This is a genomic window from Amycolatopsis oliviviridis (assembly GCF_014654365.1).
Lineage (GTDB): Bacteria > Actinomycetota > Actinomycetes > Mycobacteriales > Pseudonocardiaceae > Amycolatopsis > Amycolatopsis oliviviridis.
Genome location: NZ_BNAY01000002.1, coordinates 742,589 through 854,918, shown reverse-complemented (window position 1 = coordinate 854,918; position 112,330 = coordinate 742,589). Strand labels below are relative to the sequence as shown.

Genomic DNA, 112,330 nt, shown 5'->3' with positions numbered 1-112,330 from the left:
GGTGGAACCCGGCCGTCGAGGACCAGGCCACCGACCGCGCGTACCGGATCGGGCAGGACAGGCCGGTCCAGGTGCACCGGCTGATCGCCGAGGGCACCCTGGAAGAGCGCATCGCCACGATGCTGGAGACCAAACGCGGGCTGGCCGACGCGGTCATCGGTGCGGGCGAGAACTGGATCACCGAACTGTCCGACGACGAACTCGCCGACCTCGTCCGGCTCGGGGAGACCTGATGCCCGGCGTGACCGGCCGGAAACGGCGCACCTTCGGCAACACGTGGTGGGGCGCGGCGTGGGTCGAGGCGCTGGAGGAGCGAGCCAAGCTCGACCCGAACCGGTTGCCGCGAGGCCGGACGTACGCGCGCAAAGGCACGGTCAGCAAGCTCGCGGTCGGCGCGGGCGAGGTGACGGCCTGGGTGCAGGGCAGCCGCGCGGTGCCGTACCGGGTGACCATCCACATGAAGGCGTTCACCGACGAGCAATGGGAGAGCCTGCTCGGCATGGCCGGTACCCGGCTCGGGCACGTCGCCGCCCTGCTCGACGGCGAACTGCCCGGCGAGCTGGCCGAGGACGCGCGGGCCGCCGGCGCGGACCTGCTTCCCGGCCCCGGCGATCTCCGGCCGAAGTGTTCCTGTCCCGACAGCGCGAATCCGTGCAAGCACGTCGCCGCGGTGTACTACCTGGTCGCGGACGAGGTCGACGCCGATCCGTTCGTGCTGTTCCTGCTGCGCGGCAGGCCGAGGGAGGCCGTGCTCGCGGAACTGCGGGCCCGCCGGGCTCCCGCGAGCCGGCCGGGCAAGCGGGTGCGCGCCCCCGCGGCGCCCGGTGTGGACCCGAAACGCGCCTACACCCGGCGGATCGCCGCGTTGCCGCCGCGGCTGGCCGTCCCGGGCACGGTCGGACCACCGGCGGTCCTCGACATCGACCCGCCGCACCGCACCGGCTGGAGCAGCGACACGTTCGCGGAACTGGCTGCCGACGCCGCCGCGAGGGCCTGGGAGCTGCTGGTCATGGGGCCCGAGCGCGAGACGGACCTGTCGTTCGAGGAAGACCTCGCGCGCCGGGCGGCGGCGGGCGATCCCGGCGAGGTCGCCGGACTCGCCGAGGCGGCCGGGGTCGCGGCGCGGGAGCTCGCCGTCTGGGCACAGGCCTGGCGTGAGGCGGGCCGGGGCGGGATGGCGGCCGTCCGGGAGGTCTGGCGGCCGGCGCAGGCGCCGCTCGCACAGGCCAAGGCGGACTTCGCCGAGTCGGGGCTGCCGGGAACGCCGAAGACCTGGCGGAACCGGATCACCCAGGGCGACCTGCAACTGCGCTACGGCCGTGACGAACGCTGGTACCGCTTCGTGCGCGAGGGCGAGGGCTGGCGGGTCGACGGCCCGGCGTCCGCGCGGCCGACAGACGTGCTCTACCCACCCTGACACCGGCGGCTCGGCCGAGGTGAAGGCGTGACTCGCGTGCTTGAAGGCGTGACTCGCGTGATCAGAGCCGTAACTCGGGTGTGCGGCCTCCGATCACGTGAGTCCCGGCTTCAAGCACGTGAGTTCCGGGTCTGATCACGTGAGTGCGGTGCCTCCCCGGACCGCCAGGTGCGGTGGCTCCACTCCAGGAACCGCTCCACCCCGCGGACCACGTGCGCGCTGCGGATCGAGGGGAAGACGTCGAAGGCGTGCTGAGCGCCGGAGATCTCCGCGTACGCGACCTCACGCTGGGACTTCTCCCGCAGGCGCCGCACGAATTCGCGGGCCTCGCCCACCGGCACCAGCGAGTCGTGGACGCCGTGGATGACGAAGAACGGCGGCGCGTCCTCGGTGATCCGGTCCAGCGGTGACGCCGCGATGTAGTCGTCGAGGAAGTTCACCGGATCGCGGTCCGCCTCGAAGACGTGCCGGGCGATCAGTGTCTTCAGCCGGGTCTGGCTGGAGCGCCGCCCGCTGGTCGCGGCGAAGTCGTACACGCCGTAGTGCGGGGCGCAGGCCTGGATGCTCGTGTCCGCCTCGGTGAAACCGGGCTGCAGCGCCGGGTCGTTCGCGGTCAGTGCCAGCAGCGCCGCGAGATGCCCGCCCGCCGAACCCCCGGTGACGGCGACGAACGACGGGTCGCCGCCGTAGGACTCGGCGTTGTCCCGGATCCAGGCCAGCGCGCGTTTCGCCGCGACGATATGCGCCGGCCAGCGGGCGGCGGGGGAGAGCGGGTAGTTGATCGCGATGCAGATCCAGCCGCGTTTGGCCATGTGCAGCATCAGCGGCAGGCCCTGTTGGTCCTTGTTGCCGATCACCCACGCGCCGCCGTGCACCTGCAGCAGGATCGGCGCGCCGGTGACCGGTTCGCGCGGGGCGTAGACGTCGAGCAGGAACCGCTTCCCGCCGGGTGCGTAGGCGATGTCGCGGGTCCGCCGGACCTGCGGGTCGCGCATGCGGAACGGCATGGCCAGCTGGCCCCACGGGGTCGCGAGGTCGGTCGGGCTCGGCGGGTGCTCGAGCTCGTCGGCGTAGGCCTTGCCGATGCCTTCGGTCAGTGCGGTCTCGATCTCGCCCCTGGCTCGCTGGGACTGCGCGATCAGCGCGCCGAGCCCGGCCGCCGACGCCGTCGCGAGCGCGAGACCGGCCTTGCTCGACCCGCCCCGGTGCCGCGCGACATGCGCCGCCGTGTCGGCCGCGGTGAGGGCGAGCAGATGGGGGGCGAGTTCCCCGGTGAGCCAGCCCGCGAAGAACGCCGGTACCGCTGTCCGGGCACCTCTCGGCGGCTTCAGCGCGTTCGCGGTGAGCGCGAGCTGGAGTGCCTGGCGGACGACGAAACTCGGCTGCATGGGCACCGATCCTACCGCCGGGTGACCGCCTAGAACCGGTTGCAAAGTTCACTTAAGGTGATTCTTATGCAGCGACTGAGTGGTCTGGACGCGAGTTTCCTCTACCTGGAGACACCGACCCAGGTCCTGCATGTGTGCGGGCTGCTCACCCTGGACGGCGCGACCATGCCCGGCGGCTACGACTTCGAGCGCTTCAAGGAGAAACTGGCCGAACGGGTCCAGCTGATCCCGGCATTCCGGCGCAAGCTGCACAATCCACTCTGGAATCTCACGCATCCGGTGTGGGTCGAGGACGAGGACTTCGATCTGGAAGCCCACGTTCACCGGATCGGCGTACCCGCACCCGGCGACCGGCGGGAACTGGCCGAACTCTGCGCCCACATCGCGGGACAACGCCTGGACCGCGCACAACCACTGTGGCAGCTCTACGTCATCGAAGGCCTGGCCGACGGCGGGATCGCGGTCCTGCTGAAGATGCACCACGCCAGCGTCGACGGCGTCAGCGGCGCCAGCCTGATCACCTATCTCGCCGGTCTCGAACCGGACGCGGCCCCGCCGGAGATCGCGCGTGACGAACGGCACAACGGAGGCGTCCCCGGCAGGCGCGCGCTGCTCGGCGAGGGACTGACGTCGTTCGCGAAACGTCCGGTCGAGGTGGCGAAACTGCTCCCGGACCTGCTCGGGCTCGTCCCGAAATGGCTCGGTAAGGCGTTGCAGGGCAAGGGGATGCCGGTCCCGTTCACCGCGCCGCGCACGTCGTTCAACGGGACGATCACGGCACACCGCAGCGTCGCCTACACCTCGCTCGACCTCGACGAGGTCAAACGGATCAAGAACGCCTTCGGGGTGACGGTCAACGACGTCGTCCTCGCCGTCGTTTCCGGTGCGCTGCGCCGGTTCCTGCGCGATCGCGGCGAACTGCCGGAAGACCCGCTGGTGGCGACCGTGCCGGTGTCGGTGCACGAACGCACCGAACGCGACCACGGCAGCAACAAGGTCTCGGCGTTCTTCGCCTCGTTGCCCACGCATCTGGAGGATCCCGCTGCGCGGGTGTTCATGCTCGCGGAGTCGAACCGGCGTTCCAAGGACCACCATCACGACATCGACGCCGACATGCTCCAGGATTGGGCCCAGTTCTCGGCCGCGACCATGTTCGGCCTCGCCGTGCGCGCGTATTCCGCGCTGCGCCTGGCCGAACGGCATCCGGTGGTGCACAACCTGGTGGTGTCCAATGTGCCCGGTCCGCAGATGCCGTTGTACCTGCTGGGCTGCCGGATCACCGGGCTCTATCCGCTCGGTCCGGTGTTCCACGGCGCCGGGCTCAACGTCACCGTGCTGTCCAACGCGGGCCGGGTCGACGTCGGCCTGCTCGGCGCGCGCGAATTGACCGGGGAGCTGTGGCCGCTCGCGGACCACTTCCCGGACGCTCTCGGCGAACTTCTCAAAGCCACGCCGTAGATCCCTCTTCCCGCACCCCCCGTTTCCCGAGGGGGTTGCCGTCACGCCTCCTTCCGGATAAGACTAGAACAGGTTTCAATATTGTGCCCGTTCGCCCCGGTGAGGAGCCAGTGTGGACTTCCAGTTCGACGAGACGCAGACCGAGGTCACCGCGCTGACCGCGCGCGTACTCGGCAAGGAGCGTGAGCCCGGCGGCACGTGGCGCGCGCTCGCCGACGCCGGTCTGCTCGCCCTGGCGCTGCCCGCCGAACTCGGCGGTGACGGCCTCGGTGTCGCCGAAGTCGCCTTGGTGCTGACCGAACTCGGCCGCGTCGCCTCGCCGACGCCCGCGCTGGCGTCGCTGGCCTTCGGGGTCCTGCCGGTCACGGCGCTCGGCGGCCCGGACCAGCGCGCGGCGTTGCTCCCGCCGGTCGCCGCGGGCGACTCGGTGCTCACGGCCGCGCTGCACGAGCCTTCCGCGCCGTTCACCACCCGGCCCGCGACCGTCGCGGAATCGGCCGGGGACTGGCGGCTGAGCGGGGTGAAGGTCGGCGTGCCGTTCGCGGCGGAGGCCACCCGGATCCTGACGCCCGCCTCGCTGCCCGGCGGCACCGGCGTCTTCCTCGTCGATCCCCGGGCCGATGGCGTGACGCTGACCCCGACCACAACGTCGTCCGGTACGCCGGACCACACGATGACGCTGGACTCCGTGACCGTCACCGACGCCGATCTCCTGAACGGGCACGGCCCCGGCGAGTCGATCGCGACGCTGCACCGGTTCGCGCTCGCGGGCACCGTGGCGTTCGGCGACGGGTTGCTGGCCGGCGCGCTCGCGCTGACCACCGAGCACGTCGGCGAACGGGAGCAGTTCGGGCGCCCGCTGGCGGCGTTCCAGGCGGTGGCGCAACAGATCGCGGACGTCTATGTCGCGTCGAGGACGGTCCAGCTGGCCGCGCGGTCGGCGGTCTGGCGGCTCGCGGCGGGGCTCGACGCCGACGCGGAACTCGACATCGCGGCGTACTGGCTGGCGGAGGAGGCGCCCGAGGCGCTGGCCGTCTGCCATCACCTGCACGGCGGGATCGGCGTGGACGAAACGTATCCACTGCACCGGTTCTCGTCGGCGGTCAAGGATCTGGGACGAACGCTCGGCGGCGCCTCGCATCGGCTGGCCGCGCTGGGCGAACTGGTGGCGGGGTGAACATGCTGATCGAACTGACCGCGGCGCAACAGCAGCTGCGCACCGAACTGCGAAAGTACTTCGCCTGCCTGGTGAGCGCCGACGAGCGGCGCGCGATGCTGCGCGAGCGGCACGGGCCGGTGTACCGCGAGATCGTCCGGCGGATGGGCCGTGACGGCTGGCTCGGCGTCGGCTGGCCCGAACAGTACGGCGGCCGGGGTTTCGGCGAGATCGAGCAGCACCTCTTCGTCGACGAGGCCGCCCGGGCCGACGTCCAGCTGCCGTCGGTGACCCTGCAGACCGTCGGGCCGACGCTGCAGGCTTTCGGCACCGAGGAACAGAAGTCCTTGTTCCTGCCCAAGATCCTCGCGGGCGAGGTGCATTTCGCCATCGGCTACACCGAACCCGAAGCGGGCACGGACTTAGCGTCACTGCGCATGACCGCGGTGCGTGAAGGAGACGAGTACGTCGTCAACGGCCAGAAGATCTTCACCACCGGCGGGCACGACGCCGACTACATCTGGCTGGCCGTGCGGACCGCGCCGGACGCGCCGAAGCACAAGGGGATCTCGATCCTCATCATGGACACCCGCGATCCGGGCTACTCCTGGACGCCGATCATCACCTGCGACGGCGCGCACCATGTGAACGCCACCTACTACTCGGACGTCCGGGTGCCCGCGAACATGCTGGTGGGCAAGGAGAACGAGGGCTGGCGGCTGATCACCACCCAGCTGAACCACGAACGCGTCATGCTCGGCCCCGCCGGTCGGATCGGTGGTCTCCACGACCGCGTCCGCGACTGGGCGGCGTCCCGGAAGACCCCGGACGGCACGCCGTTGCTCCAGTTGCCCGACGTCCGCGGCGTGCTCGCGGAAACCCTGGCGGCCGCCAGGATCAACGAACTGCTGAACTGGCAGGTCGCGGCGTCGTCGGCGACCGGGCCGGTGGCGGTGGCCGACGCGTCGGCCACCAAGATCTTCGGTTCCGAACGGATCCAGCGGCTGGCCAGGAGACTGGAGGAGATCGTGGCACGACACGGCGATCAGGCCGACACCGAGACCGCGGATCTGGCGCGGTGGCTGGACGTGGTGGCCAAACGCAATCTGGTGCTGACCTTCGGCGGCGGCGTCAACGAGATCCAGCGAGAGCTGATCGCCACCGCCGGGCTCGGCCTGCCGAGGGTGCCGCGATGAGCATCCAGGAAGCCGCCGAACGCATCGCCGCGCGCGGGGAATCCGCGCCGAGGGCCGCCCGCGACACGGTCAACCAGGCGATGGTGAACAACTGGGTCGAAGCCATCGGTGACCGCAATCCGGTCTACGTCGACGAAGAGTTCGCCGCCAAGAGCGTCCACAAGGGACTCGTCGCGCCGCCCGCGATGGCGCAGGTGTGGACCATGGGCGGGCTGCACTGGACGAGGGCGTCGGACGATCCGCTCGGCGCGATGATGGAGGTGCTCGACGAGGCCGGGTTCACCTCGGTCGTCGCGACCAACTCCGAGCAGAACTACTTCCGCTACCTGCGGCACGGTGAACGGGTCGAGGCGACCGCGAAACTCGAAAGCGTCGTCGGGCCGAAACGCACCGCGCTGGGCGAAGGCTGGTTCGTGACCACGAAGACCACCTGGTACGTCGGCGACGAGGCCGTCGCGGACATGGTGTTCCGGGTGCTGAAGTTCCGCCCGCCGGGCGCCGAGCCCGTGAAGCAGGCGGCGCCGGTCCTGCGGCCGGTGATCAGCAAGGACACCGAGTTCTTCTGGGCCGGGCTGCGGGACGGGGAACTGCGGATCCAGCGCTGGGGCGAGACCCTGCGGCATCCGCCCGGCCCGATGCCGCCCGACGGCGACCTCGACGCGAAGCCGGACTACGTCGTCGCGTGCGGCCGCGGGACGGTCTACAGCTATGTCGTGCACCACCATCCGAAGGTCCCCGGCAAGGATCTGCCGTTCGTGGTCGCGCTCGTCGAACTGGAGGAGGGCGTCCGGGTGATGGGCGAACTGCTCGACGCCGACCCCGACTCCGTCCACATCGGACTCTCGGTGGAAGCCGCGTTCATGAAGATCGACGACGAACTGACGTTGCCCGCTTGGAGGGTCGCGCGATGAAGGACTGTTCGGTCGGCACCGAGCTGCCGCCGCTGACGATCGAGGCCACCCCGACCTTCGTGGTGAGCACCGCGGTGGCGACCCGGGATTTCCAGGACGTCCACCACGACCGTGACGCCGCCGTGCGGCGCGGGTCGAAGGACATCTTCCTCAACATCCTCACCGACACCGGCCTGGTGCAACGCTTCGTCACCGACTGGGCGGGACCGGAGGCGTTCGTGCGGTCGATCAAGATCCGGCTCGGCGTGCCCTGCTACGCCTACGACACCCTGACCTTCACCGGCCGGGTCACGGAACGCGACGGTGACGACGTGGTGATCTCGGTGTCCGGAGTGGACAGTCTCGGTGAGCACGTGATGGGCACCGTGGCGATCACGCTGGGAGGCGAGTGATGACCCTGTCCGGACGGGCGGCGATCGCCGGAATCGGCGCGACGGAGTTCTCCAAGGATTCCGGGCGCAGCGAGCTTCGTCTAGCGGCGGAGGCCGTTTCGGGTGCGCTGAAGGACGCCGGTCTCTCGCCGTCCGATGTGGACGGTCTGGTGTCGTTCACCATGGACGGCAACAGCGAGATCGCCGTGGCGCGGGAACTGGGCATCCCCGAACTCAAGTTCTTCAGCCGGATCCACTACGGCGGTGGTGCGGCGGCGGCGACCGTGCAACAGGCCGCGATGGCCGTCGCGACCGGCGTCGCGGACGTCGTCGTCGCGTACCGGGCGTTCAACGAGCGGTCCGGGATGCGGTTCGGGCAGGTGTCCTCGGCCGCGGCGGGGCAGGTGAACTCCTCGGGCGTCGACAACGCGTTCCACTACCCGATGGGGATCGCGACGCCCGCCGCGACCGTCGCCATGCTCGCCCGGCGCTACATGCACGAGTACGGCGCGACCAGTGCAGACTTCGGCCGGGTGGCCGTCATCGACCGTGCCCGCGCGGCGACGAACCCGAAGGCCTGGTTCCACGGCAAGCCGATCACGCTCGAAGACCATCAGGCTTCCCGCTGGGTCGCCGAACCGTTGCACCTGCTGGACTGCTGCCAGGAGAGCGACGGCGGCGTCGCGCTGGTGATCACCAGTGTCGAGCGGGCGCGCGACCTGCCGCACCGGCCGGCCGTGATCGCGGCGGCCGCGCAGGGGAGTGGTCCGGATCAATACGTGATGACCAGCTACTACCGCGACGACCTCCCGGCACTGCCCGAGATGGGGCTCGTGGGACGGCAGCTGTGGGCGCAGTCCGGGCTGGGGCCCGGCGACATGGACCTCGCCGTGCTGTACGACCACTTCACCCCTTATGTCCTGATGCAGCTGGAAGAACTCGGCTTCTGCGGGAAGGGCGAGGCCAAGGACTTCATCGCCGGCGGCGCACTGGAGCTCGACGGGAAACTCCCGCTCAACCCGCACGGCGGGCAACTGGGGGAGGCCTACATCCACGGGATGAACGGGATCGCCGAGGGGGTCCGGCAGGTACGGGGCGACGCCGTCAACCAGGTCGACGGGGCCTCCCGGGTGCTCGTGACCGCCGGTACCGGCGTACCTACGAGCGGACTGGTCCTGACCGCGAGGTGAGATCACCCCGATGCCCGATGGTGTACTAGTGCGCCACCTGCGACGGTGAGAGGCATACCGGCCAGGAGGTGACATGTCTGGACCACTCATCGTCGCGTGGACCTTGACCGCGGTGTTCGCCGCGCTGGTCCTGCCGTGCGTGCTGAGACTCGTCCGGCTGGACTACGGGCGCCAGGGCGCGGCGGTCCGCAATGGTGACCTGGCCGAACTGCTGCTCGTCGTCGCCATGGTCGCGATGCTGTCCCCGGTGGGCGGCCCGATCCCCGCGGCGGGCTGGCAGGCGGTGCTGGCGCTGACCGCGGGCTGGTTCGCCGTCTCGTGGTGGAAGGGAAGGCGGTCCGGGCACGCCGCCTGCGGGCACCACGCGGTCTCCGCCGTCGCGATGCTGTTCATGGTGACGTTCATGCCACACAGCGAGGTTTCTCACGGTCCGTGGCTGGTGATGTCCGGCCCCGGCGGCGGCTCGGCGCTGTGGCTTTCGCTGCTCTTCGGTGCCGTGGCCGGGTATTTCGCGGTGGACGCGGTACGCGCCGGTGTCCTCGCGGCGAGGGGCACCAGGGACCCGGGTACCCGCGGCGAATCCGGTCAGGTGTCGCGGCGGGTGTGCCGGGTCATCATGGGCGCGGGGATGGGCTACATGCTGGTGGGCGCGGCCCTCTAGCGGCCGAGCGCGTTCAGCGGACTAAACGCGGACGTGACGGACGACCCCGTTCTCGGCGTCTCCCACGTCCGGCAGGCCTTCGGCCGGGTTGTCCGCGGCCCACTTGCCCGCGTCCGCGATGTCCTTGTCGAGCGCGGCGATCAGCGCCTCCGACGACGGGTACGCCTTCTGCTCCCGCAGGTGGTGCCCCAGCCACACGGTCAGCACCTCGCCGTACAGATCGCCGCTGAACTCCAGCAGATGCGCCTCGACGAGCCGGTAGCCGTCCGCGCCGTAGTACGTCGGACGCCTGCCGACGGAGACCGCGGCCGCGATCCGCGTGCCGTCCGCGCGCTCGGCCCAGCCCGCCCACACTCCGTCGCCGACCTGGCCGTCCTGGTCGCGCAGCGCGATGTTGGCGGTCGGGAAGCCCAGTTCCCGGCCCCGCTGATCGCCCTGCTCCACCTGGCCACGGACCACGAAGTACTCCGCCGTCATGCCGCCCCCGTCCTCGCTGTCACGAAAGCCATGAATACCACGCCTCGCATCGGCGGTCGACCGCCGTCCAAGCCACGGGAGATGTCCACTGTGTACTGAATCACGTTGTGACGACGCGATATCCCAGGTCGAGTTCCGTCCGCCCCAGCAGGCCGACGTGATGCCGGTGCCAGTGCCCGTCGGCGAGGTCGGCGCGCAACCGGCCGACGGCGTCGGCGACGACGTTCTGGTCCAGCAGCGCGACTCCGGACATCCCCGCGCGCACCCGCTCGGACAGGTAAGCCTCCGGCCTGCGCCAATACGCGCCGAGGAACCCGTCGACGCAATCCGAGGGCACCGGCAGCGGAGCGACCGCAGGTGTCCCGCCCGCCGCGCTCAGCTCCTCGACGATCCTGTCGAGGCAGGCCAGCCTGCTCTCGTGCTCGGCGATCTCCGGCAGGTAGTCCCGCACCAGCCAGAACCGCGCGAACACCGCCTGGTCCCAGGTCACGATCACCTGGCGACGGGACACGCGCCGCAACTCGGCCAGCCCGGCGGTCACGTCCGTCCAGTGGTGCACGGTGAGCACGGCCAGCCCGACGTCGAAGGCGCCGTCGGGGAAGGGCAGTCCTTCCGCGCACGCCTGGACGGCGGGGGCCGCGGTGGCCGGACGCTGCGCGATCATCCGCGAAGACGGCTCGACGGCGACCACGTCGCGGTCTCCCGGTTCGTAGGAACCGGCGCCGGCGCCGACGTTGACCACCGAGCGCGCGTCGCCGAGAGCGGCGGTCACGATGGCCGCGATCCGGGGGTCCGGACGTCTTGATCGTGCGTAGTCCCGGCCGAGTTCGGCATAAGGGTCGGAGATCAAGGGGCGCACCCGGCCGAGTGTAGCCAGACCCGCTACCAGCGGGAACGATGATTCAGTCTGTCGTGGTCAAGAAAGTGTCGGAAAGAACGGCCGCGTCGTCCCGATCCGGTGCCGACGTCGTGATCAGCAGCCCGGCGGGCTCCCGCCAGACGCGGGTCCGCAGCGGTTCACCGGGGAAGACGACGCCGGCGAACTTGGCCGAGAACGAGGCGACGCGGGCGGTGTCGCCGTCGAGGAACTCGTCGGTGACGGCCTTCGCGACGACGCCGTAGGTGCACAGGCCGTGCAGGATCGGCTTGTCGAACCCGGACGCCGCGGCGAACCCGGGATCGGCGTGCAGGGGGTTGCGGTCCCCGCAGAGCCGGTAGAGCAGCGCCTGCTGCGGCAACGTCGGGGTGTCGATGACCGCGTCCGGCTCCCGTGCCGGGAGCTCGACGCGGTCGGACGGGCCGCGTTCGCCGCCGAAACCCCCTTCGCCACGGGCGAAGATGCTCGACCGCAGCGTCCACAGTGGAGTTCCGCCGGAGTCGGTGGCGACCGTCTCGTTCACGATCACGGCCGCCTTGCCCTTGTCGAACACGTCGACGATCCGCGTCCGCGCCACGGCCTTGCCCGACGTCGGGATCGGCCGGTGCGCGATCACCTCCTGCTTGCCGTGCAACACCTTCCCGAGGTCCACCTCGACACCGGGGAAGGAGACCGCGGGCGGTTCGAACACGCGCAGGTTCGCCGCCACGGTGGCGAACGTCGGCAGCACCTGGAGGCCGTCCTCGTAGGTGTAGCGCAGCTCCCGCGGGCTCATCGGATCCGCTCCGGCGCCCAGCGCCAGGTGGTAGAGCTGCACGTCCGACGCGGTCCAGGCGAAGCTCACCTCGCCGAGGTCGGCGCCGATCGCGACCGAAGGATCGATGGGCACGGGGGAACTCCTACTCGTAGGTGACGGTGACGTCGTCGGTCAGCGGCAGGCACTGGCACGCCAGCACGATGCCTTCGGCGATGTCGTCGCCGTCGAGGACCTCGTTGTTCAGCATCTTGACCTCGCCGGCGGTGACCCGGCAGGCGCACGCGCTGCACTGGCCCTCGCGGCAGGAGTACGGCGCGTCGAAGCCCTTCTCCAGCAACAGGTCCAGCAGTTTCGTGCGGCGCGGCCAGTCGAGCTTCCTGGTCTCGCCGTCGAGGGTGACTTCGACCGACGCCGGGGCCTCGGCCTCTTCGACGGCGACGGGCTCGGCCACTTCGAACGGATTCCCGCCGAGGGAGAGGAAGCGCTCCAGATGGATCCTCTTGCGCGGCAATCCGAGATCCTTGAGCACCGTGCGCGCGGCGTCCATGAACGGGCCGGGACCGCAGATGAACGCCTCGTGCGCGGTGTACGGCCTCACCAGCGCGCGCAGGTGCGCCTCGGCCGGCAGGCCCTGCAGGCTTTCCAGCCAGTGCACCACGACCAGCCGGTCCTGATGCTTCACCGCGAGGTCCGCGAGTTCCTTCGCGAAGATCACGGACCGCTCGTCGCGATTGGCGTAGAGCAGCACCACCTTGCCGGTTCCGTGCTCCAGCGCGGACTTCAGGATCGACATCACCGGCGTGATGCCACTGCCGCCCGCGAGCAGCAGGAAGTCCTCGTCGAGCGACGCCGGGCTGAACACCCCGGTCGGCGGCAGGACCTGGACCTCTTGGCCCGCCCGGAGGTTGTCGCACAGCCAGTTCGAGCCGTAGCCGTCGGCGGTGCGTTTGACGGTGACCTGGACCCGGTTCTCGTGCGGCGCGCTGGAGAGCGAATAGCAGCGGGCCACCGAACCGGTCCGCTCGCTCGGCACCCGGACGGTGAGGAACTGCCCTGGCGTGTAGGCGAAAACGGAGACGTGCTCGGCCGGGATCTCGAACACGATCGACCGCGCGTCGGCCGTCTCGGTGATCACCTCGGCCACGGTCACGGTGACGGGACCGCTCATTCGGGTACCTCCAGCAAGCCGTCCTTCAAAGCGACCTCGATGCTCTCGCTGAGATTGCCGCAGGTGTCGAGCAACGCCGTCTGCGCCCCGGAGGCCTTCTGCTCCGCGAACACCGGGCAACTGCGGGACGCGTCACTCGTCCACTGGATGCTGGTGTGCTGCATGCTGTTCTTCTTGACCAGCACGCAGGTCCCGCACGCGCGGCAGTTCAGCGGCCGCAGCCCGGCGGTGAGGAATTCGACGGTCTCGGGCTTCACACCCCGGCCTCTTCCGCCTGCTGCCTCGCCAGGTTGTCGGCCACCTCCGCCGCCCAGACCTCGTTGGCACGGCTGGTGTCCACTTCGAACTCGAAGCGCTGAGTCATGTCCTCGGTGACGTCGGCGGCGTCCACATAGAACTGGTCGTACCAGCGGCGCAGCTGGTAGACCGGCCCGTCCTCCTCGCACAGCAACGGGTTGTCGATCCGCGTCTTGTTGCGCCAGATCTCAACGTCCTGCAGGAACCCGACGCCGATGCCCTTGGCGAACTTGCCGGCGATCTTGTCCGCGTGCTCGTCCGAGACGCCCTCGAACTTCTTCACGCTCACGCCCCACTGCAGCACGAACGAGTTCTCCGTGACCGGGTAGTGGCAGTTGATCAGCACGTTCTCGATCTCGAAACCCTGGTACGTGTTGAGCAGCTTGTTGATCATGTACGAGGGCCCGAAGTACGACGCCTCCGACCGCAGCAGGTTCTCCTCGCCGCCGTAGTTGGACGCCATCCCCTTGTCCGGACGGCCCTTCGTGTTCAGGTACTGGGTGGCGATATGCCCCTCGAACACGTTCTTGAAGTAGGTCGGGAAGGCGTAGTGGATGTAGAAGAAGTGCGCCATGTCGACCATGTTGTCGATGATCTCGCGGCAGTTGGAGCCCTCGATCAGCACCGAGTCCCAGGTCCAGTTGCTCCACTCGCCGGTGAACACGCCCTCGATCCGCGGGATGACGACGTCCTCGGGCGGCGGGTTGCCTTCCGGGTCGTGCCAGACGAACAGCTGCTTGTTCTCCTCCAGCACCTGCCACGTCTTCGTCCGCGCGCGCAGCGGAACCCGTTTGGCGTAGGGGATCGAGACGCATTTGCCGTTGCCGTTCCAGCGCCAGTCGTGGAACGGGCAGGCGATCTCGTCGCCCTTGACCTCGCCCTGGGTGAGGTCACCGCCCATGTGGCGGCAGTAGCCGTCGAGCACGTTCAGCTTGCCGGACGAATCGGCGAAGACCACCAGTTTCGTCCCGAACGCCGTGATGGCGTGCGGCTTCCCGTCGCGGAACTGCTCGGCGAGGCCGAGACAGTGCCAGCCGCGCGCGAACCGCGAAGGGAGCGCGCCCGCGTCGATCTGCCTTACGGATTCCGTCGTCATCGGCTGCCTCCCGGTTGACCGTGATCTTGCTTCGCGAGATGCTCGGCCGCAAGGTAGCCGAACACCATCGCTGGGCCGATCGTCGCGCCGGGACCGGCGTAGGTGCGGCCCATCACCGCCGCGCTCGTGTTGCCCGCCGCGTAAAGCCCGTCGATCACCGAACCGTCTTCGCGCAGGACACGCGCGTGCGGATCGGTCCTCAAGCCGCCCTTGGTGCCCAGGTCGCCGGGCACGATCTTCACCGCGTAGTACGGCGCGACGTCCAGCGGGCCCAGGCTCGGGTTGGGCTTGTTCCGCGGGTCGCCGTAGTAGTGGTCGTACGCGCTGCGCCCGCGGTGGAAGTCCTCGTCGACGCCGCTCTTCGCGAAGCCGTTGAACCGGCGCACGGTGTTCTCCAGCGCGTCGGCCGGGACGTCGATCCGCTCGGCGAGCTTCGCGATCGTGCTCGCTTTGACCGCGATGCCCGCTTTGAACCAGCGGCCGGGCAGCGGCTGACGCGGGCCGAGGCCGGTGAACATGTACCGGTTGCGGTTGCGCTGGTCGAACACCAGCCAGGTCGGGATGTTCCGGCCTGGCCCGTCTCCTTCGCCGTACATCGCGTGCACGGCCTCGACGTAGGGCGCCGACTCGTTGACGAAGCGCTCGCCCCGCGTGTTGACCATCAGGCAGCCTGGGCGCGACCGCTCGGCGAGCGCGAACCACGGGCCGCCGGTCAGCGGGATCGACGGACCCCACCAGGCGTCGTCCATCAGGTCGACGGCCGCGCCCAGTTTGAGCCCGGCGTCGATGGCGTCGCCGGTGTTGGCTTCGGCGCCGACGGTCCACTCCGTGCCGATGGGCGCCCGCTGGTACTTGACCCGCATCTCTTCGTTGCGTTCGAACCCGCCGGCGCCGAGGACGACGCCGAGCCGCGCGCGGATCAGCTTCTCCTCGCCTTCGTGGCGGACGACGACGCCGACCACGCGATCGCCCTCGACCTTCAGGTCCACGAGCGGCGTGTTCAGCCAGACCGGGACGTCCGCGCGGCGCAGGCCCTCACGCAGCCCGGCCGCAAGCGCTTGCCCCATGGAAAGGAGCCGCTGACGGCGGATCCGGCCGACCAGCCAGCGCCCGCCGAGGCCGAGGACGCGGAGGATCCCGCGCGGATGCCGGGCGAGCAGGCTCAGCCACCGGTAGTCCGCCTGGGTGATCGGGACGCCCAGCGGGGGAGCGCTGTAGGGCGGCTCCAGATTCGCCAGCTCCGGCCCGAGCAGGTTGCCGTCGAACGCGGCCGGTTCGACCGATCGTCCGCCGGGACGCCCGCCGGGGGCCTCCGGGTGGTAGTCCGAGTAACCGCGGACCCAGCGGAAGCGCAGCGGCGTCTTGTCGCAGACGAAGGACAAGACCTCGGGACCGCGGTCGAGGAAGGCCGACCGGAGTTCCGCCGGGACGGCGTCACCGACGATCGACTCGAGGTATTCGTGCGCCCGCTCCGGGGGTTCGGAGATCCCGGCCGCACGCAGCGCGTGGTTGCCCGGGATCCAGACGCCGCCGCCGGATCGCGCGGTCGAGCCGCCGAAGTGGGCGGCCTTCTCCACGACCAGGACGTCGAGTCCCCGATGGGCTGCGGACAGTGCGGCGGTCATCCCGGCGGCACCACTGCCCGCCACGATCACGTCGTAGTCCATACGCCCCTCACCTGAAACACGTTGTAGGAAGCATGTAGCAGCATTCGTGCTGCTCCAGTCACCATAGACGAGAACGTGTTCTAGTTCTAGGGTGGGGTCATGGACTCCCTCGTCGCGGATGTGGTGATCGTGGGCTTCGGGGCGGCCGGCGCCTGTGCGGCGATCGAAGCCGCCGACGCCGGAGCCAAGGTGCTCGTCCTGGACCGGTTCTCCGGTGGTGGCGCGAGCGCCGTCAGCGGAGGTGTCGTCTACGCCGGTGGCGGGACTGCGCATCAGCGGGACGCGGGCGTCGACGACAGCGTCGACGCGATGTACGGCTACCTGCGGATGGAGGTCGGCGACGTCGTCTCCGAGGAGACCCTGCGGCGGTTCTGCGCGGGGAGTACGGAGATGATCTCCTGGCTGGAAGGCAACGGCGTGCCCTTCGAGGGCAGTCTCTGTCCCTATAAGACGTCGTATCCGAGCGACAAGCACTATCTGTACTACTCGGGCAGCGAGGCGGCGGGCGGCTTCCGCGACGCGGCCAAGCCGGCGCCGCGCGGGCATCGGGTCAAGGGCCCGGGGACCTCCGGGAAGCTGCTGATGAAACGCCTCATGGAGGCCGTTCGCAGCCGGGGTGTCCAGGTGCTGCCGCAGACCGCGGCGAAGAACCTGATCGTGGACGCCGACGGGACCGTGACCGGTGTCGTCGTGTCCACTCTGCGGGACGCACCCGCGCGCGTGCGGGCGACGCATCGGAAGCTGGCCGCGTACGCCGCGAAGCCGGGGATCTACGTGCCGTCGCTGCGGAAGTCGCTGCATCGGCGGGTGGAGCGGATCGAACGCCGCTATGGCCGTGAGCTGCGGATATCCGCCTCGCGTGGGGTCGTCCTCGCGGCGGGCGGGTTCATCGCCAACCGCGAGATGGTGCGCGAACACGCACCCGCGTATCGCGGTGGCCTGGCGCTCGGGACCTCCGCCGACGACGGATCCGGGATCCGGATGGGGGTCGAAGCGGGCGGGGCCACCGCGGAACTCGGGCGGATCTCGGCCTGGCGGTTCATCACCCCGCCGTCGGCGTTCCTCGGCGGCCTGCTCGTGAGCGGGACAGGCGGCCGGATCATCGACGAATCCCGGTACGGCGCGGCCGTCGGCGAACGCATGATCGCCGACCATGAGGGGCGTGGCTGGCTGCTGGTCGACGACGCCATCGTCCGGGAGGTCAAACGGGACGCGCGGGGGCAAAGCCAGTGGTTCCAAGGGCTTCAGGTGCGCTATCTGCTGCGGCAGCGCGTCGTCGCGGGCTCGCTCGAAGACGTCGCACGCAAGGCCGGGGTGGACCCGGCAGGGCTGGTCGCCAGTGTCGAGGCGTCGCGTTCCGGCGCGGATCCGACCGGCAAACCCGCGGAGTTCGCTCGCCCGCTGGACCGGGCGCCGTACTCGTTGATCGACGTCTCGATCAAGCCGAACCTCGGCTATCCGTGCCCGATGCTGACCCTCGGCGGTCTCGTCGTGGACGAGGAAACCGGCGCCGTGCGGTCGTCCTCCGGTGTCCCGATCCGCGGTCTGTACGCGGCGGGCCGGACCGCGGTGGGAATCTGTTCTAGGTCCTATGTGAGCGGTCTGTCGCTGGCGGACTGCGTGTTTTCCGGGCGTCGTGCTGGAGCGCACAGTGCCCTCGACCGGGGATCGGTCGACAAAAACGAGAACGTGTTCTAGTCTTGAATCCGGTTCACGGAGTATGTCGAGAGAGGGAACGCATATGAGCGAGCACGCCGCGCAGGACGTGATCGCGGGGATCCGGGAGCTGCTGCCGGTCCTGCGGGAACGGGCGCAGGAGGCGGAGGACGCCAGGCGCGTTCCCGAGGAATCCGTCAAATCCCTGCAGGAGACCGGTTTCTTCAAGCTCTTGCAGCCGAAGACCTTCGGCGGGCTCGAAGCGGACCCGGTCAGCTTCTACACCGCGGTCAAACTCGTCGCGAGCGCGTGCGGGTCCACGGGCTGGGTCGCCTCCATCCTCGGCGTCCACCCGTGGCACCTCGGCCTGTTCGAGGCGCAGGCGCAGCAGGACGTCTGGGGCGACGACGCCGATGTCCGGATCTCCTCGTCGTACGCGCCGATGGGCAAGGCGGACGTCGTCGAGGGCGGCTACCGGCTCAGCGGGCGCTGGAGTTTCTCCTCGGGCTGCGACCATGCGACCTGGGTGCTGTTGGGCGGGCCGACGTTCAAGGACGGCAAACCCGTCGACTTCTGCACCTACCTGGTGCCGATCTCCGACTACACGATCGAAGACGTCTGGGACACCGTGGGCCTGCGCGGCACCGGGTCCAACGACATCATCGTGAACGACGTGTTCGTCCCGAAACACCGCGCGCTGAGCTTCATCGCGACGTCGAAGTGCAAGACGCCCGGCCAGGAGATCAACCCCGGGCCGCTGTACAAACTGCCGTACGGTTCGGTGCATCCGAGCACCATCACCGCGCCGATCATCGGCATGGCCCAGGGTGCCTACGACGCGCACGTCGAGTATCAGGGCAAGCGGGTCCGTGCGGCGTATGCGGGCGAACAGTCCAAAGAGGACCCGTTCGCCAAGGTGCGGATCGCCGAAGCGGCGAGCGAGATCGACGCGGCCTGGCTCCAGCTGACGCACAACATCGACGAGCTGTACCAGCTGGCGTGCAAGGGGGAGAAGCTGCCGTTCCCCACGCGGCTGCGGGTCCGCCGCGACCAGGTCCGCGGCACGGAGCGCGCGATCTTCGCGATCGACAGGCTCTTCGAGAACTCCGGCGGCCGGGCGTTGAAGGCCGGAACGCCGATCCAGCGGTTCTGGCGCGACGCCCACGCCGGCCGGGTGCACGCGGCGAACGACGCCGAGCGCGCCTACGTCATGTTCGGAACCGGCGCCTTCGGGCTGCCCGTCGAGAATGCGATGGTCTGATGACCGAGGGCAAGTACGCCACCGTCCAAGGTGGATTGAAGCTGCACTACCACGAAGCGGGCACGGAGCATCCGGAGACGGTGATCCTCCTGCACGGTGGCGGTCCCGGCGCGTCGGCGTGGAGCAACTTCGGCCGCAACCTGCCGGTGTTCGGCAAGAACTACCGGACGCTGGCCATCGACCAGCCCGGATTCGGGAGGTCTGACAAGCCGACCGAGCATCCGCAGTACTTCCGGCACAGCGCCGACGCCGTCGTCGGGCTGATGGACGAACTCGGCATCGAGCGGGCGCATTTCGTCGGCAACTCGCTCGGCGGCGGGACTTCCGTGCGGCTCGCGCTCAACCATCCGAAACGCGCCGGACGGCTGGTGCTGATGGGGCCGGGCGGGCTGAGCGTCAACCTGTTCGCGCCCGATCCGACCGAGGGCATCAAGAACCTGGGCCGGTTCAGTGCCCCGCCGGGGCCGAGCCGGGAGAAGCTCGAAGCCTTCCTGCGGGTCATGGTGCACGACCAGTCCTTGATCACCGACGAGCTGATCGACGAGCGGTTCGCCGTCGCGAGCGCGCCCGAGTCGCTCGCCGCGATGAAGGCGATGGGCAAGTCGTTCGCCCAGCCCGAAACCTACGAAGAGGGCATGCTCTGGCGCGAGGCGCATCGCCTGCGGCAGCGGGTGCTGCTCATCTGGGGCCGGGAGGACCGGGTCAACCCGCTCGACGGTGCGCTGCTCGCGCTCAAGACGATCCCGCGTGCCCAGCTGCACGTCTTCGGCGGCTGCGGCCATTGGGCGCAGCTGGAGAAGTTCGACGAGTTCAACCGGCTGGCACTCGACTTCCTGGGAGCCTCCTGATGGGTATCCGTTCGCTCGCCTACCTCCGCATCGAAGCCACCGACATGGCCGCGTGGCGCGAATACGGGCTGAAGGTCCTCGGCATGGTCGAGGGCTCCGGCACGAATCCCGAAGCGCTCTACCTGCGCATGGACGACTTCCCGGCGCGGCTGGTGGTCTTCCCCGGTGAAAAGGACCGGCTCGCGGTGGCGGGCTGGGAGGTCGCCCACGCCGGCGAACTCGACGAGATCCGCGCCTCACTCGACGCGCACTCTGTGCCGTACAAGGAAGGCACCCCGGATCAGCTGGCCGATCGGCGGGTCGACGGTCTGGTGTCCTTCGAGGACCCTTCCGGCAACACACTCGAAGTCTTCCACGGCGTCGCGCTGCAACATCGGCGCGTGGTGAGCCCGTACGGCCACAAGTTCGTGACCGGGGAGCAAGGACTCGGGCACGTCGTACTGTCCACCCACGACGATGACGCGTCCCTGCGGTTCTACCGTGACGTACTCGGGTTCCGGCTGCGGGACTCGATGAAACTGCCGCCGCAGATGGTCGGCAGGCCCGCCGACGGCGCGCCGGCGTGGCTGCGGTTCTTCGGCTGCAACCCGCGTCACCACAGTCTCGCGTTCCTCCCGATGCCGACGCCGAGCGGCATCGTGCATCTCATGGTCGAAGTGGAGAACACCGACGACGTCGGCCTCTGCCTCGACCGGGCCATCCGCCGGAAGGTGCCGATGTCGGCCACTCTCGGGCGGCACGTCAACGATCTGATGCTCTCGTTCTACATGAAGACTCCCGGCGGCTTCGACGTCGAATACGGCTGCGAGGGTCGGCAAGTGGACGACGAGAGCTGGATCGCCCGAGAGAGTACGGCGGTTTCGTTGTGGGGACACGACTTTTCAGTCGGCGCCCGTCCGCCGGGGCAGTCGTGACCCCGGTGACGGAAGTCAGCCCGGACAGCGCTGCGGAGATCGACGCCGCGCGGTTCCGCACGGTGCTCGGGCATTTCTGCACCGGTGTCGCCGTGGTGACCGGGCACGACGGCGAGGCGCCGGTGGGCTTCGCGTGCCAGTCGTTCGCCGCGCTCTCACTGGATCCGCCACTGGTGCTTTTCTGTCCTGCCAAGACTTCCCGGACGTGGGCGGTGCTCGCCGAGTCCGGCCGGTTCGCCGTCAACGTGCTCTCCGAGGACCAGCAGGAGGTCAGCGCGGTGTTCGGTGCCCGGGGCGCGGACAAGTTCGCGTCGATCGACTGGACGCCCGCGCCGTCCGGATCCCCTTTGCTGGCAGGGGCTTTGACGTGGATCGACTGCACGCTCGAAGCCGTGCACGAAGCAGGTGACCACTACGTCGTCGTCGGCAGGGTGACCGCGCTCGGGGAACCGTCCGACGATCGGCCGCTGTTGTTCCATCGCGGGCGGTACACGGTGACGGAACCGGTGACGGACGCGCTCGCCGCGCTGATGCCGTGGCCGCGCCCGGATGATTGGCTTTGACCGTATAACTGGATAATCGTATAACTGAAAAAATGTAAAGCTGTCCTTTCTTGGTGCTTCCGCTTAGCGTTTTCGGCGGAAGCTCACCAAGGAATGGGGACAGCAACGTGAATTCTCGCAGACTGGCCGGAATCGGGTTGGCCGCCGCCGTCGTCACGGTCTTGGCAGGCGTGACGCCGGCGCAGGCCGCCGAGGGCGCGATCGTCGGCGCCGGAGCGGAAGGCGTCATCGCCGACAGCTACATCGTCGTGCTCAAGGACGGCTCCACCGCCGACAAGCCTTCGCTGGCAGGGAAGTTCGGCGGCACCATCGGACGGCAGTACACGCAGGGCCTCAGCGGTTTCTCCGTGGCGCTGAAGGAGCGGCAGGCCAAGCGTCTCGCGGCCGACCCGGCGGTCGCCTTCGTGGAGCAGAACAAGGTGCTGCACGCCGAAGCGACGCAGACGAATCCGCCGTCGTGGGGGCTCGACCGGATCGATCAGCGTAAACTTCCGCTGGACAACAAGTACACTTACTCGACCACCGCGTCGAATGTGAACGTGTACGTTCTCGACACCGGAATCCGTGCCACGCACACCGATTTCGGTGGCCGGGTGAAGCAGGGCTACGACTTCATCGACAACGACACGAACGCGGACGACGGTTACGGCCACGGCACGCATGTCGCGGCCACGATCGCCGGCACGAAGTACGGTGTCGCCAAGGGTGCTTCGCTGTACCCGGTGCGGGTCCTCGGTTCCGACGGCAGCGGCACGACCGCGGGCGTGATCTCCGGCGTCAACTGGATCACCCAGAACGCCAAGAAGCCCGCCGTGGCCAACGCGAGTCTCGGTGGCGGCGCGTCCTCGGCGCTGGACACCGCGGTGCGGAACTCCATCAAGGCGGGGATCACCTGGACGGTCGCCGCTGGTAATTCGAACGTGAACGCCGCCAACACTTCGCCCGCCCGGGTCACCGAAGCGCTGACGGTCGCCGCGGCGGACCGCACCGACCGCCGCGCTTCCTTCTCCAACTACGGTTCCGTGATCGACCTGTTCGCGCCGGGTGTCTCGATCACCTCGGCCTGGAAGGACAACGACACCGCGACCTACACCGGCGACGGCACCTCGTTCGCCGCTCCGCACGTGGCCGGTGCCGCCGCGCTGTACCTGTCGTCGAACACCGGCGCCACCGCGGCGCAGGTGGCCCAGGCGCTGATCAGCGCCTCGACTCCGGGGCTGGTCACCAACCCCGGTAGCGGTAGCCCGAACCGCACGCTCTACGTCGGGTAGGTTCCCTCGGTGGTGGCTCGGTCCCGGCGTTGCGCCGGGACCGAGCTTTTCCGTCCGCGTGGCCGAGGCGGGCCGAGAAGCGAGCGCAAGGCCAAGGGCGGCAACGACAACAGCTGTTCGAGCTCGGCCAGTGCCCGGAGGGATTCCGGACGTTCCGGTCTCCGTCTGCCGGACTGCCAATGGCTCAGCGTGGGCACGCTGATGGAGACGCCGCGCAGTTCGAGGCGATGGCGGATCCGGTCCAGCGGCAGCCCGCTGGCCGTGATCGCCGCGCGCAGGGCTTGCGGGAACGGATCTGGACGCAGGGTGGCGCCGGGGAAGATCTTCGAGGGCGTCATGCACTGAAAGTAAGAAGCCGTATCTGGAGTGTCAACGACGTCCGGCGGTCGTCTCAGCCGGTGAACCCTCCGAAAGTCGGATCGGCTCACCCGCTTCGTGCAGACTGCGCAACGCGAGCCGGTACGACTCGACGAGCCCCGTCTCGTGATACGGGACGCCGATTTCCTCGCAGTATCCTTGGACGATGGGCCGGGCGCGGCGAAGATGCGGCGACGGCATGCTCGGGAACAGATGGTGCTCGATCTGGTAGTTGAGCCCGCCGAGCGCGACATCGACGACCCTGCCGCCGCGGACGTTGCGGGACGTGAGCACCTGCTTGCGAAGGAAGTCGAGTTCGGTGTCGCCCGACAGGATCGGCATGCCCTTGTGGTTGGGCGCGAAGATCGATCCCATGTAGACGCCCCACAGTGCTTTGTGGACGATGAAGAACACGAGTGCCTTGCCGGGTGAGAGGACGACGAGCAGCGCGCTGAAGTAGAGCGCGAAATGCGTCAGCAGCAAGGCCGCTTCGAGCCCACGCCGCCGGATGCCCGGCTTCGAGACCGCGCGGATGCCGGAGAAGTGCAGGTTCAGGCCTTCGAGGGTGAGCAACGGGAAGAACAGGAACGCCTGATAGCGGCCGATGAACCGGGGGAGCCCCTTACTGGCCCTCGCTTGGTCCTTCGACCACACAAGGATGTCCGGATCGACGTCGGGGTCGAGGTCCTCGTGGTTCGGGTTCGCGTGATGGCGGGTGTGCTTGTCCATCCACCAGCCGTAACTCATGCCGACCCCGAGATTCCCCGCGATCCGGCCGGCGATCTCGCTCGGACGGCGGGTCCGGAACACCTGACGGTGCGCGAGATCGTGCGACAGCAGGGCGATCTGGCCGAACATCACCGCCTGGAAGACGGCGATGCCCAGCTGCCACCAGGAGTCCCCGATCGCGAAGAAGGCGATCCAGCCGGCGACGAAGAGGGTGGCGACCAGGCCGATGCGGAAGACGTAGTAGCCGGGACGGCGGTCGAGGAGGCCCGCTTCGCTGACGCGGCGGGACAGGCGGGCGAAATCGCTGCCTGTGCGGAGGTTTGCGGTCACCGGTGTGAGTCTGGTTTCCGGGGAGGGCGGGGTGAATGCGGTGCGCCGGTGGGTTGGTGCGGGGGTTGGCCCTACCTCGTCGGCGATGGAACGGCTTCCCTTGCCCTCGACCGCACTTGAGGTTCTACCGTCTCGGTATGAGAAGTACCCAGGGGAGGAATGACATGACGATTCGGCCGATGTCCGACGCCGAACTGCGAGAGGCGATGGTCTCCTATATCCGTCCCGAGGACGATCTGGCAGCGGAGGCCGATGTGCTCCTAGAACGTGGCTGGCTGACTCGGGACGCCGAGAACCGGCTGTGGCTCACCGAAGAGGGAGAACAGGCCCGCGTCGACCTCGCGCGCAACGCTCCCGCCATCCGTGCCGTCCTCCATGAGGGTATCGACGACGCGGACTACGTCACCACGGTGAAGGTGCTGCAACGGCTGATCCGCAATGCGGGAGGGACGGTCGTGTAGAAGATTGAGGCATGGGCAAGGTGACCGAGTCTCGGTGAGATTAGTGGCACTCGAACGCATGTTCGAGTATGATCTTGGTCATGACCACAACTCTTGCTTTCAATCCGAAAGCCGCTCGTATTCTCGATGCCGCCTACGACGAAGAAGTCTCGCTTCGGCAGGCGCAGAGTCGTCAGGTGCGGTTCATAGCCGAGTTCGCCGCCGTGGGTGGCTCGCGAAGATCGGTGACCGAGGAGGTCGCCTTGTGCTTCTCGGTCTCTCGCAATCAGGCCTTCCTGCTGGTCGAAACGTCCTGCGCTCTCGTGGCGCGCTTGCCGAACACGTTGGCGGCACTGGAGAAAGGCGACATCGACCTGTACAAGGCATCGAAGGTCAGCCAGCTGACCCGCGAGGTTTCGGACGAAGTCGCCGCGCAGGTGGACGCGTTCATGGTCAAACGACTCGCCGGCCGTGATCCCACCGCGATCGGCAAATCAGTGAACGGTGCGGTGCAGAAGTTCGACCGGGCGGGCTATAAAGAACGGTCGGAAAAGAAACGGGCGCGACGGCATATCTCGCTGGAACACGAAGACGAGACGATGTCCACCCTCTCCGGTTTTCTGCCGTCCGAGGTGGCCGGCTCGATTTACGCGTCGATGAGCCGCGCCGCTCAAGCACGCCGGGCGAAGGACAAGTCCCGGACCCTGGATCAGCACCGCGCCGACATTTTCGCCGAACGGCTGCTGGCCGAGGACGGTCACGGTAAGCCTCGCGCGCACATCCACGTCTACGTCGACTTCCTGACCTTGGCCGGCGCTCGCGACGATCCCGCGACCCTGGCCGGGTACGGGCCCATCCCGGACTGGCTCGTGCGAGAGATCGCCTCCGATCCCGGCTCGACCTGGTCGCGGTTGATCACCGACCCCGCCACCGGGCAACTTCTGGAGGCCGGTGCCGACAAGTACCGGTCCCCGGCCTCGCTGGCGCGATTGATCAGGGCGCGGGATCGCGAATGCACTCATCCCGGCTGCCACCGACCGGCCGAGTTCTCCGAAATCGACCACATCATCACCTGGGCTCGCCACGGCCGGACCGATCATCACAACTGCCACGCCGCCTGCAAGATCCACAATCTGCTCAAGGAAGAACCCGGCTGGTCCGCTGCGCCGACCGGCAACGGCGGCATGACCATCACCACCCCGTCCGGACGTACCTACGACGCGTCACCGGAACCACTCCACGACCCGCGGCCCGAGCCGGAGGACGACACCCCGCCCTTCTGACCGGCACGAACGTCCTTACAGCCGCCAGGATGCGCGACACCGGGTGGCTTCAACCCCGCGCGCCGGCGCGGTCGTGGGTGGGTGTCGTGTTCTGCCGATGCCATGTTTCAGGACATCGTGAACAGGACACCGATCTTCGGGAAGCCTGTGGCGAAGGCACAGGCGGGATCCGCTTGCCGAGCCACCCGCCTCTCGCCACCACCGTTCACTTCGGGTGCGGTGATGGCGGAGGCGGTGGTGGCCTGACGCGAACGGTGATCTGCCGGATTCTGCGTGATCATGGACAGACCCCGCGAGAACAGGTCCCGCCGCCGATTCGAGTACGCAGACTCTTCGGCCTATGCCCAGGGGCGCGCCCGGCCCGCGACCCCGCGCGCCCCGCTAAGACCCCGCAGCCGCCTCCCGCGCCGCATCGAAAGGAGCCCGGTCGAACACGATCCGCAACTCCACGATCTTCCCCTCCCGCACGGTCAGCAGCTCAGCCCCGGGCGCGCTCGCCACGGGTAGCGTCGCCGTGTCGTACATCAGCAGCGCCGTCGTCTCGTCCCCGAAGGCCGAAAGCAGGGTCGACCCGGTCAGGATCTCGGTGAACGGGCCCATGAACCCGCGGAACGCCTCCGCGCCGGAAAGCGGCCCGCCGGGCGTGTGGCAGACGATGTCGTCGGCGACGTAGGTCATCGCCTTCTCGAAGTCCTTGCCGGTCCACGCGCGGTGGTAGGAGAGCGCGATGTCCAAGGCGGGACTGGTCATGATGGTTCCTTTCGTCGATCTTCACCCCGTCAGACACCGGCCCCGCCCCGAACGGAACGGTGCGCCGCGAAAGTGACACGATCGGCCCATGAGCACGAGGAGCACGGACGAGCGGGACTTCCGGGAGCTCACCGACACCTACCGGCACGAGCTGCACCTGCACTGTTACCGCATTCTGGGCTCCCTCATCGACGCCGAGGACGCCGTCCAGGAGACGCTCCTGGCCGCGTGGCGAGGCCTCGACGGTTTCGAGGGCCGCTCGTCGCTTCGCACCTGGCTGTACCGCATCGCCACCAACCGCTGCCTCAACGCCCTGCGGGACGCGGGCCGCCGCCGTCCACCCGAGCCGGTGCCGCCGTTCGACCCGCCGGTGCCCAGCCGACGCGGCGAGATGACCTGGTTGCAGCCGTACCCGGACGAGCTCCTCGAGCGCGTCGCCGACAGCGAACCCGGCCCCGAAGCGCGCTACACCGCCAGGGAGGCGATCGAACTCGCCTTCGTCACCGGGCTCCAGCTCCTCCCACCGAGACAGGCCGCCGCGCTCGTCCTGCGGGACGTCCTCTGCTTCCCCGCCGGTGAGGTCGCGAGCATGCTCGGCACCACCGAGACGGCGGTCAAAGGCATCCTCCAACGTGCCCGCGCCTCGCTCGACAAGCATCGCGGCGACACCGGGCACCGGCCCTCACCGCGGGAACGCGAGCTGACCAAGCGGTTCGCCGACGCTTTCACCGCGGGCGACCTGGACGGCGTCCTCGCCCTGCTCACCGACGACGCGTGGCTCGCCATGCCGCCGGCGCCGCACGAGTACCACGGCCTCGAAGCGATCGCGGGCTTCCTCCGCGTGTCCATGGCCGTTCCGGCCCCCGAGGGCTTCACCATGACGCCGACGCGGGCGAACAACCAGCCCGCGTTCCAGTGCCGCCACGGCGGGACACCGGCCGGGCTGATGGTTCTCACCCTCGACAGGGACCGGGTCCGGGCCGTCACCCGGTTTCTGGAGTGAGCCGCGGTCGCACCCGCCTCAGGTGCTCGCCGGGCGCCCCGAACAACTGCGCCGCCCCGTGCGCCCGCTTGAAATAGCGGTGCGCCGGATGTTCCCAGGTGATCGCGATCCCGCCGTGCAGCTGGATCATCTCGCCCGCCACCGTCGCCAGCGCCTCCGAACAGTGCACCTTCGCCACCGCCGCCAGCCTGCTCGACTCCGGAGCCGCGTAGGCCGCCGATCGCGCCGTTTCCACCAGGACGTGGAGATCCGCCATCCGATGCTTCAGCGCCTGGAACCCGCCGATCGGCCTGCCGAACTGGTGGCGCTGCTTGCTGTACTCCACCGTCAGTTCGAAAGCACGGGCCGCGGCCCCGGCCTGTTCGGCGGCCAGGACGGCGAACGCGACGTCCCGCAGCGCGCCGAGGTCGACCGGGCCGAGCAGCCGGGCCGAGGCACTGTCGAAGGTCACGCGGGCCAGCCGCCGCGTTTCGTCCATCGCCGGAGTGCGCACTCCCACCGCGTCGGTGACCTCGTACAGCGAGCCGTCCGCCACGACCAGGAGGATTTCGGCCTCGTCACCGTGGAGGACATAGTGCGCCTCGCCCGTCACGACGGAGTCGACGACACGGCAGGCAGGCGCGTCCCACCGGCCGTCGGCGTCGGTCCAGGCCACCGCGCCGACGACACCCTCGGCGAGGCGGGGAAGCAGCCGCTCACAGGCTTCGTCGTCGCCGGTGGCCAGGATCGCGTGCACGGCGAGCACGGCCGAACCGAGGAACGGGACATCGGCGAGAACCCGGCCCAGCTCCTCCGCGACGACCTGCAGTTCCGCGGTCCCGGCGCCGAGCCCGCCGAACCGCTCGGGAACGGCCAGCGCCGCCACACCGATCTGTTCGCACAGCTCAGGCCAGGGAACCGCCTCCCGGTCCAGCAGCTTCCGGACGCTGTCCCGCAGCGCGTCCTGTTCGGCGGTGAACGTCACGACAGCACCCGCTCCCGATGGAACCGCGGCGTGCCCCAGGCGCCGACCAGCGCGCGGACCCTGGTCAGCCGCAGGCCGAGCGCGTGTTCCGCGGTGTAACCGATCGCCCCGTGCACCTGCAGCCCGGTCCGGGCGGCGAGATGCGCGGCGTCGCCGCACGCCACCTTGGCCGCCGAGACGTCGCGCGGATCCATGGTGACGGCCGCGCCGAACAGCAGTGGCTCGGCCAGCGCGAGCCTGGTCGCGACGTCGGCGAGCAGATGCTTGACCGCCTGGTACCCGCCGATCTCCCGCCCGTACTGCTTGCGTTGCGCGGCGTACGCGACGGCCGTGTCGAGCAGCCACCGTCCCGCGCCGAGGAGATGCGCGGCGGTGGCCAGGCAGCCCAGCTCGAACGCGCGGTCCGCGTCGAGCGCCACACCGAGATCGTCTCCCGCCACCGGGGGGAACAGCCGTCGCGAACCGTCCACAGAGGACAACAGTGTGCCTGGCGCGAACGCGCGCAACCTGCCGTTCTCGACGGTGAGACGCGCATCGGCGACGTCGGAATCCAAGGCGTACGGCACATGCGGTGCGAACGCGACCGACGCGAGCGTCTCACCGGACGCGACCGAGATCAGCAGCTCGTCGTCCAGCAGCGACGGCAGGACGGCCACCGTGTCGGTCCACGGGCCGGGCACACAGTGGTAGCCGAGCCGTTCGAAGCCGACGGCCAGATCGACCGGTGTCGCGCCGAGCCCGTCGTACTTCTCGGGGACGGCCAGCGCGGTCACCCCGAGTTCCGCCAGCCGTCGCCAGATCTTGAGACCGGGGCCGTGATCGCCCGTCGCCCAGGACCGGTTGGCCGAATCGGTGTCCATATCGGACAGCAGATCGTGCAGGCTGCGAGAGAACTGCTCCTGCTCACCGGAAAGCGCGAACCTCATCGTGCCCCCTTCGGCAGGCCGAGTAGTCGTTCGGCGACGATGGACCGCTGGATCTGGTCGGTCCCGCCGTAGATCGGGCCCGCCAGGGAGAACAGCCAGCCGTCGCTCCAGCGGCCCCGCAGTTCGGCGTCCGGGCCGAGGACGTCGAGCGCGGTTTCGTGCAGCTCGACGTCGAGGTGGGACCAGAAAAGCTTGTTGACACTCGATTCCGGGCCGAGCTCGGCGCCGTCCGAGAGCCGCGTGACCGTGCCGAGGGTGTACAGCTGGTAGGCCCGCGCGCCGATCCACGCGTCGGCGACCCTGTCGGCGGTGTGCGCGGGACGGCCGGCGTCGTTCCAGAGCGAGACCAGCCTGTCCGCCGCGGCGAGGAACCGGCCGGGACTGCGCAAGGACAGGCCGCGTTCGTTGTTCGCCGTCGTCATCGCGACCCGCCAACCCTCGCCGGGCGCGCCGATCACGTCCTCGTCGGGGACGAAGACGTCGTCGAAGAAGATCTCCGCGAACCCCGGTTCGCCGTCCAGCTGGGGGATCGGCCGGACGATGACCCCCTCGGACCGCAGATCCACCATCAGATAGGTGAGTCCCTTGTGCCGCACCGACTCCGGGTCGCTGCGGAACAGGCCGAACGCCCGGTCGGCGAACGTCGCCCGTGAACTCCAGGTCTTCTGCCCGCTGACCCGCCAGCCGCCGTCGCAGCGGGTCGCGGTGCTCCGGAGCGCGGCGATGTCGCTGCCCGCCTCGGGTTCCGACCAGGCCTGCGCCCAGACCTCCGCCGAGCGCGCCATCTTCGGCAGGATCCGGCGCTGCTGTTCTTCCGTGCCGTGGGAGAACAGCGTCGGGGCGAGCATGAAGATGCCGTTCTGGTTGACCCGCAGCGGTGCTCCCGCCGCGTAGTACTCCTCCTCGAACAGCACCCATTCCAGGAGGCTCGCGTCCCGGCCGCCGAACTCGCGCGGCCACGAGACGACCGACCAGCGCGCTTCGGCCAACCGGGTTTCCCACTCGCGGTGCTGCGCGAATCCTTCGGCGGTGTCGAACGACTTCAAGGGCTCGGCCGGAACGTTCGCGGCGAGCCAAGACCGTGCTTCGTCACGGAAGGCGAGCGTGCGCTCGTCGAGATCGAGATCCATCACGAGGTCCTGTTCGCGTCGCGCATCGAGCGCGCGTCCTGCCCGCCCAGCGAGTCACCACCGGACATCTCGGCGTTGTGCGCGTGCGCGAAGTGATGCAGCCCGAACACGGAGTCCATTCCGGACCGCAGGCCCATCAGATCTTCGGCCTGGTTGACGGCCTTCTTGGCGAGCGCGAGCCCCATCCGCGGCATCACCGCGATCTTCTCCGCCAGCGCCATGGTCTCGGTTTCGAGGTCGGCGCGGGGGACCACGCGGTTCAGCATGCCCCATTCCTTGGCCTGCTGTGCCGTGAAGCGCTCACCGGTGAACAGCACCTCCTTGGCCGCGCGCGGACCCAGCACCCAGGGATGCGCGAAGTACTCGACACCGGGAATCCCCATGCGCACCACAGGATCGGCGAAGAACGCGTCGTCGGAGGCGACGATCATGTCGCACACCCACGCCAGCATCAGCGCGCCCGCGATGCACGCGCCCTGCACACTCGCGATGGTCGGTTTCGGGATCTCGCGCCACCGGCGGCACATCCCGAGGTAGACCTCCGACTCGCGCGCGAACCGCTGGTCGCCGCCCTCGGCGCCGACGTGATCCCACCACAGGACCGCCTTGCGCTCGAACGAGACGTCGACGTCGCGTTCCGGCGTCCCGATGTCGTGCCCGGCGGAGAAATGCTTACCCGCCCCGGCCAGCACGATCACCTTGACCTCGGGATCGTCGACCGCGCGGCTGAACGCGGCGTCGAGCGCGTAGGTCATCGCCGAGTTCTGCGCGTTCCGGTACTCCGGCCGGTTCATCGTGACGACGGCCACCGGCCCGCGTCGCTCGTACTCGACGGTCATCCGTTCTCCTCCCGCAACACGCGTTTCAGCACCTTCCCCGACAGGTTTCGCGGAAGTTCCGCCACGAAGTCGACAAATCGAGGAATCTTGTAGTTGGCCAATTCGGCCTTGCACCACGCCAGTACGTCCTCTGTGGACAGTTCGGCTCCGGGGCGCAACCGGACGAAGGCCTTGCCGACCTCGCCGAGCCGGTGGTCCGGCACGCCGACGACGGCGGATTCCGCGACACCGTCCAGTCTGCTCAGCGCCTGCTCGATCTCGGCGGGGTAGACGTTGAACCCGCCGCTGACGTACATGTCCTTGATCCGGTCGACGATCTTCAGATAGCCGCGTTCGTTCAGCACGCCGACATCGCCGGTGTGCAACCATCCGTCGGCGTCGACGGCTTTCGCGGTGGCCTCCGGATCGTCGAGATAGCCGAGCATCACGTTCGGACCGCGCAGCAGGACCTCGTCGTGCTCGCCGAGCTGCACCTCGAAGCCCGCCGTCGCGCGGCCGGAGTAGTTCGCCACCAGCTCGGCGTCGTCCTCGGGGCGGGACATCGTGGCCACCACGGCTTCGGTGAGGCCGTACGCGGTGAGCACGGTGTCGAGATTCAGTTCCTCGCGCATCCGCTCCACGAGCGTGACCGGCACGGTGGCGGCCCCGGTGACGGCGAGCCGGAGGCTGGACAGGTCATGGTCCGCGCGTTCGGGCGCGTCCAGCAGTACCTGGTAGATCGTCGGTGCGCCGGGAAGCACCGTGACCCGCTCGGATTCGATGAGCCGCAGGGTTTCCCGGACGTCGAAGGTGCGCTGGGGCAGCAAGGTCGCGCCACGCAGCACCGCGGCGAGAATGCCCGCCTTGTAGCCGAAACTGTGGAAGAACGGATTGACCACCAGGTAGCGGTCGTTCTCGGTCAGGCCGCCGCAGTCCGCCCAGGCCTCGGCGACGCTCAGCGCCTGCCGGTGGCTGCTCATCGCGCCCTTGCTGCGGCCCGTGGTCCCGGAGGTGAACAGGATGTCGCTGACGTCGCCGGGTTCCACGTGGCTGACGAAATCGCTGTCGAGACCGGCGAGCGAGTCCCATTCCGTGACGCCGTCCACCGGTTCTTCCGTGCCTTCCACGGGGATCCGCAGCACCGTGCGGGGCCGGGAGGAACCGAGCTCCGCCAGCCGGTCCGTGCCGAGAAACGTGCCGGTGATCGCCAGCGCGGAGACCTCCGCGCGTTCGAGGACGTCGATGGTCTCGCGGGCGGTGAACCGGGTGTTGACCGGGATCAGCGTCGCGCCGGCGTACAGCGCGCCGAGCCCGGCGACCACCCAATGCCAGGTGTTGGGGGAGCAGATCGCGACCCGTTCGTGGCCTTCGAAGAACCGTGCCGCCTGCCGCACCCGCCGGGCGAGTTCGGCATAGGTGAACCGGACTTCGCCGTCGACGAGTGCTTCCCGTCCGGCGAAGCGTTCCGCGGCCTGGTCGAGCGCCGCTGGAATGGTTCCTTCTGTCATCGAAGTCTCCCTAGCAAGTGCTTGGTAGGGTAGCCTACGCAGCAGGCTCTGGTTTGGCTAGAGGAGGCACGTGTGGCTCAGGACGGTTTCCGCGACCGTGTGCGCACCTGGCTGGCGGACAACCTGCCGCCGGAACTGCGGGGGTTGGGCGGTCCCGGGCGGGAGCACGAGGCCTTCGACGAACGGGTGGAGTGGGAACGACGGCTCGCCGCGGCGGGCTGGACCTGCGTCGGCTGGCCGGTCGAGCACGGCGGGCAGGGCGCGACGCTGGAACAGCAGGTCGTCTTCCACGAGGAATACGCGCGAGCGGGAGCGCCGGCGCGGGTGAGTCACCTGGCTCAGGAACTCCTGGGCCCGACCCTGATCGCTTTCGGCACGCCGGAACAGCGGAAGCGGTTCCTGCCGCCCATCGTGGCCGTCGAGGAACTGTGGTGCCAGGGCTATTCCGAACCCGGTGCCGGCTCCGATCTCGCCGCGGTGTCGACGACCGCGACCCTCGAAGGCGACGAATGGGTGCTGAACGGCCAGAAGGTGTGGACGTCGCTCGCGCACGTGGCCGACTGGTGTTTCGTCCTCGCCAGGACCGAGCCCGGCTCGAAGCGCCACAAAGGACTGTCCTATCTGCTCGTTCCGATGCGACAACCCGGGGTCGAGGTCCGCCCGATCCAGCAGCTCACCGGGACGTCGGAGTTCAACGAAGTCTTCTTCGACGGTGCCCGCACGGCGAAGGACATGGTCGTCGGCGAACCCGGCGACGGCTGGCGAGTGGCGATGGGCACGCTCGCCTTCGAGCGCGGCGTCGCGACGCTCGGGCAGCAGGTCGGCTTCCGCCGGGAACTCGAAGAACTCACCAGGATCGCGCCGGACGACCCGGTGATCGCCGAGCGGATCGACCGCGCCTGGGTCGGCCTGGAGGTCATGCGGGCACAAGCGATCCGCACCCTGGGCGACTCTTCGCCGGGCGTCGCCGAAGTGTCCAAACTGGTCTGGGCGAACTGGCACCGCGACCTGGGGGAGCTGGCGATGCTCGTCCGCGGCGCGCGGGGCATGCTCGCGGAAGACGGGCTCGACGCCTGGCAACGGCTTTTCCTCTTCACCCGGGCCGACACGATCTACGGCGGCTCCAACGAGATCCAGCGCAACGTCATCGCCGAGCGGGTGCTCGGCCTTCCCCGAGAGGTGCGACCGTGATTCCGGTGCCGAAATACCCCGAGGGGGCGAATCTCCTGCGGGACAAGGTGGTCGTGGTGACGGCGGCGGCCGGCACCGGGATCGGTTCCGCGGTGGCGAAACGCGCGCTGGAGGAAGGCGCCCGGGTCGTGATCAGCGACTGGCACGAGCGTCGCCTGGGAGAGAAGGCCGCCGAACTCGGCGACGTCCACGCGATTCCCTGTGACGTCACGCGAGAAGACCAGGTCCAGGCGCTCATCGACGGAGCCGCCGCGCACTACGGCCGGATCGACGTGCTCGTCAACAACGCCGGGCTCGGCGGCACCAAGTCCATTGTGGACATGACCGACGAGGAGTGGTCACGGGTCATCGACGTGACCCTCAACGGCACGTTCCGTGCGACGCGGGCCGCGGTGAACCGGTTCATCGCACAGGGCGACGGCGGGGTGATCGTCAACAACGCGTCCGTGATCGGCTGGCGCGCGCAGGCCGGGCAGGCGCACTACGCGGCCGCGAAGGCCGGTGTCATGGCGCTCACCCGTTGCACCGCCGTCGACGTCGCCGAACACGGCATCCGGGTCAACGCCGTCGCGCCGAGCCTGGCGATGCATCCGTTCCTGGCCAAGGTGACCAGCGACGAACTGCTCACCGAACTCACCGCCCGCGAGGTCTCGGGGAGGGCGGCGGAACCCTGGGAAGTGGCGAATGTGATGGTGTTCCTCGCCAGTGAGTACTCGTCGTACCTCACCGGCGAGGTCTTGTCCGTGAGTTCCCAGCATGCGTGAGGTTCCGATGAAAGCCAGCCCAGGGTCCCGCCGCGCCGAACTGCTCGCCCTCGCGGCGAAGCTGTTCGCCGAGCGCGGCTACGTCTCCACCACCGTGCGGGACATCGCGGACGCGGCGGGAATCCTTTCGGGCAGCCTCTACCACCATTTCGACTCGAAGGAGTCGATGGCCGACGAGATCCTCACCGTGTTCCTCGACGAACTCTTCGGCGCCTACGCCGAGATCGTCGCGGAAGGCAGAGGACCGCGGGAAACGCTCGAAGCCGTCGTCGTGGCGTCGTTCGAATCCATTCACCGGCGGCCCGCCGAGGTGGCGATCTACCAGTCCGAAGCGAAGCATCTGATGCAGCTGCCGCGTTTCGACTACCTCAACGACCGCAACACCGAATTCCGCAAACTGTGGAACGGGATCCTCACCGACGGCATCGCGGCCGGCGTGTTCCGCGAGGACCTCGACGTCGAACTCACCTACCGGTTCATCCGCGACACCGTCTGGGTGGCAGTGCGCTGGTACAACCCCGACGGATCGCTGAGCGCGGACGACGTCGCGCAGCAATACCTCGGGATCCTGCTGGACGGCATCGCGACGAAGACAAGGAAACGCCGTGGCTGAAGCTTACGTACTGGACGCGGTCCGGACCCCGGTCGGCAAACGCGGGGGAGCGCTCAGCGGCGTCCACTCCGCCGACCTCGGCGCCCACGTCATCCAGGCCGTCGTCGAACGGTCGGGGGTCGAGGCCGACCTGGTCGACGACGTCATCCTGGGCTGCTGCGACACACTCGGACCGCAGTCCGGGAACATCGCGCGGACGGCGTGGCTCGCGGCCGGATTCGGGCACCACGTCCCGGGCGTGACGATCGACCGGCAGTGCGGTTCGAGCCAGCAGGCCGTGCACTTCGCCGCGCAGGCGGTGCTGTCCGGGACGATGGACCTCGTCCTCGCCGGCGGCGTGCAGAACATGAGCGCGATCCCGATCAGCGCGGCGATGCTGGCCGGGCGGGAGTACGGCTTCGAAGACCCGTTCTCCGGCTCGAAGGGCTGGCAGGAGCGGTACGGCAGCGTCGAGGTCTCGCAGTTCCGCAGTGCCGACATGATCGCCGAGCACTGGGACCTGACCCGGGAGGCGATGGAGGAATTCGCCTACCGCAGCCATCAGCGCGCGATCGCGGCCATCGACGAAGGCCGGTTCGCCGCCGAGATCGCGCCGTTCGCCGGTGTCGGCCTGGACGAGGGGCCCAGGCGCGACACCACGCTGGAACGGATGGCCGGGCTGAAGCCGCTGAGCGAGGGTTCGCGCATCACCGCGGCCGTGGCCAGCCAGATCTCGGACGGTGCCAGCGCGACACTCATCGCGTCGGAGAAGTTCGTCGAGGACCACGGCCTCACCCCGCGTGCCAGGATCCACCACCTTTCGGTCCGGGCGGCCGATCCGGTGTGGATGCTCACCGGGCCGATCCCGGCGACCGCGCACGCGCTGCGCAAGACCGGCTTGAGCATCGAGGACATCGACCTGTTCGAGGTCAACGAGGCGTTCGCGAGCGTCGTCCTGGCGTGGATCGAGGAGACCGGCGCCGATCCGGACCGCGTCAACGTCAACGGCGGCGGGATCGCGCTCGGTCACCCCATCGGGGCGACCGGGACGAAACTGTTCGCGACCCTGCTGCACGAACTCGAACGCCGCGGCGGCCGCTACGGGCTGCAGACCATGTGCGAAGGCGGCGGGACGGCGAACGTCACGATCATCGAGCGGCTTTGACGCCCCACACGGCCAACGCGAGAGCGCTGAAAGCCGCGCCGAGCAGGCAGACCCCGGTCCAGCCCGCGACGGCGTAAACGGCTGTCGAGCCGATGGCTCCCGCACCGCTGCCGACGGAGTAGAAGATCATGTACCCGCCGATCAGCCTGCTGCCGGCGTCCGGCCGCAGCGGATAGATCAGTGTCTGGCTCGTGACGTGCACGGCCTGGACGGCCAGGTCGAGCAGGATCGCGCCCGCCGCCAAGGCCCACAGTGACGTGCGCGTGAACCCCAGCGGCAGCCACGACACCAGGAGCAGTCCGAGCGCGAGCCCGGTCGTCCACTGTGCCCGGCCGCGGTCCGCGAGCCGTCCGGCGGGTGCCGCCGCCAGCGCGCCCGCCGCCCCGGCCAGCCCGAACGCGCCGATGGCGGTGTGCGACAGGCCGTCCTCGCTGAGCGGCAGGGCGACGGAACTCCACAGGGTGCCGAACGCGGCGAAGATCAGCAGCGCGAGTGTCCCGCTCGTCCGGAAGACCGGTTCTTCGACGAAAAGGGACAACGTGGAACGCAGCAGCCGCCGGTAGCTCATGTCGTTCCCGGCGGGTGCCGAAGCAGGCAGCACGCGGTACAGCACGATCGCGATCAGCACGGTCACGCCGGCGGACACGACGTACACCGCGCGCCAGCCGGCGAGGTCGGCCAGCGTTCCGGAAACCGTGCGCGCCAGCAGGATCCCGAGGACGACGCCGGTGGTCACGAGGCCGACCACCCGGCCGCGTCCGGCCGGGTCCGCGAGCGAGGCCGCGAACGCGACCAGGAGCTGCGTGACCACCGCGAGCACACCGATCGACGCCATCCCGGCGAGCAGCACCAGGCCGTTCGCGGCGGTGGCGGCGACCAGTTCGGCGATCGCGAGCAGCATCAGCAGCCCTACGACGAGCCGCCGTCGTTCGAGCAGGTCACCGAGCGGGACCAGGAGGAACAGGCCCAGGCCGTAGCCGAGCTGCGTGAGCGTGACGATGCCGCCGACGGTCGATGCGGCGATCCTGAGATCGGCACCCATGGTGACGAGCAACGGCTGGGCGAAGTAGATCGTGGCGACGGCCGTCCCGGCGGCCACGGCGAACAACAGGACGACTCCGAGACGCACTACCCCTCCAGATGGTTTCAACTTGCTACCACTGGCGACGGTAGGGCAATCCGGTAGTAAGATGCAACCATGGTGAAGCGGACGACGTTCGACGAAGCCCCGTGCCCGGTGGCGCGCTCGCTCGACACGATCGGCGACTGGTGGTCGCTCCTGATCGTGCGAGACGCGTTCGACGGCGTCCGCCGCTTCGGTGAGTTCCAGCGCGGCCTGGGCGTCGCGAAGAACATCCTGTCCGCCCGGCTGCGGGCGCTCGTCGGACACGGGGTGCTCGACGTGGTCCCGGCTTCGGACGGGAGCACCTACAGCGAGTACGTCCTGACGGCGAAGGGGCGCGACCTTTTCCCGGTGATCGTCGCGCTGCGGCAATGGGGCGAGGCGCACTTCTTCGCCGAGGGGGAACCGCGGTCCGAATTGGTGGATCGTGACGGCGGGCTTCCGTTGCGGGCGCTGGAAGTCCACGCCTCGGACGGACGCCCGGTCGGTCCGGACGACACGGTGGTGGTGAAGGCGCCGGTTTCGTAGGTCGCGAGCGTGCGGCGATCCCGCACTCACGTGATTGGAGACGGAACTCGCGTGTTGAAGGCGGAACTCGCGTGATCAGACTCCGCACACGCGAGTTCCGCGCCCAAGCACGCGAGTTCCGTCTCCAATCACGCGAATCACGTCTCTGATCACGAGGCGCACGGATCGGGGCCCTCCCAGGTGAGTCAAGCCTGGAAGGGCCCCGACCGGATGCGGGAAGCCTGAAGGGCGGTATCCGACGGAGCCCGAATCACCGTCGGTCCCGGGATCCTCCCGGCATCCCCAAGGGGGTGGCGGTGGGCGCGGAGGCCCAGCTACCCACCGCCACCTGAGGGGACCGCGGCCGCCGCGCGCGGCCCCGGTCCGGTCGCGATCCCGGGTCACCCGGCGGGAACGCGAGCCCAGGGCATCTCCTCCTGTGCGGGTACGGCCGCGGTCGGGGTGTCGGACAGGAAGTCCCGCTCGAACGGGGCGAGGACGTCCTCCCCGATCGGCGTCGATTCCCCGAGAGCGGCGGCGAACGAGGGCTCCGCGACAGCGGGAGCGGGAGCCGGGGCCGGGAAGACCGGCTCGGGGACCGGCAGCCGCCGGTCGAGTTCGGCCGTCCAGTGGATCATCGCCTTCGGCCGGTCCCAGCCCGCGGCGCCGATGAGCCTGCCGTCGCGGACGAAACCGGTGACCCCGTCGGACAGTTCGATCGTGTCCTTGCCCAGTGACGGCATTCCGACGGTCTGCAGGCGCGCGTCGTACAGGGACGACCAGGCACGGGGGAGCGGCGTGTACGGCCGTGCGTTGCCGCGGCCCAGCATCAGGCTTTCCGCCGCCGCGCGCCCGGATTCGACGCCGTTCATCCAGTGCTCGACCCGGCGAGGGGTCTCGTCGATCCGCAGGTTCGGCCATTTCGCGACGTCACCGGCGACGACGACGTCCTCCGCCCCGACGGCGAACAGCGTCGCCTCGCACAGGACGCCGTCCTCGATGGTCAGTTCCGAGCCGCGCAGCCAGTCCACGGCGGGCACACTGCCGATCGAGAGCACCACGCAACTGGCCACCAGGAACTGGTTGTTGGTCAGATGCAGCCCGACCGTCTCCTTGGTGCTGATCCAGTTCCGCACCTCGGTGTTCATCGCCAGCTTGGCGCGATGGTGCTGGTGTTCCTTGGTGAGCGCCGACGAGATCCGCTCCCCGAAGCGGTGCAAAGGCGCCTTCGCGTGGCCGATGAGCGTGACGTCGCGGCCCATGTACCGCATCGACGCGGCGAACTCGTTCCCGATCAGGCCGCTGCCGATCACCACGACGGATTTGTTGCTGTTCCCCAGCGCCCGCCGGACGGCCAGTGAATCCTCCACGGTGCGCAGCACGCGGACCCGGGGGTCGTGGCGCGGCGAGCCGGGGAGATGCCGTGGATGGACGCCGGTCGCGATGATCAAACCGTCGTACCACAGGGATTCCCCACCGGGCAGGTGCACGGTGCGCTCCTTGCTGTCGAGCCAGGTCGCGCGGGTGCCGAGCCGCCAGTGGACGTCCAGGTCGAGATACGGCTCCAGGCTCGCGGCCACCGGTTTCACCCCGCCGGTGATGAGCTCTTTGGACACCATCGGCCGGTGGTACGGCTTCCGCGGCTCGTCGCCGACCAGCACGATCTCGCCGTCGAAACCGAGTTCCCGCAGGCGTTCCGCGGAACGGAGCCCGGCGACGCCCGCACCGACGATGACGATCCGATCTCCGTCACTCATCGTCGTACGCTCCTTCTCCCTTGACTCTGATGGCCTGTTTCGGGCAGAGCCTCGCCGCCGAAATGGCCTGGTCCAGGCCGTCCCGGTCGACCATCCGGCGGATGCGGAGCTTCCCGTCCGGACCGATCTTGAACGTGGCGGGCGCCTCCATTTCGCAGAAGCCGAAGATCTCGCACCGTTCGTTGTCGACGCTGATCCGAGTGCCGCGCCGTACGCTTCCGAAGATCATCTTTCTTCTCTCCCAGTCGTTTCGTGCGGCTGTCAGACCAGTTCTTCGACGAGGCCCAGCCGCTCCAGGTACCGGGTGGGCGTGAACCGCAGCGCGCTCAGCAGCAGCGCGGGGACCAGCAGCGTGATCCCGCCGAACCACAGGAGACCGAGGTGCCCGTTGGCCATGGCGCCGAAGAACGAATGCAGTGCCGTGATCGCGACCGCCGGATAGGCGAGCCGGTGGATCCACAGAAAACGCCGGTAGGAGCTGAACCGGCTGATCCCGCCGGTCAGCGCGACGGCGATCATGACCTCGAGCCCGACGACGCCGAGTTCGTGCCGCGCGAGCGTGCCCGGCAGGAGCGGGATCGAGATCTGCGCCAAGGTGAACCCGTCGGGCAGGAACACGAACGACATCGCGTGCACGACACCGAACGACAGCGTCAGGATGCCGAGCACCATATGCGAGTTGCGCAGGGCCTTCCGCCCGGTCAGCGACTTGATCCAGCCGGTCGCGGTGAGCACGCCCCAGCACAGGGTCAGGCACATGAAGCCGTACGCGATCCGGGCGGAGGTCTGCGCCATGCCTTTGATGCCGGGGTCCGTGTTCGTCTTCTGGGTCAGGACGATCACCACCTCGGACCACTGGTCATACATTGATCTCTCCTGGGGCACTGGGAACCAGGTCTGGTTCGGCGGCGGCCGCGCGTTTGCGGGTCCGGGTGTTCTTGGCGCGCAGGGTCCGGACGGCGAAGAACAGGCCGCCGCCGAGCGCGACCGCGAGCAGCAGGCCGAGGGCGAGGTCGCCGAAGCCGACGTCCATCGCGGCGTTGGCCGTGTTCGACTGCGGTGCCGGGGCTTCCGGCATCAGCGACTGGTCGACGACGCCGGTGCTCTCCAGCAGGGTCATGTGCCGCAGCACCGCCTGGTTGGCCGTGGTGGCGTAGTCCCGCACGACGTCGTTGCGGGTACCGGCCCTGACCTGCGCGATGATGGGGAACAGCACGCCGTGCGCGTACCGGAGCCGGTTGGCGAAGATCCGGTCGAACTCGGTGTCGTCGCGGGCGGCCTTCATCTCGCCGAGCCACGCGGACTGCTGGTCCGACGGCTCGGCCGGCAGGGTGATGCCGAACCGGTCGGCGATGCCGTGCGTCGCGGTGTCGAGCCTGCCGTGGTCGATCATCAGCGTCCGGCCCACTTCGCGAACCCGCTTGCTCTTGCCGCGTTCCTGCGCCCACATGCCGGCGGGCATTTCCCACAACCCGGCCAGTTTGACGTTGACGATGAGGTTCTTGTCCGCCGCGGACAGTTCCTGGGCGTGCGCGTCGCCGACGGGGCCGAACAGGGTCACCGCGGCCGTGATCAGCAGGACCAGCAGCGGGCGGGAGAATCGGGGGTGGTCAGATGCCGAGGTCATCGGCCTGCCAGGTGTCCGCGGTGAGCAGCACTTTCGTACCGTCCGGTTTGGCCGGGAACCACGCGTCGTCGACGCCCTGCCCGCCGGTGTTGCCGGGCATCGCGTCCTTGGCGTTGCGGTAGAGCGGCCAGCCCGCGAGCGTGAGCTGCTCGGTGCCGTCGTCCCTGGTCACGGTGCCGACCAGGGCGCGATCGATCCCGGTCACCACGAGGTCGCCGCCCGCCTTGGCGGGAATCCAGGCGCGCGAACAGGTTTCGGCGCAGTTCGACTTGGGCGGATCGATCGTGTCCTTGTCGTAGCGGTAAAGCGTGAAGCCATTGGTGTCGGTGACGATCGGTCCGAGGTCGAACAGGATCGCCGCCGTGACACCGGGGGCCGGTTCGGCCGCCGGGTCGGGCATGCCCGGTATCTGGGCGGCTCCGGCGGCGGGGGCCGCACCCGGAGAGCCGTTCGGTCCCGCGGTACCGGTGGTGCAGGCCGAGGTCAGCGCGATCGCGGACAGGGTCAGGGTCAGAGGTATGACCGAGCGTGACACGGGGTTCACAGATATCCTCCTGTCGGGGCCAGAGGAGAACGCCATCCCCGCGGGGAGATGGTGTGCAGGCAGGTTCAAGTCCACTGTGGACAGTCATGCCGGACGCTCATGATCCACAGTGGATTCGGCGGCGCGGGGGACACCGCCGGGTCGGGGTCTTCGGTAGGGGATACGGTCACGAGTCGGGAACGGTTCAAAAAACTTTCACCGTGCGGAGAAACCGGTACCGAACGGTTTTGGTACTGGACTTATCGCCCCTGGGCACACAAAGATGTGCCGCGTGGGACGCCACTCTCGGATACTGCAGCCAATTGTCGATCATGAACCCGCGTCGAACGGGCATGACGACCTCATCAGGGCGTTGTACCAGGAGTTCGGGTCGAGCCTGATGGCGTTCGTGCTGAAGCTGACCGGCCACGATCGTCAGTGGGCCGAGGACGTGGTCCAGGAGACGCTCATCAAGGCGTGGCGCAACGCCGGCAAGCTCGACCGGCAGCCGGAGATGCTGCGCGCCTGGCTGTTCACCGTGGCCAGGCGCATCGTCATCGACGGCTGGCGGAGCCGGAGCGCCCGCCCTCAAGAGGTGGAGGAACTGGAGTCGGATTCGATCGGAGTGCCGGACGAATCGGAGAAGACGCTGGCGGCCATGATCGTTTACGAGGCCCTGCGCAATCTTTCCCCGGAACAACGTGAGGCCGTCCAGCAGACCTACCTGCGTGACCGGACCGTGAACGAGGTCGCGGCGACGCTCGGGGTCCCGCCGGGTACGGTGAAATCGCGGATCCACCACGCTGTGCGCGCGCTGCGCAGGGCGCTGCAGGAGCGGGGGTGAGCGAGGTGTCCGGAGCTCCGCACACGGATATCGCCGCCTACGTGCTCGGCGTCCTCGGCGAGGAGGATCACGCCAGGTTCGAGGCGCATCTGCTGGAGTGTCCCGAGTGTCAGGTCGAGCTGGTGGAGATGTACCACCTGCCGGACATTCTGGACATGGTCAAGAAGAGCTGGCCGGATCCGCCCGTGAAGGGGCCGGGGCCGCGCGTGCTGCGGATGCTGCTCGCGGACGCCGCCAAGGCGAACCGCCGCCGGAAGGTCGTCCGGCTCGCGACGGCCGCCGCCGTCCTCGTGCTCGTCGTCGGCGGGCCGCTCGTCGTCCTTTCGCTCACGAACCGTGAACCCGTCATCACGCAGGCCGCTCCCACGGTCGTCACGTCGGTGGTGCGGCCTCCGCCGTCGTCCAGGGAAGCGGGACCGGACGGCGGCGCCGCCCCGTTCGGCTGGTCCGAGGCGGGCAACGCGGTCGCCGCCGAGGTCACGGTCCAGGAGAAGGAATGGGGCAGCGCCGTCGAGCTCGAAATGCGCGGCCTCATCGGGCCGATGACCTGTCAGCTCTTCGCCTACTCCCACGGTGGAGAGGCCTACGTCGTCAACAACTGGAGCGTTCCGGCCAAGGGGTACGGAGTCCCCGGCTCCCCGGATCCGCTCGTCATCACCGGTTCGACGGCTTTGCGGAAAGCCGACATCGAACGTTTCGAGGTGCACAAGCAGGACGGCACCGTGCTGGCCGTCGTGCGCCGGTAGCTTTTTTCGATCTTTTTTTGAACCGGTTTCCGGCGGGAACCGTATTCACCAGTAACCGGATCGAAATCCGGTGAATGGGTAACTCATCCCCGGGCCTGCGTTTCGACGCGTCCGGAAAGGAATGAGGTGAGCAGCCAATGGCACGAAATCAAGGGCGCCACCGGATCGCCCGGAGGACCAAGATCGCGACCGCGTTGCTGGGTCTGTCGATCGCGGTCGGCGGACTGGTGGTGGCCACCACGACCGGCGACCCGGACCGTGCCTCCGCGGACGAGGTGGACAAGTCGCAGTTCGTGGACATCACGAAGGTCCGGCCGAACGTCGACGAACCGCGGCAGGGCCGGAACGCTTCCACGGGTTCGTTCACCGTCGACTGTGGACGGAACGAGAACGGGCATTTCAATCCCGACAACTTCATCGCGCAGCCGGGTATCCGCAACGGCGCCCAGCATCTGCACGACTACGTCGGGAACCTTTCCACGAACGCGGACTCGGACAACGACAGCCTGCTGGGCGCCGGGACCACCTGTGCGAACGGCGACGAATCGGCGTACTTCTGGCCGGTGGTCCGGATCGACACCGAACAGGAGCAGGACCAGGGCCGGGATCAGGACCAGAACCGCGACGGCGACCGGAACGACGCCGACCAGGATCAGGCTCAGGCTCGATTGGACGAACCGAACGCGGACAACGAACTCGCGGGCAACGACGGTGAGATCCAGCGCCCCGCGGTCGTCGACATCACCTTCAAGGGCAACGCCCAGGAGAAGGTGAAGGAGATGCCGAAGTTCCTCCGGATCCTCTACGGGGACGCGAAAGTCACCACCAACGGGCCCGCGAACGCGCGGGAGAGCTGGACCTGCACCGGCTTCGAGAACCGGGTCATCAAGCAGTACCCGATCTGTCCCGAGGGCAGTGACGTCAAGCGGGTGCACACGTTCCCGAGCTGTCTTGACGGGAACAACATCGACAGCGAGAACCACCGGGACCACATCAAGTATCCCGAGGAGAACGGCGAGTGCGCGAACGGCCTGACCGCCGTCCCGGAGCTCACCATCTCGCTGACCTACGAGATCCCGCGGCAGATCCAGGTCAACGGACAGTACAAAGTGGACTCTTTCCCCGAAGAGGAGCACAACCCCTTCTCCGACCACGACGATTTCGCGAACGTGATGCCGGACCGGATCATGGACCGGCTCGTCGACTGCGTCAACGAAGGTCGCGAGTGCCGCGAATGAGGCGCTGAGCGACCACCTCGAGCGTCCTCGGCTCACTCCGACGGCCGAGGCGGTTCAACGCCAACTGTGCACCGGCGAACAGAAAGGAAGATACTCCGGCTCGGCGGGTCCCCCCTACACCTCACCCACCCGCCGGGCCGGCCCTACCTGAAACCGATCGACACAACTGAAGAACGCTCCGCAAGCGTTTACCCGCTCTGCCGGCGGGCTTCCCCAGGGAGGCCCACCGGCAGGGTCCTTTTCGGTAGGTTGGCGGCATGGGTGAGCACAAGGACCGCATGCTGCGCGGCGAGCTGTACCGGGACAACGACCCCGAACTGGTCGCGGACCGCAGGCGCGCACAGGCCCTGGTGGACAAGTTCAACGGCACGGGCGCCGAGGAGACCGGTGAGCGGGACACGATTCTGCGCGAGCTGCTGGGAAAACTCGGTGAGGGTTCCTGGATCATGCCGCGGTTCCAGTGCGACTACGGCTATCTGATCGAGATCGGCGCCAACAGTTTCCTCAACTACGACGCGATCCTCCTCGACTGCGCCCCGATCAAGATCGGCTCGGACTGCTCGATCGGCCCGCGCTGTCAGCTGCTGACCGCGCTGCATCCCATGGAGGACCACGAACTGCGGCGGCAGCGCTGGGAGTCGGCGGCGCCGATCACCATCGGGAACAACGTGTGGTTCGGCGGCGGCGTCATCGTCTGCGCCGGGGTGACCGTCGGGGACGACACGGTGGTGGGCGCGGGCAGCGTCGTCACGCGAGACCTGCCGTCGAAGGTGTTCGCCGCCGGCAACCCGGCCCGCGTCATCCGGGAGCTGTAGACGCTCAGCGGTCCACCGGCGTGATCCGGGTGCGCCTGCTGTGCTCGAAGACCATGGAGGTCCGCACGTCGGCCACCTCCGCGCGCTCGGTCAGCTTGTCGATCACGAAGGTCGGGCAGCGCGTTGACCCAGTTCCGGCAGCATCACGCCGCGTTCCCGCAGGCCACCATCGGGAAGCTGCCCCTGATGGCGTGACGCTCAGCCGTCGAGCAGATCCCGCAGCGCTTCGGTGAACTGGGCCGGGTTCCGCTGCGGCGCCAGATGCGCCCCGGGCACCTCGGTGAACGGCAGGCCCAGTTCCAGCGCGAGGACCTTCGCGGGCTGGTAGTGGTAATGCCCGCGGCTGCCGACACCCGCGACGGGGAAGATCTCGGTCCTGGCCCTCCGCAGCGCCCGCAGATCGGGCAGGTAGTCGAGGATCTCGGCCAGTTCGCGGCCGAACAGCCGCTTCCAGTCCTCCTCGTTCGGCAGCCGGATCGCGCGCAGCTCGGGCAGCGCGGCACCGGCGATGCCGTCGGTGAACCGCTTGAACGCGCCCATCAGGTCACCCGCCTGCGCGAGCCGCACCTGCGCGTTGGCCTCGTCGAGCCAGCCCAGCGCGTCCGGGAGCAGCTGGACGGCGGGCGGTTCGTGCGCGACCAGGACGCTCGCCGCGTCCGGGTACCGGGCGACGAGGTCGAGGCCGATCAAGGCGCCCGCGCTGGTCCCGAACACGCTCGCCGGCCCGCCGCCGACGTGCTGGAGGACGGCGTGGGCGTCCTCGGCCTGCTTCGGCACGCTGACCGGGCCGGTGCTGGTGTCGGTGCTGCGGAAGTGACCGCGCCGGTCATAGGTGACGACCGTGTAGTCGTCGGCGAGCAGCTTCGTCATCGCCCGGAACGTGTCCGCCGAGCCCAGCCCACCGGCGATCAGGAGCAGAAGCGGCCCTTCGCCGGTACTGCGGACGTACAGCTCACCGTCCTCGACCGGACAACGACTCTCCGAGATCATGGCCGAAGTCAAGCACAGCGTGCCCGGTCCTTCACTCGGAGCCCAGTCGCCGCAGGGCGTCGGCGGCGTCGGCCACGATCTTCTCGATCAGCTCGCCGACCGCGGGCAGGTCGTCGAGCAGGCCGACGACCTGCCCTGACGCCAGCACGCCGGCGCTCCGATCGCCCTCGACGAGCCCGGCGCGCAGCAACATCGGCGTGTTGGCGGCCATCAGCACCTGCGACCACGTCCGGTCGCCGCCGCGTTTCATCCGCAGCCCTTCGGCGGCCAGCGAACGCCACGAGAGACCGCTGAGCTTCCGGAACTTCGCGGCGTTGCGGGCCGCCCTGGCGAGCCCGCTCACCGGACCGGCGGACTCGAGCGCGTCGACCAGCTCCGTCCGCAGGACGCGATGCGGCATCCCGTCCACCTTGCGGGTGACGACGGTGCCGTTGAGGTCACGGGCGAGGTAGGCCTGCTTGATCTCGTCGGGGACGGTGCTTTCCTTCGTCAGGAGGAACCGGGTGCCCATGGCGACCCCGGCCGCCCCGTAGGCCAGTGCGGCGGCCAGCCCGCGGCCGTCGAAGAAGCCGCCCGCCGCGACCACCGGGATGTCGACGGCGTCCAGCACCGACGGCAGCAGCAGCGTCGTCGCGACCCCGCCGGTGTGCCCGCCGCCCTCGCCGCCCTGCACGATGACGGCGTCGGCACCCCAGCCCGCGACCTTCTCCGCGTGTCTGGCCGCGCCGACCGAGGGCACGACGAGGACGCCGTTGTCCTTCAGCCGCGCGATCATGTCCTTCTTCGGCGCGAGCGCGAAGGAAGCGACCTTGACCTCCTCGGTGACGAGCAGTTCGACCCGGCGCCCGGCGTCTTCGGCGTCCGCGCGGAGGTTGACCCCGAACGGTCGCGACGTGCGGCTCTTGACCTCCTTGATCGCCGCCGCCAGCTCGTCGTAGGTCATCGTCGCGGAGGCGAGGATGCCGAGGCCGCCCGCTTCCGCCGTCGCGGACACCAGCCGCGGCCCGGCGACCCAGCCCATCCCGGTCTGCACGACCGGATGCCGGATGCCCGCCAGTTCGGTCAGCGCGGTCTTCACGACGGGACTTCCTTGTCCCGCGCGGACTTCGGATCGAGACTGGTCCGGATCAGGAGCAGTTCGGACTCGGTCGGCAGCCGGGTCTCCGTGACGCCGTCGGTGATCAGCGGGAACGACGTCGCCTCGACGACCTCGTCCACGGAAACCCCCGGATGCACGGAAAGCAGCCTCGGCGCGTGGTCTTCGCCGCCGAAGTCCAGGACGCCGAGGTTGGTGACGACGCGGTGGACGTCGTGATGCCGCAGACCCGCCTCGCGAGCCCTGGCGTAGCCGACGCCGGACACGATGTCGACCTGGTCGACGAAGACCCGCTTGCCGTGCCGGGGAACCCAGTAGCTCGTGCGGTGGTTGGCCGTGTTGCCCGGACCGCCGCGCACCCCGAGAAGTTGTTTCTTGGGCCGGGAATGCTCGCCGATCGCCGAGATGTTCTGGTTTCCCTCGCCGTCGATCTGATTGGCGCCCATCACCACATGGCGTTTTCCGCGCGGTACCACGGTGTCGAGGACCTTGCGGAACGGCTGCCAGCCTTCGACGACGGCGTCCGGCGTCATCAGGTACGCCTCGCCGTCGGACAGCAGGATGTCCGGTTCGAACGTCAGCCTGGCGAGCCGGGCGCCCAGCGACGGGATGAAACCCATGGGGCTCACCACGATCTCGCCGTCGCCGCGGAACAACTCGGCGCAGGCGACGACCGCCACTTCGGCACGACTGATGTCACTCATGCGGACTCCCCGAATTCGGCGACGGCCTTCTGGTACTGCGCTTCGTCCCCGGACAGGAACCGGTCGACGAAGTCCGGCCACGCTTCGAGATCCTTGGCGGCTTGGGCGTAGTGACGCTGGAAGCGTTCGTCGCGTCCGTAATCCGGGGCGGCGGTGGTGAAATGCGCGCCGTTCGGGGTTTCGGCGACCCCGGTGACGAGCATCCGGCTCAGCAGCAGGCTCTGCACTGGTCCCGCCTCGGCGAGTTCGGCCGTCTCCACGATCTTTTCCGTGGACACGTAACACTTTTCGGCGGCGAGCGCGAACAGTTCGTCGAAGTACGGATCCGGGCCGAGGTACTGCGCGTTGCCCCGGGCGTCGGCGCGGTTGAGGTGGACGAAGGCCGCGTCGAGCTTGAGCGCGGGTACGGCCAGGAGCTCCTCCGCGTCTTCATACGGCGAGCGGACGACGCGCAGCGACGGGTTCAGGTCCATCACGCCCGAGCCGAGTCCCGCGCGCGTCGGAAGGAACGGAAGTCGTTGCGCGGCGGCGGAAAGGCCGGTCCCGAAAACGCCTTCGTCGTACTCGGTGACGGTGATCGCCCCGGTTTCCCGCGCCCGGGAGAACCACGGGTCGTAGGGGATCGTGTCCAGGGTGACGAAGCCGAAGACGAGGTGCTTGATCTTGCCCGCCGACGCCATCAGCCCGACGTCCGGACCGCCGTAGGAGACCACGGTGAGGTCCTTGACCGGCGAGCGCAGGATCGCGCGCACCAGCGCCATGGGCTTGCGCCGGGAACCCCAGCCGCCGATCCCGATCGTCATGCCGTCCTCGAGTTCGGCGACGATCTCGTCCGGCGTCATCCGCTTGTCGGCCATCACTTCCCCTTACCGTCCAAGAACTCCTGGCGCGCCCCGTCGGAGACGCCCGCCAGGTTGAGTTCGAAGGTGAATCCCTGCTCGAAGCGGTAGCTGCGGTGCACGGGCTGGACGTCGATGCCGTTGATGGCCTGTTTCGCGGCGCGGATCACGCGGGTGTCCTTCGCCGCGATCTGCCGGGCCACGCCGAGCGCGGTCTCGTCGAGTTCGTCCCGCGAGACCACGGCGTAGACCGAACCGTGGTGGTGCAGCTGAGCCGCGGTGATCGTCGAAGCCGTGTAGTACAAGGCCCGCATCAGATGCTGGGGGACCAGCCGCGCGAGATGCGTCGCCGCGCCCAGCGCGCCGCGATCGACCTCGGGAAGCCCGAAGGTCGCGTCCTCGCTGGCGACCACCACGTCCGCGTTGCCGACGAGGCCGACCCCGCCGCCGAGGCAGAAGCCCTGCACCGCGGCGATCACCGGGACCGCGCAGTCGTACACGGCGGAGAACGCCGCCGCGCAGCCCTCGTTCGCGCCGATCAGCGCGCCGTACCCGGGATCGCGCTGGATCTCCTTGATGTCGACCCCGGCGTTGAACCCGCGGCCCTCGGCGCGCAGCACCACGACATGCGTCGCGGGATCGCGTCCGGCGTCGGTGACAGCGGAGGCGAGGGCGAACCATCCCTTCACGCTGAGCGCGTTCACCGGGGGCGCGTCGACCGTGACCACGGCGATGCCGGGCTCCGGTGAGTGGGTGGAAACGGTCATCTTGCACCCTTCTCCGCTACCAAACCTAGCACTTGCTTGGTACGTTAGCAGGACGTCCGGCCCGGGTACAGCGACCGTGAAGGAGGACCGGCATGGCACTCGAACTCCGGCTCGACGGCGCCGTGGTGCTGGTGACCGGCGGGGTACGCGGCGTCGGCGCCGGTGTCACCAGGACTTTCCTGCGCGCCGGCGCCGAAGTCGTCACCTGCGCCCGCACCGAACCCGAGCGGCCGGTGTGCGCCGGTGACCGGGCGTCGACGTTCATCTCCTGCGACGTCCGCGACCCGAAAGAGGTCGACGCGCTCTTCGAGGAGATCGTCCGGCGGCACGGCAGGCTCGACGTCGTGGTCAACAACGCGGGCGGCGCGCCGTACGCCAAGGCGTCGGACGCGTCACCACGGTTCCACGAAAAGATCGTCGCGCTGAACCTGCTGGCGCCGCTGACCGTCGCCCGCGCGGCGAACGCGCTCATGCAGCGTCAGGACGGCGGTGGCGTCATCGTGAACATCAGCAGTGTCAGCGCGACGAGACCGTCGCCGGGCACCGCGTCCTACGGCGCGGCGAAAGCGGGCCTGGACAACCTGACCGCGACGCTCGCCGTCGAGTGGGCACCGAAGGTGCGGGTCAACGCGCTCGACGTCGGCATGGTGCGGACCGAACACTCGCATCTGCACTACGGCGACGAGGCGGGGATCGCGGCCGTGGGCGCGACAGTCCCGTTAGGACGGTTGGCCGACCCTGACGAGATCGGTTCTTGCGCGGTGTTCCTGGCGTCTCCGCTGGCCTCCTATGTCAGCGGTGCCTGCCTGACCGTGCACGGCGGGGGAGAGCTGCCCGCTTTCCTCGCCGCATCCAATTCCCAGGCAACAGAACGAAAGGAGCCGGTGTGAGCGGGATCGCCGACGGCCGGATCGTGGTGGTGACCGGTGCCGGTCGAGGCATCGGACGGGCGCACGCGCTCGCGTTCGCCGCCGAGGGCGCGCGGGTGGTGGTGAACGACCTCGGCGCCGGCATCGACGGCAGCGGCGGGTCGGCGGGCCCGGCGCAGGACGTCGTCGACGAGATCGAGGCGCTCGGCGGCAAGGCGGTGGCGAACACCGACGACATCGCGTCCTGGGACGGCGCCGCGGCGCTGGTGCGGACCGCCGTCGAGACCTTCGGCGGGCTCGACGTCCTGGTCAACAACGCCGGGTTCCTGCGCGACCGGATGCTGGTCAACCTCGGCGAGGACGAATGGGACGCCGTCATCCGCGTTCACCTGAAGGGTCATTTCGCGCCGACGCGGCACGCCGCCGAGTACTGGCGGGCCGAGTCGAAGGCGGGCCGGACGCGGGCCGCGCGGGTGATCAACACCAGCTCTGGCGCGGGGCTGCTCGGCAGCGTCGGGCAAGGGAACTACGCGGCCGCGAAGTCCGGCATCCTGGGGCTCACGCTGGTCGCCGCGACCGAATTCGCGCGCTACGGCGTCACCGTGAACGCCATCGCCCCGGCCGCCCGCACCCGGATGACGGAAGAGGCGTTCGCCGCCGACATGGCCGCGCCGGAGGCCGGTTTCGACGCCATGGCACCGGAAAACGTGTCGCCGCTGGTGGTGTGGCTCGGCAGCGAAGAGTCTTCCGAGGTGACCGGCCGGGTGTTCGAGGTCGACGGCGGACGCGTCTCGATCGCGCAGGGTTGGCGGCACGGAACGGTGCGGGACAAGGGATCGCGGTGGTCGCCCGCCGAACTCGGGCCGGTGGTGGCGGAGCTGCTGGCGGAGGCTCCGGTCCCTGAAGCCGTCTACGGGGCTTGAGTTTCGGGGCCCGCGCTCAGGCGTCCCTCGTCAGGTCCCGGGTCTCGGGCCACGGCCGGAACCCGCCGGACTTGTAGGTCGTCACGGCGGCGACGTTGGAACTGGGCGTGTTCACGGTCGCGCTCGACGAGCCGAGCTCCTGGAGCGCGGCCGCCGCGGCGACGGTGATCGCCCGGCCGTACCCGTGGCCGCGCTGGTCCCGGTGCACGCCCATCGGTTCGAGCAACCCGGGCTTGCCGGGACCCGCCGACCACACGGCCACGGCCGCGACGGCGGCGCCTTGGCCGTCATAGCCGAGCAGGCACCGGGCATCGGCGTACGGCGCCCCGGCCGCCATCGTCCGCCACTTCTCCGCGGTGAACGTCGAGCGGGTGAACGACGCCCCGATCACTTCGGCCCACTCGGCCGCCAGGTCTGCTCCGACCGTCTCGATCCGCAGGTCCGGGGCCTTCACCGGCTCAGTGAGGTCGAGGCTCAGCGGCGTCCACGGCTCCTCCTCGTCGACGTGCCAGCCGTGCCCGGGCAGCACGTCCTGGAGCAGCGCGTCCATCGGCGCCTCGACGGACACCTGCCCCTCGGGCAGGACACCGCGCTCCGGCGCGGCCACGTCTTCGGCCAGCTGTCGCGCCAGTTCCTCGTCCCGGCGGAGGTCCGGCGCGGTCGTGAGCCGCAGGAGGTCGGCTCCGTCCAGGAACCCGACGGCGAGGATCCGGCCGTCCCGGCGCCAGAGCCGGACCGCCGCGGCCGTCGCGTCCGCCCCGTTACGCCAGAACCAGCCGAGGTCACCGGGATGCAGCTGCCACGCCACCCCTTCGGACTGCCACTCCCGCAACGCGGCCACGGCCTCGTTCAGGCCGTCGATGCCCGGCTTCTCCACGGTGATCGCCATGCCCGTGATCACACACCACCCCGCGAGGAGTCGCATCCGGTTTTCGGCGGGGCCAAGATGGGGGACGTGACGTCACTTCAGCGCCGTCTTTGGGAAGCGGTCGAGCCGCTGCACGCCGTCGTCTACTTCGCGCCGGAAACCGCGGCCGCGGCCAAGGCGGCAGGCCTGCCGAGCTGGTGGATGGGCTACTTCGCCGGACGCGTCGCGCCGCTCGGGCCGCTGCCGGAACCACCCGTGACCGCCATGCTGTTCGGGTTCGCCCCGCGCATGGTCGCGCGATCCCTGCCCGACGCGTGGAAATACGCCGAGCCCGCCGTCGTGCTCCAGAGCCGGATGGACGCCGTCGAGACGGCCCTGAAGCGGATCTTGCCCGAGGACGCGCCTTTCGAGGAACTCGCCGACCTACTCGACCAAGCCGTCACCGGCTGCGATTACCCGGCCAGGCCGCTGGCCGCCGCCTGGTCTTCGGTCGCCAGGCCCGCCACGCCGATCGGGAGGATCTGGCTCGCCGCGACGGTGCTGCGCGAGCATCGCGGGGACGGTCACGTGCTCTCCGCCGTCGCCGCCGGGTTGCGCGGGCTCGACACGACGCTGACCCACATCGGCAGCGGGGCGGTGACTCGCGAGGTCATCCAGATCAACCGCGGCTGGTCCGACGAAGACTGGGACGAGAGCGTCGGGCGGTTGACCGGACGAGGCATCCTCGACGGCGACCTGAAGCTCACTGAATCAGGAATCGTTCTGCGCCAACGGATCGAGGACGACACCGACCGCCTCGCCGCCGGCCCTCTCGACGCGCTCGGCGAGGACGGCGCCGCCGAGGTCGTGCGGATCGCCGTCCCGCTGAGCCGCCGGATCTTCGACGCCGGGGCGATCCCGCTGCCGAACCCGATGGGTGCACCTCGTCCCTGAGAGCCGCGACCGCTCAAAACTGTCGGACCCCGGTGGGACGCTGTTCCGCATGGCGACGTGGCAGCAGTTCAGTGAAGAGGCACCCGCACTGGCGGAGAAGATCAAGGAGCGGTTCACCGCGACGAAGTCGCACGTGCTGGCGACGGTCCGGCGGGACGGCTCACCCCGGGTCAGTGGCAGTGAGGTCGATTTCCGTGAACAGGACTTGCTGATCGGTTCGATGATCGGCGCGATGAAGGCGAAAGACCTGCAGCGTGACGGCAGGTTTGCGATCCACGCCGCCTCGGCGATCGACGAGGGCGGCGCGGACGCGAAGGTGTCGGGAAAGGCCGTCGAGATCACGGATCCGGCGGAGGTCGCCCGCCTGCAGGGCGACGACGGAGAAGCCCACGTGTTCCGCCTCGACCTCACCGAGGCGGTGCTGACCTGGGTCGAGGGCAACACCATCTATTTCGACTTCTGGAAGGAGGGTCAGGGGAGCAAACGCCTCGCGAGGCCGGACAACGGTCCGGTGGTCGAGGTCGCCTCGGACTAGGCTAGATCCGTTCGATGATGGTGCCGGTGGACAGCGCGCCGCCGGCGCACATCGTCACCAGCGCGGTGCTCGCGTCGCGGCGTTCCAGTTCGTGCAACGCCGTGGTCAGCAGGCGGGCGCCGGTGCTGCCGACGGGATGCCCGAGCGCGATCGCGCCACCGTTCACGTTGACCTTGTCCTCGTCGGGCTGGTGCACCCGCTGCCACGACAACACGACCGAAGCGAACGCCTCGTTGACTTCGAAGAGGTCGAGGTCGCCGATCGTCATCCCCGCCTTGGCCAGGACACGTTCGGTCGCCTGGACGGGACCGTCGAGGTGGTAGTACGGCTCCGCGCCGACCAAGGCCTGCGAGACGATCCGCGCCCGCGGCTTGAGGCCCAGTGCCTTGGCCCGGTCCGAGTCCATCAGGAGGAGCGCGGCGGCGCCGTCGGAGATCTGCGAGGACGTCCCGGCCGTGTGCACGCCGCCTTCGAGGACGGGCTTGAGCTTGGCGAGCCCTTCGACGGTCGTCTCGCGGAGTCCCTGGTCGCGGGTCACCAGCCGCGTCTCGCCCGTCGGGGTGCCGTCCTCGCCGAGCACGGGTGCCTTCACCGCGACGACCTCGCGGTCGAAGTGTCCCGCCGCCCACGCGGCGGCGGCCTTGGCCTGCGACGCCGTCCCGAACCGGTCGACGTCCTGCCGGGTGATCCCGCGGCGTTCCGCGATCCGCTCGGCCGCGCCGTACTGGTTCGGCATGTCGATCGACCACGACTCCGGTCGTGGCGTGCCGATGCCTTCGCCGCGGTTCGCGCCCAGCGGTACCCGGCTCATCGCCTCGACGCCGCAGGAGATCCCCGCGTCGATCGCGCCGGCCGCGATGAGCCCGGCGATCAGATGGGTCGCCTGCTGCGCGGAGCCGCATTGGGCGTCGATGGTGGTCGCGCCCGTGGTCTCGGGGAGCCCGGCGTGCAGCCACGCCGTCCGCGTGACGTTGCCCGCCTGCTCGCCTGCCTGGGTCACGGCACCGCCGATCGCCTGTTCGACCAGCTCGGGAGCCAGTCCCGCGCGTTCGAGCAGGGCGCGCTGCGCCGCGCCGAGGATCTCGGCGGCGTGCAGGCCCGCCAAGTGGCCCCTGCGCTTGCCGACAGGGGTGCGGACCGCCTCGACGATCACCGGACTACCCACGTTCGCCTCCTGGGAAACACCGTTCACTGACCTGAAAAGTAGAACACGTTCTTGATCTGGGCAAGTCGCCCCAGGAAAGGCTCGATTTTGATCACTGGTCGCGGTTTCCGCTTCTTGCTGGGAATCCATGATCGGACGCGGTTGAGTTAACAGGTTTCACTAAAACCCTTCACGTGACGGACACCATATGCTTCAATCGGGCCTAGAACGTGTTTCATTGGCGAACCGCGTAGGAGGTAGCCCGTGGCCGCTCCCCTGATCCCCGCCGGTTTCGATTTCACCGATCCGGACCTTTACGCCACCAGACTGCCTCTGGAGGAGTTCGCCGAACTCCGCCGCACGGCACCGGTCTGGTGGAACCCGCAGCCGCACAACACCGCGGGCTTCCGCGATGACGGCTACTGGGTGGTCAGCCGGCTCGAGGACGTCAAGGCGGTGTCGAGGGACAGCGAGCTGTTCTCCTCCCGGGAGAAGACCGCGATCATCCGCTTCGACGAGCACATGACCGACGACAGCCTCGAAGCGAACCGGCTGGTCCTGCTCAACATGGACGCCCCGCAGCACACGAAGCTGCGGCGGATCGTGTCGAAGGGCTTCACGCCGAGGTCGATCGCGAAGCTCGAAGACACCCTGCGCGACCGCGCGGAGCGGATCGTCAGCGAGGCCAAGAAGAAGGGCTCCGGCGATTTCGTCGTCGACGTCGCGTGCGAGCTTCCCTTGCAGGCCATCGCCGAACTGATCGGCATCCCGCAGGAAGACCGGCTGAAGATCTTCGACTGGTCCAACCAGATGGTCTCCTACGACGACCCCGAGTACGAGGTCGAACCGCTCGCCGCGTCGGCGGAGATCGTCGGCTACGCCTGGAACATGGCCGAAGAACGGCGCAAGTGCCCGATGGACGACATTGTCACGAAGCTGGTGCAGGCCGACGTCGACGGCGAATCGCTGGCCTCCGACGAATTCGGCTTCTTCGTCATCCTGCTCGCCGTCGCGGGCAACGAGACGACGCGCAACGCGATCACCCACGGCATGAAGGCGTTCCTCGATCACCCCGATCAGTGGGAGCTGTACAAGAAGGAACGCCCGAAGACCGCGCCGGACGAGATCGTCCGCTGGGCCACCCCGGTGGTCGCCTTCCAGCGCACCGCGACCCGGGACACCGAACTCGGCGGGCAGCGGATCCGCAAGGGCGACCGGGTCGGGATGTTCTACAGCTCCGCGAACTTCGACCCGGATCACTTCGACGAGCCGGAGAAGTTCGACATCCTCCGCGAGGACAACCCGCACGTCGGCTTCGGCGGCACGGGTTCGCACTACTGCATCGGCGCCAACCTCGCGCGGCTGGAGATCGACCTGATCTTCAACGCCATCGCCGACGTCATGCCGGACATCAGCGAGGTCTCGGCACCTGACCGGCTCCGGTCGAGCTGGCTCAACGGGATCAAGCACTACCAGGTCCGTTACGCCTGATCAGCCCGAAACGAGGCCGTGGGGCACCATAGGGCCATGGGTCCCCACGTACAGGTCGACGTCGAAATGTCCTTCCGGGTCACGAAACCCGGCCCCGCCGCGTTCGTGGTCGCGTTCGCGGGCGGGGCCGACCAGGAGGAGTTCACCTACCCCGCACCGCCGCGCCAGGTGGCGTTCGAACACGGCACCCGGGCCCAGGTACTCGATCTCCTGGCGGGCGAGCACGTCGTGCGATACCGGGCCCAACGCACGCTCGGCCCGGTCGAAGCCGGGCGTGTCAGCCTTGAAGACCTCATCCGCTACACCAGGCCCAGCCGGTACTGTCCCTCGGACCGGATGGGCGGGCTCGCGCTGTCCCGCTTCGGCGGCCTGCCCGACGCGCGCACCCAGGTCGAGGCGATCGTCCGGCACGTGGGCGAGCACCTGTCCTATGTGGTCGGTTCCGGTTCCCCGACCGACGACGCCGTGGACACCTACCTGGCCGGGGAAGGGGTTTGCCGCGACTTCGCGCACGTCTGCATCTCGCTGTGCCGCGTGATCGACATCCCCGCCCGGTTCGCCGCGGTCTACGCGCCCGGACTGTCCCCAATGGACTTCCACGCCGTGTTCGAAGCCGCGATCGACGGCCGCTGGTACGTGTTCGACGCGACCGGTCTCGCGCCGAGGCAGAGTCTGAGCCGGATCGCGACCGGACGGGACGCGGCCGACACCGCTTTCCTCTCCACGCTCGGCTGTGAACTGGACTTTCTCGGCAACACCGTGCTGGCGACGGCCGGCCCGTCGCTGCCGGAGGACGACGGCTCGGAGCTGATCGCGCTCGCCTGATCGCGTGTTGCCCACGAGCCGTGACCTGCCTGAGGTAGACATTGGCGTGTGAGGGAGAAGCAAGCACCGACGAAATGGAAGCGGCTGCGCGCCCGCTACCGCTGGCTGGACCACGTGGCGCGGGCGGTGAACCGCTACATCGAGTACGGCGGGTACCACTACGTCGCGTCGATCACCTATTTCAGCCTGTTCTCGCTGGTGCCCATCCTCATGGTCGCGGTGTCGGTGGCCGGCTTCGTGCTGGCGAGCCAGCCGCAGCTGATCGAGTCGATGCTGAACGCGATCACCGGCACGCTGCCCGGCGGCCTCGGCGACAAGGCGGGGGAACTGCTCACCGGATTCGTGGAGCAGCGCACCAGCGTCGGGCTCATCGGTCTGATCATCGGGTTGTACTCCGGCTGGAACTGGATGAACTCGCTGCGGGACGCGCTCACCGCGCTGTGGGGCCAGAACCGGTCGGACCTGCCGCTGCTGCGCACGATCGGCGCGGACCTGCTCGCGCTGCTCGGCCTCGCGAGCGCGCTGCTGGTCTCCTTCGCCATCACCATTTCCGGGTCCGCGCTCGGCCGGTACCTGCTGGGCCTGGCGGGGGTGGACGACACCGCCTGGGGGCACAACGTGCTCTCGGCGATCTCGATCCCGCTGGCGCTGCTGGCCAACTGGCTCGTGTTCCTCTGGGTGCTCACCCGGCTGCCGCGGAAACCGGTCGGGGTCCGCAGCGCGATGCGCGGCGCGGTCGCGCTGGCCGTGGGCTTCGAACTGCTCAAGCAGGCCGGTGGGATCTACCTGCGCCTGATCGGGAACTCGCCGACCGGGGTCGCGTTCGGCTCCATCATCGGCCTGATCTTCTTCATCTCGCTGGTGGCGCGGATGCTGGTGTTCGTCACGGCCTGGACGGCGACGGCGCGCGACGCCCCGCCGGACCCGGTCAAGCCGCCGCCTCCCGTGGTGGTCCGGCCGGTGGTGGAACAGCCCGACCGGCACGGCCTCAAGCCCGCACTGGTCGGGGCGGTGACCGGAGTGGTCGCGACCTTGGCCGCGCAACGCCTCCGGCCCCGCCGCCGTCCTTAGCTCGGTTTCGCCGAGCCCACCACCCACATCGAGAAGAACTGCGAACCGCCACCGTAGGCGTGCCCGAGCGCGATCCGGGCGCCGTCGACCTGGTAGTCCCCGGCCCGGCCCATCACCTGTTTGGCGGCCTCGGAGAACCGGAGCATGCCGGACGCGCCGATCGGGTTCGACGACAGCACGCCACCCGACGGGTTGACCGGCAGCCGTCCGCCGAGCGCGGTCTCACCCGCCTCGGTGAGCTTCCAGCCCTGACCCTCGTCGGTGAATCCCAGGTTCTCCAGCCACATCGGCTCGAACCACGAGAACGGCACGTAGATCTCGGCGGCGTCCACTTCGGACAGTGGGTCGGTGATGCCCGCGTCACGCCACAACGCGGCGGCCGCGTCGCGCCCCGCCTGCGGGTTGACCTGGTCGCGTCCGGCGAAGGTCGTCGGTTCGGTGCGCATCGCGGTCGCGTGGATCCACGCCGCGCCACCGTCGACGGCGTCGCCCGCCGCCTCGTTCCCGATCACCATCGCGCACGCGCCGTCCGAGGACGGGCACGTCTCGTCGTAGCGGATCGGGTCCCACAGCATCTGTGACGCCTGCACCGATTCCACCGTGATGTCGGACTGCCGCAGATGCGCGTACGGATTCAGGGCGCCGTTGCGCCGGTCCTTGGCGGCGACGATCGCGCCGACGTGGTCGGGCGCGCCGGACCGCCGGATGTAGGACCGCACGTGCGGCGCGAAGTAGCCGCCCGCGCCGGCGCCCACCGGCATCTGGAACGGCGGCAGGATCGAAAGGCCCCACATCGCGTTCGACTCGGACTGCTTCTCGAAGGCGACCGTCAGGACCCGCTTGTGCACACCGGCTTGCACCAGCGACGCCGCCACGAGCGCGGTCGACCCGCCGACCGAGCCCGCGGTGTGCACGCGCAGCAACGGTTTCCCGTTCGCGCCGAGCGAGTCGGCGAGGAACAGTTCGGGCATCATGACGCCCTCGAACAGGTCCGGTGCCTTGCCGAGCACGACGGCGTCGATGTCGTCCCAGCCGGTCTGCGCGTCGAGCATCGCCCGGTCGATGGCCTCCCGGAGCAGGCCGGGCATGGACACGTCGGTGCGCTTGGCCTTGTGGTGGGTCTGGCCCGTTCCCAGTACGGCCGCGAGGTGCTTCACGAGAGGACCTCCAAGGTCGCGACCAGGTTCTGCTGGAGGACGGGGCCGCTGGTCGCGTGGGCGAGGGTCTTGCGCGCGCTGCCGTCGAGGATGCGGTTCGCCGCTTCGCCGATCCGCGCCAGCCCCGCCGAGAACATCGGGTTGCCGGTCAGGACACCGCCCGAGGGGTTGATGCGCACCTGTTCCCCGAGGCCCAGCGCGTCGCGCAGGATCAGTTCCTGGTGGGTGAACGGCGCGTGCAGTTCGGCGACCTCGACGCCGTCGAGGTCCAGTGCCCGCCCGGCGGCCACTGTGGACGGTGAGACGGTGAGATCCCGTACGCCGAGCGCGGGGGAGTCGACCCGGTGCTCGATGCCGGTGATCACGGCGGGGCTGTCGACCAGGTCCGCCGCCCGCTCGGCCGAAGCGAGCACGAGGACGGCGGCGCCGTCGGTCACCGGGGCGATGTCGTGGGCCCGCAAGGGATCCGCGAAGTACGGGGCGTCGAGGAGGTCGGCGACCTCGACCGTTCCGGAGACCTGGGCGGCGGGATTCCCGGCGGCGTCGGCGCGGCTGCGCGCGGCGACCTCGGCGAGATCCTTCTCCGACCACAGTCCCGCTTCGAGCCCCAGCCGCGCCTGGATCCCGGCGACGCTCACCGAATCCGGCCACAGCGGCGCGACGACGTAGGGGTCCATCTGCAGGGCCAGCACCCGCCGCAACTGCCCGGCGGAGGACTTGCCGAAACCGTAGACGAGCGCGGTGTCGACCTCGCCCATCCTGATCTTGAGCCACGCCTCGTAGAGCGCCCAGGCGGCGTCCATCTCGACGTGCGACTCGTGGATCGGCGGGAAGGCGCCGATGGCGTCGACCGCGGCGATGAACGAGAACGCGCGGCCGGCGAGGTAGTCCGAGGAACCCGAGCACCAGAACCCGATGTCCTCTTTGGACAGTCCGGTTCGCTCGAAGACCTCGGCGAAGATCGGCACCAGCATTTCCACGCCGTTGGTGGTGCCCGGGGTGCTGCGGACGTTGGGGGCCTGCGCGAAGCCCACGACTGCTACATCTGGCACGGTGTCCTCACAGATGGTGGGCGAAGGATTCGTACGGCGCGTCGGGCTCGCCGGTCGGTTCGAAATGGCCGATGTTCTCCAGCGACGTCCACCATTCGTCCCGCGGTTTCCAGGCGGCCCGGACGCGCATGCCCATCCGGACGTCGGCGGCGTCGCAGCCGAGGACGAGGTGCAGGAACGCGATGTCCGCGCCGTCGAGCAGGATGTACGCGGCCACGTACGGCGGTTTGATCTTCTGGCCGAGGAACGGCACGTTCACGATGCAGAACGTGGTGACGATGCCGGTGTCGGGCAGCTCGACCTCGTCGGTGGTCGGCACGCCGTCGGTGGGGCAGGCGCCGCGCGGCGGGATGTAGACCTTCTCGCACGACGGGCAGCGCTGGCCGATCAGCTTCCCTTCGGCGAGCCCGCGCAGGTACCGGCTTTCCTCCGGTGACGCGGAATGCTGATAGCGCAGGTGGATCGGCGTGATCACCACGCTGACCGGCGCGTCGTCCTCGCGTTTCGCGACCGGGGGAGGTTCCTCGGTGGGGGTGGTGTCGGGGCCGTCGGCGGGGACGAAGTAGGAGATGTCCCGGATGTGGCCGACGGTCTCCTCCGCCCAGCGGATCCGTACGCGTTGCCCGGTGTGGATCTTCGAAGGGTCGCCGGCGTCGACGGCGTGCAGGATCGAGGTGTCGGCGCCGTCGAGTTTGACCAGCGCCCACGCGAACGGCCGCGACAACGGCTGGCCGTCGACCGGTTCGGCGATCCAGGACCAGGAGACGATCTCGCCTTCGGAGGCCACCGGGACGAACTCGGACAGCGCCTCGGCGGTCACGGGATCGTATTCCAGCGGTGGCACATGGACGCGGCCGTCGCTGCCCCGGACGCCTTCGACGCGGCGCTCGCGCAGGGCGTTGACGAACCGGCCGAGTACCGGGCCGACCGAACGCGTGTAGTCGAAGCCCACGTTGAGCGGGGCCGACAGCGGGAGTTCAGGTGCGCTCACGATCTGAGTGAAACACGTTCTCGATTTCTCGGCAAGATCGGCCATCTCGGCCTTGCTGGCGGTTGCCCTTGAGTGGAACGCGTTCTAGATTCGCGGGTATGTCGACTGCCACCGGGACCCTTGGGGTCTGGAATATCGCCGCGCAGGAACCGGAACGGGTCGCGCTCGTCGATCCGGACGGCCGCTCGATCGGCTACGGGGACCTCGCCGCGAAAGCGAACGCGTACGCCCGGGGCCTGCGGGCCCTCGGGCTGGAGGCCGGGGACGTGGTCGTCGTCCTGCAGCCCAACGGCGACGAACTCGTGGCGGCCTACTTCGCCGCCATCCAGTCCGGTCTGTACATCGTCGTGGTCAACTGGCATCTGGTCGGGCCGGAGGTCGCGTACATCCTTTCCGACAGTGGTGCCAAGGCCTTCCTCGCGCACGAACGGTTCGCCGACGTCGCGATCGCCGCCGCCGACGAGGCCGGGATCCCCGAACGCGGGCGGTTCGCCGTCGGCGACGTCGAGGGCTTCCGCCGGATCGAGGAACTCGGGTCCGGTGAGGGCGACGGCCGTCCGGAGGGGCGCACGGCGGGCTCGCCGATGCTCTACACGTCGGGGACCACGGGACGGCCCAAGGGCGTTCGCCGTCCGCTGACCGGCGCCGACCCGGACTCCGTTCCCGCCGCGTCGACGTGGTTCTTCGGCATCTTCGGGCTGGCGCCGCACGACGATCACGTGCACCTGTGCGGCTCGCCGCTCTATCACACGGCGGTGCTCAACTTCGTCGCCATCTCGTTGCAGCTGGGCCATACCGCGGTGCTGATGGACCGCTGGGACGCCGAGGACATGCTGCGGCTGATCGACCGGCACCGCGTCACGCACAGCCATATGGTCCCGACGCAGTTCCGCCGCCTGCTCGGGCTGCCGGACGACGTCCGCGCCGCCTACGACATGAGTTCACTGCGCGTGATGATCCACGGCGCCGCGCCGTGCCCGCTGGAGGTCAAACGCCGGATGCTCGACTGGTGGGGCCCGGTCGTCACCGAGTACTACGCGGCCACCGAAGGCGGCGGGACGGCGATCTCGGGGGAGGACTGGCTGAAGAAGCCGGGTTCGGTGGGGCTTCCGTGGCCGGGTTCGACGATCAAGATCCTCGACGACGAGGGCACGGAGCTGCCCGCCGGCGAGACCGGCACGGTGTACATGAAGATGGGCGACTCGAAGTTCGAGTACCACAAGGACCGGGCCAAGACGGACAAAGCGCGCGTCGGGGACCTGTTCACCCTCGGCGACGTCGGGCATCTCGACGAGGACGGCTACCTCTTCCTGCACGACCGCAAGGCGGATCTGATCATCTCGGGCGGGGTCAACATCTACCCGGCGGAGATCGAGGGCGAGCTGGTGATGCACCCGAAGATCGCCGACGTCGCGGTGTTCGGCGTCCCGCACGAGGACTGGGGCGAGGCGATCAAGGCCGTCGTCCAGCCCGCGGACGGTGTCGAGCCCTCCGACGAGCTGACCGCGGAAATCCTCGAGTACGCCGCGTCGAGGCTGGCGAAGTTCAAGCTCCCGCGTTCCGTCGACTACTTGCCCGAGCTCCCGCGTGACCCGAACGGGAAGCTCTACAAGCGCAAGCTCCGCGACCCGTACTGGGAAGGCCACCGCGTCCCCTGACGCATTTCGGACCCCCGCATTTCGTCCTCTGAATGCGGTAGTTCACCGGCGAACTACCGCATTCAGAGGACGAAATGCGGGGGTCAGCGGCCCCGGAAGACGGGCTTGCGCTTCTCGGCGAAGGCGCGCGGGCCCTCCTTCGCGTCTTCGCTCGCGAAGACCTCGATGCCGTACTGGGCGTCGAGCTTGAAGGCCTCTTCCTCGTGCATGCCCTCGGTGTCGCGCATCGTCTTGAGGATCGCGCGGACGGCAAGCGGCCCGTTCGCGGCGATCTTGCCCGCCAGTTCCAGCGCCTTGTCCAGCGCAGCGCCGTCCGGGACGACGTGCCCGATCAGGCCGATCTCCAATGCCTCGGCCGCGGTGATGTGCCGTCCGGTCAGCAGCAGGTCGGCGGCGACGGTGTACGGGATCTGGCGGGGGAGCCGCACGGCCGAACCGCCCATCGGGAACAGGCTCCACCGCGCCTCGGACACCCCGAACTTCGCGCTCTCGCCCGCGACGCGGAGGTCCGTGCCCTGCAGGATCTCCGTCCCGCCCGCGATCGCCGGCCCTTCGACGGCCGCGATCAACGGCTTCGTCAGCCGTCGCCCCTTCAGCAGGCCCTCGATCCTGCTCGGGTCGAACGTGCCCTTCTCGAACGAGTCGGACGGCGAGTTCTTCGACATCGACTTCAGGTCCGCGCCCGCGCAGAACGCGCCGCCCGCGCCGGTGAGCACGCAGCAGCGTACGTCGTCGTCCTCGTCGACCCGGTTCCACGCTTCGACCATGATCCCGAGCATCTCGCCGCTGAGCGCGTTGCGGGCCTCGGGCCGGTTCATCGTGACCACGAGGGTGTGGTCGATTTTTTCCACCAGCGCGTGCGGTTCGCCCACCACGTTTTTCAAAGTCTCAGCCTCCGTCAAAAGAGCGGCCATTGCCCAGAACGATAACATGTTCTACTTTGGGGAAGTGGCACTCAACATCGCGGATCTACTCGAGCACGCCGTCGACGCCGTGCCGGAGCGCATCGCGGTCGTCTGCGGCGATCGGCGGGTCACCTTCGCCGAACTGGAAGAGCGCGCCAACCGGCTGGCGCACCACCTCGCCGCACACGGCGTGGGACCCGGATCCCACATCGGTGTCTATTCCCGGAACTCGATCGAGGCCCTGGAATCGATGATCGCCGCGTACAAGCTGCGCGCGATCGCGGTCAACGTCAACTACCGGTACGTCCACGGGGAACTGCGGTACCTGTTCGACAACGCCGACCTCGTGGCGCTGGTCCACGAACGCGCGTATTCGGACAAGGTGGCCGCGGTCCTCCCGGAAGCGCCGAAACTGAAACACGTTGTCGTTGTCGACGACGGAAGCGACGGCGACTACTCGTCCTACGACGGCGTGGATTACGAAGCCGCGCTCGCCGAAGGCTCACCCGAGCGCGACTTCGCCGAGCGCAGCGCCGACGACATCTACATCCTCTACACCGGCGGGACCACCGGCTATCCCAAGGGCGTCCTGTGGCGTCACGAGGACATCTGGCGCGCGCTCGGCGGCGGCATCAACTTCGTCACCGGCGAGTATGTCCCGGACGAATGGACGCTCGCCGAACAGGGCAAGTCGGGCAGCCTGGTCCGGCTCCCGGCTGCGCCGCTGATCCACGGCGCCGCGCAGTGGGCCGCGTTCGGCGCGCTGTTCACCGGCAGCCCGGTCGTGTTCGTCCCGCGGTTCGACGCGCACGACGTCTGGAAAGCCGTGCAGGACAACAAGGTCCAGGTGCTCACCATCGTCGGGGACGCGATGGCGCGGCCATTGATCGACGCCTATCGCGAGGGCGACTACGACGCGTCGTCGATCGTCGCCGTGTCGAGTCACGCAGCCCTGTTCTCCCAGTCGGTGAAGCAGGAATTCCTGGCGTTGCTGCCGCACGTGGTGATCACCGACGCGATCGGCTCGTCCGAAAGCGGGTTCACCGGGATCGGCATGGTCAGCAAGGACAGCGATCATTCGGCCGGGCCGCGGGTCAACTTCGGCAAGGACGCGATCCTGGTGGACGACGACGGCGCGCTCGTCGAACCGAAACCGGGGGCGATCGGGCTGATCGCGCGACGCGGGCACGTCCCGCTCGGGTACTACAAGGACCCCGCGAAGACCGAGAAGATCTTCGTCGAGATCGACGGCAAGCGGTACGTCGTCCCCGGCGATTACGCGCGCTACGAAGAAGACCTCACGGTGACGCTGCTCGGCCGCGGATCGCAGTGCGTGAACACCGGCGGCGAGAAGGTGTACCCGGAAGAGGTCGAAGGTGCGCTGAAGTCGCATCCCGACGTCTTCGACGCGCTCGTCATCGGCATCCCCGACGACCGGCTCGGCCAGCGCGTGGCCGCGGTCATCCAGCCGAGGGTGGGCAAGGAAGTGGACCTCGCCTCGCTCGAAGCGCATGTGCGGACCGAGATCGCCGGGTACAAGGTGCCGCGCAGCCTCTGGCTCGCCGAGGAGATCGGCCGGTCGCCCAGCGGGAAACCGGACTATCCCTGGGCGCAGCGCTACGCCTCCGAGCACGAGCCCGTCACCATCCAACCGGCGTAAAGGAGTTTCATGCGGACGTCGCGGATTTGGACACCACTGTGCGACCGGCTCGGGATCGACCTGCCGATCGTCGGGTTCACCCCGTCCGAACACGTCGCCGCGGCGATCAGCCGGGCGGGTGGCCTGGGCGTGCTCGGCTGCGTGCGGTTCAACGACGCCGCCGAACTCGACTCCGTCCTGTCCTGGATGGATGAGAACACCGGCGGCAAACCGTACGGCGTCGACATCGTGATGCCCGCGAAGATCCCGGCCGAAGGGACGTCGATCGATCTCGCGAAGCACATCCCGCAGGGGCATCGCGACTTCGTCGAGCGGACGCTGCGTGACCTCGCGGTGCCGCCGCTGCCGGACGACACCGACGAACGCGCGGGAGTGCTGGGCTGGCTGCATTCGGTCGCCAGGGCGCATGTCGAGGTCGCGCTGAAACACCCCATCCGGTTGATCGCCAACGCCCTGGGGTCACCGCCGGTGGACGTCATCGAGCAGTGTCACGCGAAGGGTGTGCCGGTCGCCGCGCTCGCGGGCAAGGCCGAGCACGCCGTCCGGCATGTCGAGAACGGCGTCGACATCGTTGTGGCACAAGGGTACGAAGCGGGCGGGCACACCGGCGAGATCGCGTCGATGGTCTTGCTGCCCGAGGTGGCCGACGCCGTCGGCGACCGTGTCCCGGTGCTCGCCGCCGGCGGGATCGGCTCGGGCAGGCAGGTCGCGGCGGCGCTCGCGCTGGGCGCGTCCGGGGTGTGGATGGGCTCCTTCTGGCTCGCCACCGAGGAATACCTCCAGACCATGGGGGATTCCGAGGCGATGCAGCGCGCACTGGTCGCGGCGGGGTCGTCCGACACCGTCCGGACACGGATCTACACCGGCAAACCGGCGCGGCTGCTCAAGACGCGGTGGACCGAGGCGTGGGCCGCGCCCGACGCGCCCGAACCGCTGCCGATGCCGTTGCAGAACCTGCTGGTCTCCCACGCGCACAACCGGATCCACCACGCGGCGGACCCGAGTGTCGTCTCGATGCCGGTGGGACAGATCGTCGGGCGGATGGACCGGGTGCGCCCGGTGACCGAGGTGATCGCGGAGCTCGTCTCTGGCTACGAAGAGGCACTGTCGCGTTTGGACAAGACCCGCTGACACCCGCGGCAAGAAGAAGGTCCCCTCCACCACGTCGTTGTGGTGAAGGGGACCTTCAGCGCATGCCGTGCGACGGACCTACAACCCGGCGGCCGCGTTCTTGATCGCGGTCGCGAAGGTGCTCACCTCGGCGTAGACGCCGGGAGCGTGCGCCCGAGCGCAGCCTTCGCCCCAGCTGACGATGCCGACCTGGATCCAGGCGTTGGCGGAGTCGCGACGGAACATCGGGCCGCCCGAGTCACCCTGGCAGGTGTCGACGCCACCGGAGTTGACGTTGCCCGCGCAGATCTCGGCGCTGTCGATCAGGTCGGCGTAGCTGCCGCCCTGCGCCTTGCAGGTCGCGTCGGAGACGAACGGGACGTTGGCCTTGAGCAGGTAACGCTGCTGCGCGCCGCCCTCGGACGCGGCGCCCCAGCCCGCGACGGTGAACGTGCCGCTGTTGTAGGCCGTCGTGGTGGCGATCGGCAGCGTCGGGATCCCGGTGACCGGGCTCGCGAGCTTGATCAGGGCCCAGTCACCGCCGGTGGAGGTGGGGTAGGTCGGCGACCGGTGCACGTAGGTCGACTTGACCTTCTTGGCCGAGGTGCTCTGCAGGTCCACGACGCCGAGGGTGGCCGTGATGCTGGTGTTGGCCCCGGTGCGCGACACGCAGTGCGCGGCCGTCAGCACGATCTGCGGGGTGTAGAGCGCACCACCGCAGCCCATGGAAAGCCTGACCATCCAAGGGAATTCGCCCTGAGCGGCCCGGGTTCCGCCGACCACGTCCGTGGACGGCGGCTGAGCGGCCGCGGCCGGGGGAGCCGTGGCGAGACCCGCCAGGGTTCCGGCCGCCGCGACGGCGATCAGGGTCTTTTTGAGCAGGCTGAACCGACGCTTGATGTCCAAGGGTTCATTCCTTCCGGCTGTCCACAGTGGAGGCAGGGAGACTGACTGCGGCTAACTGACTACAGCAGGTGGGGATGTGCCCGGACAACCAACTTTCTTCGGATCTTTCGGCCGATGGTGGTGATTAACGGACGTTCGAAGCGAATTGCCGACGAATGGCGTAGCCCAGAGCGCCCAATGCCGGTACTCCGCGACCGGTGGGCACCGGAACCGCCGGAAGGCTGAAAGCGGGTACGGCGCGACCGGCGGACCGAGGGCGGGGATCACCGGATGTTCGGGCGACAGTGAGCCCGGCGGGCAGCCGCGCCCCGGCGGCGCCGGCGGCCGGCGCGAGCCCGATGAAGACCGCGTCGCGGGTGCCGATCCGCCGAATGAGTGTGCCCTTTTCGTCCACGAGTGTGAGCGTGGCATGAACACTTCGTTCGGGTCAGTACAGGCACGGGGGAATCGCTCTAGGATCTGGATCGTGAAAGCGCGTTCGCCCAGAGTTCATCCGCCCGCCGAGGGCCCCGTCCGGGACGGAATTCCCGAGCACGGCCGCATTCCCCGCTATTACGCGGTCAAAGTCGATCTGCTCGACGTGATCTCCGAATTAGGTCAGGGAGCGGTACTTCCCACAGAAAGGGAACTGTCCGAACGATTCGAGGTTTCCCGCGCGACGGTACGCCAGGCCGTCGGCGAACTCGTGCTCGAAGGCCGTCTCAGCAGGCGGCAGGGGAGCGGTACCTACGTCGCGGGCCCCAAGCTCGTCCAGCCGCTCGCTTTGGTGAGTTACACGGAAGGACTCAGGAGGCAGGGCATTGAGCCCGGCCGGAATTTGATCTCACTGGAACGCCGGGAGGCGGGTCCGTCGCTGGGTTCGGAACTGGAAATCGATCCCGACGACGAGGTCATCCACATCGAGCGGGTGCTGCTCGCCGACGACGAGCGGGTCGGGCTGGAATCGACCTATCTCACCGCCGCGCGATTCCCGACGTTGATGGATGTGTTCGATCCCACACAATCGCTCTACGCCTGTTTGCGGGAAAAGCTCGGCGTGGTCTTCGACGGCGCCGAGGAGCGGGTCGAGACCGTGCTCGCCACCCCGCGGGAGGCGCTGCTGATCGGGACGAACCCGGCGCTGCCGATGCTGCTGATGCACCGGACCTCCTGGGGCGCCGACGGCGTCCCGTTCGAGCGCGTCCGGTCGCTGTTCCGGGGCGACCGGCTTTCCTTCGAGACCCGCCTGGGCCGCGTGGAGTGACCTCCTCGCGCATTTAGTCCTCTGAACGCGGTACTTGCACATTCAACGACCGCATCCAGAGGACGAAACGCGGGGGTAATATAACGCGAAGATAACAGGTCTGGTCCACATTTCGGAGGTACTTCACCTGGAGTTAGAACCGGGGTCACGGAGCGTTGGTGCGCGCAGGCGAACGTCTGCGGTGTGCGAATCCTCATCATCGGCGGCGGAGTGCTCGGCACTCAGCACGCCTGGCAGGCCGTCGAACGCGGCCACGACGTCGTCCAGATCGAACGTGAACCCGAGGCCCGGGGCGCGTCCGTGCGCAACTTCGGGCTGGTCTGGGTCGGTGGCCGCGCCAGTGGCCCCGAACTGGAGACGGCCGCGCGGGCGCGGGTGCTGTGGGAGCGCATCGGGGAACGCGTCGCCGGGATCGGCTTCCGGCCGAACGGCTCACTCACCGTCGTCCGCACGGAGGCCGAACTCGCCGTCGCCGCGGCCGCGGCCGCGAGCCAGGAGGACCGCGGCTTCAAGCTGCTGGACGCCGCCGAGACCCGCGAGCTGAACCCGGCCCTGCGCGGCGACTTCCTCGGCGCGCTCTGGTGCGATCGCGACGCCGCCGTCGAACCGCGTGTCGCCCAGCCCGCGCTGCGCGCCGAACTCGCGAAATCCGGCCGCTACACCTGGGTGCCCGGCCGCGAGATCCGCGACCTGACCGATCGCGGCGTCGTCGACGACACCGGCGAGACCCACGAAGGCGACGTCGTCGTGCTGTGCACCGGCGCCTGGACTGGTGGCCTGGTCAAGGAACTCGCCGGGCAGGCGCCGGTCCGCCGGGTGCGGCTGCAGATGGCCCAGACCGAGCCGCTCGGGGAAACCCTCACCACCACGGTCGCCGACGCGGACAGCTTCCGCTACTACCCGGCGTACCGCGGCGAGGCGCTCGACGGCCTCAACGCGGGCCAGCCGCAGGGCGAGATCGCCGCGGTCAACAAGATGCAGCTGCTCATGGTCCAGCGCCTCGACGGCTCGTTGACCATCGGCGACACCCACGAATACGACGAGCCGTTCTCCTTCGACACCACCGAAGACCCGTACGACCACCTCGCCGAGGTCGCCGGCGCGCTGCTCGGACGGCCGCTCCCGCGGATCGCCCGCCGCTGGGCCGGGGTCTACGCCCAGACCACCGACACCTCCCTGATCGTCCACCGCGCCCGCGTCGCGGACAACGCCTGGCTCGTCACCGGGCCGGGCGGCCGGGGCATGACCTGTTCCCCCGCCATCGCCGAAGACACCGCAGAGGAGCTTTCATGGTGAACACCGAACTCGTCGTCCTGGACATGGCCGGGACCACCGTCGCCGACGACGGCCTGGTGATCCGCGCCTTCACCGAGGCGATCGCCGCCGCCGGGGTGTCCGAAGAGGACAGCCGGTTCCCCGGGATGCTCGACTACGTCGTCGAAACCATGGGCCAGTCGAAGATCGTCGTCTTCCGCGCCCTGCTGGACGGGGACGAAAAGCTGGCGCAGCACGCGAATTCCACCTTTCAGGACGCCTACGGCAAACTCGTCGCCGACGGCCACTGCGAGCCGATCCCCGGCGCCGAGGACACGATCCAGGAGCTGCGCGCGCAAGGGGTGAAGGTCGCGCTCACCACCGGTTTCGCCGCCACCACCCAGAACGCGATCCTGGACGCGCTGGGTTGGCACGGCTTCGCCGACACGGTCCTCGCGCCGGGCGAGGGTGTCCGTGGACGCCCGTTCCCCGACCTCGTTCTCGCCGCCGCGCTGCGGCTCGAAATCACCGACGTCCGCCGGATCGCCGTCGCCGGTGACACCCCGGCCGACGTCCAGACCGGGCTCTCCGCCGGCGCGTCGATCGTCGCCGGAGTGCTCACCGGCTCGGCGAAGAAGCCGGAACTCGACGCCGCCGGCGCCACCCACGTCCTCGAATCCGTCCGCGATCTCCCCACCCTGCTGTCCTAAAAGGAGCTTTGACGACATGAAGAAACTCGCGGCCGCCGCCCTCACCGGGCTGCTCACGATCACCCTGGCCGCCTGTGGTGGCACCGCCGGCGGCGCGTCCGGCGACCAGACCGTCACGATGTACACGGTGGACGGTCTCGAAGACTGGTACGCCCAGCGCGTCGAGGAGTTCAAGGCCAAGACCGGCATCACCGTGCAGGCGGTGACCGCCGGATCCGGCGAGGTCGCCTCGCGGGTGGAGAAGGAGAAGGCCAACACCCAGGCCGACATCCTCGTCACGCTCCCGCCGTTCATCCAGCGCGCCGCGTCGCAGGGCCTGCTCGCCGCTACGGCACCGGCCGGGATCGACCAGGTCCCCGCCGGGCAGAAGGACGCCCAGGGCCGCTACTTCGCCGTCATGAACAACTACCTCACCTTCATCCGCAACCCGCAGGCCTCGCCCAGGACCTGGGACGACCTCCTGGCCCCCGCGCTCAAGGGCAAGCTCCAGTACTCCACGCCCGGCGAGGCGGGCGACGGCACCGCGGTCCTGCTGCAGCTCCAGCACGTCCTCGGCGACCAGGGCGCGCTCGACTACCTCGCGAAGCTCGAAGCCAACAACGTCGGCCCGTCGTCGTCCACCGGCAAGCTCCAGCCGAAGGTGGCCAAGGCCGAGATCCTGGTGGCCAACGGCGACGTCCAGATGAACCTCGCCGAGATCGAGAAGAGCGGCGGTTTCGAGGTCTTCTTCCCGGCCGACGCACAGGGCAAGCGGTCCACGTTCGCGCTCCCGTACTACGCCGGTCTCGTGAACAACGCGCCGCACGCCGAGAACGCCAAGAAGTTCCTCGACTTCCTGCTCTCACCCGAGGTCCAGGGCAAGGCCGTCGACGCCTTCGGTGCCCCGTCGCGGACCGACGTCACGCCGTCCGGGCCGCGGGCGGACAAGGTCAAGGCCGCCCTCGACGGTGTCGAGATCTGGCAGCCGGACTGGGACGCCGTCCTCGCGAAGCTCGACGCCGACCTCGCCGCGTACAAGAAGGCCGTGGGCCGATGACCCCGGCGGTCGAGTTCCGCGGGGTGTCCGTCCGCTTCGGACAGACGACCGCCCTCTCGCCACTGGACCTCACCGTGGCGAGAGGGGAGACCCTTGCCATGCTCGGACCGTCCGGCTCTGGCAAGTCGACGGCCCTGAAGGCACTCGCGGGCTTCGTCGTGCCGAGCACCGGCAGGGTCCTGCTCGACGGCGAGGACGTCACCGGGCTGCCGCCGCACCGGCGCGGCCTCGGCGTGGTCGTCCAGAGCTACGCGCTGTTCCCACACATGCGGGTCGAGGCCAACGTCGCCTTCGGTCTCAAGGCGAGGAAAACGCCGCGTGCCGAGACGGCGAGCCGGGTCACCGAGGCGCTGGAACTGGTCGGGATGGGCGAGTACGCCCGGCGCTACCCGCGTGAGCTCTCGGGCGGGCAGCAGCAGCGGGTCGCGCTCGCCCGGGCGCTGGCGATCCGGCCGCGGGTGCTGCTGCTGGACGAACCACTGTCCGCTTTGGACGCCGCCCTGCGCGAGGACATGGTCGCGGAACTGCTGCGGCTGCGGGCGGAACTGCCCGACACCACGCTGATCTACGTCACCCACGACCAGGGCGAGGCGCTGGCGTTGGCCGACCGGATCGCCGTCATGCGCGACTCGAAGCTGGTCGAAATCGGGCCCAGCCGTGAGCTCTACCAACGGCCCTCGACGGAGTTCACCGCGAGCTTCCTCGGCGCGTCCAACCTCATCCCGGTGGAGCTGATCCAGGCCGACGGCACCCGGGTCCGGCTCGGCGACCGCGAACTCGCGGCCGACCCGTCCGGGACGTTCCGGGCCGGGCAGTCCGTCGCGCTCGGCGTCCGGCCGCACCGGGTCGGGATCACCGCGGTGGACGCCCCGGGCGCGCTGCCCGCCGTGCTGCGTGGCGTCCAGTGGCGCGGCACGGGTTTCCGGCTCGACCTCGAACTCGCGCACGACGGGAACGAGGTCCGGGCCGAGGTGCCCGACGTCGAAGGGTTGCCCGGCGTGGGGGAGCGGGTCGGAGTGTCCATTCCGGACGGTTGCCCGCTGGTGGGCGTCGGATGACCGGCCTCGCGCTCGCCACCACGGCGGCACCGGCGCGGCGGCGGGAGAAACAGCCCGGCCGCGGCTGGCTCCTGCTGCCGCCGGTGCTCGTCCTGCTCGGCTTCTTCGGCTATCCGCTGGTGCTGGTCGTCCTCCAGTCCCTGGAATCGAAGACCGGCGAATTCGGGCTTTCGGTGTGGCTCGACGTCGTGGGCTCGGCGGAATTCCGGGACGCCGCCTGGAAGACCGTCGCGCTCGCGCTCGGCGCCACCGCGGGCTGTGTGGTGCTCGGGACGTTCCTCGCGCTGGTGATCGCTTTCGTGCCGTTCCCCGGCGCGCGGACGCTTTCGCGGCTGGTGGACACCGTGCTCGCGTTCCCGTCGTTCCTCATCGCGCTCGCGTTCACCTTCATCTACGGCAGCGCGGGCATCCTGGGCGCGGGCGGTTTCCTGTACTCGCCGTTCGGGATCCTGCTGGCGGAGATCACCTTCTACACGCCGTTCGTGATGCGGCCGGCGCTCGCCGCGTTCGGCCAGGTGTCCTCGGCGCAGATGGAGGTCGCGGCCAGTCTCGGCGCGAAACCCGGCCACGTGCTGCGCCAGGTGATCCTGCCGGAGGCGTTGCCGTCACTGGCTTCCGGTGCCTGCCTGACCATGCTGCTGGCGATGAACGAGTTCGGCATCGTGCTGTTCCTCGGCGCCAAGGACGTCACGACGTTGCCGATGCTGGTCTACGGCAAGGGAATCGTCACCTTCGACTTCCCGCAGGCGTGTGTCATCGCGGTGGTCAACGTCCTGTTCTCCCTGGCCCTGTACGGAACCTACCGGCGACTGACGAAGGGAGGCCGTCGTGCTGCTGTGGACCAGGCGTAGCCGTTTCCTGCTGTGGGCGGTGTTCGCGGTGCTGTTCACCGCGATCGTGCTGGCGCCGCTGCTGATGATCGTGCTGGCGTCGGTCGCCGGGAACTGGACGGGCCTGCTGCCGGGCGCGATCACCGGCTCGCATTTCGCGCAGGCGTTCTCCGGGGAGACGTTCGCGAGTCTCTCGGTGAGCATCCAGACCGGTGTCATCGCGTCGGTGGTCTCGGTACTGCTGGGGACCTGGGCCGCGCTCGCGTCGCCGTCCGCGCCGTCCAAACTGCGGAAGGCCGTCGACACCCTGTTCCATCTGCCGATCGCGGTGCCGTCGGTGGTGCTGGGACTGGCGCTGCTGGTCGCGTTCAGCCGTCCGCCGCTGGCCTTCAACGGCACGCGCTGGATCGTGCTGCTCGGGCACGTGATGATCCTGCTGCCGTTCTCCTACAGCACCGTCTCCGCCGCGATCGCGCGGATGGACCCGTTGCTGGCGCAGGCCGCGGCGAGCCTCGGCGCGGGGCCGGTCCGCGTGCTGCTGCGAGTGCGGCTGCCGGTGCTGCTGCCGTCGATCTCGGCGTCGGCGAGCCTCGCGCTGGCGATGTCGATGGGCGAACTGGGCGCGACGATGATGCTGTACCCGCCGGATTGGCGCACGCTGCCCGCGAGCATCTTCGCGCTCACGGACCGGGGACAGGTGTTCCTGGCCTCGGCGAGCACGGTGCTGCTGCTGGCCGTCACCCTCGCCGGGGTGGTGATCCTCGGACTGGCCCGCGGGCGGGCCGCCCAGCGTTGAACGACACGGCGTTGATGCAACCGTTCGCGGGGTTCACGCCGTCTTGCCGCCATGAAGAACGCAGCGAAGACGCTGGGCGTGGGGCTCGTGCTCGCCGCGACGGCCGCCTGCGGCGCGGGCGGCCCCGGAGCACCGGCGAACACGAGCACCCCACCGGTCGTCACCACACCCTCGGATCTGCCCACCTCGCTCCCGGCGAGCCCGCCGGTCGCGAAACCACCGATGTCGCGGCCGACCGTCGGCCCGCCGCCGATGGACAAGATGCTGCCGCCGTCCCAGGTCGACGCCAAGGTGCCCGCGCAGGTCAGCGCGGAGAACGGCGGCATCAACGTGCACCTCGAACTGAGCGGCTGCGACGAGGCGACGGCGAACCTCGCCGACCAGAACGCGCAGCGGGTCGTGGTCAAGGTGAAGATCGACCACGGCAAGCCGGGCCAGATGTGCCCACAGGTCATCCGCTACGCCGTCCTGCCGGTGAAACTCGCCGAGCCGCTCGGCTCGCGGACCGTCGTCCTGGAAGCGGGTTGAGATCATGTGCAACCCCACGGCGGCCCCGTTCCGTCCTAGCCACATGAGGTACTTAACGAATGTCATCGGCCTTGGCCTGATCGTCGTTGCGGTATCCGCCTGCGGGGCGCAGAACCAGGCGGCGGAACCCGCGGCCGGACCCGGGAGCGGCACCCTGAGTACCGTGCCGCCGTCGCCGTCCGTGCCGCCGTCCTCCTCGGCGCCGTCCGTGCCGGGCGGCCTGCCCGGGCAGCCGGGCCAGCCCGGTCAGCCGGGCGCGCCGCGGCAGGAGGTCCCGGAAGGCAGCACGAAGCTGCCGGACAAGCAGCTCGACGCGTCGGCGCTGCCCGCGGACTACCCGCGTGAGGTGTACACCAGCAACGGCGGGACGATCCTGAACGTCCGCGGCCAGGAAGGCGGCTGCGGGCACGCGACGGCGGAGGCCACGCAGCAGGACGGGAACAGGGTCACCGTCAACCTGACCGAACTGAAGGGCCAGACGGGCCAGATGTGCACCATGGACATCCGGCATCCGGTGATCTCGGTGGCGCTGGCGGCGCCGCTGGGGGAGCGGACCGTCGTCCTGAAGCAGATGCGGTAACGCGCCGGGGAACCTCTCCGCCGTGCAATGAAGGGGCCTTTCATCGCAAATTTTGCGATGAAAGGCCCCTTCATTGCGAGTCTCAGCGGAAGCTGATCTGCAGCACCGGTTCCGAGGTCGCCTCGAAGAAGTCGTTGCCCTTGTCGTCGATGACGATGAACGCGGGGAAGTCCTCGACCTCGATCTTCCAGACCGCCTCCATCCCCAGCTCGGCGTACTCGAGGACGTCGACCTTCTTGATGCAGTCCTGCGCGAGCCGCGCGGCCGGGCCGCCGATCGAGCCGAGGTAGAACCCGCCGTGCTCGTTGCACGCGGCGGTCACCTTCTTGGACCGGTTGCCCTTCGCCAGCATCACCAGCGAGCCGCCCGCGGCCTGGAACTGCTCGACGTAGGAGTCCATCCGGCCCGCGGTGGTCGGCCCGAAGGAACCCGACGCGTAGCCCTCGGGCGTCTTCGCCGGGCCCGCGTAGTACACGGGGTGGTCCCGGAGGTACTGCGGCATTTCTTCACCCGTGTCGAGCCGCTCGGCGATCTTCGCGTGCGCGATGTCGCGGGCGACGACGAGCGGGCCGGTCAGCGACAGGCGCGTCTTCACCGGCAGCTGCGAGAGCTGCGCGCGGATCTCGGCCATCGGGCGGTTCAGGTCGACGGTCACCACCTCGTCGGACAGGTCGTCCTCGGAGACGTCCGGCAGGAACTGCGCCGGGTCGCGCTCCAGCTGCTCCAGGAACACGCCGTCGGCGGTGATCTTCGCCTTGGCCTGGCGGTCGGCCGAGCACGAGACGGCGACGCCGACCGGGCAGGACGCGCCGTGGCGCGGCAGGCGGATCACGCGGACGTCGTGACAGAAGTACTTGCCGCCGAACTGCGCGCCGATGCCGAACTGGCGCGTCATCTCCAGCACCTGCTGTTCGAGGTCGACGTCACGGAAACCGTGGCCCAGCTCGGAACCCTCGGTGGGGAGGTCGTCGAGGTAGCGGGCCGAGGCCAGCTTCGCGACCTTCAGGTTGAACTCCGCCGACGTGCCGCCCACGACGATCGCGAGGTGGTACGGCGGGCAGGCCGCGGTGCCGAGGCTGCGCAGTTTCTCGTCGAGGAACTTCGCGAGCCGCTTCGGATTCAGGACCGCTTTCGTTTCCTGATAGAGGAATGTCTTGTTCGCGCTGCCGCCGCCCTTGGCCATGAACAGGAATTCGTAGCTGGGGTCGCCCTGACCGTCTTTGTGATAAAGCTCGATCTGCGCGGGGAGGTTGGTGCCGGTATTTCGCTCATCCCAGAAATTCACCGGCGCCATCTGCGAATAGCGCAGATTCAACTCCTGATAGGCGTCGAAAATGCCCCGCGACAGCGCGCGCTCGTCGTCGGCGCCGGTGAGGACGCCTTCGCCGCGCTTGCCGATCACGATCGCGGTGCCGGTGTCCTGGCACATCGGGAGGACGCCGCCGGCGGAGATCGCCGCGTTGCGCAGCAGGTCCATCGCGACGAACCGGTCGTTGCCGCTGGCCTCGGGATCGTCGACGATCGCGCGCAGCTGCGCCAGATGTGACGAGCGCAACAGGTGCTGGATGTCGGTGATCGCGGTCTTGGCGAGTCTGGTCAGCGCCTCGGGCTCGACCTTGAGGAACTTCCGGCCCGCGGCCTCGACGACCTCGACACCTTCGGTGCCGAGAAGCCGGTATTCGGTACGGGTGTCCTTGGCGAGCGGAAGGACTTCGGTGTGCTGGAACGTGGTGGGCGCCACTGCGCGGGCTCCTTTGCCGGCATCGGGAACCCGCCCACGGTACCCAAGCCCGGGCCAGGCGCCCGAGAGGCCATGGCCGACGTAACCGGGGCCACTGCCGGTGGGTGCCCGCGCGAGCGGGTCGTGAGTGGTAAGTGACGTTCTAACGTCACTTACCACTCACGACCACCTGGACCGACTGCAATTCCCGCAGTGCACTTTGTCGCCGGGGGTTGTCTTGTCGCCGGGGTATTTTGTCGCCGATCCCCACAAATTAGTTCGGGAGGCCGGGCCCACCCCGACGGACCCGACCTCCCGGGGAAAGCGATCCGGGCGCGAACACCCGACCGCGAAGACTGATTGACCTGCTCGACGGTCTCGTGACGCAGGTCATAAGTCAACGCTGCCGAACGGGTGTTGCTTTTTCCTCGCCGAAAGGCTCAGTCAAAGATTACGAAGCGTAGGCACGCAGGCGGTCCGCCCGCTCACCCTGACGAAGCTTCGACATGACCTCTCGCTCGATCTGCCGAACGCGCTCACGCGACAGCCCGAAGTGCTTGCCGATCTGGTCGAGCGTGCGCGGCTGACCGTCGTCGAGGCCGTAGCGCAGGCGGATCACCTGGGACTCGCGGTCGTCCAGCGTCGCGAGCACGCGGCGCAGGTCGTCCTGGAGCAGCCCGGAGATCACGGCGCTCTCGGCGTCGGTCGCCTCGGAGTCCTCGATGAAGTCACCGAGCGGGGCGTCCTCCTCGGTGCCGACCGGCATGTCGAGGCTCACCGGGTCACGCGAGTGGTCGAGCAGGTCGGAGATCTTGTGCGCCGGGATGCCCGATTCGGCGGCCAGTTCCTCGTGGGTCGCGTCACGCCCGAGCTGCTGGTGCAGGTCGCGCTTGATGCGGGCCAGCTTGTTCACCTGTTCCACCAGGTGGACCGGCAGCCGGATGGTGCGTCCCTGGTCGGCCATCCCCCTGGTGATGGCCTGGCGGATCCACCAGGTGGCGTAGGTCGAGAACTTGAACCCCTTGGAGTAGTCGAACTTCTCCACCGCGCGGATCAGACCCAGGTTCCCCTCCTGGATCAGGTCGAGCAGCGGCATCCCCCGGCCGGTGTAGCGCTTCGCGAGCGAGACCACGAGGCGGAGGTTGGCCTCCAGCAGGTGGTTCTTCGCGACGTGGCCGTCACGCACGAGCGCGGACATCTCCGAACGCCGCTTGGGCGTGAGACCTTCGGCCGTGTCGAGCATGTGCTGGGCGAACACACCGGCTTCGATGCGCTTGGCCAGCTCGACCTCGTCGGCGGCGGACAGCAGCGCCGTCTTGCCGATTCCGTTGAGGTACACGCGAACGAGGTCCGCGGCCGGGCTCTGGGCGTCGAGGTCGGCGTCGGTGAGCGCCCCCGCGCTCACCGGCTCCTGGGTGGATTGCGCCGGGATACGGCGCTCGCGAATCCCGCGCGCTTCGCGTTCGAGAGTCTGGACTGACATTCTGCCTCCCCGGTCACGGGCTGAACGTGCTGCGGTGTGTCCGCCGGATCCGCCTCGGCGTAGCAAGCCCTGTGGAAAACCCGCTACTCCTCGTCGGCCCAGCTTGGCTGGACACTTGGCTCAACGCCGGGAGGTCCGAAAACGTTCCCGGCCGCTACAGGAGAGACGGGTGGCTGACCTGGGGCGTTGCTCGACCAACCCTGAGCTTTTCCTGAGAATGCCCGCGCGCGGGAGAAACCGATGTGGTCTAGACCTCTATGAGGAGGGTGAACGGACCGTCGTTCACGCTCCGCACCGCCATCATCGCCCCGAAACGGCCCGTCTCGACCCGCGCGCCGCGTTCGCGCAAGGCGTCGACGACGGCGGTCACGAGGGGTTCGGCGATTTCGGGGCGGGCGGCCGCCGTCCACGACGGACGGCGGCCTTTGCGGGTGTCCCCGTAGAGGGTGAACTGGCTTACGACGAGCAGAGGGGCGCCGGTGGTGGCGCAGGACTCTTCGTCGCGAAGAATGCGAGCTTCGTGCAGTTTGCGGGCCATCGTCGCCACCTTGGACGCGGCCGATGTCTCATCGTCCACGTGGATTCCCAGCAGTACCAGCAAACCCGGCTCGTAGATGGCGCCCGTCACCTCGTCGCCGACGGTCACGCTCGCTTCCGTGACCCTCGCCACCACCGCCCGCATCAGGCGGCGGGGAGGAGCATGCCGTGCCGGACCAGCTCACGCACCACCGGCAGCGCGGCTTCGGCCAGTTCGCCCGGTTCGAGGCCCTGAGCGGCCGCCAGGAGCACGATCAGGTCCTCCAGCGGCAGCGCGCCCTGGCAGCCCGCGAGCAGCCGAGTGGCGAGTTCGTCGACCTCGTGTGACCACCCGGGCCCGTCGGTGCGGTGCAACCGCTGGACGGTGGTGGCCCAGCCCTCTTCGCCCGGCTCGGCGACGCTCTCCAGAAGAACGCTTTCCGGGACCCGGAAACGGACATCGAGGAGGGAATCGCCGTTGGCGCGCAGCCATTCCACCCGATCCAGCCAGTTCGCCGCCTCGGCGCCCAGCGGGTCGTCGTAGGCCTGGCGCAGGTCCTCGCACACGATCGTCGGGGTCGCGCCGGACGCCCGGCGGAGGGTGACGAAGCCGAAACCGATGCCCTGGACGTCGTTTTCGGCGAACCAGTCGAGCCAGGCGCCGGATTTCGCGCGGCCTTCGGGGGAGCGGGGGTCGATGCCGGCGTCGCGCAGCCACGTGCCGACGTAGAGCCCCGGATCCGCGATGTCCCGCTGGACGAACCACGCGTCGGTCTCGGCGGGCAGCCAGCGGGTCACCCGATCGCCCCAGTCCTCGCCCTCGACGTGCAGCCAGGACGCCAGGAGCTGGCCGGTGCCGCCGTCGTTGAGGAACCCGGGCAGCTGCCGCACCACGAGCGCGCTGGCGTCGTCACCGGCGAGGCCGGAGTCGCGGTAGGTGTAGTCGACCCGCGGCGGGCCCACCACGAACGGCGGATTGCAGACGATCTGGTCGAACCGGCGCCGCGCGACCGGCGCGAACCATTCGCCGCGCACGAGTTCGACGTCCAGCTCGTTGAGCCGGAAGGTAGCCGCGGCCAGTGCCAGCGCGCGGGCCGAGACGTCGGTCGCGGTGACCTTCTTCGCGTGCCGGGTGGCGTGCAGCGCCTGGACGCCGTTGCCGGTGCCGACGTCGAGCAGGCTGCCGACCTCGCGGCGGCTGGTGGCCCGGATCAGGCTGAGCGACGCGTGCCCGACGCCGAGCACGTGGTCCTCGGGCACGAGCTGGCCCAGGATGTCGGCGTCGAGGTCGTTGACGACCCACCACGAGCCTTCGTCGTCGCCGTGCGGGCGGACGTCGAGACCGGCCCGGTAGCCGTCGGTGGCGGGCACGAGCAGCGTGGCGGCCACCGCGTCATCGAGGGACAGTGGCGCGAAAGCGGCCTCGACGTCCTTCTCCGCTTCGGTCGACCCCAGCAGGAACAGCCGGATCAGCGTTCCGAGCTCACCCGCGTCGCGGGTCGCGCGGTAGGCGAGTTCGGGTTCGCCACGGCCGAGGGCGGCGTGCGCCGGTCCGAGGGCGTCGACCACGCCGTCGGTGTCGTAACCGGTCCGGCGGAAGGCGTCCCGCAGCCTCGCGCAGACGTCGTCGGACAGGTCGGGAAGGGCCGCTCGTGTGCTCACAGTCGGTAATACTGCCAGGATGTGGTCGTGAGCCTCGAAAGTGTCCTGGCACCGCTGCAGGCGGCGCTGCCCGGATTGGAAGACCTGTACACCGACCTCCACCGGCACCCGGAGCTGTCGTTCGCCGAAACCCGCACCGCCGCCGAACTGGCCCGGCGCCTGGAGGCCGACGGGTACGAGGTGCACGCCGGCATCGGGCGCACCGGCGTCCTGGGCGTGCTGCGCAACGGGCCCGGCCCGAAGGTGATGCTGCGCGCCGACATCGACGCGCTGCCGGTCGAGGAGAAGACCGGACTGCCGTACGCGAGCACCGCGCGCGGGGTCGACGCCGAAGGCCGCGACGTCCCGGTGATGCACGCCTGCGGCCATGACATGCACGCCACCTGGCTCTCCGGCGCCGCCTCGCTGCTCGCGTCCGGGCGCGAGCACTGGTCCGGCACGCTGATGGTCGTGTTCCAGCCGGGGGAGGAGGCCGGTGACGGCGCCGCCGGGATGGTCCGGGACGGGGTCTTCGGGCCCGCGGGCGAACCCGACGTCGTGCTCGGCCAGCACGTCGTCCCGGGTCCGGCGGGCTGGGTGCTGACCAGGCCCGGCGTGATCATGGCGGCCACGGACGCGCTCCGCATCACCCTGCACGGCCGGGGCGGGCACGGCTCGCGCCCCGAGACCACGGTCGATCCCGCCGTGCTCGCCGCGTCGGTGGTGCTCAAACTGCAGACCATCGTCTCGCGGGAGATCTCGGCGACCGAGTCGGCGGTGGTGACCGTCGGCTCGCTGCACGTCGGGACCGCGCACAACATCATCTCCGACCAGGCCGTCCTCGAGGTCAACATCCGGTCGTTCGACCAGGCGGTGCGGGAGAGGGTCGTCGCGGCCGTCGAGCGGATCGTCCACGGCGAGGCCGCCACCGCGGGCGCGCCGAAATCGCCGGAGATCGAGCGGATCGGCACGTTCCCGGTCACCGAGAACGACGAGAAGGCCACCGAAGGCCTCGCCGCGGCTTTCCTCGACCATTTCGGCGAGGGCCGGGTGATGCCCGCGCCGCTGATCACCGGCAGCGAGGACTTCAGCGAATTCGGCCGCGCCGCCGGGGTACCGTCGGTGTTCTGGCTGGTCGGCGGCCTGGACGCGGAGCAGGTCATCGCCGCGATGACCGCCGGGCGGTTCGAACAGGACATCCCGTCGAACCACTCGCCGCTCTTCGCACCGATCCCGCATCCGACGCTTTCGGCAGGCGTCGAGACGCTCGTGGTCGCGGCCCTGCACCGGTTCACCCACCCAGGTGTCGGATGAGCCCGGGGAGTGGGAGCATGGAAGCCGGAGGTGGTGCTGTGAACGCGCCCGCCCACGGTCCCGAACCGAGGGAACCCGCTCCGGTGCTGATCACCGAAGCCGCCCCGTCCTACGAAGACCAGCTCGCCAAACGGAAGCGGAAGTACATCATCATGATGTCGTTCCGCATCCCGTGCCTCATCCTCGCCGGGATCTTCTACCAGACCTGGTGGCTGGCGCTGGCGCTGATCGCCATCTCGATCCCGCTGCCGTGGATCGCCGTCCTGGTCGCCAACGACCGGCCGCCGCGCAAGAGCGAGTCGGTCAACCGCTACCAGGCCGAACCGACCCGGATCGAAGGCACCACTCACCGCGTCATCGACGGCGGCTGACCCGTTTCGCGCGTGCAGCCGCGCGACATGAAAGGCCCCTTCATTGCAAATTTTGCGATGAAGGGGCCTTTCATAGCGTTCGGTGAGGGACTACGGCTGCGGCCCGACCTTCGCCACGGCGCGGGCGCCCAGCCGGGTGCCCGCGCGCAGGACCTCCACGGTGGACTCGCCGCGCAGCCACGCCGCCAGTACACCGGCGTCGAAGGCGTCCCCCGCACCGGTCGAGTCGACGCACTCCGCCGGCTGCGAAGGCACCGAAGTGATGGTCCCGCTCGCGTCCACCCAGCTGGCGCCGTCGAGACCGGCGGTGACCACGACCTCGCCCACGTAGTCCAGCAGTTCCTTCGCCGCCTCGGGATCGCTCGACCCGGTCAGCGCGACCAGCTCGCTCGTGTTCGGCATCAGCAGGTCGACGCCGCGCACGTCGTCGAGGAAGGCCGCCGGATCGGTGATCAGCGTCGCCGCCTGCGGGTCGACCGACGTCGTCAGCCCGGCCTTCTTCGCCGCCGCCAGCGAGGCGAGCGCCGCGGGCCGGGACGACGGGTACAGCAGGACGTAGCCCGAGAGGTGCAGGTGGCTCGCACCGCGCAGCGCCTGCTCGGTGATGTCGGAAGGGCTGAACCTCGCGTTCGCCGCGCGGTCGGCGAGCATGCTCCGCTCACCGGCGCCGTCGACGAGCACGACGACGCAGAACGTCGGCTCCTCGGGGTCCACGGCGAACTCGCACCGGACGCCCGCCGCCTCCAGCTCGCTCTTCACCATGCGGCCGCCGGAGTCGTCGCCGATCCGCGCGACGAGCGTGGTCTCCACCTCTTCGGCCCGCAGCCAGAGCGCGGTGTTCGCGCCCGCGCCGCCACTGGTGAAGTGGACCTTCGCGCGGATGTCGCCGCCGTGCGGGATGGGGCCCTCGTGGCGCGCGACCACGTCGAGGCCGACGTCGCCGACGACCACGATGCCGCCGTTGCCGCTCATGCCGCGTTCCCGGCGAGCGCGACGGCCACCGCGGTGGCCAGTTCCGCGTTGGACAGCACCAGCGCCTCGTTCGCGTCGAGGCTCACCCCGCCGCTCGCGGTGTGGAAGTGCTCCAGCAGCACCGGCGTGACCTCCTTGCCGTGCACCCCTTGGGACTTCAGCAACTCCAGCCCCTCGGCGAGCAGCCGGTCGTGCAGTTCTTTGTCCATTTCGGACGCTTCGGGGATCGGATTCGCCAGCAGCACACCGGAATCCGCGTGCGAGCGGTGCGCCGCGATGACGGCGGCGGCCTGCGCGGCGTCGTCGACCCGCCACGGCACCTCGAAACCGGACGAGCGGAGGTAGAACGCGGGGAACTCGCCGGTGCGGTAACCCAGCACGGGCACCGAGTTGGTCTCCAGCAGTTCGAGCGTCGCGGCGATGTCGAGCACCGACTTCACCCCGGAGCAGACGACCGTGGTCGGCACCTTCGCGAGCACGCCCAGATCCGCCGAGACGTCCCAGCTCAGCGCCGCGCCCTGGTGTACGCCGCCCAGCCCGCCGGTGGCGAACATGCCGATCCCGGCCGCGGCGGCCAGCGCCGCGGTGCTCGCGACCGTCGTCGCCCCGGAGCGGCCGAGGCCGACGGCCGGGCCGATGTCGCGCAGGGAGAGCTTGTCCAGGTCCGCGCCGGGCGCGCAGACGCGTTCCAGCTGCTCGCCGGTGAGGCCGATCAGCGGGACGCCGTCGAGCACGGCGATGGTCGCGGGGACGGCGCCACCGTCCCGGACGACCTTCTCCAGCCGCCGGGCGACGTCGAGATTGCGGCCGGGCGGGAGACCGTGGGAGAGGATGGTGCTCTCCAGCGCGACGACGGGATCACCGTCGGCGAGGGCGGAGGCGACCTCTTCGTGAAGGGACAGTTGCGGAGTCACGGACGAACATCATCGGTGATCCGGCTCCGCGCCACGCCAGCGGGTCAGTTCGTTCGCCAGGTTCTCGCGCGCCTTGCTTTCCCAGCGTGCCCGCGCGATGTCGCTGCGGTACAGCCGCGGCCGGGCCAGCAGGTTCTCCAGCACGCTCGCGCGGCCGGCGCGCCAGTCCTCGTCCGAGTAGATCGAGTACTCCTCGCGGACGCCCTTCGCGTACTCGTCGTAGCTCTCCGGCGAAGAGCCGAGGATCGCGAGGTCGGCGTCGAGCAGGGCGGTGGCGAGGAGGTCGTCGTCCGGGGCGGCGTGGTGGATCGTGCTGAGCACGAGGTCCTCCGCGCGGGTGACTTCGGCCGCCGGTACCCGGGCGTTGGTGAGCTCGTCGCGGGTCCAGGCCGCGCTCGCCTGCTCGTCCTCGCCGGGGCGGGCGTCGTAGACGACGTCGTGCGTCCAGGCGGCGACGGCGACGAGGGCCCGCTCGCGGGCACTCAGGCCGAAGGCGACGGCGAGGGCGCCGCTGTCGCGGGCGACGGCGGTGACGTGCCGCAGATCGTGATAGCGGCGATGCGGCTCGGCGTAGCGGGTCTGGAGGTCGTTCCACGCCACGGCGGCGATCAGGTGATCGCCACCGAGCCTGGTGATCGCGGTCGGCCAGTCCATCAGTCGAAGATTCCGCGCGCTTTGGCCACCTCGTGCAGCCAGCCTTCGAGCTGCGGCTCCCAGTTGACCCGGTCCAGCGCGGCGTGGTCGACCTTGAACAGGCCGAGGAACTCCTGGCCGCGGCCGCCGAACCCGCCGCTCTTGGACACGCGGACGCGTTTGGTCACCTCCAGCACGACCTGGGTCTCCGACGGCGACGACAGGAAGGTCACCGCCACCGAGGTGAAGACGGTCGCGAATCGCGGCGAGGGGGTGAACCGGATCTCCTGGAAGAACGGGAGCTGCTGCGTCGCGCCGTTGATCCGGCCGCGTTCCAGCAAGGCCTCGCGGAAGACGAAGCCGATCCGGCTGAAGGCGTCCAGGATCCGCTTCTGCGCGGGCAGCGGCTCGATCGCGGCGCCGTCGACGTCGACCGGATCGGTGACGGAGTTCGCGATGTCGAGGCTGGTCTGGAGGCCGACGGCCATGCCGTTCAGCGGTTTGCCGAAGACGCTGGAGATCGGCGTCTCCCACGGCAGGGCGACCTCGAACGGGATCCGGACCTGCTGACCCGGCCCGATCCGCTCGCTGCCCGCCAGCTGCTGGGTGCCGAACTCGAGGTCCTCGACACCGGGGGCGCGCTCGTCCGGGAGGGTGACCCTGGCGAGCAGCTTCACCGAAAGGCCGTTGATCTCTTGATCGACTTCGCCGCCGAGCAGCAGGACCTCACCGCGCAAGGGTCTGCCGGGGGAGACCGTGCGGTCGAGCAGCCGGGCGTCGATCTTCGCCCCGCCCGAACCGAATGTCGCGAGCACCTTCTGGAACATGGGCGAGATCCTGCCAGGTCGGCGGTGTGCGCAGGAGGATTTGGGGCATTATGGAGGGGTGAGTACACAGACCCTTCCGAAGCCGGATACCCGTCCCGAGGGCACCGACGGCACCGACGACGATTCGCCGAAGATGTTCCACTACGTGCGCAAGAACAAGATCGCCGAAAGCGCGGTCATGGGCACGCACGTGGTGGCGCTGTGCGGCGAGGTCTTCCCGGTGACGAAGTCGGCGAAGCCCGGTTCGCCGGTCTGCCCGGACTGCAAGAAGATCTACGACGGGCTCAAGCCGGGCGACTGAGCCATGGCCGTCCGGTGTCCGAAACCGGACAAAATCTGAAAATCCTTCACATGGTGGCTGCCCGTCCCGGTATTCGCTGGTAATCAGTACCCGCCAGCGAAACCCCGCCGGGACGGAGCCTTCATGCGTAGAACCGGGATCGTGCTCGCCATCGCCGCGTTGGTCGCGGTGTTCTCACCCGCCGCCGCCCAAGCCGTGACCGGCTGGACCACGGTCGGTTCGGACAACGCCCGCCCGCTCGACGAGGGCCAGGGCCTGGCCACCATCGAGCGGCCGTCCGGGACCGTCTACCGCTACACCGGGATCACCACCGTCCCCGTGGACCTCTCCTCCCAGGGCTGGGGTCACGTCGGCGACCCGGGCTCCGCCCAGGGCTGGTACGTCGAGCCGTACCAGCGTGACGACCGGGGAGAGAAGCTCTTCCGCGTCGAGTCGCCCGACGGGAAATGGGCGAACTACAAGCACGCGCTGGAGTCGTGGGAAGCGAACAACAACTCGTTCGCCGCCGTGACGCCCGACGCGCGCTGGATGGTGGCGGGTGAGTGGGGCACGATGGACCGGCTCCTCGTGCACCCGATGCCCGGCGTCGCGCACACGAACCCGTCCGCGAACCTGCCGTACTCGTCCGCGATCCGGCTCGACAGGCCGGTGCGGGACATCCAGGGCTGCGACTTCGCCACCGCGACGCGCCTGCTGTGCTCGTCCGACGACCCCGAGGGCTCGCTCTTCGGGACGACCAAGCCGTTGCTGCAGGTGGATCTCTCCGGGGCGCTGTCCGGTTCGGACGTGACCGGGCGGGTGACCTCGCTGGGGCAGCTGCCGTTGAAGAGCACCTGTAGCGGGAACTTCGAGACCGAGGGCATCGACGTGGCCGCCGACGGGACCCTGCGGGTGGTCGTGCTGTCGCCTTCGTGGTGCGTGGCTTTCGACAGCAAGACCTGGCGGTTCCGGAAGTCCTGACCGGTGCTCAGACGCCGAACTCGCGTGCTTGAAGGCGGAACTCGCGTGATCGAACGCGTACCGGCTCCAATCACGTGAGTCACGGCTCCAAGCACGTGAGTTCCGGGTTCGGTCAAAGAGCGAAAGGCACGCCGAGCCCCCACCAGGCCCGGCGTGCCTTCCTGCCCCCCCGCCCCCAGGTCTACGCGGACGGCTCCGGCGTCAGCGTTTCCGAAGCGGGCGCCTCCGAAGAGGTCCGCGCCCGGCGGGCCTCCTTCTTCGCTCGACGCTTCTCTTTCCGCGTCTCGACCGTCGTGTACAGCGTCGGCACCAGGATCAGCGTCAGCAGGGTCGAGCTGACCAGCCCGCCGATGACCACGATCGCCAGCGGCTGCCCGATGAACCCGCCCTGGCCGGTCAGGCCGAGCGCCATCGGGACCAGCGCGAAGATGGTCGCCGCCGCGGTCATCAGGATCGGCCGCAGCCGCCGCCTGCCGCCTTCGACGACGGCGTCCGCGACGCTCATCCCCGAAGCCCGGTACTGGTTGATCAGGTCGATCAGCACGATCGCGTTGGTCACCACGATGCCGACGAGCATCAGCATCCCGATCAGCGCGGGCAGGCCGAGCGCGGTCCCGGTGGCCAGCAGCAGCCCGATCGCGCCGGTCGCCGCGAACGGGATCGACACCAGCAGGATCAGCGGCTGGATCAGGCTGCGGAACGTCGCCACCATGATCAGGTACACGATCGCGACCGCGGCCAGCAGCGCGAGGAAGAGGTTCCCGAAGGCCTCCTGCTGGTCCTCGCTGACCCCGCCGAGCTTGTACGCCGCACCACCGGTGAAGGTCAGTCCGTCCAATTTGGACTGGATGGCCTTCGTGGTGGCGGCCAGGTCCGCGCCGGTGTTCTTGGCGGTGACCGTGGTGCTCAGCTCACCCGAGGTGCGGTGCACCGCGACCGGGCCGTCCACAGTGGACACGTTCGCGACGGAATCCAGCCGGACGACGCCGGCCGCGCCCGGGATCGGCAGTGCCTTCACCGCGTCGACCGACACCGGGGCCGAACCCGCGCGCAGCACGATGTCCGTGCGCTGGCCGTCCACCGGCAGCTGGGTCACGGTGCGGCCGGCGATGGCCTGGTTCGCGATCTGGCCGATCGTGGTCGCCGAAAGCCCGCTCGCGGCGGCCTTGGCGGCGTCGACCTCGACCTGCACACGCGGCGCGCCCTGCGCGAGGTCACTGGTCACCTCGGTCAGGTCCGGCACCCCGGACAGGGCCTGGCGGATCTGCTCGGCGGCCGGCTTCAGCGCGGCCTCGTCGGGTGCGGTGACGGTGATCGACACCTGGTCCGAGTTGAACCCGCCCGCTTCCGCGCCGATCTTGACCTCGCCGAGTTCCGGCTTGTCCAGCTTGCCCCGCAAGCGATCCGAGAGCGCGTCGAGGTCGGTGTCCTTGGCGACGGTGACCTGGATGCTCGTCGCCGTCCCGCCACCGCCGAAGAAGTTCCCGCCGCCGATGCTGACCTGGTAGGTCTCGACGGCCGGTTCGGCGGCGAGCGCCTGCTCCACCGCGCCGGCGGCCTTCTCCTTGGCCTCGGGGCTGGTGCCGGGCGGCAGCTTCTGCGAAAGGCTCAGCGTCGTCGAGCCGGACTGGTCGAGGAAGTTCGTGTTCAGCTGCGACGCCAGCCCGACCGTGCCGCCGAAGATGATCAGCGCCAGCAGGACCACGGCCACCCGGCGCCGGGTGGCGAACCGGATCACCGGCACGTACCCGCGCTGCAGCAGCCCGCGCCGCTCCTTGTCCTCGGCCGCCTGCCGCGTGAGCTCGGCTTCGTGCTCGTTCGCGGGAGTCTTGGGCGGCTTGAGGAACCAGTACGCGAGCACCGGCACGATGGTCAGCGAGACCAGCAGCGACGCCAGCAGCGCCACGGTGACCGTGATCGCGAACGGCGAGAACAGCTCGCCGACGAGCCCGCCCACGAACGCGATCGGCAGGAACACCGCGACGGTGGTGAGGGTGGACGAGGTCACGGCTCCCGCCACCTCGCGTACGCCGTCGAGGACCGCGCGCTGCTTCCCCTCGCCGTACGCCAGATGTCGTTTGATGTTCTCCAGCACCACGATCGAGTCGTCGACGACCCGGCCGATGGCGATGGTGAGCGCGCCGAGCGTGAGCAGGTTCAGCGACAGATCGCCGGTCCACAACGCCAGGAGCGCCACGACCACCGAGAGCGGGATCGACACCGCCGTCACGAGCGTCGAGCGCAGCGACATCAGGAACAGCAGGATCACCACGACCGCGAACGCCAGCCCCAGCAGCCCTTCGGTGGTCAGGCCGCTGATCGCGTCCTTGACCGGGGTGCCCTGGTCGAACACGACGCTCATCTCGGCGCCGATCTTCTTCGACAGATCGGGCAGCTTGTCCCGTACCGCTTCCGAGATCGCGACCGCGTTCCCGTTCTCCACCATGGTGATCGACAGGCCGAGGCTCGGTTTGCCGTTGGTGCGCGTGATCGACGTCGCCGGCGCGAACCCGGCCTGGACGTCGGCGACGTCACCGAGTTTGACCGGTGCGGGTTTGGGCGCCTGGGCCCCGGGGCGCGACGCCGGGGTGGCCGACGGCGTCAGGTAGAGGTTCTTGATCGTGTCCACCGTGGTCGGCCCCCCGCCGACCTGGACGGTGAGCGTCTTGTCGCCCTCGGTCAGCGTCCCGGCCGGGACCGCGGTACCGGCGGTCTGCAGGGTGGTGGCGATCGACGACGGGTCGACACCCGCCGCGGCCAGCTTCGCGTAGTCCAGCGCGATCGTGACCCGCGGCTGCCGCGCGCCGGTCACCTCGACGTCGCGGACGCCGTCGATCTTGCGCAGCTCCGGCGCGACCTCCCCGGTCAGCGCGGGCGCGAGCGCCTGCGGGTCGCCGGTGGTCCCGGCGGCGAGCAGCACGACCGGGAGGTCGTCGGTGGACCCCGCCGACACCGACGGCTCGCTGTTCTGCGGCAGCCGGGCCTCGACCCCGTCGACGACGCGCTGGATCTGCCCGACGGCCGCGTCGATGTCCGTGCCGAACTCGAACTGCGCGGTGATCCGCGACAGCCCCTCCGATGACGTCGAGTTCAGTTCTTCGAGCCCTTTCAGGCCCTGGAGGCCGCTTTCGAGCGGCTCGGTGACCTGACGGTCGACCGCGTCCGGTGACGCGCCCGCATACGGCGTGATGATCTGCGCCTGCGGGAATTGCAGGGACGGGAACAGCTGCTGCTTCAGCTGCGGCAGGGCGAACGCGCCGAAGCCGATCACCACCAGGGCGAGCAGCCCGATGAGACTTCGGTTGCGCAGGCTCAGTCTGGCCAGCGTGGACATGACGGGATCCCCCAGAAAGACAACTCGGGAACGTACGGATTACCGCGAGCTTTTCATGGCGGGGGGTGGACTGGATTCACACCACGGGTGGAATCGGAGTACGACTTCGGGATGAGTTCAGCGACCGAACGGAGTCAACTTCGCCGTTCCGTCACCTGATCGGCTTCGCTCTGCGTTTCTTCGTTCACCGATTGTTCCGATGCGTGTTCGCCGTCACTGTCGGGAGAATCGCCGTTCTGGCGGGGACGGCGGAGCGGGACCGTCGTCCGTTCCCACAGTTTGCGGCCCTCCTCGGCGCGGATCCGTTCGCTGGCGCGTTCCATTTCCAGCCTGCGCCATTTCCGGCGCTGCCGTTTCGTCGCCTTGGCGGGCCACAGTTCCTGGATCGCGCTGTTGAAGTACGCGCCGCCGACCACCGCGAGCCCGATGAAGAACATCAACAGCAGGAACGCGATCGGCGCGGCGAGCGCGCCGTAGGTGTACCCGGTCTTGGTGATCCAGTTCAGGTAGATCCGCAGCCCGATACTGGAAAGCAGGAACACGACCATGGCGAGCATCGCGCCCGGCAGCCCGCGGTGCCACGGCAGCCGTCGCGGCAGGGCGAGCTTGTACAGCGTGGTCAGCGCCAGCACGATCATCACGGCCAGCACCGGGTAGTACAGCGTGCCGACCCAGTACGACACCGTGTCGCGCCAGTCGGTGGGAAAGAACTGGGGGAGCAGGTCCGGCCCGATCGCCAGCAGCGGCAGCCCGACCACCAGGATGACCAGTCCGGCCAGGTACAGCAGCAGCGCGAAGATCCGCTGCCAGACGTCGTTGCGGACGCCGTACTGGTCGTGCGCCACGGTGATCGCGTCGACGAACGACGACATCGCCGACGAACCCGCCCACAGGGAGATCAGGAAGCCGACGGAGACGATCTCGCCCTTGCCGACGAACAGGATGCTGTTGACCGTCGGTTCGATGATGTCGTGGACGGCGTTGTCGCTGAAGATCGTCTTGCTGAAGGTGATGATCCGGTCGTGGACCGCGACCACGACCTCCTGGCCGAACCAGTCGCCGACGAAGCCGAGGCAGCCGAGGAGTCCCAGCAGCAGCGGCGGCAGTGACAGCGTCTGCCAGAACGCGGCTTCGGCGGCCTCGGAGAAGATGTTGCCTTCCCAGGCCTTGTTGAGCGTGCGGCTGAGCAGGCGCAACGGACCTCTGCGGGCCTTCGCGACCTCGGCGGCCGCTTCGGGACGGCCGTTCTCCTCGCTCATGCAGCTCCTCCGCCGGCGCCGAGCGCCCTTGACGGTGTCCAGCATGGTCCATGCTGCGGCATTCGGCTCGCCACCCCTGGTTTTTCGGGTGAGTAACCCGACAACGGGGGTGGCGCTTCAGGCGTTCCACGGGCCCGGCAGGTAGGCTCTTCGGAGTGCCCTCACCTCAGGCGCCGGCGTCGCGGCCGGATACCCAAGTGGGGGTTTTCGCTTGTAGCAAGGCGGATGACCAGGGGTTTTCGGTGAAGGAGGTGGGGAACCGGCATGTCGGAAACGGTTGAACGCGGTCGAGGCGAGCTTGGCGCGCCTCCTGCGGCGAAGGACAGCACCGCCCGACCGCTGCGTGCCTGGCAGCGGCGAGCGCTGACGAAGTACCTGACGAAGAAACCGCAGGACTTCCTGGCCGTCGCGACGCCGGGCGCGGGCAAGACGGTGTTCGGTCTCCGGATCGCCGCCGAGCTGCTGAGCGACCGGACCATCGAGAAGATCACCATCGTCGCGCCGACGGAACACCTGAAGCACCAGTGGGCCGCCTCGGCGGCGGCCGCGGGCATCGCGATCGACTCGAACTTCCGCAACGGCACCGGGGTCACCTCGCGCGACTATCAAGGTGTCGCGGTGACCTACGCGCAGGTCGCGGCGCATCCGACGCTGCACCGCGTGCGCACCGAGAACCGCAAGACGCTGGTCATCCTGGACGAGATCCACCACGGCGGGGACGCGAAGTCCTGGGGCGACGCGGTCCGCGAGGCGTTCACGCCCGCCGTCCGGCGGCTCGCGCTGACCGGGACGCCGTTCCGCAGTGACGACTCGCAGATCCCGTTCGTCACCTACGAGCCCGACGGTTCGGGCTTCCAGCGCAGCAAGGCCGACCATTCCTACGGCTACGCCGACGCGCTCGCCGACGGCGTGGTCCGGCCCGTCGTCTTCCTCGCCTACTCCGGCGAGGCCTCCTGGCGCACGAGCGCGGGGGAGGAGTTCACCGCGCGGCTCGGCGAGCCGCTGACCGCCGAGCAGAACGCGCGGGCCTGGCGCACCGCGCTCGACCCGGCGGGCGAGTGGGTCCCTTCGGTGCTCCAGGCCGCGGACACGCGTCTCGCGCAGCTCCGCGCCAACGGCATCCCGGACGCCGGCGGTCTGGTGATCGCCACCGACCAGGACTCGGCACGCGCCTACGCCAAGATCCTGCAGCGGATCTCCGGCCAGAACCCGACGGTCGTCCTCTCCGACGACCCCAAGGCGTCCGGGCGGATCAAGGAGTTCTCCGATTCGACCGACCGCTGGCTGGTCGCGGTCCGGATGGTGTCCGAGGGCGTCGACGTCCCGCGCCTGGCCGTCGGCGTCTATGCCACGAGCGCGTCGACCCCGCTGTTCTTCGCGCAGGCCATCGGCCGGTACGTGCGTTCGCGCAAACCCGGCGAGACGGCTTCGGTCTTCCTGCCGAGCGTGCCGGTGCTGCTGGAACTGGCCAGTGAGCTGGAGGCGCAGCGCGACCACGTCCTCGGCAAGCCGCATCGCGAGAAGGACGGCTGGGACGACGAACTCCTCGCCCAGGCCAACCGCACCGAGGACGAGCCGGGCGAGGAGGAGAAGGCGTTCACCTCGCTGGGCGCCTCCGCCGAACTCGACCAGGTCATCTACGACGGCAACTCCTTCGGCACCGCGGTGTTCTCCGGTTCCGACGAGGAGCAGGAGTACCTCGGCCTGCCGGGGCTGCTCGAACCGGACCAGGTCCGCGCCCTGCTGCGGAAGCGGCAGGAGGAGCAGCTCTCCGACGAGAAGCGGCGCAAGCCCAAGGCCGAGGAGGCCGCGCCGGTCGCGCGCCCGCAGTCGGTCAGCGAGCGGCTCGGTGCCCTGCGCAAGGAGCTGAACGCGCTGGTGGGCGTGCACCACCACCGGACGCGGAAGCCGCACGGCGCGATCCACAACGAACTGCGCCGGGTCTGCGGCGGACCGCCGACCGCGATGGCTTCGGTGGAACAGCTCGAAGAGCGGATCGTCACCCTGCGTTCCTGGTGACCTCTCCGTACCAAGCGCAATGAAGGGGCCTTTCATAGCGAATTTTGCTATGAAAGGCCCCTTCATTGCATCCAGGGACCGAGGCGATCAACAGCGCCGATCACACTGAGTGAGTGGTGGCGGTCACACCGTCAGCGGACCTAGACTTCGTACGTCTTGCTACGGCCACGTTGCCAAACCGTGTCCATTTGATGAGGCTTAATCGATTCAGCCGTCTTCCGCGAAACCCGTTCGGCGGCATATGTTGTCGCCCACAACATATGCGCGATGGTGCGACCGGTCCCTCTGGATCGCCGCCCGCGAGCAAGATCCGGAAGGAACGAGGATGCGCAGCAGAACCCTTACCCTCCTCGCCGCGACGGTGGGCGCCGGCCTGGTGCTCTCCGCCTGCGGCGCCAACACCGCCGACTCGGGCAACAGCGGCAACTCCTCGCAGTCCGCGCCCGCCCCGGGTGGCGCCGCCGCCGGCGGCAAGGTCGGCGTCATCCTGCCGGAGACCGCCACCTCCGCGCGCTGGGAGTCCTTCGACAAGCCGTTCCTGACCAAGGCGCTCAAGGACGCGGGCTTCGACGCCGACGTCCAGAACGCCCAGGGCGACGTCCAGAAGTTCACCACGCTGGCCGACGGCATGATCGCGCAGAACGTCAAGGTCCTGATCATCGCCGCCATCAACGGCGAGGTCGGCGCGGCGGTCGCCCGCAAGGCGCAGGCCGCGGGCATCCCGACGATCGACTACGACCGCCTGAACCTCGGCGGCAGCTCCGACTACTACGTCTCGTTCGACAACGAGAAGGTCGGCCAGCTCCAGGGCCAGGGCCTCGCCGACGCGCTGAAGGACAAGAAGGGCGCCGAGGTCGTCATGATCGAGGGTGCCCCGACCGACAACAACGCGACGCTGTTCGCCAACGGCCAGAAGTCCGTCCTGCAGCCGAAGTTCGCCAGCAACGACCTGAAGCTCGTGCGCGAGCAGGCGATCGACAACTGGGACAACCAGAAGGGCGGTCAGACCTTCGAGCAGATCCTGACCGACAACAAGGGCAAGGTCGACGGCGTCGTCGCCGCGAACGACGGTCTCGCCGGCGCGGTCATCACCGTGCTGAAGAAGAACGGCCTCAACGGCAAGGTCCCGGTCACCGGCCAGGACGCCACCGCGGACGGCCTCATGGCGATCCTGCGCGGCGACCAGTACATGACGGTCTTCAAGCCGATCAAGGAAGAGGCCGAGGCCGCGGCGAAGCTCGCCGTCCTGCTGGCCAAGGGCGACAAGGCGGGCGCCGACGCGCTGGCCACCGGCAAGGCGAAGGACCCGAAGGGCAACCGTGAGGTCAAGTCCGTGCTCCTCGAGCCGAAGCTGACCACCAAGGACGGCGTCAAGGAGGTCGTGACGCAGGGCTACGTCAAGGCGGCCGAGATCTGCGGCGGCGACCTGGCCGCGGCCTGCACGCAGCTCGGTATCTCCTGACCCGTCAAACCCAGACCACCGGGCCGGGGCGCACTCGGACACAGCGCGCCCCGGCCCGGTATCCAGCCGGGAGAATTCGAGAACCCCCATGAGTGAACCCATCCTCGAACTGAAGCAGCTGAACAAGAGCTTCGGGCCGGTCCACGTCCTCCACGACGTGGACTTCAACGTGCGCGCCGGTGAGGTCACCGCGCTGGTCGGCGACAACGGTGCCGGCAAGTCCACTTTGGTCAAGTCGATCGCCGGCATCCACGGCTACGACTCGGGAACGGTGACGTTCCAGGGCAAGCCGGTGAACATCCACGGCCCGCGTGACGCCGCGGACCTGGGGATCGAGGTCGTCTACCAGGATCTCGCCCTGGCCGAGAACCTCGACATCGTGCAGAACATGTTCCTCGGCCGGGAACGTGGCAGCAAATGGCTGCTCGACGAGGCCAGCATGGAGAAGGCGGCCCGCGAGACGCTCGCCTCGCTTTCGGTCCGCACCGTGAAGTCCGTCCGCACGCCCGTTTCGGCGCTCTCGGGTGGGCAGCGGCAGACCGTCGCGATCGCCAAATCCGTGCTGTGGGACTCGAAGGTGGTCCTGCTCGACGAGCCGACCGCCGCGCTCGGTGTCGCGCAGACCCGTCAGGTGCTCGACCTCGTCCGCCGCCTCGCGGAACAGGGCCTCGGTGTGGTGCTGATCAGCCACAACATGGCCGACGTCTTCGAGGTCGCCGACCGCATCGCCGTGCTCTACCTCGGCCGTCTCGTCGCCGAGGTGCACACCAAGGACGTCACCCACGGCCAGGTCGTGGAACTGATCACCGCCGGCCGTTCCGGCGACCTCGGCCTTGCCCGCCCCGAAGCCGCCGTCCTCTAGTACGAGGCGAGAAAGAACCGGAAATGACTGAGACACCTGCAAAGCCCGCCTCGCCGGAGGGGGGCAAGTCGGCGGCCGCCGCGCTCAACCCGTCGGCGGCCATCACGGACTTCGGCATCGACACGACATCGATGTCGACGCGCGAGGCCGTCGGTGACTACATCTCCCGGCTCAAGGCGGGACAGCTGGGTTCGCTCCCGGCGCTGCTCGGCCTGCTCGTGCTGGTGATCGTGTTCGCCTCGCTGTCGGACACCTTCCTGACGATGAACAACATCGCGAACCTGATGGCGCAGGGCGCCGGCAAGGCGATCATCGCGATGGGCATCGTGTTCGTGCTGCTGCTCGGCGAGATCGACCTGTCCGCGGGCACCGCGTCCGGGGTCACCGCCGCCGTGCTCGCCATGCACTACGTGCGCAACGGAAACCTGTTGGGCGGTATGGGGAACGGCGTGTTCATCGCGTTCCTCGTCGTGCTCGCGATCGCCGCCCTGCTCGGCGTGATCCTGCGGATCTGGGCGGGCGTCGGCTTCGCCGTGCTCGCCATCGCGCTCGTGCTCTCGGGAACCGCGGCCAACCCGTGGATCGAGATCCTGCTCGCGATCAGCGTCGGTGGCGCGATCGGTGTCCTCACCGGGTTCCTCGTCTCCAAGATCGGCATGCCGTCGTTCGTCGTGACGCTGGCGCTCTTCCTCGCCTGGCAAGGGGTCATCCTCCAGTTCATCGGTGAGGGCGGCACGCTCGGCATCAGCACCTCGGACGTGCTGTTCAAGGTCGCCAACGGCAATCTGTCCACAGTGGGCAGCTGGGTCCTGTTCCTGATCGCCGCCGGTGGTTTCGCCGCGGTGTCCCTTGGCCAGCACTTCTCGCGGCTCAAGCGCGGACTGGTCACCCAGCCGACGCCGATGGTGCTGTTCAAGGTCGGCGCGATCGCCGTGGTCGCCGCGATCGCGACGTACCTGCTGACGCTCAACCGCGCGCCCAACCCGAACATCGTGATCTCGGGTGTCCCGTACGTCGTGCCGATCGTGCTCGCGCTGCTGGTGCTCGGCACCTACGTGCTCAACCGCACGCAGTACGGCCGCCACATCTACGCCGTCGGCGGCAACCGCGAGGCGGCCCGCCGCGCCGGTATCAACGTCGAGAAGATCCGCGCCTCGGTGTTCGTCATCTGCTCGGCGGTGGCGGCGGTCGGCGCGATCGTCTACTCGTCGAAGGTCGGTTCGGTCGACCCGCAGGCCGGTGGCCTCAACACGCTGCTGTTCGCGGTCGGCGCCGCCGTCATCGGTGGCACGTCGCTGTTCGGCGGCAAGGGCCGGGTCGTCGACGCGGTGATCGGTGGCCTCGTGCTCGCGGTCGTCGAGAACGCGCTCGGCCTGCTCAAACAGTCGGCGGCGGTGGTCAACATCGTCACCGGTCTGGTGCTGCTGCTCGCGGCAACGGTGGACGCGCTGTCCCGGCGCCGCGCGGCTGCGTCGCCGCGCTGAGTCCGCATGGAATGATGAAGTCCGTGACCAGCACACCCGTTGCACGACCAGACGAGGTGCGCAGGCACAACCGCACGACCTTGCTCCGGCTGCTGCACGTCAGCGGCCCGAGCACCAGGGCGACCCTGGCCACCGAGCTGGGGCTCAACCGCAGCACCATCAAGACCCTCGTCGACGGCCTCGCGGAAGCGGGTGTCGTCGAGGAACGGGTCCCCAGGCCGGGACGAGGGGCGGGCCGCCCCTCGCTCCTGGTCCTGCCGCAGCCGCACGCGGCGGTGGTGCTCGCGGTCGACCTCCAGGTCGAACACGTGGCGATCGCGCTGGTCGGGTTCGGCGGCCAGATCCTCGGGCGCAACAGCTGGAACCTCCGCGGCCGGATGCGGGAGGCCGACGAGGTGATCACGCACGTGATCGAGTCGACCACCGTGCTGGCGGGCGACCTCGGCGTGCAGCCGATCGCCGCGGGGGTGTCCGTGCCCGGCGTCGTCCGCCGGGCGGACGGGCACGTCCACGAGGCGCCCAACCTGCGCTGGACCGACGTGGCGCTCGGGGAACGGCTCGGCGGTGTGCTGCGCATCCCCATCCTGGTCGGCAACGACGCCGAACTCGGGGCCATCGCCGAACATCTGCGCGGCGCCGCGCGGGGCTCGTCCGACGCCGTGTACGTCTCCGCCGACGTCGGTGTCGGGGGAGGGATCATCGCGGACGGCTCGTCGCTGCGCGGGGGCGCCGGCTACGTCGGCGAGATCGGGCACATGGCGATCCGGCCGGGCGGCCGTCCCTGCTACTGCGGATCCAGCGGCTGCTGGGAGACCGAGGTCGGCGAAGCGGCGCTGTGCCGCGCGCTCGACCTGCCCGAGGACACCCCGCGCGGGGCGATCCTGTTCGAGCTGCGTGAACTGGGCCGCGACCCGCACGCGGCCGAGGAACGGCTCTCCGAGTTCGCGGAATGGCTGACGCTGGGCCTGGTGAACGTGGTCAACCTGCTCGGCCCGCAGCTGGTCGTGCTGGGCGATCTGCTCACCGTACTGCCCGATTCGGTCGTCCGGTCGGTGGCGGCCGAGGTGCGGCGGCGGAGCCTGGTCAGCCGGGCCGTCGGCGGGACGCAGATCGTGAGCTCCGCGCTCGGGGCGGACGTGAAGCTGCTCGGGGCGGCCGAGGCGGCGTTCGAAATGATTTTGGACACCGTCTAGCTCGCGTTTAGTCCTCTGGATGCGGTCCTTGCGCACGCAACTACCGCATCCAGAGGACTAAACGCGTTCTTTGACGAGGCCGGACAGCAGCGCCACCAGAGCGGTGAGGGATTTCTCCTTCGCCGCTTCACGGTCTTCGGCGTGCGCGATCATCAACGCCGCCTCGGCGCAGGCGCTCAGCACCAGCTGGGCCAGCTCCGGGATCGGTCCGTCGACCAGCCGCCCTTCCGCGGCGACCGACTCCAGGAACTCCGTGATCAGGCCCAGCCCGTACCGGTTCTCCAGCTCGCGCCATTCCGCCCAGCCGAGGACGGAGATGGCGTCGGTGAGCGAGATCCGCACCACCTCGGGCCGCAGGCACAGGTCCAGGAAGTGGCCCAGCGCGCCGATGGCCGCCGACCACGGATCGTCCGACGGCTGCCCGAACGCCCGGAGCTCCTCGGTGATCTCCGTTTCGATCTGCTCGATCACGGCGCGGAACAGCCCCTGTTTGTCGCCGAAGTGGTGGTACAGCGCACCGCGGGTGACGCCCGCCGCCCGGACGATCTCGTCGGCGGGCACGGCGGCGTAGCCCGGGTCGGCGAACAGCTTCCGCGCCGCCGTGATCAACGCGGTCTGCGTCGACTGCGATCGTTCGGTCTGGCTACGTCGTGGCGTGGGCACGCATGAATTCCACCACCAGGTCGCCCAGCCGCTCCGGCTGGTCCTCCGGCACGAAGGTGTAGGAGTCCTCGATCGTCTTCAGCTCGGCGTTCGGCAGCACGTCGGCGAGCTTGCAACCCAGCCACAGCGGGAAGTGCCGGTCCTCGGGTGCCCAGAGCAGCAGGACCGGTTTCCCGAACGCGGGCAGCCGCTCGGCCGCGGTCAGCGTGTAGCGCTTGTCGACGCTCGCCATGAACCGGCGCAGGTCGTCCCGGATCTCCCGGCTCCGCCTGCTGGGCAGCAGGTAGGCGTCGAGGACGTGGTCCGGCACGGGGCGCTTGGTGAGCCAGGCGAAGTCCGTCTTCTTGAGCAGCCAGTGCCAGCGCAAGGCTTGGATCGCCGCCCACGTCCCGCCGGGGATCCGTGCCAGCGGGCTCAGTGCCGAGAACGCCGGCGGCAGGAAGTGGTCGAAGCAGTCCGACGGCGTCAGCACGACGCGGCCCACCCGTTCCGGGGACGTGGTCATGAGCAGCTGGGTGAGCGCGCCGCCGGTGTCGTTCGCGACCAGGGTGGCGTCGGTCAGGTCGAGCACTTCGAGGAACCGCGCGATCAGCGCGGCGACCCCGGGCGGGCTCAGGTCGGCGCCGGGGACCGGGATCTCGTGCGATCCCAGTGGCCAGTCCGGGGTCAGGCAGCGGAAGCCGGCGTCGGCGATCGCGGGGGCCACTTTGCGCCAGAGCAGGCCGTCGGTCAGCAGTCCGTGCACGAAGACCACGGGAGGGCCTTCGCCGCGGTCGCGGTAGCGGATGCGGGCGCCGCCGAGGTCCACCTCGTGCGTCTCGCCCAGGAGGTCGGTAGTCATGACAAGTAACATACATACTGTCTGTATGTGTTTCCAGGGCAAAACCAGGGCGGCCGCAGGCAAAAAACAGGGCGGCCGGCTCTCTCCCTGGGGAGTAGCCGGCCGCCGGGTGGTCGTGGACTGGTGGACTACCGCTGAATGTCCGCGGACATTTCCTTGAGCTTCGTCTCGTGTGCGCGGGCGTGGTGACCACAGAAGAGCAACTCGCCACCGGTGCTGAGAATGGCTCGAACCTGGGCCGCAGCTCCACACCGGTCGCATCGGTCGGCAGCGGTCAGTTCGGGGCGGGTGAGCGTCGGTGAAGTCATTGGAGTCTCCCTCCGTCCCGGCACCGGTCGCCCGGTGCCATCGATCCAGCTACGACCACTTCGGCACTGATACCGGAAACGTTCGTTCCCGGCCCCGCCGTGTTCGTGCTTCCACTCTTCCAGACGTTTGGCGGCCCGCAAGTGTTCCCGTGCGGGTGTCTCATTTGTCACTGGTAATTACCTCGGATGTCGTAGCGTAATCACGCAACGTAGGAGAAGACTCCCCGTTGAACCGCCTTTTCCCACGTCAGGCACCATGCGGGAGTGGTTATCGCAGTCGTCCGGCGCCGGCTCCCGAGTGTGCCGGCGCCGGTCTTGTTCGTTCTCAGCGGAATTTCCCTGTACGCCGGCGCGGCCATCGCCATAGGTCTCTTTTCGGTCGCCTCCCCCGCGGGGGTGGCCTGGCTTCGGTGCCTCGGCGCGGCGGCGGTGCTCCTCGCGTGGCGCAGGCCACCCCGCTCGGCGTGGACCGGGCGCGCGTTCGTGCTCGCGGGCGCCTTCGGCGTCGTCACCGCCGGGATGAACGTGCTCTTCTACGAGGCGATCGCGAGGCTTCCCCTCGGCACCGCGGTCGCCCTCGAGTTCACCGGGCCCGTGGTCGTGGCGGCTTTCGGCTCGCGGACCCGGCGCGACGTCTTCGCACTGCTGCTGGTGGCGGCCGGGGTGATCGCCATCGCGGATGTCCGGCTCGAAGGCAGCCTGCTCGGCGTGCTCTTCGCGCTGGGCGCGGCGGCCGCCTGGGCCGGGTACATCCTGCTCGGGAAGCGGGTCGCGGACGGCGGGAACGGGATCGACGGGCTGGCCGTCGGGTTCGCCGTCGGCACCGTGGTCCTGTCGCCGCTGGCGTTCGGTACCGGCGCCGTGTGGGCTTCGCCACGTCTGCTGGTTCTCGGGGTCGGGATGGCCGTGCTCGCGACCGTCGTGCCGTACGCGCTCGACCAGGTGGTCCTGCGCAAGGCCGGGCAGGCGCGGTTCGCGCTGCTGCTCGCGTTGCTGCCGGTCACGGCGGGCGTGATCGGCTTCGTCTGGCTCCGGCAGGTCCCGTCGCTGCCCGAGGCGCTCGGCACGCTGGCCGTCGTCGCCGGGGTGGCGCTGCGCTCGCCGGGGAAACGTGATGACTCCGCGCCCCTCTGAGCGGGATACTGACCAGTCTGTGGCGCTTTCAGCACCGGGAGGACACGTGACCGAGATCCGGCGGGCCAGGACCGTCGAAGAGGTCGTCGCCGCCCAGCACCTGTTCGACGGGCCCGCGCGACGGGCGGCGTCCGAGAAGTTCCTCGCGGGGGAGGAGAACCACCTCCTGATCGCGTACGAGGACGGCGAACCCGCGGGCATGATCACCGGCACCGAGGTGACGCATCCGGACAAGGGCACCGAGATGTTCCTCAACGAGCTCGACGTCAGCCCGGACTACCAGCGGCGCGGGATCGGCCGCGACCTGGTCGACGCGCTGGCCGGGCTCGCGCGGGAGCGCGGCTGCCGCGGGATGTGGGTCGGTGTCGAGACGGACAACGAAGCCGCGCTGGCGACCTACGCCGCGGCCGGAGCGGCGAACGAGGGACCGTTCATCATGCAGTCGTGGACGTTCGAAGACTGATGTCCTCCGGAATCGACGGCGACCGGACGGGGCTGTCCGGTCGCCGCTGGCTGCCCGGCGGCGAGCATCTGGTCGCCGTCGCGCGCGCCGAACTCCCGCAGAAGGACGGACTCGCGGGGCCGTTCACGGCGCTGGCCGCCCTGCGCGCCGCGGGGTTCGACGTCGCGAGCCAGGACGACGTCGCGGCGCTGGCGGGTACCACGCCGGATGGCCTGTCGCGAGCGATCGAGACGCTCTCGGGTGGACGGCTCGTGGCGGTGCCCGCCGCCGGGAATCGGTCGCCACAGTCGTTGTTCATGCTCCTGGCCGAGTTGTGGAGGCTGTCGCGAGTCGCCGTGATCGCGGAGGTCGACCCGGCGGAATTCGGCGCGCACGACACGCCCGCGCGGGCGCTGCTCGACTACCTCGACACCGGGATCCCGCCGCTGTGGTCGTCCCGCTGGCGTCCTCCTGAGGGACATTTCGTGCTGGCGGCCGGCCTGCGGATCGGCGCCGAAGGAACCCTGGTGTCCATTATGGATGGATATCCGTCCTTGGGGGACAACGGATTGCACGACCAGCCGGTGGAATGGGTGGCCGCCGCGCTGAAGCGGTTGCTGGTCGTGGTGGACGACGGCGACACCGAGGCCGCCGTCGCCGCGATCACGACGGCAGGTCTGTGGAGCTGAGTTCGTCCTTCGCGAAACGGGAGTGCTTGCGCCCGTAGAAGACGTAGATCAGCAGGCCGAGCAGCAGCCACGCGGCGAACCGCAGCCAGGTCATCACGTCCAGGTTGAGCATCAGGTAGAAGCACGCCAGCGCCGCCACGATCGGCAGGTACGGCGAGAACGGCACGGTGAACGGGCGCTCCAGGTCCGGGCGGCGTTTGCGCAGCACCGGGACGGCCAGCGCGACGATGATCATCGCCGAAAGCGCGCCGATACTGACCATGTCGGCGAGTTCGGAGATCGGGACGAAGGCGGCGAGGGCCGCGATCAGCACGGCACCGGCGATGGTCATCCGGTGCGGGGTGCCCCAGCGCGGATGCGCCGTGCCGAACTTCTTCGGCAGCAGGCCGTCGCGGCCCATCGCGAACCCGATCCGGCCGATCGTCACCAGTTCCACCATCATCACCGACGTCAGCCCGGTGACCGCGCCGAGGGAGATCAGCGCGCCCACCCAGTGCTGCCCGACGCGGTCGAAGGCGTCGGCGAGCGGGGCGCCCGTGTCGATGTCGGTGAACGGGACCATCCCGGTCAGCACCAGCGAGACCCCGATGTAGAGCAGCGCGCAGACCCCGAGCGCGCCGAGGATACCGACCCGCAGATCGCGTTTGGGGTTCACGGTCTCCTCGCCGAGGTTGGCGAGCGCCTCGAAACCGGTGTAGGCGAAGAAGACGACGGCGGCGGCCGTCACCATCCCGGCGATGCCGTAGACGGACTGTTCGAGTCCGAGCGCGGCTTGCACGATCGGCTGGTGCAGGGTCCCGGCCGTCTCGGTCGGAGCCTGGGCGGGCGGGATGAACGGGGTGAGGTTCTCGCCGCGGATGTAGAACACGCCGACCGCGAGGATCAGCACGCACACCGCGACCTTGACCAGCACGAGCAGGTTCGTCACCCGCGCGGATTCCTTGATCCCGATGACGGCGATCACGGTCAGCACGGCGATGATCGCGACCGCGCCGATGTTCACCTTCGCGTCTTCACCGAACCACTCGGGGGAGAGCCCCATCAGATTCGCCAGATAACCGGACCAGCCGCGCGACACGACGGCCGCGCCGAGCGCGAACTCGAGCAGCAGGTCCCAGCCGATGATCCAGGCGAAGGTCTCGCCGAGGGTGGCGAAGGCGTAGGTGTACGCGCTTCCCGCCGTCGGCACACTGGAGGCGAGTTCGGCGTAACAGAGGGCGGCCATCCCGGCGACGACGGCGCCGAGCACGAACGACAGCGTGACCGACGGGCCCGCGTGCGTCTTCGCCTCGACACCGGCGAGGGTGAAGATCCCGGTGCCGATGATGATGCCGACCCCGAAACCGATCAGGTCGCGCCCTTTGAGGCGGCGTTTCAGCTCGCCCGAGTCCTGCCGTTTCAGGACCTCGTCCACGTCCAGAGTTCGCCGCATGAAGGCTCACGCTAGAAGATCGCCGCCCACCTCGCAGATCGGTGGGACTTCAGCCGGCCGGGCCTTGCCCGCCGGAGCGCAGTGGGCCGGGCCTGATGTTGTGAAGGTGGCTTTCACAACCTTCAACGTTGTGAAGGTGGCTTTCACAACATCGGCGCCCGGCAGGCGAAAGGAGTTTTCAGCCCTCCAGGACGACGCCGTTCTCCTGCGCCAGGATCGCCGCCTGCACCCGTGACCGCAGTTCCAGTTTCGTCAGCACCCGCGAAACGTGCGTCTTCACCGTGGTCTCGCCGATGTGCAGCCGCGTGCCGATCTGCGCGTTGGACAGGCCGCCGCCCAGGCACGCCAGCACTTCGCGCTCGCGGTCGGTCAGTTCGTCGAGCCCGTCGGGGACGAGGGAGGGTTCGCGGGTGCCGGCGGCGAACGCGGCGATCAGCTTCCGCGTGACCTGCGGTGCGAGCACCCCTTCGCCCGCCGCGACCAGTTTCACCGCCTCGATCAGCCGCGACGCCTCCACCGACTTCAGCAGGAACCCCGCCGCGCCCGCCCGCAGCGCGGCGTGGACGTACTCGTCGAGGTCGAAGGTGGTCAGCACGAGGACTTCGCACAGGCCTTCCGCGGTCAGTTCCCGGGTGGCCGCGATGCCGTCGACGCCGGGCATCCGGACGTCCATCAGCACGACGTCCGGCTTCAGCGCCTTCGCCTGGCGGACGGCGGTGGCGCCGTCCGCGGCCTCGCCGATCACCTCGATGCCCTCGGCGTTGCCGAGGATCATCATCAACCCGGCGCGGATGGCGCCGTGGTCGTCGGCGACCAGCACTTTGATGTTCCCGTCGCTCAAGTCCCCTCCAGAGGCAGTTCGGCACGGACCAGCCAGCCACCGCCGGACGGCCCGGCGGCGAGAGTGCCGCCCACCGCGGCGGCGCGTTCCCGCATGTTCAGCAGGCCGAGTCCGGTCCCGCCGTCGTCCGCCGAGCCTGAGCCGGGACGGAGATCGTTGCGCACTTCGACGGTGAGTATGCCTCCGTCGGCACGGATGTCGAGGACGGCCCGGCCACCCGCGGCGTGTTTGGCCGCGTTGGTGAGGGCCTCCTGCGCGATCCGGTACGCGGTCAGGTCGACCGCGGCGGGCAGCTGGGGAGACAGGTCCGGGACGGAGCCGATCTCGACCTCCAGCCCGCTCGCTCGCGCGGATTCGACCAGTTTGGACAGTTCGGCGAGCCGGGCGGGCGCGGTCGTCTCGAAGTCGGTGTCCCCTGTGGAGGGATCCGCGCGCAGCAGCCCGATCATCGCGCGCATCTCGTCGAGCGCGCTCACACTGTTCTCCCGTACCGATTCCAGGACCTTCCTGGACAGTTTCGGGTCGGCGGTGGCCATCGACAGCGCGGCCTCGGACTGGATCGCGATCGCCGAGAGATGCCCGGCGATGACGTCGTGCAGATCCCGCGCCATCTTCGACCGTTCCCCCGCCACGGCGGCCTTGCGGTCCAGTTCGCCGATCGTGGCCAGCTGTACCGCGTTCGCCCGCTCGCTGTCGGCGATGTCCCGCTGCTGGCGCACGTTGGCCGCCCACCACACCGGCGTGACCAGGAACGGCAGGAGCGCGAACGCGGCGAGCACCGCCGTGCGCCACTGCGCGGCGAAGATGAGCGCGATGCAGACCACCGCGATGGTCCCGATCGCGGCGACCCCGATCATCAGCCTGCTGGTGCGCCGCGAACCGTAGAGCGTCGTCGCGTACAGGAAGTCGGTGAAGACGATGAGGATCGGCAGCGAGGGGCCGAACGTGATGTCCACGGCGAGCACGGCCAGCGCGCAGATCAGCGCCAGCGGGATCTTGCGGCGCAGCATCTCCAGCGCGCAGATCGCGGTCAGTTCGCTCAGGCGTATCCACAGTGGCGTTTCGTCCGGGCCGTTCAGCAGTACCTGCATCCCGCTCACGTAGACCAGCACGCCGAGGACCCACGTGCCGAAGGCGATGACGAGGTCCTGTTTCCATTCGGCGAGGTGGTTCAGGCGTGGGACGAACGTGGGCACCGCCCCATCCCAGCACACCAGGGCGCGCGGCGGGGTCCTACTAACTGATGACGGCGATCTCGGTCCGTACGCCGACGCGGAGGACCAGCGCGTTCGGAGAGGCTTACCCCGTGAACAAGATCTGGGACTTCATCGCGGAAAACCCCATGGCGGCCGTGGTCGCCGGTGGGGAGATCGGATTCTGGGTCGCCATCGTCGCCGGCCTCGTGGCCCGCTATCTGCTCAAGCTGAAGCGGACGAGTGTCTTCCTGCTGCTCCTGACCCCGGTGATCGACCTGGTCGTGCTGGTCGCGACGGTCATCGACCTGCGCAACGGCGCCACGGCGAACTTCGTGCACGGCCTCGCCGCGGTGTACCTGGGCTTCAGCGTGGTGTTCGGCCACTCGATGATCAAGTGGGCCGACGTGCGTTTCGCGCATCGGTTCGCGGGCGGGCCGCCACCGCCGCCCAAGCCGATGGGCCGGGCGAAGCTGCGCGCCGAATGGCGTGACTGGTTCAAATGCGTGCTGGCCTGCGGGCTCGCCTCGGGGGTGCTGCTCCTGCTGATCTTCATGGTCGGCGACACCGATCAGGTCGCGCCGCTGTGGGACTGGCTGCCGAGGATGGGGGTCGTGACGGCCATCTGGTTCGCCACGGGACCGCTGTGGCAGGAGCTCTCCAAGAACGACGACCGGGTCAAGGAAGGGGCGCGGCGATGATCGAACTACTGGGAATCCTCCTGCTGGTGCAGGGCGGGGGCGGGCTGATCAACCGGCTGCTGGGCAGCACCAACCCGAGCTGGTTCGTCCAGCTCCACGTGCTCCCGTCGGGGATGCACGTGGTGGCGAGCGCGCTGATGGTGGCCGCGGGGGTCGGGCTGCTGTTCGCCGAGCGTTCTCGCAAGCAGCGCCGCCGCTCAGAGTGAGACGAGCACCTGCAGGACCCCGAGGACGATGGTGACGATCGTCAGGACGACGGTCACCACGGTGAGCCGCGTGACCCGCGCGCTCACCGTGTTCTCGTAGGAGTACCTGGTCTCCTCGTCCATCGCCTCGGCTTGGCGGTCGAGCTGGGCGATGATCCGCTCCACGCCCATGCTGGTGACCAGACGGCGTTCCAGCGAGTCGATCTCGGGCGGGAGCACCGAGTGCAGCATTTCGAGGATGTCGTCGAGTGAGCCCCGCAGCAGCCGGGTGCGGCTCGGCGACTTCTTCCTGTCCGCCAGTGCCCGCATCTCCCGCTGAGCGGTGCGCAGCCACTGGTCGGCCAGCGCCATCCGGATCAGGACCCGTTCGAGGATGAAGAGCATCCCGTGGTCGAGCCCGCCGACGTCGCTGTCGATGCCGAAGTACGGTTCGGCCGCGCCGAACGGGCCGCGCATCAGCTCGTCCTGATGCTCGACGTAGTCGGCATCCTTGCTGTTGAGGCAGACGATCCCGCCCGCCATCGTGTAGGCGGCGACGAACGAGCGCGTGCCCCACGACGGGCCGAGCGCGTCCCTGGCGACCTCGCGGGGCACGAATCGCCAGCCCTCGTCGCTGGTCGCCATCCCGTAGAACGGCCGGGGATCGGCGGCGACCCGCTGGGCGGGCGGATGCCCGTCGTGGGAGCGCAGTTCGACGCACCAGCCCTTGCGGCTGAGCCCTTCGGTCAGGCCGCAGCCCTTGGTCAGGTCCTCGAAGATGTGGGTGACGGCCTTGAGCAGCGAGGGGAAGGACTTCTCGCCGTAGCCGCCGCGCAGCCCGTCCGCCCCGTTCGCCGTCTCGCGGCCTTGTAGGCTCTGCAGGACGGCGATGGCGAGATCGCACTCGGCGGCGGGCCCGTCCGCCGCCGGCCCGGTGATCGTGGTGGCGAGGACCAGCGTCATCGCGTGATAGGCCGGATGCCAGGTGACGACGAGTTCGCACGGCAGGCTGACCGCGCCGATCCGGATCGACAGCCGCGAGCCGCCGGTGCGTTTGCGCAGCACCCGGCGTCGCGGCGGGGTGGTGTAACTGGCGAGGAAGTCCTCCGCGGCCGTCCACTCCTCGCCGAGCTTCCCGTCGAGGTGGACCAGCAGCCCCCGGTCCCGGCCGCCGTCCAGCACCAGCTCCGCCTCCTTCTCGGACAGCGGGACGGCCCAGGCGAAGGTGAGGAGCAGCGCGGTCATGCGGGTGCGCGGCGCAGCAGGGTGATCAGGTCCCGGCCGAGGTGGCGGCGCAGCGGGCCGGAGGCGTTGACCAGTTCGTCGCGGTCGATGTGCTCGTCGGCGGGCCCGAGGTCGTCGAGGACGTGGTAGGTCCACTCCCACTCGGTGCGCCAGCCCGCTTCGGCGGCTTCCGCGGCGATCTCCGCCGGGTCGAGGTAACGCACCGGGAGCGCCGGGCCGCTGCCCTCTCGCAGCGCCTTGTCGAACTCTTCGCGCGACACGCGGCGGGACCGGACCACACCGCCGGCTTCGACGCTGTCGAGACTGAACGCGCCCCGCCCGATCGGCGACCGGCTGTGGGCCAGGACCAGTGCCCCGCCGGGTGCGGTGACCTCGGCCAGCCGCCGCAGGATCGGCGCGACGTCCGGTGTGGGCACGTGCTGGACGACGTGACTGCACACCACGAGGTCGTACGGTCCGCCGTCGAGTTCGGTGATCGGCGAGACGGCGAAGGACAGCTTCGTGTCCTCGATGACGGTCTCGCGGGCTTTCGCCAGCCTGTCCGGGTCGGGGTCCGCGGCGGTGACGTCGGCGGAGAACCGGGCGACCCAGGGGAGGAGCCTGCCTTCCCCGCAACCGGCATCGAGTGCCTTGACCTCTTCGCGGCGCCCGAGGGGCGCGGTGAGCTGTTCGGCGACCTTCCCGAGCGCGCGGTCTTCGCTGGCCGTCCAGTAGCCGTCATAGGGCTCGTGCCGTCGGATGAACATCCCGGTGACGTGGTCGCCGGTGTCCGGGTAGCGGTAGCTCTCGGTCAGCACAGCCGCGAATATAGCCCGGATTCGCGGGTTCTCCGGTGCTCCGCTCGGGGATTACCCTGAAGTCGTGGCCACCGGGCCTGTCGCGCTGTACACCGTTGTCGCCGTGGCGCCGTCGGTGCTTTTCTGGTGCGCGCTGAAAGTGCCCGACGCGCTGCTCGTCCAGGCCTGCCGGGAGGTCGAGGTCGACCATCGGCTGGATGAACTGCCGGAGGGTTTCGACCGCGGGATCGAACGGCTGCGCGTCGAGAATTCCCTGGCCGAGCGCGGACTTTCGGTGTCCTGACGCGGTTTGTATCGAAAGTATGCGCGCGGCGGGAAGGCTCGCGGGCATGAAGAGGCTGGGACTTCTCGCTTCGCTCCTGCTGGTGTTCGCGCTCATCCCCGGGGTCGCCTCCGCCGCGGCCGCCTTCCCCCGGATGGACGCGGCCACGGTCGACGGCTTCCGCTGGACGTCCGGATCGACCTTCGACACCTACGGCGCGCGGATCGCTGCGCTGGAGAAGAAACTCCCGGCGCGTGGCCTGCCGGAGATCCTGTCGTCGGCGAACCGGAAGGCGCGGCCGCTGTGCCACGGCACGTATCTCGCGGCGGCGCTGAAACCGGCGGGCTTCTGCTGGGAGGACGCCAATGACGACAAGACCAACGACTGGATCCCGCAAGGACTGACCGGTTCCGGCGACGCCGACGCGGCGACCGGGAAGGTCGGCGGCAAGCGGGTCGTGGCGACGTCCTGGCACACCCCCGGCGACACCATGGTCCGTCTGTCCTTTGTGGACGCGACCGGCTTGGGTTACCGGCATGTGCTGCTCGTCGAACCGACGTCGGACGACAACTTCGCCGTCGTGCAGGGCCACGGGCACGGCATGACCTGGATCGGGAACCGGCTGTTCGTCGCGACCACCGGGGGAGTGGTGCGGGTCTTCGACACGACGCACTTCTGGAAGGTCGACGACAGCTCCGGCGTCGTCGGGAAGGGCCCGGACGGCAAGTACCACGCGGCGTTCTACGACTACGCGATGCCGCAGATCGGCGCGTACTGGTATCCCGGCGGCGGCGCCTGCACCAACGCCCCCGGGCCGCGCCCGTGTCTCTCGACGATGTCGTTCGACCACAGCGACGGCTCGATCGTGACCTCCGAACACCTCTCCAACGCGGCGGGCAGCCGCGTCCTGCGGTGGCCGTTCGACCGCACGACCGGCCTGCCCCAGGTGTCGGCCGACGGGACCGTGCACGCGAAGGAAGGGTTCGTGTCGCCGGTGTGGGGCATGCAGGGAGCGGTGGCGCGCAACGGGTATTTCGTGATGACCGGCGTCTGCCCGGAGTACGCCGGGGTGGCGGGCGATCATCCGTCGTGCCTGCACGGCGGGGTCGGCGGCACCTCGACGTCGAGGCTGAGCGGCAAGGCGCCGGTGAACTCGCAGAACCTGTCGTACTGGCCCGCCACGGGGGAGCTGTGGCTGATGAACGAGCAGCTGCGGGAACGGGTGACCGTGCACGTCCCGTGGACGACGCTGACCGGCCGTCCCTAGAACGCATTTCGTCCTCTAAATGCGTTCTAGGGGGCGAAGTCCCAGCGGGTGGCGCCGTGCGGTTCGGCGCCCGCGACGCCGATGGCGCGGCGCAGGGTGAGGCGGTGACCCGGTGCGCCTCACCCTCCAGCGTGAGGTCGATACCGCGCAGGCGCACCGAAACGGCGCACGCCGGGTTCCCGGCCAGGTTGCGGGACCGGCGGGTGCCCGTCGGGCGGGCGGGCCGCGAATCGACACCGGACGCGAAAAACCCCGCCACCGAATCCGGTGACGGGGTCTTCCGTGAGCCTGGGATCAGTCCAGGTAGTCGCGCAGCACCTGCGAACGCGACGGGTGACGCAGCTTCGACATCGTCTTCGACTCGATCTGCCGGATGCGCTCACGGGTCACCCCGTACACCTGGCCGATCTCGTCGAGCGTGCGCGGCTGGCCGTCGGTGAGGCCGAACCGCAGCCGCACCACACCCGCCTCACGTTCGGACAGCGTCTGCAGCACCGACTGGAGCTGGTCCTGCAGCAGCGTGAACGACACCGCGTCGACCGCGACGACGGCCTCGGAGTCCTCGATGAAGTCACCGAGCTGCGAGTCGCCCTCGTCGCCGATGGTCTGGTCGAGCGAGATCGGCTCGCGGGCGTACTGCTGGATCTCGAGGACCTTCTCCGGGGAGATGTCCATTTCCTTCGCGAGCTCTTCGGGAGTGGGCTCGCGACCGAGGTCCTGCAGCAGTTCGCGCTGTATACGGCCGAGCTTGTTGATGACCTCGACCATGTGCACCGGGATACGGATGGTGCGGGCCTGGTCGGCCA

The 112,330-nt window shown here is 69.3% G+C and carries 115 protein-coding genes and 1 pseudogene (2 of these 116 cut by a window edge); 62 read left to right on the top strand and 54 right to left on the bottom strand.

From position 1 onward, the window contains the following. Together IE302_RS11155 and IE302_RS11150 are read left to right on the top strand one after the other, a co-directional pair. A protein-coding gene (locus tag IE302_RS11155; protein WP_191254395.1) for an SCO1167/SCO6262 family helicase crosses the window boundary here: on the top strand, positions 1-233 show its end. 2,533 nt of this gene lie to the left of the window's left edge; the window shows 233 of its 2,766 coding nt (coding positions 2,534-2,766); its start codon lies off the left edge, out of view; the stop codon is at positions 231-233. Further along, complete coding sequence (locus tag IE302_RS11150) at positions 233-1,417, top strand: SWIM zinc finger family protein (protein WP_191254394.1); 1,185 nt, start codon at positions 233-235, stop codon at positions 1,415-1,417. Before IE302_RS11155 ends, IE302_RS11150 begins: the two co-directional genes overlap by 1 nt. Positions 1,418-1,527: 110 nt before the next feature. On the opposite strand, the gene IE302_RS11145 is transcribed toward IE302_RS11150, so the two are convergent. Beyond that, positions 1,528-2,805, bottom strand: coding sequence for an alpha/beta hydrolase (locus IE302_RS11145; protein ID WP_191254393.1), 1,278 nt, complete (start codon positions 2,803-2,805; stop codon positions 1,528-1,530). A 66-nt stretch (positions 2,806-2,871) separates the two neighbouring features. On the opposite strand from IE302_RS11145, the gene IE302_RS11140 reads away from it, so the two are divergent. From IE302_RS11140 to IE302_RS11110, 7 genes are all read left to right on the top strand, one after another. After that, positions 2,872-4,263: a WS/DGAT/MGAT family O-acyltransferase gene (locus IE302_RS11140; RefSeq protein WP_191254392.1), complete on the top strand. Its 1,392-nt coding sequence runs from the start codon at positions 2,872-2,874 to the stop codon at positions 4,261-4,263. Positions 4,264-4,375: 112 nt separating this feature from the next. Further along, complete coding sequence (locus IE302_RS11135) at positions 4,376-5,440, top strand: acyl-CoA dehydrogenase family protein (protein WP_191254391.1); 1,065 nt, start codon at positions 4,376-4,378, stop codon at positions 5,438-5,440. Between the two features lie 2 nt (positions 5,441-5,442). Beyond that, positions 5,443-6,615, top strand: a complete 1,173-nt coding sequence (locus IE302_RS11130; RefSeq protein WP_191254759.1) for an acyl-CoA dehydrogenase family protein — start codon at positions 5,443-5,445, stop codon at positions 6,613-6,615. Next, on the top strand, positions 6,612-7,526 hold the full coding sequence (locus IE302_RS11125; RefSeq protein ID WP_191254390.1) for a bifunctional MaoC family dehydratase N-terminal/OB-fold nucleic acid binding domain-containing protein: 915 nt from the start codon (positions 6,612-6,614) through the stop codon (positions 7,524-7,526). The genes IE302_RS11130 and IE302_RS11125 overlap by 4 nt, the downstream gene beginning before the upstream one ends. After that, the gene (locus IE302_RS11120; protein WP_191254389.1) at positions 7,523-7,918 is read left to right on the top strand and encodes a MaoC family dehydratase; all 396 of its coding nucleotides are present in this window, start codon (positions 7,523-7,525) and stop codon (positions 7,916-7,918) included. The genes IE302_RS11125 and IE302_RS11120 overlap by 4 nt, the downstream gene beginning before the upstream one ends. Continuing rightward, a complete protein-coding gene (locus IE302_RS11115) occupies positions 7,918-9,087 on the top strand; it encodes a lipid-transfer protein (protein ID WP_191254388.1) in 1,170 nt (389 codons plus the stop codon). Before IE302_RS11120 ends, IE302_RS11115 begins: the two co-directional genes overlap by 1 nt. Before the next feature lie 73 nt (positions 9,088-9,160). After that, positions 9,161-9,748, top strand: a complete 588-nt coding sequence (locus IE302_RS11110; protein ID WP_191254387.1) for a DUF5134 domain-containing protein — start codon at positions 9,161-9,163, stop codon at positions 9,746-9,748. A 21-nt stretch (positions 9,749-9,769) separates the two neighbouring features. On the opposite strand, the gene IE302_RS11105 is transcribed toward IE302_RS11110, so the two are convergent. From IE302_RS11105 to kstD, 7 genes are all read right to left on the bottom strand, one after another. Next, positions 9,770-10,225: a riboflavin kinase gene (locus tag IE302_RS11105; RefSeq protein ID WP_191254386.1), complete on the bottom strand. Its 456-nt coding sequence runs from the start codon at positions 10,223-10,225 to the stop codon at positions 9,770-9,772. Positions 10,226-10,325: 100 nt separating this feature from the next. After that, positions 10,326-11,075 (bottom strand): class I SAM-dependent methyltransferase, encoded by a 750-nt coding sequence (locus IE302_RS11100; protein WP_191254758.1) that lies wholly within the window; start codon positions 11,073-11,075, stop codon positions 10,326-10,328. 52 nt (positions 11,076-11,127) lie between these two features. Further along, a complete protein-coding gene (chsH3, locus tag IE302_RS11095) occupies positions 11,128-11,991 on the bottom strand; it encodes an enoyl-CoA hydratase ChsH3 (RefSeq protein WP_191254385.1) in 864 nt (287 codons plus the stop codon). Positions 11,992-12,001: 10 nt separating this feature from the next. After that, complete coding sequence (locus IE302_RS11090; RefSeq protein WP_191254384.1) at positions 12,002-13,027, bottom strand: ferredoxin--NADP reductase; 1,026 nt, start codon at positions 13,025-13,027, stop codon at positions 12,002-12,004. Further along, positions 13,024-13,284 (bottom strand): hypothetical protein, encoded by a 261-nt coding sequence (locus IE302_RS11085; RefSeq protein ID WP_191254383.1) that lies wholly within the window; start codon positions 13,282-13,284, stop codon positions 13,024-13,026. The genes IE302_RS11090 and IE302_RS11085 overlap by 4 nt, the downstream gene beginning before the upstream one ends. Then, entirely contained in the window at positions 13,281-14,420 is a 1,140-nt protein-coding gene (locus IE302_RS11080; RefSeq protein ID WP_191254382.1) for a 3-ketosteroid-9-alpha-monooxygenase, oxygenase component, read from the bottom strand. The genes IE302_RS11085 and IE302_RS11080 overlap by 4 nt, the downstream gene beginning before the upstream one ends. Continuing rightward, on the bottom strand, positions 14,417-16,087 hold the full coding sequence (gene kstD, locus IE302_RS11075) for a 3-oxosteroid 1-dehydrogenase (protein WP_191254381.1): 1,671 nt from the start codon (positions 16,085-16,087) through the stop codon (positions 14,417-14,419). Before kstD ends, IE302_RS11080 begins: the two co-directional genes overlap by 4 nt. 99 nt (positions 16,088-16,186) lie before the next feature. On the opposite strand from kstD, the gene IE302_RS11070 reads away from it, so the two are divergent. The 6 genes from IE302_RS11070 (at position 16,187) to IE302_RS11045 (ending at position 22,600) form a co-directional block, all read left to right on the top strand. Next, on the top strand, positions 16,187-17,785 hold the full coding sequence (locus IE302_RS11070) for an FAD-binding protein (protein ID WP_191254380.1): 1,599 nt from the start codon (positions 16,187-16,189) through the stop codon (positions 17,783-17,785). Positions 17,786-17,828: 43 nt separating this feature from the next. Next, a complete protein-coding gene (gene hsaA / locus IE302_RS11065) occupies positions 17,829-19,004 on the top strand; it encodes a 3-hydroxy-9,10-secoandrosta-1,3,5(10)-triene-9,17-dione monooxygenase oxygenase subunit (RefSeq protein ID WP_191254379.1) in 1,176 nt (391 codons plus the stop codon). After that, a complete protein-coding gene (gene hsaD, locus IE302_RS11060) occupies positions 19,004-19,852 on the top strand; it encodes a 4,5:9,10-diseco-3-hydroxy-5,9,17-trioxoandrosta-1(10),2-diene-4-oate hydrolase (protein WP_191254378.1) in 849 nt (282 codons plus the stop codon). The genes hsaA and hsaD overlap by 1 nt, the downstream gene beginning before the upstream one ends. After that, on the top strand, positions 19,852-20,766 hold the full coding sequence (hsaC, locus tag IE302_RS11055) for an iron-dependent extradiol dioxygenase HsaC (RefSeq protein ID WP_191254377.1): 915 nt from the start codon (positions 19,852-19,854) through the stop codon (positions 20,764-20,766). Before hsaD ends, hsaC begins: the two co-directional genes overlap by 1 nt. Beyond that, positions 20,763-21,329 (top strand): 3-hydroxy-9,10-secoandrosta-1,3,5(10)-triene-9,17-dione monooxygenase reductase subunit, encoded by a 567-nt coding sequence (gene hsaB / locus IE302_RS11050; protein WP_191254376.1) that lies wholly within the window; start codon positions 20,763-20,765, stop codon positions 21,327-21,329. Before hsaC ends, hsaB begins: the two co-directional genes overlap by 4 nt. A 107-nt stretch (positions 21,330-21,436) precedes the next feature. Continuing rightward, on the top strand, positions 21,437-22,600 hold the full coding sequence (locus tag IE302_RS11045) for a S8 family peptidase (RefSeq protein WP_373307944.1): 1,164 nt from the start codon (positions 21,437-21,439) through the stop codon (positions 22,598-22,600). On the opposite strand, the gene IE302_RS11040 is transcribed toward IE302_RS11045, so the two are convergent. Together IE302_RS11040 and IE302_RS11035 are read right to left on the bottom strand one after the other, a co-directional pair. Next, positions 22,588-22,938 (bottom strand): transcriptional regulator, encoded by a 351-nt coding sequence (locus tag IE302_RS11040; protein WP_191254375.1) that lies wholly within the window; start codon positions 22,936-22,938, stop codon positions 22,588-22,590. The two genes, IE302_RS11045 and IE302_RS11040, sit on opposite strands and share 13 nt — an antisense overlap. Before the next feature lie 31 nt (positions 22,939-22,969). Next, positions 22,970-24,016 (bottom strand): fatty acid desaturase family protein, encoded by a 1,047-nt coding sequence (locus IE302_RS11035; protein ID WP_191254374.1) that lies wholly within the window; start codon positions 24,014-24,016, stop codon positions 22,970-22,972. Positions 24,017-24,180: 164 nt separating this feature from the next. Between IE302_RS11035 and IE302_RS11030 the strand changes: the two genes are divergently transcribed. Continuing rightward, positions 24,181-24,477, top strand: a complete 297-nt coding sequence (locus IE302_RS11030) for a hypothetical protein (protein ID WP_229907707.1) — start codon at positions 24,181-24,183, stop codon at positions 24,475-24,477. A gap of 80 nt (positions 24,478-24,557) precedes the next feature. Beyond that, positions 24,558-25,739, top strand: coding sequence for an HNH endonuclease signature motif containing protein (locus IE302_RS11025; protein ID WP_191254373.1), 1,182 nt, complete (start codon positions 24,558-24,560; stop codon positions 25,737-25,739). A 381-nt stretch (positions 25,740-26,120) separates the two neighbouring features. Here the strand turns inward: IE302_RS11025 and IE302_RS11020 are convergent, their stop codons facing one another. Further along, positions 26,121-26,489: a nuclear transport factor 2 family protein gene (locus tag IE302_RS11020; protein ID WP_191254372.1), complete on the bottom strand. Its 369-nt coding sequence runs from the start codon at positions 26,487-26,489 to the stop codon at positions 26,121-26,123. 88 nt (positions 26,490-26,577) lie between these two features. Between IE302_RS11020 and IE302_RS11015 the strand changes: the two genes are divergently transcribed. Continuing rightward, positions 26,578-27,492, top strand: coding sequence for an RNA polymerase subunit sigma-70 (locus IE302_RS11015; protein WP_191254371.1), 915 nt, complete (start codon positions 26,578-26,580; stop codon positions 27,490-27,492). On the opposite strand, the gene IE302_RS11010 is transcribed toward IE302_RS11015, so the two are convergent. The 5 genes from IE302_RS11010 to IE302_RS10990 are packed head-to-tail and all read right to left on the bottom strand — an operon-like array spanning position 27,473 to position 32,838. Beyond that, a complete protein-coding gene (locus IE302_RS11010) occupies positions 27,473-28,456 on the bottom strand; it encodes an acyl-CoA dehydrogenase family protein (protein ID WP_191254370.1) in 984 nt (327 codons plus the stop codon). The genes IE302_RS11015 and IE302_RS11010 overlap by 20 nt on opposite strands. After that, on the bottom strand, positions 28,453-29,382 hold the full coding sequence (locus tag IE302_RS11005; protein WP_191254369.1) for an acyl-CoA dehydrogenase family protein: 930 nt from the start codon (positions 29,380-29,382) through the stop codon (positions 28,453-28,455). The genes IE302_RS11010 and IE302_RS11005 overlap by 4 nt, the downstream gene beginning before the upstream one ends. Continuing rightward, entirely contained in the window at positions 29,379-30,512 is a 1,134-nt protein-coding gene (locus IE302_RS11000) for an acyl-CoA dehydrogenase family protein (RefSeq protein WP_191254368.1), read from the bottom strand. The genes IE302_RS11005 and IE302_RS11000 overlap by 4 nt, the downstream gene beginning before the upstream one ends. Then, positions 30,512-31,351 carry an enoyl-CoA hydratase gene (locus IE302_RS10995; protein WP_093932655.1) on the bottom strand — a complete coding sequence of 280 codons (840 nt, stop codon included), beginning with the start codon at positions 31,349-31,351 and terminating at the stop codon, positions 30,512-30,514. Before IE302_RS10995 ends, IE302_RS11000 begins: the two co-directional genes overlap by 1 nt. After that, complete coding sequence (locus tag IE302_RS10990; RefSeq protein WP_191254367.1) at positions 31,348-32,838, bottom strand: FadD3 family acyl-CoA ligase; 1,491 nt, start codon at positions 32,836-32,838, stop codon at positions 31,348-31,350. The genes IE302_RS10995 and IE302_RS10990 overlap by 4 nt, the downstream gene beginning before the upstream one ends. Before the next feature lie 72 nt (positions 32,839-32,910). Here IE302_RS10990 and IE302_RS10985 point away from each other — a divergent pair, with 72 nt between their 5' ends. From IE302_RS10985 to IE302_RS10970, 4 genes are read left to right on the top strand one after another with little or no spacing between them, the layout of a single operon-like run. Beyond that, positions 32,911-34,029: an acyl-CoA dehydrogenase family protein gene (locus IE302_RS10985; RefSeq protein ID WP_191254366.1), complete on the top strand. Its 1,119-nt coding sequence runs from the start codon at positions 32,911-32,913 to the stop codon at positions 34,027-34,029. Then, the gene (locus IE302_RS10980; RefSeq protein ID WP_191254365.1) at positions 34,026-34,793 is read left to right on the top strand and encodes an SDR family oxidoreductase; all 768 of its coding nucleotides are present in this window, start codon (positions 34,026-34,028) and stop codon (positions 34,791-34,793) included. The genes IE302_RS10985 and IE302_RS10980 overlap by 4 nt, the downstream gene beginning before the upstream one ends. Before the next feature lie 7 nt (positions 34,794-34,800). Next, positions 34,801-35,406 (top strand): TetR/AcrR family transcriptional regulator, encoded by a 606-nt coding sequence (locus IE302_RS10975; protein WP_191254364.1) that lies wholly within the window; start codon positions 34,801-34,803, stop codon positions 35,404-35,406. Then, positions 35,399-36,550, top strand: coding sequence for an acetyl-CoA C-acetyltransferase (locus tag IE302_RS10970; protein WP_191254363.1), 1,152 nt, complete (start codon positions 35,399-35,401; stop codon positions 36,548-36,550). Before IE302_RS10975 ends, IE302_RS10970 begins: the two co-directional genes overlap by 8 nt. Here IE302_RS10970 and IE302_RS10965 read toward each other — a convergent pair. Then, positions 36,534-37,679: an MFS transporter gene (locus tag IE302_RS10965; protein ID WP_191254362.1), complete on the bottom strand. Its 1,146-nt coding sequence runs from the start codon at positions 37,677-37,679 to the stop codon at positions 36,534-36,536. The two genes, IE302_RS10970 and IE302_RS10965, sit on opposite strands and share 17 nt — an antisense overlap. A 69-nt stretch (positions 37,680-37,748) precedes the next feature. Between IE302_RS10965 and IE302_RS10960 the strand changes: the two genes are divergently transcribed. Beyond that, positions 37,749-38,201 (top strand): winged helix-turn-helix transcriptional regulator, encoded by a 453-nt coding sequence (locus IE302_RS10960; protein WP_191254361.1) that lies wholly within the window; start codon positions 37,749-37,751, stop codon positions 38,199-38,201. A 380-nt stretch (positions 38,202-38,581) separates the two neighbouring features. Here IE302_RS10960 and IE302_RS10955 read toward each other — a convergent pair whose 3' ends face one another. From IE302_RS10955 to IE302_RS10935, 5 genes are read right to left on the bottom strand one after another with little or no spacing between them, the layout of a single operon-like run. Continuing rightward, on the bottom strand, positions 38,582-39,937 hold the full coding sequence (locus IE302_RS10955) for an NAD(P)/FAD-dependent oxidoreductase (RefSeq protein ID WP_191254360.1): 1,356 nt from the start codon (positions 39,935-39,937) through the stop codon (positions 38,582-38,584). Then, complete coding sequence (locus tag IE302_RS10950) at positions 39,930-40,166, bottom strand: ferredoxin (RefSeq protein WP_191254359.1); 237 nt, start codon at positions 40,164-40,166, stop codon at positions 39,930-39,932. The genes IE302_RS10955 and IE302_RS10950 overlap by 8 nt, the downstream gene beginning before the upstream one ends. A gap of 32 nt (positions 40,167-40,198) precedes the next feature. Next, positions 40,199-40,804 (bottom strand): ferric reductase-like transmembrane domain-containing protein, encoded by a 606-nt coding sequence (locus IE302_RS10945; RefSeq protein ID WP_191254358.1) that lies wholly within the window; start codon positions 40,802-40,804, stop codon positions 40,199-40,201. Further along, positions 40,797-41,564, bottom strand: coding sequence for a DUF4142 domain-containing protein (locus tag IE302_RS10940; RefSeq protein ID WP_191254357.1), 768 nt, complete (start codon positions 41,562-41,564; stop codon positions 40,797-40,799). The genes IE302_RS10945 and IE302_RS10940 overlap by 8 nt, the downstream gene beginning before the upstream one ends. Next, complete coding sequence (locus tag IE302_RS10935; RefSeq protein ID WP_191254356.1) at positions 41,548-42,108, bottom strand: hypothetical protein; 561 nt, start codon at positions 42,106-42,108, stop codon at positions 41,548-41,550. Before IE302_RS10935 ends, IE302_RS10940 begins: the two co-directional genes overlap by 17 nt. A gap of 271 nt (positions 42,109-42,379) precedes the next feature. Between IE302_RS10935 and IE302_RS10930 the strand changes: the two genes are divergently transcribed. The 4 genes from IE302_RS10930 (at position 42,380) to IE302_RS10915 (ending at position 45,730) form a co-directional block, all read left to right on the top strand. Continuing rightward, the gene (locus IE302_RS10930) at positions 42,380-42,931 is read left to right on the top strand and encodes a sigma-70 family RNA polymerase sigma factor (protein WP_034317190.1); all 552 of its coding nucleotides are present in this window, start codon (positions 42,380-42,382) and stop codon (positions 42,929-42,931) included. After that, the gene (locus IE302_RS10925) at positions 42,928-43,677 is read left to right on the top strand and encodes an anti-sigma factor family protein (RefSeq protein ID WP_191254355.1); all 750 of its coding nucleotides are present in this window, start codon (positions 42,928-42,930) and stop codon (positions 43,675-43,677) included. The genes IE302_RS10930 and IE302_RS10925 overlap by 4 nt, the downstream gene beginning before the upstream one ends. Positions 43,678-43,814: 137 nt before the next feature. After that, entirely contained in the window at positions 43,815-44,915 is a 1,101-nt protein-coding gene (locus tag IE302_RS10920) for a DUF1996 domain-containing protein (RefSeq protein WP_191254354.1), read from the top strand. Between the two features lie 257 nt (positions 44,916-45,172). Beyond that, complete coding sequence (locus IE302_RS10915) at positions 45,173-45,730, top strand: sugar O-acetyltransferase (RefSeq protein ID WP_191254353.1); 558 nt, start codon at positions 45,173-45,175, stop codon at positions 45,728-45,730. Positions 45,731-45,734: 4 nt separating this feature from the next. On the opposite strand, the pseudogene IE302_RS43240 reads toward IE302_RS10915, so the two are convergent. From IE302_RS43240 to IE302_RS10885, 6 genes and pseudogenes are all read right to left on the bottom strand, one after another. Continuing rightward, positions 45,735-45,839, bottom strand: a pseudogene (locus tag IE302_RS43240) (Lrp/AsnC family transcriptional regulator); the annotation flags it as partial. Between the two features lie 89 nt (positions 45,840-45,928). After that, positions 45,929-46,720: an alpha/beta fold hydrolase gene (locus IE302_RS10905; protein ID WP_191254352.1), complete on the bottom strand. Its 792-nt coding sequence runs from the start codon at positions 46,718-46,720 to the stop codon at positions 45,929-45,931. Between the two features lie 31 nt (positions 46,721-46,751). Next, complete coding sequence (locus IE302_RS10900) at positions 46,752-47,798, bottom strand: NAD(P)H-dependent flavin oxidoreductase (protein ID WP_191254351.1); 1,047 nt, start codon at positions 47,796-47,798, stop codon at positions 46,752-46,754. Beyond that, the gene (locus IE302_RS10895; protein WP_191254350.1) at positions 47,795-48,520 is read right to left on the bottom strand and encodes a CoA-transferase subunit beta; all 726 of its coding nucleotides are present in this window, start codon (positions 48,518-48,520) and stop codon (positions 47,795-47,797) included. The genes IE302_RS10900 and IE302_RS10895 overlap by 4 nt, the downstream gene beginning before the upstream one ends. After that, positions 48,517-49,377, bottom strand: a complete 861-nt coding sequence (locus IE302_RS10890; RefSeq protein ID WP_191254349.1) for a CoA transferase subunit A — start codon at positions 49,375-49,377, stop codon at positions 48,517-48,519. Before IE302_RS10890 ends, IE302_RS10895 begins: the two co-directional genes overlap by 4 nt. After that, entirely contained in the window at positions 49,377-50,126 is a 750-nt protein-coding gene (locus tag IE302_RS10885) for an enoyl-CoA hydratase family protein (protein WP_005164374.1), read from the bottom strand. Before IE302_RS10885 ends, IE302_RS10890 begins: the two co-directional genes overlap by 1 nt. 92 nt (positions 50,127-50,218) lie before the next feature. Between IE302_RS10885 and IE302_RS10880 the strand changes: the two genes are divergently transcribed. Beyond that, the gene (locus IE302_RS10880; RefSeq protein ID WP_191254348.1) at positions 50,219-51,016 is read left to right on the top strand and encodes an SDR family oxidoreductase; all 798 of its coding nucleotides are present in this window, start codon (positions 50,219-50,221) and stop codon (positions 51,014-51,016) included. Further along, on the top strand, positions 51,013-51,918 hold the full coding sequence (locus IE302_RS10875; RefSeq protein WP_191254347.1) for an SDR family oxidoreductase: 906 nt from the start codon (positions 51,013-51,015) through the stop codon (positions 51,916-51,918). Before IE302_RS10880 ends, IE302_RS10875 begins: the two co-directional genes overlap by 4 nt. A 16-nt stretch (positions 51,919-51,934) precedes the next feature. Here the strand turns inward: IE302_RS10875 and IE302_RS10870 are convergent, their stop codons facing one another. Next, on the bottom strand, positions 51,935-52,807 hold the full coding sequence (locus IE302_RS10870) for a GNAT family N-acetyltransferase (protein WP_191254346.1): 873 nt from the start codon (positions 52,805-52,807) through the stop codon (positions 51,935-51,937). A gap of 57 nt (positions 52,808-52,864) precedes the next feature. Between IE302_RS10870 and IE302_RS10865 the strand changes: the two genes are divergently transcribed. Both IE302_RS10865 and IE302_RS10860 read left to right on the top strand, forming a co-directional pair. Continuing rightward, positions 52,865-53,719: an SCO6745 family protein gene (locus IE302_RS10865; protein WP_444541939.1), complete on the top strand. Its 855-nt coding sequence runs from the start codon at positions 52,865-52,867 to the stop codon at positions 53,717-53,719. 49 nt (positions 53,720-53,768) lie between these two features. Further along, positions 53,769-54,254 (top strand): pyridoxamine 5'-phosphate oxidase family protein, encoded by a 486-nt coding sequence (locus IE302_RS10860; RefSeq protein ID WP_191254344.1) that lies wholly within the window; start codon positions 53,769-53,771, stop codon positions 54,252-54,254. 1 nt (position 54,255) lies between these two features. On the opposite strand, the gene IE302_RS10855 is transcribed toward IE302_RS10860, so the two are convergent. Then, complete coding sequence (locus IE302_RS10855; protein WP_191254343.1) at positions 54,256-55,419, bottom strand: steroid 3-ketoacyl-CoA thiolase; 1,164 nt, start codon at positions 55,417-55,419, stop codon at positions 54,256-54,258. Positions 55,420-55,662: 243 nt separating this feature from the next. On the opposite strand from IE302_RS10855, the gene IE302_RS10850 reads away from it, so the two are divergent. From IE302_RS10850 to IE302_RS10840, 3 genes are read left to right on the top strand one after another with little or no spacing between them, the layout of a single operon-like run. Beyond that, a complete protein-coding gene (locus tag IE302_RS10850) occupies positions 55,663-56,889 on the top strand; it encodes a cytochrome P450 (protein WP_191254340.1) in 1,227 nt (408 codons plus the stop codon). A 36-nt stretch (positions 56,890-56,925) separates the two neighbouring features. Next, positions 56,926-57,714 carry a transglutaminase-like domain-containing protein gene (locus IE302_RS10845; RefSeq protein WP_191254339.1) on the top strand — a complete coding sequence of 263 codons (789 nt, stop codon included), beginning with the start codon at positions 56,926-56,928 and terminating at the stop codon, positions 57,712-57,714. A 48-nt stretch (positions 57,715-57,762) separates the two neighbouring features. After that, complete coding sequence (locus IE302_RS10840) at positions 57,763-58,785, top strand: YhjD/YihY/BrkB family envelope integrity protein (RefSeq protein WP_191254337.1); 1,023 nt, start codon at positions 57,763-57,765, stop codon at positions 58,783-58,785. Here IE302_RS10840 and IE302_RS10835 read toward each other — a convergent pair. The 3 genes from IE302_RS10835 to IE302_RS10825 are packed head-to-tail and all read right to left on the bottom strand — an operon-like array spanning position 58,782 to position 62,030. After that, the gene (locus IE302_RS10835; protein ID WP_191254335.1) at positions 58,782-59,942 is read right to left on the bottom strand and encodes a thiolase family protein; all 1,161 of its coding nucleotides are present in this window, start codon (positions 59,940-59,942) and stop codon (positions 58,782-58,784) included. The genes IE302_RS10840 and IE302_RS10835 overlap by 4 nt on opposite strands. Further along, positions 59,939-60,994: a thiolase family protein gene (locus IE302_RS10830; protein ID WP_191254333.1), complete on the bottom strand. Its 1,056-nt coding sequence runs from the start codon at positions 60,992-60,994 to the stop codon at positions 59,939-59,941. The genes IE302_RS10835 and IE302_RS10830 overlap by 4 nt, the downstream gene beginning before the upstream one ends. Before the next feature lie 7 nt (positions 60,995-61,001). Continuing rightward, positions 61,002-62,030 (bottom strand): Zn-ribbon domain-containing OB-fold protein, encoded by a 1,029-nt coding sequence (locus IE302_RS10825; protein WP_373307940.1) that lies wholly within the window; start codon positions 62,028-62,030, stop codon positions 61,002-61,004. 53 nt (positions 62,031-62,083) lie between these two features. On the opposite strand from IE302_RS10825, the gene IE302_RS10820 reads away from it, so the two are divergent. Then, the gene (locus IE302_RS10820) at positions 62,084-63,643 is read left to right on the top strand and encodes an acyl-CoA synthetase (RefSeq protein ID WP_191254321.1); all 1,560 of its coding nucleotides are present in this window, start codon (positions 62,084-62,086) and stop codon (positions 63,641-63,643) included. An 83-nt stretch (positions 63,644-63,726) separates the two neighbouring features. On the opposite strand, the gene IE302_RS10815 is transcribed toward IE302_RS10820, so the two are convergent. After that, positions 63,727-64,515 carry a crotonase/enoyl-CoA hydratase family protein gene (locus tag IE302_RS10815; protein WP_191254756.1) on the bottom strand — a complete coding sequence of 263 codons (789 nt, stop codon included), beginning with the start codon at positions 64,513-64,515 and terminating at the stop codon, positions 63,727-63,729. 76 nt (positions 64,516-64,591) lie between these two features. Between IE302_RS10815 and IE302_RS10810 the strand changes: the two genes are divergently transcribed. Beyond that, positions 64,592-66,208: an acyl-CoA synthetase gene (locus tag IE302_RS10810; RefSeq protein ID WP_191254318.1), complete on the top strand. Its 1,617-nt coding sequence runs from the start codon at positions 64,592-64,594 to the stop codon at positions 66,206-66,208. Positions 66,209-66,232: 24 nt separating this feature from the next. Then, entirely contained in the window at positions 66,233-67,339 is a 1,107-nt protein-coding gene (locus IE302_RS10805) for an NAD(P)H-dependent flavin oxidoreductase (protein WP_191254755.1), read from the top strand. A gap of 78 nt (positions 67,340-67,417) precedes the next feature. On the opposite strand, the gene IE302_RS10800 is transcribed toward IE302_RS10805, so the two are convergent. Then, on the bottom strand, positions 67,418-68,224 hold the full coding sequence (locus tag IE302_RS10800) for a S1 family peptidase (protein WP_191254316.1): 807 nt from the start codon (positions 68,222-68,224) through the stop codon (positions 67,418-67,420). Positions 68,225-68,690: 466 nt separating this feature from the next. Between IE302_RS10800 and IE302_RS10795 the strand changes: the two genes are divergently transcribed. From IE302_RS10795 to IE302_RS10755, 9 genes are all read left to right on the top strand, one after another. Then, complete coding sequence (locus IE302_RS10795) at positions 68,691-69,467, top strand: GntR family transcriptional regulator (RefSeq protein WP_191254315.1); 777 nt, start codon at positions 68,691-68,693, stop codon at positions 69,465-69,467. 183 nt (positions 69,468-69,650) lie between these two features. Then, on the top strand, positions 69,651-70,763 hold the full coding sequence (locus tag IE302_RS10790; protein WP_191254313.1) for a TIGR03364 family FAD-dependent oxidoreductase: 1,113 nt from the start codon (positions 69,651-69,653) through the stop codon (positions 70,761-70,763). Next, positions 70,757-71,431 carry a phosphonatase-like hydrolase gene (locus tag IE302_RS10785; protein WP_191254311.1) on the top strand — a complete coding sequence of 225 codons (675 nt, stop codon included), beginning with the start codon at positions 70,757-70,759 and terminating at the stop codon, positions 71,429-71,431. The genes IE302_RS10790 and IE302_RS10785 overlap by 7 nt, the downstream gene beginning before the upstream one ends. Before the next feature lie 16 nt (positions 71,432-71,447). Then, complete coding sequence (locus tag IE302_RS10780) at positions 71,448-72,467, top strand: 2-aminoethylphosphonate ABC transporter substrate-binding protein (protein WP_191254309.1); 1,020 nt, start codon at positions 71,448-71,450, stop codon at positions 72,465-72,467. Further along, positions 72,464-73,525: an ABC transporter ATP-binding protein gene (locus IE302_RS10775; RefSeq protein WP_191254308.1), complete on the top strand. Its 1,062-nt coding sequence runs from the start codon at positions 72,464-72,466 to the stop codon at positions 73,523-73,525. Before IE302_RS10780 ends, IE302_RS10775 begins: the two co-directional genes overlap by 4 nt. Continuing rightward, a complete protein-coding gene (locus IE302_RS10770) occupies positions 73,522-74,376 on the top strand; it encodes a 2-aminoethylphosphonate ABC transporter permease subunit (RefSeq protein ID WP_191254306.1) in 855 nt (284 codons plus the stop codon). Before IE302_RS10775 ends, IE302_RS10770 begins: the two co-directional genes overlap by 4 nt. Further along, on the top strand, positions 74,354-75,151 hold the full coding sequence (locus tag IE302_RS10765; protein WP_191254305.1) for an ABC transporter permease: 798 nt from the start codon (positions 74,354-74,356) through the stop codon (positions 75,149-75,151). The genes IE302_RS10770 and IE302_RS10765 overlap by 23 nt, the downstream gene beginning before the upstream one ends. A gap of 51 nt (positions 75,152-75,202) precedes the next feature. Then, on the top strand, positions 75,203-75,679 hold the full coding sequence (locus IE302_RS10760; RefSeq protein ID WP_191254303.1) for a hypothetical protein: 477 nt from the start codon (positions 75,203-75,205) through the stop codon (positions 75,677-75,679). Between the two features lie 163 nt (positions 75,680-75,842). Then, the gene (locus tag IE302_RS10755) at positions 75,843-76,259 is read left to right on the top strand and encodes a hypothetical protein (RefSeq protein ID WP_191254297.1); all 417 of its coding nucleotides are present in this window, start codon (positions 75,843-75,845) and stop codon (positions 76,257-76,259) included. Positions 76,260-76,341: 82 nt separating this feature from the next. On the opposite strand, the gene IE302_RS10750 is transcribed toward IE302_RS10755, so the two are convergent. From IE302_RS10750 to IE302_RS10735, 4 genes are all read right to left on the bottom strand, one after another. Next, complete coding sequence (locus IE302_RS10750; protein WP_191254295.1) at positions 76,342-78,000, bottom strand: fumarate hydratase; 1,659 nt, start codon at positions 77,998-78,000, stop codon at positions 76,342-76,344. Positions 78,001-78,430: 430 nt separating this feature from the next. Continuing rightward, positions 78,431-79,462: a sigma-70 family RNA polymerase sigma factor gene (locus IE302_RS10745; protein WP_229907705.1), complete on the bottom strand. Its 1,032-nt coding sequence runs from the start codon at positions 79,460-79,462 to the stop codon at positions 78,431-78,433. Between the two features lie 247 nt (positions 79,463-79,709). Then, entirely contained in the window at positions 79,710-80,144 is a 435-nt protein-coding gene (gene dtd, locus IE302_RS10740; protein WP_191254293.1) for a D-aminoacyl-tRNA deacylase, read from the bottom strand. Next, positions 80,144-81,640, bottom strand: a complete 1,497-nt coding sequence (locus tag IE302_RS10735) for a DUF7782 domain-containing protein (protein WP_191254291.1) — start codon at positions 81,638-81,640, stop codon at positions 80,144-80,146. The genes dtd and IE302_RS10735 overlap by 1 nt, the downstream gene beginning before the upstream one ends. Positions 81,641-81,667: 27 nt before the next feature. Between IE302_RS10735 and IE302_RS10730 the strand changes: the two genes are divergently transcribed. After that, complete coding sequence (locus IE302_RS10730; protein WP_191254290.1) at positions 81,668-82,933, top strand: amidohydrolase; 1,266 nt, start codon at positions 81,668-81,670, stop codon at positions 82,931-82,933. Positions 82,934-82,950: 17 nt separating this feature from the next. Beyond that, entirely contained in the window at positions 82,951-83,304 is a 354-nt protein-coding gene (locus tag IE302_RS10725; protein ID WP_191254288.1) for a DUF3099 domain-containing protein, read from the top strand. 90 nt (positions 83,305-83,394) lie between these two features. Here the strand turns inward: IE302_RS10725 and IE302_RS10720 are convergent, their stop codons facing one another. From IE302_RS10720 to IE302_RS10705, 4 genes are read right to left on the bottom strand one after another with little or no spacing between them, the layout of a single operon-like run. After that, positions 83,395-84,276: a carbohydrate kinase family protein gene (locus IE302_RS10720; protein ID WP_191254287.1), complete on the bottom strand. Its 882-nt coding sequence runs from the start codon at positions 84,274-84,276 to the stop codon at positions 83,395-83,397. Further along, entirely contained in the window at positions 84,273-85,190 is a 918-nt protein-coding gene (locus tag IE302_RS10715; RefSeq protein ID WP_191254286.1) for a pseudouridine-5'-phosphate glycosidase, read from the bottom strand. The genes IE302_RS10720 and IE302_RS10715 overlap by 4 nt, the downstream gene beginning before the upstream one ends. 9 nt (positions 85,191-85,199) lie before the next feature. Next, positions 85,200-85,844, bottom strand: a complete 645-nt coding sequence (locus tag IE302_RS10710; RefSeq protein ID WP_191254285.1) for an HD domain-containing protein — start codon at positions 85,842-85,844, stop codon at positions 85,200-85,202. Further along, complete coding sequence (locus IE302_RS10705; protein WP_191254284.1) at positions 85,844-86,650, bottom strand: sporulation protein; 807 nt, start codon at positions 86,648-86,650, stop codon at positions 85,844-85,846. Before IE302_RS10705 ends, IE302_RS10710 begins: the two co-directional genes overlap by 1 nt. Positions 86,651-86,708: 58 nt before the next feature. On the opposite strand from IE302_RS10705, the gene IE302_RS10700 reads away from it, so the two are divergent. Together IE302_RS10700 and IE302_RS10695 are read left to right on the top strand one after the other, a co-directional pair. Continuing rightward, positions 86,709-86,951 (top strand): DUF3039 domain-containing protein, encoded by a 243-nt coding sequence (locus IE302_RS10700; protein ID WP_007033595.1) that lies wholly within the window; start codon positions 86,709-86,711, stop codon positions 86,949-86,951. A 123-nt stretch (positions 86,952-87,074) separates the two neighbouring features. After that, a complete protein-coding gene (locus tag IE302_RS10695) occupies positions 87,075-87,911 on the top strand; it encodes a hypothetical protein (protein ID WP_191254283.1) in 837 nt (278 codons plus the stop codon). A gap of 181 nt (positions 87,912-88,092) precedes the next feature. Here the strand turns inward: IE302_RS10695 and IE302_RS10690 are convergent, their stop codons facing one another. Together IE302_RS10690 and IE302_RS10685 are read right to left on the bottom strand one after the other, a co-directional pair. Continuing rightward, a complete protein-coding gene (locus IE302_RS10690; RefSeq protein ID WP_191254282.1) occupies positions 88,093-91,245 on the bottom strand; it encodes an efflux RND transporter permease subunit in 3,153 nt (1,050 codons plus the stop codon). Positions 91,246-91,379: 134 nt separating this feature from the next. After that, complete coding sequence (locus IE302_RS10685; protein WP_191254281.1) at positions 91,380-92,504, bottom strand: YihY/virulence factor BrkB family protein; 1,125 nt, start codon at positions 92,502-92,504, stop codon at positions 91,380-91,382. A gap of 264 nt (positions 92,505-92,768) precedes the next feature. Here IE302_RS10685 and IE302_RS10680 point away from each other — a divergent pair, with 264 nt between their 5' ends. From IE302_RS10680 to IE302_RS10660, 5 genes are all read left to right on the top strand, one after another. Then, the gene (locus tag IE302_RS10680; protein ID WP_191254279.1) at positions 92,769-94,523 is read left to right on the top strand and encodes a DEAD/DEAH box helicase; all 1,755 of its coding nucleotides are present in this window, start codon (positions 92,769-92,771) and stop codon (positions 94,521-94,523) included. A gap of 325 nt (positions 94,524-94,848) precedes the next feature. Then, positions 94,849-95,985: a sugar ABC transporter substrate-binding protein gene (locus IE302_RS10675; RefSeq protein ID WP_005164480.1), complete on the top strand. Its 1,137-nt coding sequence runs from the start codon at positions 94,849-94,851 to the stop codon at positions 95,983-95,985. A gap of 88 nt (positions 95,986-96,073) precedes the next feature. Then, a complete protein-coding gene (locus tag IE302_RS10670) occupies positions 96,074-96,847 on the top strand; it encodes an ATP-binding cassette domain-containing protein (RefSeq protein ID WP_020637409.1) in 774 nt (257 codons plus the stop codon). A 23-nt stretch (positions 96,848-96,870) separates the two neighbouring features. Further along, entirely contained in the window at positions 96,871-98,331 is a 1,461-nt protein-coding gene (locus tag IE302_RS10665) for a sugar ABC transporter permease (RefSeq protein ID WP_191254277.1), read from the top strand. Positions 98,332-98,342: 11 nt separating this feature from the next. Then, the gene (locus IE302_RS10660; protein ID WP_051072030.1) at positions 98,343-99,524 is read left to right on the top strand and encodes an ROK family transcriptional regulator; all 1,182 of its coding nucleotides are present in this window, start codon (positions 98,343-98,345) and stop codon (positions 99,522-99,524) included. A gap of 57 nt (positions 99,525-99,581) precedes the next feature. Here IE302_RS10660 and IE302_RS10655 read toward each other — a convergent pair whose 3' ends face one another. From IE302_RS10655 to IE302_RS42705, 3 genes are all read right to left on the bottom strand, one after another. Beyond that, the gene (locus IE302_RS10655) at positions 99,582-100,187 is read right to left on the bottom strand and encodes a TetR/AcrR family transcriptional regulator (protein WP_191254275.1); all 606 of its coding nucleotides are present in this window, start codon (positions 100,185-100,187) and stop codon (positions 99,582-99,584) included. After that, positions 100,168-101,028, bottom strand: a complete 861-nt coding sequence (locus IE302_RS10650) for an alpha/beta fold hydrolase (RefSeq protein ID WP_191254274.1) — start codon at positions 101,026-101,028, stop codon at positions 100,168-100,170. The genes IE302_RS10655 and IE302_RS10650 overlap by 20 nt, the downstream gene beginning before the upstream one ends. A gap of 128 nt (positions 101,029-101,156) precedes the next feature. Then, entirely contained in the window at positions 101,157-101,336 is a 180-nt protein-coding gene (locus IE302_RS42705; RefSeq protein ID WP_016332937.1) for a DUF7455 domain-containing protein, read from the bottom strand. A gap of 339 nt (positions 101,337-101,675) precedes the next feature. On the opposite strand from IE302_RS42705, the gene IE302_RS10645 reads away from it, so the two are divergent. Genes IE302_RS10645 through IE302_RS10635 form a run of 3 tightly spaced genes read left to right on the top strand, consistent with a single transcriptional unit; the run spans position 101,676 to position 103,601 of the window. Next, positions 101,676-102,470, top strand: coding sequence for an EamA family transporter (locus tag IE302_RS10645; RefSeq protein ID WP_191254753.1), 795 nt, complete (start codon positions 101,676-101,678; stop codon positions 102,468-102,470). Positions 102,471-102,516: 46 nt separating this feature from the next. Further along, positions 102,517-102,933, top strand: a complete 417-nt coding sequence (locus tag IE302_RS10640; protein WP_191254272.1) for a GNAT family N-acetyltransferase — start codon at positions 102,517-102,519, stop codon at positions 102,931-102,933. Beyond that, the gene (locus IE302_RS10635) at positions 102,933-103,601 is read left to right on the top strand and encodes a DUF6885 family protein (protein WP_191254752.1); all 669 of its coding nucleotides are present in this window, start codon (positions 102,933-102,935) and stop codon (positions 103,599-103,601) included. Before IE302_RS10640 ends, IE302_RS10635 begins: the two co-directional genes overlap by 1 nt. Here the strand turns inward: IE302_RS10635 and IE302_RS10630 are convergent. The 3 genes from IE302_RS10630 to IE302_RS10620 all read right to left on the bottom strand — a co-directional run bounded on the left by IE302_RS10630 (position 103,576) and on the right by IE302_RS10620 (position 107,070). Then, positions 103,576-105,015 carry an APC family permease gene (locus tag IE302_RS10630; RefSeq protein WP_191254751.1) on the bottom strand — a complete coding sequence of 480 codons (1,440 nt, stop codon included), beginning with the start codon at positions 105,013-105,015 and terminating at the stop codon, positions 103,576-103,578. The genes IE302_RS10635 and IE302_RS10630 overlap by 26 nt on opposite strands. 196 nt (positions 105,016-105,211) lie before the next feature. After that, positions 105,212-105,874 (bottom strand): response regulator, encoded by a 663-nt coding sequence (locus tag IE302_RS10625; RefSeq protein WP_005164501.1) that lies wholly within the window; start codon positions 105,872-105,874, stop codon positions 105,212-105,214. Beyond that, complete coding sequence (locus IE302_RS10620) at positions 105,871-107,070, bottom strand: sensor histidine kinase (RefSeq protein WP_191254270.1); 1,200 nt, start codon at positions 107,068-107,070, stop codon at positions 105,871-105,873. Before IE302_RS10620 ends, IE302_RS10625 begins: the two co-directional genes overlap by 4 nt. 110 nt (positions 107,071-107,180) lie before the next feature. Here IE302_RS10620 and IE302_RS10615 point away from each other — a divergent pair, with 110 nt between their 5' ends. Next, positions 107,181-107,768 carry a hypothetical protein gene (locus tag IE302_RS10615; RefSeq protein ID WP_191254268.1) on the top strand — a complete coding sequence of 196 codons (588 nt, stop codon included), beginning with the start codon at positions 107,181-107,183 and terminating at the stop codon, positions 107,766-107,768. Next, the gene (locus IE302_RS10610; protein ID WP_191254266.1) at positions 107,765-107,974 is read left to right on the top strand and encodes a hypothetical protein; all 210 of its coding nucleotides are present in this window, start codon (positions 107,765-107,767) and stop codon (positions 107,972-107,974) included. The genes IE302_RS10615 and IE302_RS10610 overlap by 4 nt, the downstream gene beginning before the upstream one ends. Here the strand turns inward: IE302_RS10610 and IE302_RS10605 are convergent. Both IE302_RS10605 and IE302_RS10600 read right to left on the bottom strand, forming a co-directional pair. Beyond that, positions 107,966-109,198: a hypothetical protein gene (locus tag IE302_RS10605; protein ID WP_191254264.1), complete on the bottom strand. Its 1,233-nt coding sequence runs from the start codon at positions 109,196-109,198 to the stop codon at positions 107,966-107,968. The two genes, IE302_RS10610 and IE302_RS10605, sit on opposite strands and share 9 nt — an antisense overlap. Beyond that, a complete protein-coding gene (locus IE302_RS10600; RefSeq protein WP_191254262.1) occupies positions 109,195-109,995 on the bottom strand; it encodes a class I SAM-dependent methyltransferase in 801 nt (266 codons plus the stop codon). The genes IE302_RS10605 and IE302_RS10600 overlap by 4 nt, the downstream gene beginning before the upstream one ends. Before the next feature lie 64 nt (positions 109,996-110,059). Between IE302_RS10600 and IE302_RS10595 the strand changes: the two genes are divergently transcribed. Together IE302_RS10595 and IE302_RS10590 are read left to right on the top strand one after the other, a co-directional pair. Beyond that, positions 110,060-110,278 (top strand): hypothetical protein, encoded by a 219-nt coding sequence (locus IE302_RS10595; protein ID WP_191254260.1) that lies wholly within the window; start codon positions 110,060-110,062, stop codon positions 110,276-110,278. A gap of 46 nt (positions 110,279-110,324) precedes the next feature. Further along, on the top strand, positions 110,325-111,524 hold the full coding sequence (locus IE302_RS10590) for a hypothetical protein (protein ID WP_229907704.1): 1,200 nt from the start codon (positions 110,325-110,327) through the stop codon (positions 111,522-111,524). Between the two features lie 294 nt (positions 111,525-111,818). Here IE302_RS10590 and IE302_RS10585 read toward each other — a convergent pair whose 3' ends face one another. Beyond that, on the bottom strand, positions 111,819-112,330 hold the final stretch of the coding sequence (locus tag IE302_RS10585) for an RNA polymerase sigma factor (protein WP_191254256.1). Its footprint extends 889 nt past the window's final position; 512 of the gene's 1,401 nt are visible here — the last part of the coding sequence; the start codon falls outside the window, past its right edge — the gene reads right to left on this strand; its stop codon occupies positions 111,819-111,821.

Bases quoted from the DNA above. Each gene is read 5' to 3' on its own strand.
- hsaA (WP_191254379.1), top strand. From the start codon at position 17,829: ATGAGCGAGCACGCCGCGCAGGACGTGATCGCGGGGATCCGGGAGCTG.
- IE302_RS10760 (WP_191254303.1), top strand. From the start codon at position 75,203: ATGAAGAACGCAGCGAAGACGCTGGGCGTGGGGCTCGTGCTCGCCGCG.
- IE302_RS10845 (WP_191254339.1), top strand. From the start codon at position 56,926: ATGGGTCCCCACGTACAGGTCGACGTCGAAATGTCCTTCCGGGTCACG.
- IE302_RS10770 (WP_191254306.1), top strand. From the start codon at position 73,522: ATGACCGGCCTCGCGCTCGCCACCACGGCGGCACCGGCGCGGCGGCGG.
- IE302_RS10705 (WP_191254284.1), bottom strand. From the start codon at position 86,650: ATGTTCCAGAAGGTGCTCGCGACATTCGGTTCGGGCGGGGCGAAGATC.
- IE302_RS11015 (WP_191254371.1), top strand. From the start codon at position 26,578: ATGAGCACGAGGAGCACGGACGAGCGGGACTTCCGGGAGCTCACCGAC.
- IE302_RS10940 (WP_191254357.1), bottom strand. From the start codon at position 41,564: ATGACCTCGGCATCTGACCACCCCCGATTCTCCCGCCCGCTGCTGGTC.
- IE302_RS10955 (WP_191254360.1), bottom strand. From the start codon at position 39,937: ATGAGTGACGGAGATCGGATCGTCATCGTCGGTGCGGGCGTCGCCGGG.
- IE302_RS10660 (WP_051072030.1), top strand. From the start codon at position 98,343: ATGATGAAGTCCGTGACCAGCACACCCGTTGCACGACCAGACGAGGTG.
- IE302_RS10860 (WP_191254344.1), top strand. From the start codon at position 53,769: ATGGCGACGTGGCAGCAGTTCAGTGAAGAGGCACCCGCACTGGCGGAG.
- IE302_RS10995 (WP_093932655.1), bottom strand. From the start codon at position 31,351: ATGACCGTCGAGTACGAGCGACGCGGGCCGGTGGCCGTCGTCACGATG.
- IE302_RS11070 (WP_191254380.1), top strand. From the start codon at position 16,187: ATGGACTCCCTCGTCGCGGATGTGGTGATCGTGGGCTTCGGGGCGGCC.
- IE302_RS11140 (WP_191254392.1), top strand. From the start codon at position 2,872: ATGCAGCGACTGAGTGGTCTGGACGCGAGTTTCCTCTACCTGGAGACA.
- IE302_RS10780 (WP_191254309.1), top strand. From the start codon at position 71,448: ATGAAGAAACTCGCGGCCGCCGCCCTCACCGGGCTGCTCACGATCACC.
- IE302_RS10650 (WP_191254274.1), bottom strand. From the start codon at position 101,028: ATGACTACCGACCTCCTGGGCGAGACGCACGAGGTGGACCTCGGCGGC.
- IE302_RS10690 (WP_191254282.1), bottom strand. From the start codon at position 91,245: ATGTCCACGCTGGCCAGACTGAGCCTGCGCAACCGAAGTCTCATCGGG.
- IE302_RS11105 (WP_191254386.1), bottom strand. From the start codon at position 10,225: ATGACGGCGGAGTACTTCGTGGTCCGTGGCCAGGTGGAGCAGGGCGAT.
- IE302_RS11110 (WP_191254387.1), top strand. From the start codon at position 9,161: ATGTCTGGACCACTCATCGTCGCGTGGACCTTGACCGCGGTGTTCGCC.
- IE302_RS10905 (WP_191254352.1), bottom strand. From the start codon at position 46,720: ATGATCTCGGAGAGTCGTTGTCCGGTCGAGGACGGTGAGCTGTACGTC.
- IE302_RS10680 (WP_191254279.1), top strand. From the start codon at position 92,769: ATGTCGGAAACGGTTGAACGCGGTCGAGGCGAGCTTGGCGCGCCTCCT.
- IE302_RS10895 (WP_191254350.1), bottom strand. From the start codon at position 48,520: ATGAGTGACATCAGTCGTGCCGAAGTGGCGGTCGTCGCCTGCGCCGAG.
- IE302_RS10725 (WP_191254288.1), top strand. From the start codon at position 82,951: ATGGAAGCCGGAGGTGGTGCTGTGAACGCGCCCGCCCACGGTCCCGAA.
- IE302_RS10945 (WP_191254358.1), bottom strand. From the start codon at position 40,804: ATGTATGACCAGTGGTCCGAGGTGGTGATCGTCCTGACCCAGAAGACG.
- IE302_RS11005 (WP_191254369.1), bottom strand. From the start codon at position 29,382: ATGAGGTTCGCGCTTTCCGGTGAGCAGGAGCAGTTCTCTCGCAGCCTG.
- IE302_RS10870 (WP_191254346.1), bottom strand. From the start codon at position 52,807: ATGGCGATCACCGTGGAGAAGCCGGGCATCGACGGCCTGAACGAGGCC.
- IE302_RS10590 (WP_229907704.1), top strand. From the start codon at position 110,325: ATGAAGAGGCTGGGACTTCTCGCTTCGCTCCTGCTGGTGTTCGCGCTC.
- IE302_RS11030 (WP_229907707.1), top strand. From the start codon at position 24,181: ATGACGATTCGGCCGATGTCCGACGCCGAACTGCGAGAGGCGATGGTC.
- IE302_RS11130 (WP_191254759.1), top strand. From the start codon at position 5,443: ATGCTGATCGAACTGACCGCGGCGCAACAGCAGCTGCGCACCGAACTG.
- IE302_RS10915 (WP_191254353.1), top strand. From the start codon at position 45,173: ATGGGTGAGCACAAGGACCGCATGCTGCGCGGCGAGCTGTACCGGGAC.
- IE302_RS10890 (WP_191254349.1), bottom strand. From the start codon at position 49,377: ATGGCCGACAAGCGGATGACGCCGGACGAGATCGTCGCCGAACTCGAG.
- IE302_RS11125 (WP_191254390.1), top strand. From the start codon at position 6,612: ATGAGCATCCAGGAAGCCGCCGAACGCATCGCCGCGCGCGGGGAATCC.
- IE302_RS10665 (WP_191254277.1), top strand. From the start codon at position 96,871: ATGACTGAGACACCTGCAAAGCCCGCCTCGCCGGAGGGGGGCAAGTCG.
- IE302_RS10865 (WP_444541939.1), top strand. From the start codon at position 52,865: ATGGGGGACGTGACGTCACTTCAGCGCCGTCTTTGGGAAGCGGTCGAG.
- hsaD (WP_191254378.1), top strand. From the start codon at position 19,004: ATGACCGAGGGCAAGTACGCCACCGTCCAAGGTGGATTGAAGCTGCAC.
- IE302_RS10745 (WP_229907705.1), bottom strand. From the start codon at position 79,462: ATGTCAGTCCAGACTCTCGAACGCGAAGCGCGCGGGATTCGCGAGCGC.
- IE302_RS10635 (WP_191254752.1), top strand. From the start codon at position 102,933: ATGTCCTCCGGAATCGACGGCGACCGGACGGGGCTGTCCGGTCGCCGC.
- IE302_RS10820 (WP_191254321.1), top strand. From the start codon at position 62,084: ATGTCGACTGCCACCGGGACCCTTGGGGTCTGGAATATCGCCGCGCAG.
- IE302_RS10675 (WP_005164480.1), top strand. From the start codon at position 94,849: ATGCGCAGCAGAACCCTTACCCTCCTCGCCGCGACGGTGGGCGCCGGC.
- IE302_RS10880 (WP_191254348.1), top strand. From the start codon at position 50,219: ATGGCACTCGAACTCCGGCTCGACGGCGCCGTGGTGCTGGTGACCGGC.
- IE302_RS11150 (WP_191254394.1), top strand. From the start codon at position 233: ATGCCCGGCGTGACCGGCCGGAAACGGCGCACCTTCGGCAACACGTGG.
- IE302_RS10695 (WP_191254283.1), top strand. From the start codon at position 87,075: ATGCGTAGAACCGGGATCGTGCTCGCCATCGCCGCGTTGGTCGCGGTG.
- IE302_RS10950 (WP_191254359.1), bottom strand. From the start codon at position 40,166: ATGATCTTCGGAAGCGTACGGCGCGGCACTCGGATCAGCGTCGACAAC.
- IE302_RS11115 (WP_191254388.1), top strand. From the start codon at position 7,918: ATGACCCTGTCCGGACGGGCGGCGATCGCCGGAATCGGCGCGACGGAG.
- IE302_RS11090 (WP_191254384.1), bottom strand. From the start codon at position 13,027: ATGAGCGGTCCCGTCACCGTGACCGTGGCCGAGGTGATCACCGAGACG.
- IE302_RS11040 (WP_191254375.1), bottom strand. From the start codon at position 22,938: ATGACGCCCTCGAAGATCTTCCCCGGCGCCACCCTGCGTCCAGATCCG.
- IE302_RS10975 (WP_191254364.1), top strand. From the start codon at position 34,801: ATGAAAGCCAGCCCAGGGTCCCGCCGCGCCGAACTGCTCGCCCTCGCG.
- IE302_RS11120 (WP_191254389.1), top strand. From the start codon at position 7,523: ATGAAGGACTGTTCGGTCGGCACCGAGCTGCCGCCGCTGACGATCGAG.
- IE302_RS10685 (WP_191254281.1), bottom strand. From the start codon at position 92,504: ATGAGCGAGGAGAACGGCCGTCCCGAAGCGGCCGCCGAGGTCGCGAAG.
- IE302_RS10825 (WP_373307940.1), bottom strand. From the start codon at position 62,030: ATGGCCGATCTTGCCGAGAAATCGAGAACGTGTTTCACTCAGATCGTG.
- IE302_RS10990 (WP_191254367.1), bottom strand. From the start codon at position 32,838: ATGACAGAAGGAACCATTCCAGCGGCGCTCGACCAGGCCGCGGAACGC.
- IE302_RS10670 (WP_020637409.1), top strand. From the start codon at position 96,074: ATGAGTGAACCCATCCTCGAACTGAAGCAGCTGAACAAGAGCTTCGGG.
- IE302_RS11025 (WP_191254373.1), top strand. From the start codon at position 24,558: ATGACCACAACTCTTGCTTTCAATCCGAAAGCCGCTCGTATTCTCGAT.
- IE302_RS10885 (WP_005164374.1), bottom strand. From the start codon at position 50,126: ATGACCGTTTCCACCCACTCACCGGAGCCCGGCATCGCCGTGGTCACG.
- IE302_RS10775 (WP_191254308.1), top strand. From the start codon at position 72,464: ATGACCCCGGCGGTCGAGTTCCGCGGGGTGTCCGTCCGCTTCGGACAG.
- IE302_RS10605 (WP_191254264.1), bottom strand. From the start codon at position 109,198: ATGACCGCGCTGCTCCTCACCTTCGCCTGGGCCGTCCCGCTGTCCGAG.
- IE302_RS11080 (WP_191254382.1), bottom strand. From the start codon at position 14,420: ATGACGACGGAATCCGTAAGGCAGATCGACGCGGGCGCGCTCCCTTCG.
- IE302_RS11145 (WP_191254393.1), bottom strand. From the start codon at position 2,805: ATGCAGCCGAGTTTCGTCGTCCGCCAGGCACTCCAGCTCGCGCTCACC.
- IE302_RS11020 (WP_191254372.1), bottom strand. From the start codon at position 26,489: ATGACCAGTCCCGCCTTGGACATCGCGCTCTCCTACCACCGCGCGTGG.
- IE302_RS10610 (WP_191254266.1), top strand. From the start codon at position 107,765: ATGATCGAACTACTGGGAATCCTCCTGCTGGTGCAGGGCGGGGGCGGG.
- hsaC (WP_191254377.1), top strand. From the start codon at position 19,852: ATGGGTATCCGTTCGCTCGCCTACCTCCGCATCGAAGCCACCGACATG.
- dtd (WP_191254293.1), bottom strand. From the start codon at position 80,144: ATGCGGGCGGTGGTGGCGAGGGTCACGGAAGCGAGCGTGACCGTCGGC.
- IE302_RS10920 (WP_191254354.1), top strand. From the start codon at position 43,815: ATGGCACGAAATCAAGGGCGCCACCGGATCGCCCGGAGGACCAAGATC.
- IE302_RS11000 (WP_191254368.1), bottom strand. From the start codon at position 30,512: ATGGATCTCGATCTCGACGAGCGCACGCTCGCCTTCCGTGACGAAGCA.
- IE302_RS10960 (WP_191254361.1), top strand. From the start codon at position 37,749: ATGGTGAAGCGGACGACGTTCGACGAAGCCCCGTGCCCGGTGGCGCGC.
- IE302_RS10720 (WP_191254287.1), bottom strand. From the start codon at position 84,276: ATGAGCGGCAACGGCGGCATCGTGGTCGTCGGCGACGTCGGCCTCGAC.
- IE302_RS10710 (WP_191254285.1), bottom strand. From the start codon at position 85,844: ATGGACTGGCCGACCGCGATCACCAGGCTCGGTGGCGATCACCTGATC.
- kstD (WP_191254381.1), bottom strand. From the start codon at position 16,087: ATGGACTACGACGTGATCGTGGCGGGCAGTGGTGCCGCCGGGATGACC.
- IE302_RS42705 (WP_016332937.1), bottom strand. From the start codon at position 101,336: ATGACTTCACCGACGCTCACCCGCCCCGAACTGACCGCTGCCGACCGA.
- IE302_RS10785 (WP_191254311.1), top strand. From the start codon at position 70,757: ATGGTGAACACCGAACTCGTCGTCCTGGACATGGCCGGGACCACCGTC.